The sequence below is a fragment of the Streptomyces sp. NPDC002958 genome (assembly GCF_055563255.1).
This window is the reverse complement of the sequence record NZ_JBVHDS010000016.1, coordinates 1-112,349: the sequence shown is the minus strand read 5'-3', so window position 1 is coordinate 112,349 and position 112,349 is coordinate 1. Positions and strand designations below refer to the sequence as shown.

Sequence of the window (112,349 nt, the reverse complement as noted above, 5' to 3'; positions counted from 1 at the left end):
TGAGGTCGCGCGGCTGCACCTCGACGACGGTGGCGAGGCCGTCACCCGCGGTGAACTGGATGGAACCGGCCTCCACGCGCGCGGTGACCGAGATCGGTTCGGGAGTGTCGAAAGAAGGCATGGCTGTCCCGTCCTCTTGGGTCTTCGGGACGTCCCCGCTGGTGGGACGTGTTGTGGGTGAAGTGGTGCGGCGGGGGCGCGGCTAGCGCACCCAGCCCGTGAAGCTCTGTCCGATGGTCCGGGTCTTCTCCGTCGTACGCGGCCGGGTGCCGCCGTCGACCGCGGCCGACACGGCCCGCACCAGCCACGCGTTGACCGATAGGCCCTCGCGGCTCGCGGCCTCCTCGGCGCGCGCCTTGAGGTGGGCCGGCAGACGCAGATTGACGCGGGCGGTGCCGCCCTCGTCACCGTCGGCGGGCGCCTGCGCCTTGAGTGGTTCGACAGACGCGGCCGGCTCCGCGGGGGCACCACCGTCGGCAGGCGGTGGTGTCACCACGAAGTCGGGGTCGAGCCCTCGCAGCCGTACGTCGACCGAGCCGGGGGCGATTTCGCGGGTGATCTCATCCATCGCGGCGGAGAGCACATTGAGCATGGTCAGCCGGGCCGCCGACTCCAGGGGGGCGGTGAGCCTCTCGGCCAGCTCGCGGGCTTCGTCGCCGCCGGCTTCAGCGGCCACCGCGAGTTCGCGGCGGAGGGTGTCGACATACGGAGTGAGGTCCATGACGCCATGATGGCACCACAATGGCGCCTTGCGCAACCTGCAAGGCGACTCCTCCGTGCCGAGATCTGGCGCAATCACTCTGAGCTGCGGAAATGCACTGTTGTCAGCTTGGGCCAATGTGGCGCCACGGGGGTTTCGGCACTAACGGTGGCACCGATGCGGCACCGCCTGGCGCCACCCCGGCACCAGCCGTGGAGCACGGGCCGTCTCGTGCAGGACCTGCTGGTGAACATGCTCGGCAACGCCACGGCCTCGTGCGGGATGGTGACGCGCCTGGCCCAGCTGCAGGACGCCGGGGTCTACCGGGACGAGCAGTCAGCCCTGGCGAAGGCCTACTGCGCCGTGCGGATGCACGAGAACGCGGGGTGGGCGCGGGAGCTACTGGCAAGCTGCACCTCGGCTACGACGAGGTCGCGGGTGCCCGAGGCGAACCCATGCGGTCGCAGCACTAGCCGTTGTGGTGCGGGGGCGCACCGAGGTGCGCCGAGCTCCGCCCCACGCGCCCTTCCCCACAGGTTCACCGGCCCCGCATGCTGAAGGGCGCACGGCGACAAGGAGCCGGGCGCGGCGTATCGGACCGGACCGGTCCGCGCAGGGAGGGCGTCATGGAGCAGGCAGCGGATCAGGGGCCTTCCGTGCAGGAGGTCGGAGCGTGGTACGACCGCTTGGGGGGCCTGTACAGCCTGACGATGGGCGACAGCATGCACCTGGGCATGTGGGACGACGGGGTGCGCCCGAAACCCGGGCGGACGCTGTCGGCGGACGAGGCGTGGCAGGAGCTGACAGCGGCGCAGGACCGGTGGACCGACGAACTGATCGACGAGCTCGCCCTCGGGCCCGGGCAACGGGCGCTGGACGTGGGCTGTGGCACCGGACGGCCCACGGTGCGTCTGGCCCATGTCTCCGGCGGGCATGTCCTCGGCATCACCGCCAGCAGCGCCCAGGTAGAGCAGGCCCGCGACCGCGCCGCACGCGCCGGCGTCGCCGACCGCACCGAGTTCTTGCAGGCCGACGCGATGAACCTGCCGTTCGAGGACGCGTCGTTCGACGCCGTGTGGGCGATCGAGTCGTTCGCCCACTTCGCCGACCGCCCCCGCGCTCTGCACGAGGCCAGGCGCGTCCTGCGTCCCGGTGGCCGGCTCGTCCTCGCGGACTGCTTCGAACACGTCCCGTTCACCGACCAGGACGTGGCGCTCTTCCGCGCAGGCTTCGCGCTCGCTCCCCTACCCGGCTCCCTCGACGACTACCCGACCCTCGCCCAGCAGGCCGGCTTTACCATCGACCGCGTACGTGACAGGACCGGCGACTTCACACCCACCTACCACCTGATCCCCCAGATCTTCGCGGCACGTCGCCGGCAGATCGAGGAACTCCTGGGTACCGACCTCGCCGCGCAACTGGACTCGGCCTATCCGCTGATCCTCGACCTGTGCCGGGACAAAATGGGCTACGTCATGGTCCGTGCTGGCAAACCTGCCCCGTGATCGCCACGCTCGCGCAGGCGAAGGCGGCGGCCGCGCAGCCAAAGCAGGCGACGGCGGCCCTGCCCGCGCAGATACGCACCACGCTCGCCGGGGTGGACCGGGCCACTCTCACCGGGAAGCGAAACGCCCCGGTGCTGCTCGGCTTCGACACGGCGGCCCGCGTCTCCGAACCGGTCGCCCTGGACCTCGCCGCCGCCGTGGAGACGGAGCTCGGCTCCGACGTGACCGTGTACCGGAAGAAAGTCCACAAGCACACCACGAACGCCGTCCTGTAGGGCACCGACCCGGGCAGCTGCCCCGTCCGCGCGCTGTGCACCTACCTCGCCGCCCTCACGGACGCCGCCAGGCCGCCGTCACCCACGCGGCCGCCATACGGCGCGCACGAGCTGACCGCGCAGGGGCACCGCCGCGTGAGGCTGCGCTCAGGACGTTCGGCAAGACGGCGTGACCGGTGGCAGCGGGATGGAGGCAAGCGGGGCGCGGTCAGAAGTGCTGCTGGAGCCAGATCGCGACAGTGCTGGTGGCCAGGGTGCCGGCGCCGTAGCACAGGCCGCGTACGAAGTGGCTTGCGGCGGGCCGCCGCTGGGGCGACCCACCTGCGCAGACGGGACACGCGCAGGCGATGTGCGGGGGGGTGGGGGCGTGGCCATAGTCCTCGGGAGATTGTTCGCGGGTGGCCGTGGTGCGCCCGGTTTTCGAAAGGACCTTTTTTTGTGGACACGTATGCGGATCTGGTGTTTCTCGGCGGGCGGGTGGTCACGGTCGATGCGGAGTTCTCCGTTGCCTCGGCTTTGGCGGTGACCGGTGGGGTCATCAGTGCGTCGGTGGGCGGGACGACATCGCGCCGCTCGTCGGACCCGGCACCCGCGTCGTCGACCTGCGGGGGGGGGCGACGCTGCTTCCCGGTATCAACGATTCCCATCTGCACGGATGCGCCTTCGGCATGGCGACGCCGCCGCTCTCCCTCGACCTCGGCCATCCCGCCGTGTCCTCCCTCGCGGATGTGGCCGAGGCGGTACGGGAGGCCGTCGGGCGGGTTCCAGGCGGGCAGTGGATCACGGGGCACGGCTGGGACACCGGTTATCTCGACGAGTGCGTCTCCGATCCGTCGCGGCTGCCCTCGCGGCGCGACCTCGACGCCGTGAGCCCGGACCACCCCGTTGTCCTCTACTCCTTCTCCGGGCACGCCACCTGGGTCAACTCCAAGGCACTGGAGCTCATCGGGATCGGCCGGCGCACCGTCGCGCCGCCCGGCGGGGCCATCGTCGTGGACGAAGCCGGGGAGCCGACCGGGCTGCTCCACGAGGGGGCCCAGGCCCTCGTCCAGAACGCGCTGCCGCCGCTCAGTCGGCAGGAGCGGACCGACGCGATCAGGTCGACCCTCGCCACGCTCGCCCGGCTCGGCGTGACCAGCTACACCGAGCCCGGGCTCGGCCCCGGCGGCGTCGGCATCATGCGGGGCGCGCTCGGCGCGGAGACCCTCGACGTCTACCGCCGGCTGCTGGCCGACGGCGAACTGACCGCCCGCGTCGGCGTCCTGCTCCTGCCCACCGGAATGGCGAGCACCACCGAGGAGTTCGCCCGCACCCTCACCGCCCTCGACGAGTTCGGCGACGCCGATCCGCGCCGCCTCGTGATCCACGGGGTCAAGATCTTCGCCGACGGCATCGTCCCCAACAAGACGGCCTGGATGCACGAGCCGTACGTCGGCGGCGGCTGCGGCTCCCTGTGCGTCGGCGGCGAGACCGACACCGAGCGGACCGCCGAGATCGACGCCATGATCCGGCGTGTCCACGCCGCCGGGCACCAGCTGGGCGTCGACGTCACCGGCGACCGGGCCATCGACACCGTCGCGGACGCCTTCGCCGCGGCCATGGCCGAGCACGCGCGGCCCGGCCGCCCACGGCCGTCATGCGTCGCAGCCGGTGGTGCGGCTGACCGACTCCCACGCGAGTGTCTCGGCGTACCGACACCACGGTCCTGCGCAGGTCGTACGGGCCTCCGGTGAGCACTATCTCCTCGGACGGACGGCGGAGTGCGGCCGCGCCGAGCTCGGGAAGGGTTCCGTGGTCGACGTCACCGCTCTCCTTGTCACTGAGTACGTACGGGACTCCTCGGTCCGGTCGTCGAAGGCGTTCCGGGTACGCCACACTGTGCAACGAACCACGGGGCGTCGGCGGTGCCCAACCGCGCCGGCCGATGGTCCGGGTGCCGCGCGGGCATTGCCCGGGCCGTCAGAATGGCGGTCCGGGCCGGGAATCACCGGTGCCAGTGCGTGGGGCGGCTGAGCGAGGGCGGGAGTTTCGTCGCCATGTCGCCCCTGGCCGCGTTGAGCTGGGCCTGGGTGAGGAAGAGACTCCCGCTGAGGTCGGCGCCTGACAGGTCCGCGTCCCGGAAGTCGGCGCCGATCAGATCGGCCAGACGCAGATCGGCACCGGTGAGGTCCGCTGCGATGAGGTACGCACCTCGCAGATCGGCGCCCTGCAGATCGGCGCTCTTGAGCCTGGCTCCGATGAGGTCGGCGCCGCGGTGGTCGCGCTTCTTCCTGCGGGGAGCAGTGGCTCGTACCAGTTCGCTGGTACGGAGCAGGAGGGCAGCGACGTCGTCGCGGTGCCCTGCCACGTCCAGTTCCGTGAACGCGTCCGCCGGGAGGTGGGTGAGGCGTTCCGTCTCGTCGAGGCTGCGCCGGATCTCGCCGTGGAGGGAGCGCGCCGGTTCCAGGGACAGCGCTTCCGTGAGGTACCAGAGGAGTTCATGAAGCTGTCGCATGACCGGGAACACCTGAAACATCTGCTGGGCGGTCTGCGGTGCCCTGCGCCAGTCCTGCCCGTGGAAGGTCTCGCCAGAAACCTTCTGGCCGGCTCCGAAGCAGTCGTACACGGTACAGCCGGGGAAGCCCTGGGTCCGTAGTCGGGTGTGAATACCGCAGCGGAAGTCCTCCTGCAGATTGCGGCAGGGCTTACCGGCATCCTTGTTGATCGCGAAGTCTGCGGACCGGGTGAGGGTCAGCGCGACGCAGCACAGCCCGAAACAGTTCGCACAGTCGGCGCGCAGCGGGGCGCGGTCGGGGCGGTCGGCGCCGGGTCCCTGGACGTTGTCAGACACGGTGCGTGCATCCTCTGGGGTATGTAGCTGTCGGACGGTCGACCCTATCGGGATCCGTCACCCGTAACGCGCCGATTTCGTGATCGCTCTCTGACACCCCGGTCACCGTAACGTCCGTTTCGCCCTGTTCCTTTGGCGAAAAGAGCCTCTCTTCATGCCTGTACGTACGATGTCTTCCGTCTGGCCCTTCTCCGCGTCGTACCGCGGCCCGCTCATCCGCAGACTGATCGTCGCCCTTCTGCTTCCGCTGCTCACCGTGGCGGGCAGCGCACTGTTCGCCCCTGGTACGGCACTGGCAGCCCCAGGCGTCGCACCGTCGACCGCTCCCGCGCTCCCGGCTGTGTCCGCTCCGGATGCCCCGTGCACCAGCAGCGACCCGGTCGTCTGCTCGATCCGGGAGGTCCCGCGGTGCTGGGCATGCATCACGCGGTGAAGGCTGCGCTGGACCCGCACGGCATTCTCAATCCGGGCAAGATCATCGGCGGGGCCGGATCGTCGGCGTCCGGTGAAGGGGACGTTCCGTCGCGGGGTAGCCAGGGGCATTGGGCGCGGCGGGGCCGCCGACCCGGTCGAGACGGCCAATGCCTCTCGCCCGAACGTTGTCAGTGGGGTCATGCACACTGGCGGCAGTACGGCACGGCGAAGGGGACGCTGATGGGCACCGAGCACGAGACCGGCTTCGAACCGGCCACCGGGGACGGCCCAACGGTTCTGGAAACGGGCGGAAGGCGCGCCGCTTCGGTGCGGACGGCATTCGAGGGAATGCTGCAGATCCGGCGCCTGACGAACACCGGACACGCGGACCCGGAGGGCGTACCCGCACAGTGGGAGACCCACCGGCCGATACGGGCCGTCGCCCTGGCCCTGGAGGCATCGGGCCTGGCTGCCTCGGCCGTTGACGAATCCGGACTGCGCACGGCGACCGGGTACCGCCTGGAGCAGGGCGAGGCGCCGGGCAGCGTCAAAGTCGAATGGCTCGGTCCGCCCGGCAGTGGGGCCGCCCATGCGGAGGAGGGCGAGCTGGCGCGGTGCGCGGACGTGCTGCGGGGGTTGGGCTGGACGGTGTTGTTGTACCGCGGGCCGCGCCGTCGAAGATTTCTGGAGGTCGAACCACCGGCCGGTACACGACGGCCGAACGGCGGCTGGTAGGCGGCCCGGCGCCGCTGTGGAAGGGCGTTGTCAGACCCATGGGGGATGCTGGTGGGTCCGACACCTCTGACCGGGAGATGCTGAGATGCGCAATGACGAACTCGCCGCGGCCCAGGCGTATGTCCGACTGCTGGAGGCCACTCGGGCCGCGCTCGCGGAGCCGGACGAAGGCCCCTTGTATGTGCCACTGCTCGCCTCTCCGATTGCCGAGGCCGATGGCGCGCTGGAGCGTGCGGGGCTCTGCGGCAACGAGTCCCGGTTCTTCGATCTCGTACGCTCGCTTCAACCGAGCATGTCCGGTAGTGGTCGCTGAACGCACCTGCTGATCGACATCGCAGTCGCGGTGTACTCCAGCGCCGGGCGGACCGGGTAGGCCGGCCCCGTGCGGCGTGCGGCGTGCGGCGGACGTGACCGCCGTCGTGCCATCACTCTTCGCCTCGTCGCGACTGAGCGCCACCAAGCTCTGCACGAGCCGACGGACCGGGCACTTTGCGGATCACCACAGTGGTCAGTCACCTCTGCGGGGGTGCGCTTCCCCTGCATGATGAATTGATTCAAGCGGTGCAAGAGAACTCACCCGGCCGCTTGACTGGAGGCTGGCGACAAACCTAGCGTGCGTTGAAGATGAAACGATTCACATCCTCCGAACGACTAGTGGTCGCTGGATGACTCCGCTTGCGAGGTGTTCATGTCTGATGTGTCGGCCGTCAAGGCAGCTCTGAAGTCCCAGGTGATCGAGACACCGTCGTGGGGGTACGCAAACTCCGGGACTCGATTCAAGGTGTTCGCGCAGCCTGGAGTGCCGCGCGACCCGTTCGAGAAGCTGGAGGACGCTGCGCAGGTGAACGCGTTCACGGGAGTGGCGCCGAAGGTGTCGTTGCACATTCCGTGGGACAAGGTCGAGGACTACTCCGCGCTGACCCGGCACGCCGCGGATCTCGGGCTGCGGATCGGTGCGATCAACTCCAACGTCTTCCAGGACGACGACTTCAAGCTGGGTTCGGTCACGCACCCCGAGCCGAAGGTGCGCCGCAAGGCCACGGACCATCTGTTGGAGTGCATCGACATCATGGACGCGACCGGGTCTCGCGATCTCAAGCTCTGGTTCTCCGACGGCACGAACTACCCCGGGCAGGACGACATCGTGGCCCGCCAGGACCGGCTTTCCGAGGCACTGTCCGAGGTGTACGAGCGGCTGGGGGCCGACCAGCGGATGCTGCTGGAGTACAAGCTCTTCGAGCCCGCGTTCTACACGACGGATGTGCCGGACTGGGGTACGGCGTACGCGCACTGCCTGAACCTCGGTCCGAAGGCCCACGTGGTCGTGGACACCGGGCACCACGCGCCGGGCACCAACATCGAGTTCATCGTGGCGTTCCTGTTGCGTGCGGGGAAGCTCGGCGCGTTCGACTTCAACTCCCGGTTCTACGCGGACGACGATCTGATGGTCGGGGCCGCCGATCCGTTCCAGTTGTTCCGGATCATGCACGAGGTGGTCAAGAACGGCGGTCTGAAGTCCGAGACGAACGTCAACTTCATGCTCGACCAGTGCCACAACATCGAGGCGAAGATCCCCGCCGTGATCCGTTCGGTCGCCAATGTGCAGGAAGCGACCGCCAAGGCGTTGCTGATCGACATGGACGCGCTGGGCGACGCGCAGCGGTCCGGCGATGTGCTGGCCGCGAACGGCGTCCTGATGGACGCGTACAACACCGATGTCCGTCCGCTGCTCGCCGAGGTGCGTGAGGAGCTCGGCCTGGCCGGGGATCCGTTCGCCGCATATCTGGCCTCGGGCAATCAGGAGCGCATCGCCGCCGCCCGGGTCGGTGGTGAGCAGGCCGGCTGGGGTGCCTGAGCCCCCGTCCCCTCCCCCGTACCCACATGACCCCCGACTCCGAAGGAATCTCATGACGTCCGCGACGCACGCCGAAGTCGCCGCGCTCCTGGAGCGCGCCCACCGCATCGGCTCCGACGCCCGCAACACCAACTACGCAGGTGGCAACACATCGGTCAAGGCCACCGACACCGACCCGGTCACCGGTGGCGAGGCGGAGCTGCTGTGGGTCAAGGGGTCCGGTGGCGATCTCGGCACGCTGGCCGAGGCCGGTCTCGCCGTGCTGCGCCTGGACCGGGTGCGTGCGCTCAAGGACGTGTATCCGGGGGTGGAGCGCGAGGACGAGATGGTGTCGGCGTTCGACTACTGCCTGCACGGCAAGGGTGGTGCTGCTCCGTCCATCGATACGGCGATGCACGCGCTGGTCGAGGCCGCGCACGTAGATCATCTGCACCCGGACTCGGGGATCGCGCTGGCGTGCTCCGCCGACGGTGAGAAGCTCACGGCGGAGTGTTTCGGCGACAAAGTGGCCTGGGTGGGCTGGCGCAGGCCCGGATTCCAGCTCGGTCTGGACATCGCCGCGGTCAAGGGGGCCAACCCGCAGGCCGTCGGTGTGATCCTCGGCGGCCATGGCATCACAGCCTGGGGCGAGACGTCCGCGGAGTGCGAACGCAACGCACTCTGGATGATCCGCACTGCCGAGACGTTCCTGGAGCAGCGGGGCGGGGCGGAGCCGTTTGGCCCCGTGTGGGCCGGCCGGGAGGCCCTCGCCGAGGAGCAGCGCCGGGATCGGGCCGCCGCGCTCGCCCCGCTGATCCGCGGTCTGGCCTCCACCGACCGTCCGCAGGTGGGACATTTCACTGACACGGGGCCCGTGCTGGACTTCCTTTCCCGCACCGAGCACCCGCGGCTCGCCGCGCTAGGCACCTCGTGCCCGGACCATTTCCTTCGTACGAAGGTCAGCCCGCTGGTCCTGGACCTGCCCGCGGACGCGCCCCTGGACGAGGCGGAGGCACGTCTGAAAGTGCTTCACGGGGAGTACCGGGAGGCGTATCGCGCGTACTACGAGCGTCACGCAACCCCCGACTCCCCCACGATGCGCGGCGCGGACCCGGCGATCGTGCTGGTACCCGGGGTCGGCATGTACTCCTTCGGCAAGGACAAGCAGACTGCCCGGGTCGCCGGGGAGTTCTATCTCAATGCCATCAATGTGATGCGCGGCGCCGAGGCTGTCTCCTCGTACGCGCCGATCGAGGAGTCCGAGAAGTTCCGGATCGAGTACTGGGAGCTGGAGGAGGCCAAGCTGAGCCGGATGCCGGAACCCAAGCCGCTGGCCACCCGGGTGGCGCTGGTCACGGGCGCGGGGTCCGGAATCGGCAAGGCCATCGCGCACCGGCTGGTCGCGGAGGGTGCGTGTGTCGTCGTCGCGGACCTCGACGCGGAGAACGCCGCCTCGGTGGCGCAGGAGCTCGGCGGCCCCGACAAGGCCGTCGCAGTGACGGTCGACGTGACCGTCGAGAAGCAGATCGTCGGGGCGTTCAAGGCCGCAAAGCTCGCGTTCGGCGGTGTGGATCTCGTCGTGAACAATGCCGGAATCTCGATCTCGAAGCCGCTGCTCGAAACCACGGCCCGGGACTGGGATCTTCAGCACGACATCATGGCGCGCGGCTCGTTCCTGGTCTCGCGCGAAGCCGCCCGGGTGATGCGGGCGCAGAAGCTCGGCGGCGACATCGTCTACATCGCTTCGAAGAACGCGGTGTTCGCCGGCTCGGACAACATCGCCTACTCGGCGACCAAGGCCGATCAGGCTCACCAGGTGCGACTGCTGGCGGCCGAGTTGGGCGAGCACGGTATCCGGGTCAACGGCATCAATCCCGACGGTGTGGTGCGCGGTTCGGGGATCTTCGCGGCCGGCTGGGGCGCCCAGCGCGCGGCAACGTACGGCATCGAGGAGGAGAAGCTCGGCGAGTTCTACGCCCAGCGGACCCTCCTCAAGCGCGAGGTGCTCCCGGAGCACGTCGCGAACGCCGTCTTCGCGCTGACCGGCGGGGACCTCACGCACACGACCGGCCTGCACATTCCCGTCGACGCCGGCGTGGCCGCGGCGTTCCTGCGATGACCCGGATGAGATTTCCATGTCTGTGACGTCACGAAGCGACACGGTCTTCGCTGCCGTGGACCTCGGTGCCACCAGCGGCCGGGTGATCAACGGCCGGGCCGGGCCCGAGAAGCTGGTGCTGACCGAGGCGCACCGCTTCCCCAACACTCCGGTCCGGCTGCCGGACGGGCTGCGGTGGGACGTCCTCGCCCTGTACCAGGGGATGCTGGACGGTCTGCGGACGGCTGCGCGCAGCGGTCCGGTCGCCTCGATCGGTGTCGATACCTGGGCGGTCGACTACGGCCTTCTCGATGCCGACGGGGCGCTGCTCGGGCTGCCGTTCCACTACCGCGACAGCCGTAACGGCAAGGCCGCCGAGCAGGTGCTGGCCAATTGCGCGGCGCAGGAGCTCTATGCCGTAAGCGGGTTGCAGCATCTGCCGTTCAATACGGTGTTCCAGCTCGCCGCGCATCGTGCGAGTGCCCAGTGGGGTGCGGCGCGAACAATGCTGTTGATCCCCGATCTGCTGGTGCACTGGCTGTCCGGCACGGTGGGCGCGGAGATCACCAACGCATCGACGACCGGCCTTTTCGATGCATCTGCCGGGATCTGGTCCGATGGGCTGATCGACCGACTGGGTCTGGAGCGTTCCTGGTTTCCGCCGTTGCGTGAGCCGGGTGACCCGGCGGGGACACTCCTGGCGCATGTCGCCGAGTACACCGGTCTGCCGGCCGGTACTCCGGTGACGACCGTCGCCTCGCACGACACGGCGTCGGCGGTCGCCTCGGTGCCCGCGACCGAGCCCGGATTCGCTTATGTGTCCTGCGGTACCTGGTCGGTGGCAGGGCTGGAACTGACTGCTCCGGTGCTGACGAAGGAGTCCCAGGCGGCGAACTTCACCAATGAGCGCGGAGTGGACGGCACCGTCCGCTATCTCCGCAACATCATGGGCATGTGGCTGCTCGAGGAGTGCCGCCGGGCCTGGGCCCGGCAGGGTACGGCTCCGGGCCTGGCCGAACTGCTCGCAGAGGCGGCCCGTGCCCGGCCGTTCGCCGCGGTGATCGACCCCGACGACGAAACGTTCCTCGCGCCGGGTGACATGCCGTCGCGCATCGACGCCCATCTCGTACGTACCGGGCAGGTGCCCCCCGAGAGTCCCGGCGGTTATGTGCGATGTCTGCTGGAGAGCCTGGCGCTGGCTCATAGCAGAACGCTGCGGCAGGCCGCCGGGCTGGCGGGGCGGGAGCTGACCCGCGTCCATCTCGTCGGCGGGGGTTCGCGCAACGAGCTGTTGTGCCAGTGGACCGCGGATGCCACCGGGCTCCCCCTCACTGCCGGCCCTGCCGAGGCGACCGCGCTCGGCAACATCCTGATTCAGGCACGCGCCCATGGGCTGGTGGGCGACCTCATGGACATGCGGCGACTCGTCGCGCAGACCCAGGAATTGCGCCACTACGCCCCGCAAGGAGATCAACGGGCCTGGGACCGGGCTGCCGCGAGGCTGGAGCAGTCCTGAATCCCGGGCTCCTCACCGGGGAGCCAGAGAATCCGGGCCTCTTCGGCGAAGCCCGGGCCCTCGTTGGAGGACGAAGGAAGGAATCTCATGACTGATGTCTCTCCCGCCGTGCTCGGCGGCGCGCTCGCCCGCACCACGCGTCGCCGTAACCGTATCGGTCTGGTCTCCGGTGGACTCGGTGCGTACTGGCCGCAGTTCCCCGGTCTCCTCGACCAGCTGCAGGAATCCGCGCGCTTCGTGACCGGGCGGTTCGAGGAGATGGGCTGCGAGGTCGTCGACGCCGGCTTCGTCTCCGACCCGCAGGAGGCCGCCAAGGCGGCGGAACAGTTGCGCAGGGCCGACTGCGACCTCGTCGTGACGTTCCTGACGACGTACCTCACGGCCTCGATGGTTCTGCCGATCGCCCAGCGCACCCACACTCCGGTGTTGGTCATCGACCTCCAGCCGACCGAGGCGATGGACCACCCGAACACCGACACCGGCAAGTGGCTGGCGTACTGCGGACAGTGTCCGCTGCCCGAGATCGCCAATGTGTTCCGGCGCAGCGGTATCCCCTTCCGCTCCGTCTCCGGCCATCTGCACGACGAGAACGCCTGGAACCGGATCCGCCGCTGGATCACCGCCGCGCAGGTGCGCGGCGCGATGCGCCACGGCCGGCACGGGCTGATGGGCCATCTCTACCCCGGGATGCTCGACGTCTCCACCGACATGACTCTGGTCTCCACCCAGTTCGGCGGCCATGTCGAAGTCCTCGAATTCGACGACCTACGGATCCGGGTCGCCGCCGTGACGGACGAGCAGACCGCAGAACGCGTCGCGCTCGCGCGTACGGTTTTCACCCTCGACGACTCCGTCGACGAGGACGATCTCGCCTGGGCCGCCCGGGTGTCGGTCGGACTGGACCGGCTCGTCGAGGACTTCGAGCTCGACAGCCTCGCCTACTACCACCGCGGTCTGGAGGGCGAGATCCATGAGCGGCTCGGCGCCGGTATGATCCTCGGCGCGTCGCTGCTGACCGCCCGAGGCATTCCGATGGCCGGTGAGTACGAGCTGCGCACCAGCCTCGCCATGCTGATCGCCGACACCATCGGCGCCGGCGGCTCCTTCACCGAGCTCCAGGCCCTCAATTTCCGCGACCGGGTCGTCGAGATGGGCCACGACGGTCCCGCCCACCTCGCGATCAGCTCCAAGGATCCGCTGCTGCGCGGGCTGGGGGTGTACCACGGCAAACGCGGGTGGGGCGTCAGCGTCGAATTCGACGTCAGGCACGGTCCGGTCACCGCATTCGGTATCGGTCAGGAAGCGGACGGCAGCTTCACGTTCATCGCCTCCGAGGGCGAAGTCGCCCCCGGTCCTCTGCTGGAGATCGGCAACACCACCTCCCGCGTCGACTTCGGCTTCGACCCCGGCGAGTGGACCGATGCCTGGTCCGCGACCGGCATCGGCCACCACTGGACGCTCTGCACGGGCCATCGTGCCAAGGTCCTCAAGGCCGCAGCCGGCCTTCTCGGCATCCCCTTCCGTACCGTCACCGGTCCCAACGACCTCTGAACCAGTCCGAAGTCCTGGTCCGTCTCAGTCCTCCTTCCGATCCAGGCCGAGTTCACAGTCGCCCAGCGGTGCGAAGAAGAGCGCCACATCGGCCTCGGTGACCTCGGCCAGATCCGCCGGGCTCCACCGCGGATTGCGGTCCTTGTCGATGATCTGGGCACGCACGCCCTCCACCAGGTCGGGTCTGGTGAAGGCGGTGCACGATGTCCGGTACTCCTGGTCGAGCACCGCCTCCAGGCTGCCGAGCCCGCGGGCCCTGCGCAGGGCGGAGAGAGTCACTTTGAGCGCAGTGGGCGACTTGGCCAGAATCGTTTCGGCGGCCTGCTTGGCGGCGGGGACACCGCTGTTGTCGAGCCGGTCGAGGATCTCCTCGACGGAGTCGGCCCGGTAGCAGAAATCGATCCACTCGCGGTGCTCCGCCAGTTCACCGCCCGGCGCGGGTGAGGCGTACCGCCGCACCGTCTCCTCGATCTCGGCGGAGGTGCCGCAGGCGGTGAGCGCCGTGGTGAGTCCGGCAAGGCGCTGCGACGGTACGAAGTGGTCGGCGAGCCCGCACAGCAGCGTGTCACCCGCGCCGATCACACCCGCGGTGAGCGCCAGATGGGTGCCGAGCTCACCCGGCGCGGCACCGAGCAGGTGTGTCCCGCCCACATCGGGGACGAAGCCGATGCCAGTCTCGGGCATCGCGATGCGCGAGCGTTCGGTGACGATGCGGACATCGCCGTGCGCCGAGACACCGATGCCGCCGCCCATCACGATGCCGTCCATGATCGCGACGTACGGCTTGGGGAATCGGGCGATACGGGCGTTCAGCCGGTACTCGTCACGCCAGAAGTCCATCGATGTGCCGCCGCCCGCGCGGGCGTCGTCATGGATCGAGCGGATGTCGCCGCCCGCGCAGAGGCCGCGGTCCCCCGCTCCGGTGATCAGGGCCGCGATGACGGCGTCGTCGCACTCGGCTTCGGCGAGTGCTTCGTCGATGCGCAGCACCATGGCGTGATTCAGCGCGTTGAGGGCGCGCGGGCGGTTGAGCGTGATGTGCCGGATGCGTCCCTCGGTGTGCAGCAGAACGGGATCGTCGTGGTTCATGAATGCGCTCCGGTCAGCCCCTGTGCCGTATCGCCCGCCGATCACGGACGATCTTCCGCTGCCATTCTGCGGGGCGGGTTCCGGGCTCGGGCAGCAGGGGTGGGCAGGGCCGCCGGACCGTCCTTCGGCCCTGATTATTCCGGGCGCCCGCTGTGGCAGTCCGCCGGAACTGGCTCGACAATTGAGGCGCCCCGTACGGGCCACGCCGCCCGGCAGCCCCGCCGGACGATCTCCGGAGCAGGAATGACCGATCACGACCGGCCGGTGAGCGCGGCGGGGACTACGTGTGGTGCGCGCCGGGCATTTCGCGGTGCTCACTCCGGAGGTGTTGCGTGAGCCCGTCCGGGGATGCCGGTGCCGCTCTGTCGGCGCGAATTGTTTATCGTCGAGGACGCCGGGATGTGCGCCTGCGCAGCCCGAGCCGGGCAAAAAGCCCAAGTGCGGTTTCCGGCAAGGCTGTCGGCGCAGGCACAGGCTCGGGCGCCGGGGCAGGACCGGAGACTGGGACGGGGACAGAGACGGAGACCGGGGCGCGTTCGGCCTCGGCGTCGGGTTCGCTCACAGACCCGTCCCCGCTCTCGAGCTCGAGCCCGAGCCCGATCTTGTTCCCGGGAACCCCTCCTGCGACCGCAGCCGGTCGACCTCCTCCCGGCGGACCCTCGGCCTTCCCCCGCCCTGCTGCACCAGCACCCGGACCAGACCCGCATGCACGGCGATGGCGAACTCGCCACGCTTCAGCTGAAGTTCCTGGGCCGCCGTGCCCACAGCCATCGTGCTTGCGGTCTGCGCGCACAGTTTCGGTAACAGCCATGATGCCCTCCCCCATGAGAATCCATGAGAACCGATTACTCTCTGTGAGCAGAGTAACTCGTGTAAGACATCGCCCGCCCGGCCTGTGGATAACTCCCGCGTCCGGATCAGGTCCGACTGCTGCCTTCGTCTCCCGTCTGCCGCGCGGCGACACCGAGGTGCTCTCCGACCCTGTTCACCAGCAGCGTCATCTCGTACGCGACCTGGCCGACGTCCGCCTCGGCCGCGCTCAGCACGCACAGGCAGCTGCCCTCGCCTGCGGCCGTCACGAAGAGCAGTGCCTCATCGAACTCCACCATGGTCTGCCGGGCCTTTCCGGCCCGGAAATGGCGTCCCGATCCACGGGCGAGGCTGTGCAGCCCGGACGAGACGGCGGCGAGATGCTCCGCGTCCTCACGTGCCAGGCCCGTGCTCGCCCCGGTCACCAGTCCGTCGTTGGACAGCACCAACGCGTGCTGTATGTGCTCGACCCTGCTCGTGAGATCGTCAAGGAGCCAGTCGAGTCCCCTGTCCAGCGCCATTTTCCCGCTCCTCCCCGCTCATACGTTCCCCGTGCCCCACGTTTCGCGTAAGCCTTGCGCACTGGTCACGTACGGGCAAGCATTCCTCCGTCATGTGGCTTGTCCTCGGCGCGCAACGGAAGAGCACCGGGAGGGTCAGCTCACCGAGTCGAGGAGCCGGGCGGTGTACATCCGGCCGGCGTACTCGACCACGCGGATCAGGACTTCCTTGCCGGAGTCCCGGTCCCGCACGTCACACAGGACGACAGGCGTGCTGGCCTCGAGATCGAGGGGCACGGGACACCTCGCGTTCGCCGTAGGCGCGGGCGCCCGCGAGGCAGTTGACCGCGACGACGAACGGGATGCGGCTCGCCGAGCTCGGAGACAACCGCAGCCGCTTCTCCGATGCTCGCGGTCTGCAGGCATACGCCGGCTCCTCACCCGTCACCGGAGCCTCCGGGAAGAACTCGAGCATCACCGCCGGTGGGTGAAGAACGACCAGCTCAATCACGCCGGCTGCCTCTGGGCCTTCGCCGCCATGGAGCATGCGCCGGACCCCGTCCCTCTCCGCTCTCAAGTCCCCTGTCATTGAGGACATGAAGGCGCTGATGGCACGTTTCAAGCGCCGCATTTGACCCAACAGCCATGAACGGGACGCTGAATACTTCGGGGCGGCTCCGTGAAGTCGCTCAGGACCGACAGGTAACCGAACAGCGGATCACTAACGTCCGCTTCATGAAACACATATGCAGAGCAGCCGGGCTCGCCCTCTCGCTGCTGCTTCTCGTGCTGGGCATCGGCGCTCAGGCCGCGTCCGCGCATGTCACGCGCGAGCATGCGGAACTCGTGGTCGCGCCCGGTGACGACGTCACCAGCGGCCGCCTCATCGTGCACAACGCCGTCGTGGCTCCCGAGCAGGCCGGTGCGTGGGCGGGCGGGCTGCTCTCGGCCCCCTGCCCGACCACCGGCTCGGGCGTGCCCGGCGACAACGGCGGCGTGCCCGGCGGCGTCGTCATCGAGCTCGCGTGGAGCTGCCACGTCGACGCGCTCGACCTGAGCCCGCTCATCGACAAGGGAGGACTGACCCAGGTCGTTGTCGAGTTCGACGGCACGGCGGTCGACGCCTCTGCAGCAACCCCGGTCGTCGACGTCCATGGCGCGCACGCCCTGCCGTCGTTCCCCTGGCTCACCGTCGCGCTCGTCACGGCCGCCAGTGTCATTCTGCTACTCGCCGCCTGGCGACTGCCGTTCCTCGTCCGCGGACTGCGCCGTACCCGGCGGCGCTGGCAGCTGGCGACCGCCGGAGCCGTCGCGCTGTCCTTCCTCGCGCCCCACGCGGCCTTCGCCGACGACAGCGCGGATCCGGTCGACACCGTCACCGTCGAGGGCACCGTTTTCAAGGACCGCAACGGCAACGGCGCACGGAACAAGGGCGAGCAGCCCATGCCCGGCATCGACGTCACCGACGGCGCCGTGTGGACCACCACCGGCGCGGACGGTTCGTACAGCCTGCAGATCGACCCGAAGCGGCGCGAGACCGACCTCGTCAGCATCGTCTCGCCCGACGGCTACACGCCCGCGCTGCGCAAGGACTACATCCCGCAGTTCTTCCACAAGGTCCCCGAAACCGGCGGCAAGGACATCGACTTCGCGCTCGTACCCGACCGCAACGCCTCGGACCCCACCGAGAAGTGGGTCATGAACTCCGACACCGAGGTCAGCAACACCTCCGATGCCCAGGCCCGGGGCGCCCTGCCCCAGTGGACCGGCCAGGTTCAGGCGATGTCCGAGGTCGACGGCGCGACGATGCAGATCGCGACAGGCGACCTCACCGTCACGGACTACGCCGACGAGCCGCGCCGCCAGGGCGGGTACGACATGTTCAGCAAGGGCCTCGAGGAGGGGCGGCTCGGTCACCCCTTCTACCCGGTGATGGGCAACCATGACTTCGGCGGCACGGCGACCTCCCAGGGATACGCCGGCAGCATGGAGTACTACCGCCGCAACCTCGCCCCAGAGTGGTACAGCTTCGACCGTAACGGCCGCCATATCGTCGTCCTCGAGGACAACTACGACGCGAGCGGGCTGAAGCCGCAACTGGAGTGGCTGCGCCAGGACCTCGCCCGGCACGCGGTCGGCAAGCAGGTGTTCGTCTTCGCCCACCGCTCTCTGTTCACCCAGTGGGGCCCGGGCGCCGGTATGCAGCCGACGATCGACGAGCTCGCCAAGTACGACGTACGGATGGTCGCCGCCGGTCACAACCAGCAGGCCGAGTTCCGGCGCGGCGCCTTCAATCGGTCCGTCGAGATCAACAACCAGGGCACGTACGGGATCGACGGTGCCCGTCCCGACTACAAGGTCCTCGACTTCAGCGCGATCACGGACGATCCGCGCACGCCCCGGAACGAGGACACCGGCCATGTGACCGGCATCCACCGACAGTTCACCATCGATGACGACGCCGCGCTGGTCAGCCCCGCGCAGGGCAGCGTGCACGGTGCCAAGGCCGCAGTGCCCGTCGAGGTGTACGCGGAGGACGACGGCCGCACGCCCGCCAGGGCGGTGCTGACCGTCCGCAACACCCAAGGGCACCTCGTGAAGCGTGAGGGCGTACGCTTCGCCAAGGGGGCGTCCCGACCCGGCATCGAGAACTGCTACACACCGCCCGGCGGCACGCCGGAGCCCTGCCCCGATGCACGCGGCGCCTGGACGCGGGCGAGCGGCACACTGCACGGGCTGCGGCCCGGTACGTACACCGCCGAGTCGGTCGTGTACGACACCCGGGGCAAGCGGTTCCCCGTCGTGAAGAACACCTTCGAGATCGTGCGCGACTCCGAACTTGCCGAGCCCAGGTCCGGGCAGGACTGGCTGCGGCAGGGCGGCGACGAGGCCGGGCGGTCCGCCAGCGGCGACGAGCCGGGGGCGAAGCTCGACCTCAGGTGGGCCCGCCACACCGGCGAGCAGTTCAACCTCAACGGGTCGGTGGTCGCGGACGGAAAGCTCATCGTCTCGTCCCGCGCCTTCGACTCGCCGTACAGCATGATGCTCGCGTACGACATCGCCTCCGGGCGTGAGCTGTGGCGTACGTACCTGGACGGCGACGCCGAGTCGGCGCCGACGCTCCACGGCGGCAAGGTCTATCTGACCACCGGCGTCGGCCGGATCTACGCACTCGACGCGGCGAGCGGCCGCATCGTGTGGGAGTCGATCGACCGAGAGGAGACCCACGGGGACACCGTGCGTCGCTACGGCCGCGCCGGCGGACCGGTCAGCGTCTTCGCGCTCGCGGGCGCGGACCACCGCTCGGTCGCCGTCTACCAGGACGCCAACACGGTCCGCTGCCGGGACGCCGAGACCGGCGGCAAGCTGCCCGGCGGCTTCGGCGCCGCGTTCTCCTGGGGACAGGCCCACAGCACGGTGATCCGCGAACCCGGCTCCAACACCGCCTACCTGCACTCCATGTCGAGCAACACCGTCATCGCCATGGACCTCGCGACCTGCACCCAGCTGTGGGTGAAGGACACCGCGGGCGACATCGACAGCCACTCCTCGCCCGTCCTGACCGACCCGGCCACGGGCGAGGCGAAGCTGGTGACGTTCACGGCGTCCGGCGTCCGCGAGCACGACCCGAAGACGGGCGCGGTGGCCTGGGAGTCCAAGCTGGGCGGCGGCAGCATCTGCGAGCCGGGGCGCGCTGCACTCACCAGCCCGGCCGTGTGGGGCGACATCGCCTATGTCGCGGGCCGGGACGGTGTCGTACGCGCCTATGACACGAGCGCGACCGATCCGTCGAAGCCGGTGTGGGAAACCAAGTCCGGCTATCTGGCGGGGGAGAGCCCGCTGGACGACAAGTGGCGGGTCGCCATGGGCTGTTCAGCCGGTGACGGCTCGCCGACCATGCACCCGCTGGTCACGAAGTCCCATGTGTACGTCGGGACATGGGACGGTCGCCTGCTCGTCCTGGACCGGGCAAGCGGGACGCAGGTCGCCTCGTACAACCTCGGCGCGGGAGTGGCCTCGGCCCTCTCCGTGAGCGGGGACTGGGTCTTCGCCCTCACGGACGACGGCACGGTCCACGCGCTCGCCTCACGCCGGAAGTAGAGGGGAAGCACCACCGTGCGATCACCTCGCAGCGGGGTGCTGCTCCTGCTCGCCGCCGTCCCCGCGCTGCTCCTGGGCAGCGCGGGGACGGCGCAGGCGCACCCCTTCGGAACCCCTCCCGTCGTGAAGATCGAGGCGGCGGGCAATGCCGTCGACGCGACCTGGTCCGCGCAGCGGGACGACGTCGCCGTCCTGAAGAAGGAGTCCGGCGGTGACGAGGCGGGCTATCTGCGCTCGCACATCGTCGTACGCCAGGACGCCCGCCCCTGCCGTGTGGACCGGGCGGACGGCGTGAAGCTCCACTTCGTCTGCCCGCGGCCGGTGGACCGCGTCGAACTGACGGTCACGGCGCTGACGGACGTCGACCCTGCGTACCGGACACTGTCGGTGACGGGCACGGGCTCCGGTGGGCTGCACACGGCACAGGAGCCGACGCGGACGCTGGCCCTGAAACCGGCGGCCGCGGGGATCACCGCGGCCGCACCGTCCCCTTCGGGCTGGGCGGCCTGGACAACCGACCTGACATCACTGCTGGACCACGGCGCGGCCCTCCCGCTGGCGCTGGTCGTGGCCGCGGCCGTCGGTGCGCTCCATGCCTGCGCGCCGGGGCACGGGAAGTCGCTGGCCGCCGGGTATCTGGTGGGCGGCAGGGGCAGGCCGCGCGACGCGGTGTGGCTGGGCGCGATCGTCGCCGTGATGCACACGTTTTCGGTCACCGCCCTGGCGGTCGGCTGGTGGCTGGCGGCGAACAGCACGCCGGACATCGCGGCGCTGACGAGTTGGCTCCAGCTGATCGCGGCGCTGGTGGTGGCCGGGGTGGGGGTGAACCTGCTGCGGCGGCATCTGCGCCACCGAAAGCACCGCCATTCCCATCACGGGCATGACCACGAGCACGGGCATGACCACGGACACGATCACGGGCACAGCCACCACGTCCCGGATGCCCCGTCCCTCCTCACCTGGCGAGGACTCGTGCTCCTCGGTGCCTCGGGCGGCCTGCTGCCCTCGCCGTCCGCCTTCCTCGTCCTGCTCACCGGCCTGTTGGCCGGCAAGGTCGGCATCGCCCTCGCGATGGTCGCCGCCTTCGGCCTCGGCATGGCGCTGACGCTCACCGGCGTCGGCCTGATCGTGCTGCGCGGCCGGGACGCGCTGCTGGTCAGGGTCTCCCGCTCCCGGAGGCTGCGGACGTGGACGCCGAGGGTTCCGCTGTTTGCGGCCTCGGCAGTGGTGGCTGGAGGGACGGCAGCCTCGGCGGTTGCCGCAGCCCACCTCCTGAATCCGTGATCTCCGCAGCTGTGTACATTTCTTGACGTCCGCATACGACAAAGTCGCCCCCGTCCGGCCTGAAACCAGGCGGGGGCGAATCGCTCCGGCAGGCCGGATGGCGCCCGCGAGACCGGTGACCAGGATGGCCTTGTCTCACCGGACGGACACGTCAACGTCGAACGCCGCACCCAATTGCCCTTGCGCCGACAGCTTCTTGGGCCCTGCCCGCCTGAACCGGCCGTATACCGCAGCCCGAGGCGCCCTCAGCGGTTACCGCGGTCGTGCGCCTGACGATGTGCCGTGGGCCTGGAATCGCGGACTCCAAGCCCACGGCCGACGAATCTCCCGGGCATTGACCGCAGAGGCAATCCGCGGCGGCATCGGCTACTGCAGTCTGCCGATCTCCTCCAGCCGGTCGGCGTGGTTCTGGGGTGTCCGACCGCCGAGATCAGGACCGACGTTCAGCAGGAAGAGGGAGTTGCCGGCCTTCGCCTTCACGGCTCACCGTCACCCGACGCTGCAGCTCCGGACGGTCCCGGCACCGCTCTGAGCACCGAGTTTCTGCTAGCGGGGAAGCAGCTCGCCGGGTCAGCCGTACGAAACGTCCGCGCACGGGTCGTCATCGGCCGACCGGGCCCCGTCGGCGACGGTGGACGGCACGGCAGAGGTGGCGGGTGTGTCGGGTGCGGCCGATGGGTTCTGTGCATAGGAGCTGCCGAGGATCACCTGGATTCCGGTGGTGTCGGACGCGGTCAGCCGAGCTCTGGCGAAGAGCCGTGCGGTGGTTTCGGCCTCGTCCCGCAGGCCAGGTCCGTACTCGATGACGGTCGAGGCGTAGTCCTGGCTGCTCGCCGTGGCCGTGGTGGTGACGGTGAAGCCCCGGGAGCGCAGGAGTTCGGAGGCCTGGGCCGCGAGTCCCCTGACCATGGTGCCGTTGTAGACGGCGATGCTGATGCCCGTACCGGAGACCGGGGCGGTGGCCGCGGGCGCCGGGGCGCCCTCCGCCTCGTCGCCCTTGGCTCTTCCCTTGCCACTGGCGTCCTGGCCGTCGACCGTCCGGTCGGCCTTCAGCGCGGCCCAGAGCGCGTCGGCGTCCGGCTCGACGATCGCGACGCGTGCGCCCTCGTAACGCCAGGGCACGGTGACGAACTTGGTGTTGTGCAGGTCGATGTTCTTCATCGACATGACGAACGACAGAAGCCGGTCGGCCGACCCGAGACCGGGGTCGACGGTCATCGCGTCGGTGGCCGCTTTGGCGAGGGGCAGCAGCGTGGTGGGGTTCAGCCCCCGGGACTTGACCTTCTTGATGAGGGACCCCACGAAGGCCTGCTGACGCTTGATGCGCCCTATGTCCGAGCCGTCACCGATGCCGTGCCGGAGCCGTACGTAGTCGAGTGCCCGCTGCCCGGAAACGGTCTGAGGGCCCTTCGTGAAGATCCGAGCACCTCGCGTGGGCCGCTTCGGGCTGAGGTCGCGCTGGTGGATGTCATGGGGCAGACACACGGGTACGCCCCCGACGGCCGAGGTCAGTGCGGAGAATCCGGCGAAGTCGACGACGACGGTGTGGTCGACGCGCAGGCCGGTGAGCTGTTCGACGGTGTTCTGCGTGCAGGCCGGGTTTCCCTCGGCCGTCTTCCCCACCGAGAACGCCCCGTTGAACATCACATCGTGCTGCGGCGCGGTCCACGCACCCTCCGGCATCTTGCAGGCCGGGATGTCGACCAGGGCGTCACGGGGAATGGACACGGCGACCGCGTGTCTGTGGTCGGCGTACACATGGAGAAGGAACGTGGTGTCGGAGCGTCCCACCGTGCCCGTGCCGCCGCCCAGCTCGCGGTTGTCGCCCGAGCGCGAGTCCGATCCGATGACCAGGACGTTCTGCCCCTTCGACGAGCCGGGCGGCCGGTCGCCGGAGATCCCGTCCGCGCTGAAGGTGTCGATACTGCCGCCCAGTTTCAGGTAGCCCCACCCGACCCCCGCGACCAGCAGCACGAGGAACGACAGCCCGAACATGGCGGTCCGCCGCAGGCGACTTCCCCTTCGCCTGCCCGCCCCTGTCCTGTGACTTCCTGTCATCGGCCACCCCGTCCGTCCGGCTTCCGTGAAGGAAGACGTGTTCCGCCGACCCATGGTTGTACGGTTGCGCAATTTGGCGAATGTCACCGTTCGAGTGGATCACCGACCTGCCACAGCCAGCCTGAAGCACTGCCCACGAACGCCGGGCGGAAACACCGGGCGAAGCACCGAAAGGAAGGACGGAACATATATGTTGCGCAACGGCCTCGGATCTTGGCACCCAGCCGTCGGATCACGGACGGCGATCTGCGCGCCGAGCACAACCTCCGCCCATTGCCGGCGTGTTCGGGCCAGCGGCTCGATGCTTACACCGATGAGGACGACCGCTACCTCGCCCTCGCCGTACGGACGCGCTGGCCTGCGAGCACTTTCCCCTCCTGCTCACTCGACCGGAGTGTCGGGGCGCCGGTTGCGCGGCACCGGACAGCCGCGGATGCCGGGGGTGGGGAACGTACCGAGCCCGGCAACCTCGTAACCGTCCGGTGAGCCCTTGATCTCCGGGTTCTGCCGGGCGTAGTGCGGGGTGGCACGAGGCAGCAGCAGCCGCACGGCCCGTGCCCTCAGACGATGCATGTACGGCACGACACCCGCTCACGGTTCCTCGGGAAGGCGGTCTCCGTGATCGACATAATCGGCAGCCTGCGGAAGGCTGTGTCCCCCGACCGGAACGGCCCGCAGCACCTCTCGGGGAGGACCAGTGCAAGCAGCACAATCTGTTCGATGCGGCGGCCACCTATGTCTCGGCATCCGTCGAGGACGATCGGGCGCGGATCGACGAGGCGAGCGGCTGGGTGTCGCGCGAGGCACTCTCCTTCGGTATCAGCGAGCTGACCTGCCGGGCCGTCATCGCGCTGGCCCGCAAGCGCGACGAGTCACCGCAGACAGTGGCCCGTACGCTGCTCGGTCTGCCCGCCGACTGAGGAACACCGTCCGCCGGACCACAGGGCCCTCGTCCTCCCTTGCCGGGACCCCTGTCTTCCCTTGTCAGGGCCTCGACGAGCGGGTTACCGACTCGTTAGGGTGCGCCGACGGACAGGAATGACGGACGAGGAGGGTGACGTGGCCGGGACGAGCGACGCGGTCGCCGACGACGACGCACTGTATGTGCTCACCGCGGTGCTGCTGACACCCGCGCAGTTCCCGAGCGTGCTCGGTGACGACTACCCCGCCGCGTGTGCGGCGCTCGCCCTCGAACCGTACGCCGAGGGCTATGGGCTGGTCCTCGGCCAGGACGGCAGCGGTGCGCGGTGGACCGTCGTCGTCGAGGACGTGTCGCTGGTCGCCGTCGCGATCGCGGCCTGGGACTGCGGAATGGAGTACGACCTCTCCCCCGACGACCGCTCGGTGGTCTGCGCGCTGCCCGGCTGGCCCCTCGCGGTGGGGGTCGCCGCTCCGGGCGTGGCCGCCCCGCACGATCCGCTCCCGGACCCGGAGGCCGAAGGCACCGATCCGGCACCGCTGACCCCGCCCGACACGGAGTCGTGGGGACCGGCCCAGCGGCGCATGGGCGCGGACGAGATAGCGCATCAGTGGGCGGCTTGGCGCGAGCAGATCGCCGACGAGACGGCCTTCAGCACTCCGGGCGTTGCGGACGGTGCCGTGGGCGAGGCCGAAGCCGGGCCTGGATTTGTGGGCGGAACCGAGACCGAGCCCGAGCGTGAAGCTGTGGGCGAGACCGAGGCCGGGGGCGACAGGACCGCCGCCGGCGCCGAGGATCCCGGAGCGGACGCGCCTTCTTCCTCCAGAATGCATCCCGGTGTACGGCGGGCACTCGCTGAGGCCCGCGCCTATGTGGACACCCCGCCGCCACCCGGACGGGTCCGCTCCTCCTTCGCCACGGGTGACGCCCGGATGCTGCGCGCCGACGGCCCGGGCTGGTCGCTTGTCGCCAGGACCGATGACATCGCGTTCGTCCTGCTGGACGAGGAACCCGGCGAGGTGCTGCCGGTCAGGCGCGGCAAGGAACTGCCCGGCCTGTTGAAGGCCATGGACGAGCTCGCAGTACGGCCGAGCTGAACAGGGCTCTCGGTACTCGGCCGAAGGGCATACACCCGACCAAGGGCTGGCCGGTCCGCCCACGTCCCTCCCGCGCTCCGGTTGCACGCACTCCAGCGCCCGATACGACCCGGCGGGCAACTCGACCCCGATCGGGTCGCCCGGCCGGACCGCGCCGCCGACGGTGACAATGCCCAACTGGTCTTGCGCACGATCCGGCCCGTCTCGTGCCGACCGACCTCGTTCCTGCTCACCACGGTCACCGTCCCGCTCACTTCAAAGCGCCTCGCCTTGTTGTCAGCGGCCTATTTCCTTGCGGGTGATCCTGCGGAGCCTGCGTCGCTGGCTGGGATCCAGCAGCAGATAGGCGACTGCCGGAACTCCGATCAGGACCAGCAGCGACAGCCAAAATCCGATGAACGGCATCAGGATGACTGCCGCGACGACTCCCCCGATGGCGATCTTCGCGCTGTTCGACATCATCCACGCCTCCTTCGCGGCCCGAGACCGCTCCTGCTGTGAGAACGCCTGTGCGCGCCCATCGGTTCCATCCGGCCGACGTCCTCACCTCAGGGGTTCGCCGACCTCGTGCATGTGCCGCAGTGCCTGCCGGTAGGACTCGATCAGTCCGGTCTCCGTGTACGGCATGCCGAGCGCCTCGCAGTGGGCGCGCACCATGGGCTGCGCCAGGCGCAGATGCGGTCGGGGCATGCTCGGGAAGAGATGGTGCTCGATCTGGTAGTTGAGCCCGCCGAGGAACCAGTCGGTGAGGACGCCGCCTCGTACGTTGCGCGAGGTGAGGACCTGACGCTGGAGGTGGCCCCAGCGGTCGCCGTCGGGGTCGGGCATCTCCATGCCCTTGTGGTTCGGGGCGAAGGCCATGCCCAGGTGGAGCCCGAACAGCGCATGGTGCACGAGTGCGAAGACAACGGCTTTCCCCGGGGACATGACGGTGAGCAGCAGTGTTGTGTAGAGGCCGAGATGGGCGGCCAGGAGCAGTGCTGACAGGGTGCGCTCCCGCGCGGGCTGCTGTCGCAGGTACTGGAAGCCGGAGATCTTGAGCGCGATGCCTTCGAGGAGCAGCATCGGGAAGAACAGGCGGGCCTGGTTACGGGTGAGCCATCGGGCGAATCCTTCGCGCTGGGCCGCCTGCTTCTGAGTCCAGACCAGGGCGCCGACGCCGACATCCGGGTCCTTGTCGACGTGGTTGGGGTTCGCGTGGTGGCGTACGTGCTTGTCGTTCCACCATGCCTCGTTCATGCCGAGCAGCACGTTGGCATGCATGAGGCCAATGGCCCGGCCCGCCCTGCGGTCGCCGGTTATCTGCGCGTGTCCGGCGTCGTGTCCGACAAACGCGGTGCGGGACGAGAAGACCGCCAGTGGCAGTGTGAGCAGCAGGGTCCACCAGGTGTCGCCCAGGAGGACCATGCCGGTGAGCACGGCGCCCAGTGCGGTCAGATCGGTGGTGATGCCCGCCGCGTACCAGCCGGTGCGCCGCTCCAGGAGTCCCTGCCCCTTGACCGCCCGCAGCAGGGGCGCGAAGTCACTTCCCTGGCTCGGGGCGGATCCGGTTCCGTCGGCACCTACAGCACTTCCCGCACCGTCACGGGTGCCTTCCATGACGGTGGCTATGGCCTGGGGCATGAGGTCTCCGGTCTCTGAAAAGCTGCGCTGACCCGGAGAAACGTACGGTGACCAGGGGTGTGGCAACCATGGCGCCACCACCCGGGATGTCCGGGGGACAACCCCCTTCTCCGAGGGGGTACCGGCTACACCCGGGGGCGCGACGCACAGCCGCGACCGGCCATCGCGCGGGACGGCCGAGCGATCTGAAAGTGGGCTGGATCACGGCGATTGCGCTCACGGGTGTACGCATCGATGGAGTACCCTCGGCGACCCGACCCACTAGTCAAATTTGAGGAATTCGGCATCGCTGTGCACAGACTCCCTGCGGCAACGCTCTTTGAGATCTCCGCACTCTCCGGCTGCTCCGTGGTCTTCCTACCCTCGGATCCCTCCCGTACCGGCCGTATCGCCTTCTGGCATCCGGACGGCAGCAGTCCGCCCGATGCTCCCGGCTCCGTCGAGGAGCTGACCGTCGTCGGCGCCGACGCACGGGTGTACGTCGTACCGGCACTGTTGCTTCCGGTCCGGGACGCACTGCCCGTACTGACGCGCGCACGGGCCTCGGCGCATGCTTCCGGCGCCGCCGCGTTCTGGGGCGCCGCCGGGCTCCTTGCCCTGCAACTCGCCGCCCGTGGCTTGCTGTTGCCGGGGCTGAGTGCCACCGATCACGATGCCTGGCGGGCCGGGCCGCTGACCGCCGACGATCAGTTGCGAATCCGTACGCTCGCGGCCTCGATGCCGCCCCTGGCCCATGCGGTACCGCTCGACGGGACCGCGCAGCCCGTTCTGCTGCCCGAACCCGAGCGGCTGCTGCGCGCGTTCCTCGACGCGGTGGCCGACGGCCTGCCCCGCACCCCCGCGGCGGCCTGCGCCACCGGCGGCCCGGCGTTCGCCGTCGACGCACCACAGCATCTGCCCGGTCAACGGGCCTGGGCCTCCGATGTCGCGGCCGGGCACGATGCGGGCGTCCGGCTCTCGCTGCGGGTGGAGATGTCGGGGGCGGCAGCCCCGGACGAGGACGCCGAGTCGACCACCGGGCCGTCCTTCCGCGCTGTCCTCCAGATCCACAGCGTCAGCGATCCGGCTCTGGTCGCCGATGCCGCCGACGTCTGGACGGGTACCGCGCCGACGGCCGCCTTCGGCCCCCGGGCCCGGATGGACGTCCTGCCGGCGCTACGCCGGGCTGCCCGGGCCTGGCCTGCGCTGACTCCGCTTTTGTCGGCCGCAGTGCCCGACTCCGTCGAACCCGCCGACGAAGAGCTCGCCGAACTTCTCGGCCCCGCCGGACGGGCACTCGCCGCGACCGGGGTCCAGGTCCACTGGCCCAAGGAACTGGCTCGCAAGCTCACCGCACGGGCGGTGATCGGTCCGCCCGGCGACCAGGAGAGCCTGGAGCACGAGCGATTCGCCCGCCATGGCTCGGACACACCGTCGCTCCTGTCGGCCGATGCGCTGCTGACGTTCAATTGGTGGTTCGCCCTCGGCGACCAGAAGCTCAGCCGCGCCGAGCTGGACCGCCTGGCCGAGGCCAACAGGCCGGTGGTGCGGCTGCGCGACGAGTGGGTGCTCATCGATCCGGAGGAGGTACAGCGCGCCCGCGAGACCCAGGACCACAAAGTCACTCCGATCGATGCGCTCGGAGCCGTACTGACCGGTTCCACCGAGGTCGACGGCAGCCGGGTCGACGTCCGGGCCACCGGCCGGCTGGAGCAGCTGCGCCGCCGCGTGACCGACCCGGAGTCCGGCGGGCAGGAGACGGTCGGCCAGCCCCCGGCGCTCGCCGCCGCACTGCGCGACTACCAACTGCGCGGCCTGAACTGGCTGCACACCATGACCTCGCTCGGTCTCGGCGGCTGCCTCGCCGACGACATGGGGCTCGGCAAGACCATCACACTGATCGCTCTGCATCTGCACCGCCAGAGCATCGAATCGGCCGCCGGGCCGACGCTGGTGGTCTGCCCGACCTCGCTCATGGGGAACTGGCAGCGGGAGATCGAGAAGTTCGCTCCGGGTACGCCGGTACGCCGCTTCCATGGCGGATCGCGCAGCCTCACGGACCTGGCTGACGGCGAGTTCGTCCTCACCACGTACGGCACGATGCGGCTCGACGCGGCGAAGCTCGCGGACATCCGGTGGGGCATGGTGGTCGCCGACGAGGCGCAGCACGTCAAGAACCCGTACTCGGCAACGGCCAAGCAGCTGCGGACGATCGGTGCACAGGCACGGGTCGCGCTCACCGGCACCCCCGTGGAGAACAACCTGTCCGAGCTGTGGGCGATCCTCGACTGGACGACTCCCGGTCTGCTGGGCCGGCTCGGCACCTTCCGTACCCGTTATGCGCGGACCGCGGAGGGCGGCGACCCGGCGGCGGCCGAGCGGCTCGCCGCGCTGGTGCGGCCGTTCCTGCTGCGACGGCGCAAGTCGGATCCGGGCATCGCCCCCGAGCTGCCGCCGAAGACCGAGACGGACCGCGCGGTGTCGCTGACGGCGGAACAGACGGGGCTGTACGAAGCGGTGGTGCGGGAGACCCTGACCGCGATCTCCGGCACCGACGGCTTCGCCCGGCGGGGCCTTGTCGTGAAGCTGCTGACGGCCCTGAAGCAGATCTGCAACCACCCGGCGCAGTACCTCAAGGAGAAGGAGCCGCGGATCGAGGACCGTTCGGGAAAGGTGGAGCTGCTGGACGAGCTGCTCGACACGATCCTGGCGGAGGACGCGAGTGTGCTCGTGTTCACCCAGTACGTGCAGATGGCGCGGCTGCTCGAACAGCACCTGGCGGCGCGCAGCGTGCGCACGCAGTTCCTGCACGGTGGTACGCCGGTCGCGGAGCGGGAGGCAATGGTGAACCGGTTCCAGGCGGGCGAGGCCCCGGTCTTCCTGCTGTCGCTGAAGGCGGCCGGCACCGGGCTCAACCTCACGCGGGCAGGCCATGTCGTGCACTTCGACCGGTGGTGGAACCCGGCGGTGGAGGCTCAGGCCACCGACCGCGCGTACCGGATCGGGCAGACCCAGCCGGTGCAGGTGCACCGACTGATCGCCGAGGGCACCATCGAGGACCGGATCGCCGACATGCTGGCCCGCAAGCAGGGACTGGCAGACGCGGTGCTCGGCTCCGGCGAGGCGGCGCTGACCGAACTGACGGATGCGGAACTGGCCGATCTGGTGGAGCTGCGAGGGGGCACGCGATGAACGACGAATACGACAGCGAGAGATACGACCGTGCAGGGTACGGCCGTGAAGGATACGACGGCGACGGAAGCGAGGCCCCGGCACCGGTGCAGGAACGTACCTTCGCCGCGCTGCCGCCCGCACGCGGCCGCGGCTTCGCGGAGTCCTGGTGGGGCCGGGCGTGGCTGAAGGCCCTTGAGGACACCGCACTGGACGGCGAACAGCTCAAGAAGGGCCGCCGGTCCGCCCGAGAGGGCCGGGTCGGTGCGGTTTCCGTACGGCCCGGCCGGATCACCGCTGTCGTCCGGGACCGCGACTCGTCCACGTACCGCAGTGATGTGCTCCTGCAGGAGCTGGGCGAGGCGGACTGGGAAAAGTTCCTGGACATGGCCGTCGACGGGGCCGGGCACATCGCGGCGCTCCTCGACCGCGAGATGCCGCCGCACCTGGTGGAGGACGCGGCGGCAGCCGGTGTGGAGTTGCTGCCGGGCATCGGCGATCTGGACCCGGAGTGCACCTGCGAGGCGTGGGACCACTGCCCGCACACCGCCGCCCTGTGCTACCAGGTGGCGCGGCTGCTGGACCAGGACCCGTTCGTCCTGCTGCTCATGCGGGGGCGCGGGGAGCGGCAGCTCCTGGACGAACTCCAGGCGCGCATCGCGGCCCGCGTCGGGAGACAGGCGCCGTCCGGCCCGGCCGCCCCCTGCGACGGGTCCAGTAGCTCGGCCGCGAAGGCGGAGGACCGGGGTGTACGGGCGGACGAGGCATTCGCCGCGCGGGACATCCTGCCCCCGCTGCCCGCACCCCCGCCGCTGCCGGCGGAGCCAGGCCCTGCGCAGTCTCTGGACACAGAATCGGAATCGGAACCCGGCGTCGATCCGGCGGTGCTGGAGATGCTGGCGACGGACAGTGCGGTACGCGCCCACCGGATGCTGATGGATGCTCTCTCGCCCGGCCATGAGCAGCAGCCGCTGCCGACCGGGTTGACGCCCCAGCAGGATGCCGTCCGGCTGGTCGCGGACGCCCGGCCCGAGCCCTGGATCACAACGCGGCTGGCCGCCGGATCGGGGCGGCCGCGAACCGAACTCGATGCGGCCGTACGCGCCTGGCAGTACGGCGGGGCTGCCGCGCTCGCCGTGTTCGACGACGAGTGGGCGCCGGATCCGGAATCCCTGGCCAGGGCCCGGGCCCGGCTCGCCGAGGCGTGGGAGGAGGGCGAGCAGCCCCGGCTGCGGTCCGCGGGCAATCGCTGGACCGCCGTGGAAGGCGGTGTACAGCTCCGGTACGGGCAAGACGGGCGCTGGTGGCCGTACCGGAAGGAGAGCGGGCGATGGGTTCCGGCAGGCCCGGCGGACGACGATCCGGCGGCAGCGCTGGGGGGTTCAAGCGTGTCGGACGACTGAGGTCATCCTTCATGAGGTCCACTCGACAGCGAACGGCGGGGGCCGGGCAGGACGTCCGGCCTCTGCCCGTCGTCGCGTTCCGCCCTTGCGTTCAATTCGATGTCACCACGCGTTGAGGGTGAGGGCGGAGCTTGACGACCGAGTCCCGGGCACCGATCACACCGATCCCGGCCCGAACTGGGACTGCATGCGCTACATACGTCTCGTCAATCTCTGGGAAAACTCACCCGGCTGACACACTGTCGCGTCCGCGTCCGGTTACTCTCCGCATTGTGGTTGTCGCAGACGTCGCCTGCGGCCACGATGGGGTGTGCACGACGCCCCTGGACGGGAGGTTGAGTTGACGGACCCCTGGGTGGCCCTGGCATCCGATACGGACCCCGGTGTACGGCTCGGCCAACTGCGGCACGCACACGAGGTGTTCACCACGGCCGGACGGCTGGAACGGCCGGTGCGTCCGGTGGTCGGCGAATCATGGCGGCGCTCGGCCCGGGCCCGGGTGAGCCCGGACAGTGCGGCCCTGGTCGAGCTGGACGCGGACGACCTCGGACCATACCGGGACGGGCATCCCCTGGCCCTTGCCATGCCGGTGATCCGTGAGCTGATGAGCGCGTACGCGACGGACGGCGAACATCTCCTCGCGGTGTGCGACGCGCACGGCAGACTGCTGTGGGTCGAGGGACACGCGCTGACCCGACGGGCCGCGGGCCGGATGAACTTCGTGGAGGGCGCCCGCTGGGCGGAGTCCGTGGCCGGGACGAACGCGCCGGGGACGGCCATCGCCGTGGACCGGCCGGTGCAGGTCTTCGCCGCCGAGCACTTCCTGCGGCCGGTCCAGCAGTGGACCTGCGCGGCCGCGCCGCTCCACGACCCGCACACGGGACGGGTGCTGGGCGCGGTGGACATCACCGGTGGGGACCGGCTCGCGCATCCGCACAGCCTGGCGTTCGTGCAGGCGGTGGCACGCGCCGCCGAATCGCACCTCGCACTGCTCGCGCCCGCGCCGACCGTGCAGACCGTGCAACTCAGCGCGCTCGGCCGGGATGAGGCGCTGCTCGTCGCGGGAGGCCGCAAGATCCGGCTCAGCAGACGACACAGCGAGATCCTGGTGACGCTGGCCCGCCACCCCGAGGGCCTCGGCGGCGACGAACTCCTCGTCGAGCTGTACGAGGACGAGTCGGTGACCCCGGTGACGCTGCGGGCCGAACTCTCCCGACTGCGGCGACTGCTCGGCCCCGAACTCCTCCTTTCCCGCCCCTACCGCCTTGCCGCGCCGGTCGACGCCGATTTCGACGCGGTGGCGCGCAGACTGGCTTCCGGTGCTGTGGCAGCGGCACTCAGCGCCTACGCGGGTCCGCTGCTGCCGGGCTCGCAGGCACCATCGGTCATCCGCCTGCGCCGCCGACTCGACGAGCAGATGCGGGCGGCGCTCGTCGCACGCGGTGACCCGGGGTTGCTGGCCGACTGGGCGTACAGCCCCTGGGGCGAGGACGATCTCCCCGTCTGGCAGGCGCTCGCGGCGGCCGTACCCGCGGGACAGCGCCCCGCGCTGCTCGCCAGGGCCCGGACGCTGGACACCGAGCAGCGGTAGCCCCCGTTCCCCTGCAACGGTATTGCAACGTGGCGCCGCCTACCCTCGCGCCGAGGGCCGCCCAACGGCGGGCGGCACCGGATCCGGGAGGCCACAGAGATGACCCGCTACGCTGCGCCGGGCACCGAGGGCGCCATCGTCTCGTACGAGTCCCGCTACGATCACTGGATCGGCGGCGCATACGTACCGCCCGCCCGTGGCCAGTACTTCGAGAACCCCAGCCCCGTCAACGGCCTCCCCTTCACCGAGGTCGCCCGCGGCACCGCCGAGGACGTCGATCGGGCCCTGGATGCGGCACATGCCGCCGCCCCCTCATGGGGTGCCATCGCGGCCGGCGACCGCGCCTCGGTCCTCAACAAGATCGCCGACCGGATGGAAGCGCATCTGGAGGAGCTGGCGGTCGCCGAGAGCTGGGACAACGGCAAGCCGGTACGGGAAACCCTGGCGGCCGACATTCCCCTGGCCATCGACCACTTCCGCTACTTCGCCGGCGCGCTCCGCGCTCAGGAGGGGTCGCTCAGCGAGATCGACGACGACACGGTCGCGTACCACTTCCACGAGCCGCTGGGCGTAGTCGCACAGATCATCCCGTGGAACTTCCCCATCCTGATGGCGACCTGGAAGCTGGCCCCGGCACTCGCGGCGGGCAACGCGGTGGTCCTCAAACCGGCCGAACAGACCCCGGCCTCCATCCACATCTGGCTGAAGCTGGTGGCCGACCTCCTTCCGCCCGGTGTCGTCAACATCGTCAACGGCTTCGGCGCGGAGGCAGGCAAGCCTCTCGCCTCCAGCCCGCGCGTCGCGAAGATCGCCTTCACCGGTGAGACCACGACGGGGCGGCTGATCATGCAGTACGCCTCCGAGAACATCAAGCCGGTGACACTCGAACTGGGCGGCAAGTCACCGAACATCTTCTTCGACGACGTCTGGAACGCGGACGACGAGTTCCGCGACAAGGCCCTCGAAGGATTCACCATGTTCGCCCTCAACCAGGGCGAGGTCTGCACCTGTCCGTCACGCGCGCTGATCCAGCGCGGGCACTACGGCGAATTCCTGGAGGCGGGTATCGCCCGCACCGAAAAGATCGTGCCGGGGCACCCCCTGGACACGGACACGATGATCGGCGCCCAGGCCTCCAACGACCAGCTTCAGAAGATTCTTTCGTACCTCGACATCGGCCAGCAGGAGGGCGCGAAGGTCCTCACGGGTGGTCAGAGGATCGAGTACGACGGGGAGCTGGCGGGCGGCTACTACGTCCAGCCGACCATCTTCGAGGGCGACAACCGGATGAGGGTCTTCCAGGAGGAGATCTTCGGCCCGGTCGTGGCGGTCACGTCCTTCTCGGACTTCGACGACGCGATCGGCACGGCGAACGAGACGTTGTACGGCCTCGGTGCGGGCGTCTGGACCCGCGACATCAACACCGCGTACCGGGCGGGCCGAGCCATCCAGGCAGGCAGGGTCTGGACGAACTGCTACCACGCGTACCCGGCGCATGCCGCCTTCGGCGGATACAAGCAGTCCGGGATCGGCCGCGAGAACCACAAGATGATGCTGGAGCACTATCAGCAGACGAAGAACATTCTTTGTTCTTACAGCCCTCAGAAACTTGGCTTCTTCTAGAGCCTGAAGTCGGGTTGCCTGGAGGCATCGTTGCGCTCCAGGCAACCCGACAAGGTAGATACCCAATGTCATCAATTGGGTTCTTCGCGTTACTGTCTGGCATCCAAGCGAGTTCTCGCCGGACCAGTCGCGGACCAAATAGCGCCGAGGGACATCGCCCCACGAGCTGCCCGCTCACGAGCGCAGCGACACGCCGATACCCGTAAGCAGCGCCCGAACCGCCGGCAGCACTGGGAGAGCTCTTCGACCTCATGGCCGCCCTGAACGAATCCGTATCGCGAGCGAAGGCTCCTCGCGGCGAGAACGGGCGTGCCGACGTCCGCGAGCTGCCGACACCGAAAGCCACGAAGACAGGAGATCGGAAAGGGCCGGGCAAGAAGGCTGCCGCGAGGAAGCCCGCCCCCAAGCTCTCGACGTGAACAAGGCCGTTGTCAGTGCCGCGTGCGATGCTCACCCCGGATATCGGGCGCTGCAGGAGGAAGCCGGGTGGCGACAGACGGGACGTCCGCGGAAGGATCCACGTGATCCGGTGCTGATTATGCGGGGTACCGGGCTCGAACCACTGGAGCCCTATCCAGGAAGTGATAAGCCCTGGCAATGGCGCCATGAAGCGTGCGGGAGAGAAGTGACACCGCGGCTGGGCAACATTGCTGCGGGTCGGCAGGGCGGCTGCCGGTACTGCTCAGGCACGGCTCCGATTCCTCCGGAGGAGGCGGTGGCGTTGATGCGCTCGGCCGGCCTGGAACCGCTGGAGCCGTATCCCGGGGCGACGTCCACGATCGAGACAGCCCGGGGTGTGTTCGCGCCGGGTCATCTGGGGGAGTTGACCCAGATCGTGGACTTCGCGCTGGTGGACGCGGTGCTGGAGGAGACCGGCCGGCGCGAGAAGCGCCTGCGGTTGCTGCCTTCGCGGGTGGTGGTGTACTTCGTGCTCGCTCTCGCGCTGTTCGAACACCGCTCGTACCGTGCGGTGTGGTCCAAGCTGACGGCCGCCCTGACCCCGCTGGCCCTGGTGCGTCCCGCGGTCTCCTCGCTGACGCGGGCCAGACGCAGGGTGGGGGCCGCGCCTCTGCGGCGTCTGTTCGAGACGCTCGCCGGGCCCGTCGCCCGCCCCGGGCAGGCCGGGTCCTTCTACCGGGGCCTGCGCACGGTGACCGTCGACGGGACCCTGCTGCACACCCCCGACGACGAGGCCCTCACCTGGCGCTACCCCAAACGGGCCGGGGATGGTCTGGAGTTCGGCTATCCGCTCCTGCGGCTGCTGGCCCTGGTCGAGTGCGGTACCCGCGCGCTCATAGCTGCCGCCTTCGGACCGGAGTCCGAGGGTGAACTCCCCTATGCCAAGCGGCTTCTGACCTCCCTGGACAAGACGATGCTCCTGCTGGCCGACGCGGCCTTCGACGGCAACGAGTTCCTTGATGCCGTCCATCAGAGCGGGGCACGGTTCCTTGTGCGCTCCGGGGCCCGCCGCGTCCCCACTCCCGCCGAGCACCTGGGCGACGGCTCCTACCTCGCCCGCATCGGCTACGGCGTCCTGCGGGTGCTGCTGCCGGTGCGCGTGATCGAGGCGACCCTCACCGTCACCTTGGCCGATGGCACCGCCCGCACCGAGCAGTGGCGGCTGATCACGAACCTGCTGGACCCCGTCCGTTATCCGGCCGGCGAGCTCGTTGACCTCTATCACCGCAGGTGGCAGGCGGAAACTACGTACTTTTCGATCAAGGCCACGATGCTCGACGGCCGCGTCCTGCGCTCCCGCAGCATCGATGGCCTCGACCAGGAGGTCTACGCCCTGCTCACCGCGTACCAGGCTCTGATCCGCGCCGGCGACGACGCCCCAGGCCGCGAGGCCCAGGCCGTGGGCTAGGTGGTCGGCCAGATAGGGCATGAGCATGTAGAAGCCGAGGTTGATGGCGAACTGGTTGGCCATCAACATCCGGGCGCCGGGGCTGAAGGAGGCCACCTGGGCACGCGGACCGCTCGGCAGGTTGCTCTGCTCCTGATGACCGTGGCGCTCCTGCTGCTGTCGATGGGGCATCGACGATCACCGTGTTCGGTCGCAGTGCCGTCTCGACGAAATCAACTTCCCGCAGGTTGTGCTCGGATCGGGGAGCCGTCACCGAACAAGGATTCCCTGCGGTGGTCGCGCACAGCGTCAGACGAACCGTCTTGGGGTCGCCGTCCTCGTCGGTCAGGTGATCAGGCGAACCAGCGTCGTGGCGGCGTGCATCAGGTACTCGAGCGGTCCTCGCCGGAATCGATGTTTACAGACCAGTGCAAGCAGCATGGCCACCGCGATGAAGCCCAGGAGCACCGGCAGCGCGACAGAGTCGGGAAGGTCGTCGATACCGAGTGCCCAGATCGCGACGATGTGGCCGACGTAGGCGGTCAGGGCGATGGAGCCGACTGCCGCGATGGGGGGCGGAAAGCCGGCGAACGAGCGCGTACCGGGCCGTGGCGATGAAGCAGAGGGCCAGGACGGCGAGGGCGACGCCGTGTTGCCGACGATGGACCAACTCGTCTGGCTGTGCGGCGCGGCCACCAGCAGCCAGTACGGAGTGAAGGCCGTGGGATCACCCACCGTGGCTGACCACCAGGCGGATGCGGCCGAACCACCGTCTGTCGCCGCCGTCACGGCGGACTGGGCGTCCGGGACCAGGCGCAGGGCCAGCCAGGAGCCGCCGTAGCCGAGCACGGCCAGTGCGCACCCTGTGACGGCGATCTTGCCGAGCACCCTGGGACAGGTGAGGTCGAGCTTGGCCGCGGCCATGCCCGCGATGACGAAGGGGAGCCAGGTCAGAACGGGGTACTCACCGGTCACAAACAGTTCGACGAAACCGTCGGATCCTGTGAGCCGCGCAAGCGGATCAAGAGCGATCACGGTGTCCGACCAGCTGCCGTCCTCTGTCGCGACCTGCAGCAGGTACCAAACGGGTGGCATGACCAGCGCGGTCGCCACCGCGATGACCGCCAGGGTGCCCGCCGGAAGCCGGTACAGAGGGAGAGCCAGGACAAAGAGCATCCCGTAGGCAGCGAGGAACACGTCGACCGCGGTGTCGAGCGCTGTCAGAGCGAATCCCAGACAGATCAGAACCACGGAGCGAATGAGGACACGGCCCATGGCCTGCCGTCCCGCGAGGCCGGTCTTCGGTTGCGGCCTCCCTGTGAGGATGACGAGGGAAAATCCGGCGAGCAGAGCAAACAGGGTGGCGGGGCGACCGCGAGCCACTTCCAGCAGCCAGCCCTCAGCACCGCCTACGGTCGGCTCGGGACCCACATGGACGGCGAACATACCGAACACCGCCAGACCGCGAGCCACGTCGAGCCCGATCAGCCGACCCGTGGAGGACGTCAGACAGGGAGAGCAGTCTGTCCCCGACACGGGTAACACATCGCCGTCGTACCGCCCGGGTTGCTCGCCCGCGCGACCTGCACAGTCAGAGATGGGACCTGCTCACCGGAACGGGGACGGACAGACAATGGACACCTCGACAACTGCATCGGCCTTCGAAACAGCACCAAGCATGCCCACTGATCACGCTGCCGCACCGGGAAACACCAAGATCCCCGGCAGAGTCAAGCTCAGATCTTGTTGTCGCTGACGGGTACACCGGTGCAGGCGCCGTTAAGCGCGATACCTCTCCTGTGTTCTTGACGAAGGACGACTATGGCACACCCGTTTAGGCCATCACAGAGTTCGAGCACCAGAACGACGATGCCGTCCGCATCGGGACCCCGGCCACCGACGTGTCTGCCAGAGGTTTGCTTGAGCCTGTTGGCGCGGTCGCCGACGGACAACTCGATCGGAGTGTGGGTCTCGCGTACGGGCTCGTCGGCCTGATGTACCGACATGATCGGCTGCCGCGGTTGCTCACCTCAGTCGTGAGGGATGACGGCGACTGGGCAGCGCGCGTGATGAATGGCGGCTTGGGCCACGGGGCCCAGGTGTGGTGCCAGGGCGGGGCGGTGCTTGCGTCGGCCGACAACCAGCAGCCCGGCGCCACGGGCGGCCCGTACGACAGCCTTGGCGGGGCTTTCGAGAGCGATGCTGTCGCCCACCTCCACGAGCGGGAACTCGTCACGCCAGGGGCGGAGGATCTGGTTGAGATGCTTCTGCGCGTCCTGAGTGATTTCTTCCGCCACGTCGTGATCCACGCCCCAGGGCGCGTAGGCGACCAGCGGCAGGCTTTGGCCATGGACGGCTCGAAGAGGCACGCCTCGCGCCGCGGCGGTGCCGAAGGCGAATTCGAGCAGGTCGTCACAGGGGCCGTGCAGTTTCAGTGCCACCACCACGCCGCCTTCCACAGCTGGAGCGGGTTGCGGCCCTTGTTCGCTCGTTTCGGCGCGTACCAGGACCACCGGCCCGTCGGCCCGTGCCACGACGGGCATGCTGATGTCTCCGAGAAAATAGCTCTCGACGGGCACCAGTCCGCGCGAGCCGAGCACGATCATCTCGGACTCCGATGCCGCTCGCAGCAGCGCGTCCTGGGCGTCGTCGGCCACCAGGTTGCCGACAATGGGAAGGCCCGGGTGGCGGGCCTGGAGCTCCGCCCGCGCCTTGTGCACGATCCGCCTCGCCCAGTAGTTCTGATCCATCTCCGCAGGAACGCGGGTCGGTTCCGGCACCAGCAGAGGCCACGCGTGCAGCAGACGCAGCGTGAGCTTGCGCCGCTCGGCTTCGTCGGCGGCCCAACGGGCAGCGGTAAGGCTCTCGGGTGAGCCGTCGAGGCCCACGGTGACGACTGGCTCCATGGCGGCTGCCTCCGTCTCGTAAGTCTCAGGGTGGAATAACGGCGAACAAGTCCGCCTGCCCAGCCTTCTGCCGTCCCTGTGCCGTCTTTCTGGGCCCAGAAAGACGAGGGTGAGAGGCAATCGATGCTGTGAACATCCGCGCCGAAGCGCCGAGCACGGCTTCTCCTCATTCGAGAAGTACCGCAAATCTCCTGGTGTCGCATGCGGACCCCGATGTGGCAGGACTCCCAGGGGCACGGAATCCGCACACGGAGGAAGAGCGGTGGTCATTCCCCTGGTGATTGGGCATCGACGGGTCGCGGGGCGCTCCCTGAAAGGGTGGAACGGGCTGCCAGCAAGACAATCCGGCACGACGAGCCAGTCCTTTTCGCGGGCTGCTCCGTGCTCGGTCGGCCTTGCCGTGGGCCGGTACAGACTGCCCTGCCGTCGCGGTGCGCGGTGCGCGGTGCGCGGTGAGGCGGATTACGGGGCCCGAATGTCTCACGTGTTGGTGCGGGAAGTCCGGGTGTCGTCGGTCCGGTAGGCGACATGCTCAGCAACTGAGACCACACCGTCGACGCTCCGGCACAGCCGTTCGATGATGGGGATCAGGCTCTTGAACTCGACGGATCCGCCGAGCACGACCTGTCCCTGGCGTACTTCGACCGTCACCTCCGAGGGGGCCAGACCCATTGGCCGCTCCAGTACGTCCCGGTTGATTTCCTCGTAGATGGCGTCGTCACGGCGCAGGAAGACCCGCAGCAGGTCACGACGGCTGACGATGCCCAGCAACTTGTCCGTCTCGTCCACAACGGGCAGCCGTTTGACGTTCTGCACCTCCATGAGGCGGGCAGCCTCGACCACGGTCCACTCCGGACGCGCACACACCGCGGGAGCCGACATCAGTTCCTCGGCCCTGGCCCCCTCGGCCTTGGCCCGCTCCCACGCCTCCAGATGCGGAATCGATGTCCGGCCCGACGGATCGACCTGGTCGGAAGACTTGCGCAGCAGGTCGGCCTCGGACACGACACCCATGGGGCGATCCAGTTCATCGACCACGGGTACCGCTGTGACATCGTTCTCTGCCAGCAGCTTGACGATCTCTTTGAACGGCAGGTCACGCCGTGCCCGGACGACGTCTCTGGTCATGAGCTCTGCGACCGATCGGTGGTGCATGCGGCTTCTCCTTTCGGGATGTGCCGGCTGGTAATGGTCATGTGCCGAGCGGGTCAGGACCTGTCGCCCGCGAGCCGCGCAGGTGACCCGGCCCGACTCGCCGGTGGACCAGTGGGACCAATACCCAGCCCCCTCGGCCCTGCGGAATCACGGCTTCTCGTCCCGTGCGGTGACACGTCATGCGTGGCACGTTGGGTACAGCAACATGATGAGGAAACGGCGGCGATCATGCGAGCTCACCTCGGCGATCAGCTTGTTGTCGAAAGCCCGGCCACCGGCGCCAGCAGGCGCGACGGCGAGATTGTCGGACTCCACCATGAGGACGGAACCCCTCCCTACGACGTGCACTGGTCGGATACCGACCAGGTGACGCTCGTGTTCCCCGGGCCCGACGCCCATATCCGGCACCTTGAGAACCGGCCCGGCAGATCCCGCGAGCCGTCCCGGCCGGGCATGGCCGAGGACGGTGCCAAGTCCGGCAAGGTCCGGCTCGACGGGGCACCCAACCCCGGCGACATCGGCCGGCGCGTAGCCATGGAGCGCGAGCGACAGGGGCTCAGCCGCGCAGAAACAGCCCGCCGCGCCAGAATGGCGCCGGACTACCTGGCCTACCTCGAACAACGGCCGGCTGACCCGAGTCCGGCGAGTCTCATCAGCCTGGCCGACGCACTCGGCACCACCGCCGCAGCCCTGCGCGGAGGCGGCATTGATCTGCCACCCGGCCGGGGCCAGGCGCTCCTGCACCCCCGGCTGCAGGACCTGAACCCCGACGAATGCCGCGCCCGGCTCTCCACACACGGCGTAGGACGCATCGCGGTGTCGACACCCGATGGCCCGGCGGTCTTTCCAGTGAACTACGAAGTCATCGATGACACGATCGCTTTCCGGACCGCGCCTGACTCAGTGCCTGCGACAGCCGGGGGAACAGATGTCGCATTCGAGGTCGACCACGTGGACGAGACCATGAGCCAGGGCTGGAGCGTGCTTGCCGTAGGCCCTGCGCGGATCGTCACAGAGCCCGACGCACTGCGGCAGCTTGCCGACCGCGCCCATACCACGCCCTGGGCAGGGGGCGAACGCAACACATGGGTGTCGATCCGGCCCACGCGCCTCACAGGGCGGCGCATCAGTCCGGCTGATCAGTGACCGACAGCGGACTGCCGCGACGCCCGGCGGGCATTCCACGACCACGATCCAGTCCTGACCGCACAGTGGTCCCGACCAATGGGCCCACCGACTCGCGCAGGCAGGCTTTGGCGATCCAGGACGCTGCTCGCCAACGAACACGTAACAGCGCTGGTCTACGGCGCGTGGCCGTGGCGCTTTAATCTGCCTCCAGGGCAGCCTTGACTTTCATGTACGGCTGATTTCGACCGAGTCATGCCGTACGCCGAACTCGACACCCGTTCCGGCGGTCTCAGCGGCACGCGAGGACCACTAGTCTGCCCTAGCCCGCGCATCCGCAGGGACAGCTGAAAGCCCAGCGTCCGTGTGGCCTGCTCGACCACGGTCGCCGTCCGAGCACGCAGCCCCTGGCCGGCCCGGCCCGAGTCACGGACACGGAGGCCGAAGATGGTGGACCGAATGATCTTGATGGTCTCGTCCAGATCATCCACCGCACGCAGCAACCGCTCGCTCACCTCTAGCTGATCCACGAGCCTCACCACGCTCTGCAGCGCCATCCCCGTCGCGAACAGCCGCCGAATGGCCAAGTCGTGCAGATCTCGTTGACCGGTCGGGCACCCATCCGACGAGCTGCGAAGAGACCGCTGCACGTCAGTGCGGGCCGATCGGCCCAGTCCAGGGCGACAGCGATGTTACCGCCGTGGACACTGATATGGGGATTCACCTTAAGGAGCTCTCGTGGCGGCGTTCAGGGACTTCCTGATGCGTTTCCGTCCGACCGGCTCGCCGGGCCCGGCGGCGCCTACGGGTGTGCCCGCAGATCGTTCGGCGGACCTCTCAGCCGAACTGGTCCCAGTGCTCTCTCGCCTGGAGCAGGCCGAGACCGAGGCACAGCGGATCCGCGAGGAGGCCGCTCAACAGGCGGAACAGAACCGGCGGGCCACTACCGACAAGGCCGAGAAGATCGTGAGGAGGGCCCGGATCCGCGCCCGTGAGGTACGGGCGGAGAGCGCCGCGCAGGCCAGCGGCCTGGCCAAAAGCGAGGCGGCGCGCTGTCTTGCGGAGTCGGAGCACGAAGTCGCCCTGTTGCAGCGCCGAGCGCAGCAACGCATGGCTTTCCTAGTCAACAGCGTGGTGGCGGACGTCGCGCAAGTCGGCGCCTCCGCTGTGCCCGCAGGGGGACTCTCCGGGGGGAGGTCCCGGTGGGAGCGGGATGGGTCGCGGGAGTGACCCGGGCCAGAGCCATGGTGTCGCGCCGCCTAGGAACCCGTGCCGCCCGGGAGGTGGCTGCAGCGGCGACGCTCGATGACGCCCTCGGGCACCTCGCGGCTACGGCGTACCGGCGCGGCCTCGACACGGAGGCCGGGCTGGCGGCCGCCCAGCGCTCCGTCGCAGCGACTCTGCTGTGGCATCTGCGAGTGCTCGCGGGCTGGCTGCCGCGTCGGGGGGCGGGTGTAGTCCGCGTGCTGGCGTCCGGGTTCGAGGTCGCCAACGTGGACGCGTACCTGCGCGCGCTGTCGGGCACGCATGCCGACGGGCCCGGCCCATATCGGCTCGGCGGGCTGGCGACGGCCTGGCCTCGGCTCGCCGAAACCAGGTCTCCGGCCGAGCTGCGGAGCGCGCTGGCCAGCTGTGCGTGGGGCGATCCGGGGGACGACTCGGCGGCGGCGGTGGGCGTCGGCCTGCGGATCTCGGCCGCCACCCGCACGGCGGGCGCCGTGCCCGAGGCGGTGTCCTGGGCGGGAGGGCGCCTTGCTCTGCTGGTCGGCCGCGAGCTGTTCATTCACGGTCGTCGGCTGACGGAGCCGTCCGCTCGGCGCGCTGCCCGGGTCCTCGGCTCCGGGGCCCTGCACGCCGGGGCCTTCGCCGAATTCCGTCGGCAACTGCCGGGCACGGCGCGCTGGGCGGTGGACGCTGTCGAGGAGCCGGCCGACCTCTGGCGGGCCGAGGCGCACTGGTGGACGCGGGTCGAGCAGGACGGCTCCGCGCTGCTGACCGGTTCACGGCTGGACGCCACGCCGGTTGTCGGTGCGGTCGCATTGCTCTCCACTGACGCCTGGCGGGTACGGGCGGCGCTGGAGTCGGCTGCACGGGGCGGCGGGCCGCTGGAGGCGTTCGATGCGCTGGTCTGAGGCCGCGAAGCCGGTTCCCATGCAACGGGTGGCGATCATCGCGCCGCGCGAGGCACTCCGGGAGACTCTGGTGAGGCTCGCGGACGCCGGGTGCGTCGAAATCGACCGGTCCGAGGGCGCCGGGCAGGGCGAGCGTGGACCGGCCGCGCGTCGGCTGCAGCGTCTGCGCGCCGAGCCGCCAAGAGCGGCGCTCTCCGCTGCCCCTCCCGACCTCGACGCCCTGGAACGCGAAGGCCACGCGGATCTGCTGGCGGGCGAGGCGCAACTTGAGGAGCATTTCGTCAGCGCCGTACGACGCGGAAATGTGGTGGCGCTGGCCGGCTGGTGCCCGGCCACCCAAGTACCTGCGACGGCCGCACGGTTGGTCGATATCGGCAGTGTCCTGGTGCCGTTGAAGCTACCGCAAGGCGTCGACCCGCCGACCCTGTTGCGCAGCAGTGGACCAGTGCATCGTTCGTTCACGCCACTGGTGCGCACCTACGGGACAGTGCCGTACGTCGATGTCGACCCGACGTGGCCGGCCGGGATCGCGTACGTGGTGATGTTCGGCATGATGTTCGGCGACGCGTGGCACGGTGCTCTGCTGCTCCTGATGGCGCTCCTGCTGCGTAGCGGCCGCCCCCGGAGGCTGGTGCAGCTCCGTGCGATGTGGCCCTTCGTTGCGGGAGCCGGGGGCACGAGCATGGCATTCGGCTTCGCCTACGGGGAGTTCTTCGGGCCGACGAAAGTCCTTCCCGTACTGTGGGTGGCCCCTCTGGACCACCCCGAACGGCTGCTCACGGCTGCCGTCGCAGTCGGCGTGGTGCTGCTCGCGCTGGCGTACGTCGCGGGGATCGTCAACCGCTGGCGGGAGGGCGGCCCGACGCGGGCGTTGTACGCGGTCTCAGGCATCGCGGGTTCGGCCCTTTTCCTCGGACTCGCCGGCCTCGCCGCGGGTGGGTATCTGCACCACACGCTCCTCATTCTCACGGGAGCCGTGATCGCGGCCGGCGGTCTCGTGCTGGCAGCCTCGGGACTGTTCGCCGCTTCGGGCGGCGGGGTCCCCGGTGCGACGCAGACTACGATCCAGCTCTTCGACGCGGTGGTGCGGATCTTCTCCAACACCGTCTCCTTCGCACGGCTGGCCGCCTTCGGGCTGACGCACGCGGCGCTCGGCGACATCGTGTGGAGAGGAACGACCGCGCTGGCCCACGCGGGTCCGGGCGGGCTGATAGGAGCTGCGGCCGTCTTCACCGTCGGCAATGCCCTTGCGTTCTCTCTGGAGGCGCTGGTCGCGGGCGTACAGGCCCTGCGACTGGAGTTCTACGAGCTGTTCTCCCGGGTCTTCGAGACCTGGGGCCGTCCCTTCCGCCCTTGGCATGTGTCCACGCAACGTACGGAGGTGGCACCGTGATTGCCTGGCTCATCGCCCTTCCCGTCCTCGCGGTGATCTTTCCCGTCACCCGCCGACTGGCGCGGCGGCGCGGCCGTGCCGCCCTTCGATTGATCATCGCCGCTGACGCGCTGCTCTTCGGCGGCGCACTGGCGCTGCTCATGGTGGCGCTCAACGGCGGCGTCGCGCGGGCGGCATCCAGCACGGCTGCCGAGTCCGGAACCAACTCCGCCGCTCTGATCGGCGCCGCGATCGCGGTCGCCGGGGCCTCGATCGGTGCGTCGATCGCCGTCGCCTACACCGGAGCGGCGGCGCTGGCCGCCATGAGCGAGCGCCCCGAGCTGTTCGGCCGGGCCATGGTCATCGTCGGACTCGCCGAAGGAATCGCCATCTACGGGCTGGTCGTCGCGGTCCTGCTGCTGGGCAAGGCCTGACCATGGGGCACGTGGCAGCCATCGGGGAACGGGTACGGGTGGCCGGGCTGTCGCTGGCCGGGGTGAAAGTCCTGATCGCCGAGGATCCCGAGGCGGTCCGGCGGGCCTGGCGGAGCCTGTCTGGCGAAGTCACGCTGGTGATCGTCACCCCGGCCGCAGCTGAGATGCTCGGCCGGATGGCGTTGGAGAGCACGCGACCGCTGACCGCAGTGATGCCGGCATGACGACACCAGCCGCTGGACAGACAGACGCCCTAGCGACGGTACGCGCCGAGTTGCTGCGCTCGGCGCGGGCCGACGCCGAAACGCTGCTCGCCCAGGCTGCACGCGACGACGAGGCGGTGCTCGACCGCGCGAGGGCCGAGGCCGAGGAGATCGTGGAACAGGCCCGCCGCGAGGGTGCGGCCGAGGGCGCGGCCGCCGGAGCCGCCGAACTGCTACGGGCCCGCCGGAGCGCCAGGTCCCGCGAACTGGCCGTCCGCCGGGAGGCCTACGAGGAGCTGCGCCGCCAGGTGACAGAACGCGTCCGGGCCCTGCGGCACACCACGGACTACCCCGGTGTACGCGACCGGCTGGAGCGGCGGGCCCGGCAACTCCTCGGCCCTGACGCCACCGTCACCGAACAGCCCGGCGGCGGGGTGGTCGCCCACGCGGCCGGGCGGATGGCCAACTTCACCCTTGACGCCCTCGCCGCCCGCGCGCTCGACCGACTGGGTGCAAACACGGAAGCCCTGTGGACGCCGTGACCGGCTCGCCCCGAGCCGATGCTCGGATCCTGCGGGTCGCGGGGCCGCTGGTCGAGCTGGAGCACACCGGCGGCACCGCCATGAACGACCTGGTCTCCCTCGGAGAGGCCGGGCTGCCCGGCGAGGTGGTGGCGATCACCGACGACGTGGTGACGGCCCAGGCTTACGAGTACACCGGTGGGCTGGCCCCCGGGCACCGCGCCCGCCCCCAGGGCGGCCCGCTGTCGGCACGCCTCGGCCCCGGCCTGCTCGGCGGGATCTTCGATGGCCTGCTCCGCCCGCTGTCAGGCAGCGAAGACTGGCTGCTGCCCGGAAGCGGAGGGGACCGAACCGATGGGCGTACCTGGTCCTTCTCCCCTTCCGTGGCAGCCGGCGATCAGGTGACGGAGGGGCAGGTACTCGGCGAGGTACGGGAGGCGGGTCCTGTGTGGACGCGGATCCTGGTACCGCCCGGCTGCGCCGGTTCGGTAGAGGAGATCGTCCAGGAAGGGGGCTACCCACAGGATTCGGTGCTGGCCGTCGTCGGCGGCGCCCAGGTACGGATGACCACCGACTGGCCGATCCGTCGGCCACGCCCTGTGCGTGAACGCCTCGACGCCCGCCAGGCGCTCAACACCGGCCAGCGCGTGATCGACCTGCTCTTCCCCGTAGCGCGGGGCAGTACGGTCGCCGTCCCCGGCGGTTTCGGGACCGGCAAGACCATGCTGCTCCAGCAGATCGCCAAATGGTGCGACGCAGACGTCATCGTCTATGTCGGCTGCGGCGAGCGCGGCAACGAGATGGCCGATGTCATCGTCGAACTCTCCGAGCTCGTAGACCCCCGCACCGGAGGCCGGCTGGCCGAGCGCACGGTGGTCATCGCCAACACCTCCAACATGCCGATGATGGCCCGCGAGGCCAGCATCTACACCGGTGCCACGGTCGCCGAGTACTTCCGGGACATGGGGCGAGACGTCGTGGTCATTGCCGACTCCACGTCGCGATGGGCCGAAGCGCTGCGCGAATTCGCCTCCCGCACCGGCGCTCTGCCGGCCGAGGAGGGCTATCCAGCGGGCCTCGCCTCGGCGATCGCCGCCTTCTACGAGCGGGCCGGTGCGGTGACCACCCTCGGCGGGGACCTGGGCTCGGTCACCGTGATCGGCGCGGTGTCCCCGCCCGGGGCGGACATGGCCGAGCCGGTGACCGCCCACACCGAGCGGTTCGTGCGCTGCCTGTGGACGCTGGACCGCGAACTCGCCTACGCCCGCCGCTACCCGGCGATCTCCTGGGCAGGCTCCTTCTCCCGCGACGCCGACGTGCTCACAGCCGGGCACGCGGAGGCCGGCGACCCGGCCTGGCACGGCAGGCGGGCCGAAATCAGCGCCCTGCTGGCGGAGGCCGACCGGCTCACCGATCTCGTCGACCTCATCGGCATCACCGCACTCCCCGACCAGGAGCGCATCAGCGTGCTCGGCGGCCAACTTGTACGCGAAGCGGTCCTCCAGCAGAGCGCCCTTTCCGACCAGGATGCCTACTGCGGCCCGGAGAAGGCATCGGCTCTGGCCGAAGCCGTCCTCACGGTCGCACGGTGCCGGGAACTGGCCGAGGCCGGTGTGCCGGCAGGCTCCATCGAGGAGGCGGACTTCAGCCCCCTGCTGCGCGCCCGCGAGGAAGTCGACCCGCACGACTCGGCGGGCGTGGCCCTGCGGCGGGACGCCGTGCTCGCCGTACTGCAGGAGCTGATGTGACCACTTGGGGCGAAGTCGAGTACACGGCCATCCGTGAGCTGCGCGGCCCGCTCGCCGTCGTCGAAGAAGTGAGCGAGGTCGGCTGGGACGAGTTCGTCCGGATCACCCTGGAGTCCGGCGAGCAGCGACACGGCCTCGTACTGGAAGTGGACCGCGAAGTCGCTGTCGTACAGGTCCTGGAGGACACCGCCGGCATGGATCCCTCACGCGTGCGGATGGCCTTCGCTGGAGGGCCGCTGCGCATCCCGGTCGGCCCCGGCTGGCTGGGCCGGGTCTGTAACGGCCGCGGCGAGCCGGCCGATGGCGGGCCACCGATCTTCGGGCCCACCACTGCGGCCGTCGGCGGCACTCCGATCAACCCGGTGCGGCGGGAGCCGCCCGGAGAGCCGGTGCTTACCGGTGTCGCCGCTGTCGACGGTCTCACCACCCTGGTGCGCGGGCAGAAGCTGCCGGTGTTCTCCGTTGCCGGTCTGCCCCATCTGGAGCTGTCCGTCCAGATCGCCGCCCAGTCCACCACCGGTGGAGAGCCATTCTGCGTGGTCTTCGCCGGTATGGGGCTCACCCATGCCGACGCCTCCTTTGTCCGGGACGCCCTTGAGGAGCGCTCAGCCGCCCACGAGCTGGTGCTGCTGCTCAACATGGCCGACGACCCTGTCATCGAACGGATCCTCACCCCGCGCCTGGCACTCACCATCGCCGAGAACCTCGCATTCGACGGTGGCAGGCACGTCCTCGTGGTGATGACCGACATGACCAGCTATGCCGAGGCGTTGCGCGAGGTGTCCGCGGCGCGCGGCGAGATCCCGGCCCGTCGTGCCTACCCCGGTTACCTCTACAGCGACCTCGCCTCCCTGTACGAGCGCTGCGGACGGATCCAGGGCCGGCCCGGCTCCGTCACTGTCCTGCCGGTGCTCACCATGCCCGCCGGCGACATCACCCACCCGGTTCCCGATCTGACCGGGTACATCACCGAAGGCCAGATCGTGCTCTCCCGCGAGACCCACGCCCAGGGTGTCTACCCGCCTGTGGACGCGCTCTCCTCGCTCTCCCGTCTGATGCGCAAGGGCGCGGGCCCTGGCCGCACCCGCGACGACCATCTAGATGTCGCGGCGCAGTTGCTGGCCGCCCTCGCCCGCGCCCGCCAGGTCCGCGAACTCACCGACCTGGTCGGGCGGGCGGCCCTGAGTCCGACCGACCGCCGGTACCTGGAGTTCGACCGGGCCTTCCTGCACCGCTTCGTGGACCAGCGACCCGACGAACTGCGCACCCTCGACCAGACCCTGGACGGTGCCTGGCAGGTGCTTCTCACCCTCCCCCGCAGTCAGCTCGCCATGCTGCCGACCGCCCTCCTCGACGCGCACGGACCGGGACCATGAGTACCTTTCGAGCTCCGCCCGGGCGTGCCGGACGCCTGCGTCTGCGGCACAGCCTGGACATCGCCGAGCGCGGCGCGGACCTCCTCGAACAGAAGCTCCGCATCCTGCACGCCGAGCACCAGCGTCTGCAACGGGCCGAGGAGGCAGCCGCACGTGCGTGGCACGAGTGGCTGCGGGAGGCCGAAGCCTGGCTGCTGCGCGGACTCCTGCTGAGCGGTGAGGGAGCCCTGGAAGCGGCAGCAGAGGCACTGGACCCCACCGATATCGAGGCCCACTGGACCAGTTTCATGGGCGTCCGGTACCCGACGAACGTCTCCTGCACCGTGCCCGACCGCTCACCCACCGCAGCCGCCCCAGCCAACACCGCCCTGGTACACGCTGAGGCCGCATACCGGGAAGCACTCCGGGCGGCCGCCGAGCACGCCGCCGCCGCTGCCGCCATCCGCATCATCGGCGCGGAGGTGCTGAGCACTCGTCAGCGGGTCCGCGCCTTGCAACGCCACTGGATCCCAAATCTGCGCGAGGCACTCACCCATACCGAGCTCGCCCTGGAACAGAGCGAACACGAAGACGCCGTACGACGACGCTGGGCCTCCAGCGCGCTGCGGGAAGAAAAACGGCGCTCGCAATGACACACCGTCTGTCCCCGGACGGACCCCGCAGGGCATGCCGGACGGACCGAGGTCGGCGTAGCGGACATGGCCCTTTGTGCATCCAGGCAGATCGCACAGGGCGGCGTTGGTCACGATGCCCCGTTCAGGCAGATCGCGGAAACCATACGGCAGTGGCGGACCAGCGCCCTGCCGGTGCTACCGGCCGAAGGCCGCGCCGTCGGAGCCGTATCCGGCACGGCATCCCCCGGAAGGGACTGCGCGTCGCCCCCGACTACACGATGGCTTCCGAGCGCCCCGCGTGGGTCGGTTCGCTGACAATCTCCGTGGACGTCCCGGAACTGTCCCCGCCCCGCGCCAGGGCGTTCCAGGCGGTGATCTCACACTGCACCGTCAAGAACACGCTCGAAGTCCCTCCCGAGATCACCATCACGCTGGGCGACAGCTCGGGTACCCGGTCGAGCGAGAGCCCGGACAACGAGTGCGTGGACCGCGTGCCTGCAGACGGAAATCGGGACTCCGGCGTCACCCTGTGACAGGGTTCAGGTGATCGATCACTTCGGTCACGTCGTCAATGTCCTTGATCTCCGCGAGGAGCCGCGGGACATCGGCTTCCGCCATCCGGCCACTGACGTCCACCACGCCGTTGCGCACGGTGACCTCGACGGTGCTCCGAGCAGCCGGGAAGTCTTCGGCGAGGATCCTCGACTCAATCTCCTCGCGGATCCCGGCATCATCGCGTATCAGCGCGTTGAGCAGTGCGTTCCTGTGCACGACACCGATCAGGCGGCCCTCATGGTCCGTCACCGGCAGGCGCTTGAGACGCGACAGGGACGCGAGCCAGGTGGCTTCGGCGACGGTCGAACCAGGGAACACGGTGACGGCGGGAGTGGTCATCAGCATCTCGGCGGTCTCGGCACGGGCCTTGTCGTGCAGCCGCCGTTCCCTCAGCCTGCCGATCGCGCCGGGTTCGTATCCGGACGCCTCGACCGCGGCCTTCGCCAGCAGGTCGGACTCCGACACCACGCCCATCACCCGGTCGTCGGCGTCGATCACCGGCAGGGACCCGACGTGTTCACGGGTCAGGCTCCGGCGATGTCCAGGAACGGCATGTCGCCCTGCACCGATGCGGCCGGTACGTCCATGACGTCACGGACCAGCAGAGGCGCGGGTTCGGCACCGGACACGGGCTCGGCGGACTGCTTCAGCCGCCCGGCTGGAGCCGACTCGGGAGCGGTCGGGCGCCGTGCCGCCGCCTGCTTGGCGGACACCCTGGCCACTGTGCCAAGGTAGCGCAACAGCATGTCCTGCCGTAGTGGTTCGTCGGGCCTCCATACCTTCCCCGGCACCGCCCGGCGGGCTTCGGACCCTGCCGCGATGTTCTCGCGCTCAGTCATGGTGGGCTCCTCGCTCTGGCCGAGCTGGCCTCCGTTCCCAGTCTTCCGCCGCCGGGGCCGGCGCCAAGGGCCGGTTGGCCCATGCGGGCCGACGGACGGCCCCAACAGGACAGGAAACAACAGACTGCCACCAGGCGGTGAAACTGAAGGAAGGAGCGAAGGACAGGAGGACTGTCGTGGTGAGGCTCTGGGACTTCCTCACAAGATTCCGCCCCACCGGCACTCCGGGCACAGCCGTCACGGGTGTGCCCGCCAACCGTACGCCGAGCAGCTGTTGATGGAGGGGGATCCGGAGCGGGTGCTGGAAGGTTTGGCTCTGGCGTGCTTCGCGTACGGGGCCCGCAGGAGTGTGGACCGTCTCCCGGGGCGGTGAAGCGTATGCCCGGCGCGGGGCACCTCGGCCGCCTGCGCGGCTTCCTGGACAAGGAGCTCGGGACATGAAGTCCCTCATCACCGGCGCGGGCCGCGTGGGCTCACAGATAGATCGCCCAGGTCCTCGCCGCCGCCCGCGACGACGTCACCCTCGGCGGCATCGCCGAGAACCGCATCGCCGAACTCGAAGGCTGCCTGCCCGTTCGCCTCGTAGACGAGGGCGCCTGCGAACCCGCCCTCCTCAACCACCCCGGCACGCACACCACGGCCGGGCGGAGACCGAACACTCACCACTGGGACGTACCCGAGGGCCGTCTCTTCGGGCAGGACCGGGGCGTCGCCACCGGTGGTCACTTCGCGGCGCAAATGACCTCGACGAAGTGGCCCACCTGCTCCTCCGGCAGGCGACGCGCGAGGTCCGCCTCGCTGATCATGCCGACCAGGCGATGGTTCTCGATGACCGGCAGCCGCCGGATCTTGTGCTCCTCCATGGTCCGCAGAACGTCATCCGTGTCGGCCGCGGCGTCAATGCTGATCGGCTTGCCCTGCTCGAGCATGCCTGCGGTCATGCTCTTCGGGTCCTTGCCCTTGGCGAGGCACTTCACCACGATGTCGCGGTCGGTGATGATCCCGTGGAGCCTGTCGTCCGGCCCGCAGACCGGGAGGGCTCCGACGTCCAGCTCACTCATCCGGCGCGCCGCGTCCTCCAGCGTCTCGTTCTCCTGGATGCAGTTTGCACCGGCGTGCATGATCTCCCGTGCAATGGTCATAGCCGTCTCCTTCGAGCCTCAGAATCTACGCGGGCAGAGCCCATAGGTTCGGGCACGCCCAGAATCGGACCTCCTTGAAGCCAGTGTGGATTCTTCGTATCCCGTACGCATGCCGGCGAAAAGGAGCCACCACTTGAGCCCTCGCTGCGAGAAGGTCAATGGTCAGGTCACGGCTGCCGCTGTACGGCCCGACCGGATGCGGCTGGCCGGACCGCCTCCGGCCCTGGGGTGACCGACGAGGGACCGAACAGCCACCGTGTGGACACCAGAGGGCCCGAACGGACCGAGGAGCGAGACCAATGGGCACTGGCGCACTACTACCGGTACGCATGGAGAGTGGAAGAGACCCCAGGAGGTGAGCCACGGTGATGTACTGGAATGGTGGCTGGGCCTGGATGGCCCTCATACCCCTGCTGTGGATCGCATTGATCGGCCTTGCGGTGTGGGCGGTCTTGCGCCTGACGCAGCACTCGGCCGGTCGCCACGACGCCACGGAACACCGAAAAACACCGAGAGACACGCCAGAGGAGATCCTCGACCGCCGCTTCGCCTCCGGCGAGATCGATGCGGAAGCCTACACCGAGGCACGCAAACGTCTCGCCGCCCACCGGCCGGGACCCCGGTAACCAGGCTGCGGGGCCGTTGGCTGCCGCTCACCCTGCTGGTTGCGGCGGTGGTGATGCTGATCGCCTCGATCGTGTGGGCCGCCGACAGTGACGTCGGGTGATCCGGCCCGCTGGCGAAGATGGGCGCAGTCTCCCGCGACGGACCGGTACGCAACCTGGACGGCGCTGAGCGTGCGGCCGGACGCTTCGCCGACCGATGGGACCCGCGTGTCGGAGAAGTCATGGAGTTCAGCAACGGCTACTACGCCGAATTCCTCACGCCTGACGGAAAGGGCGCCACCAAGGTCTTCATCGATCCGGGCAGCGGCAGCGTGCAGGTGAAGTTCGGCCCGGCCATGATGTGGAACGCCGCCTACGGGATGATGCCCGCCCGCCACCAGACCGGCGTCAGCGACATCGTTGGCATGTTGCATGTCAACGCCTGTACCGGCGCGGTCTGGTACCACACCTGGCACGGACCCGCGTCCGCAGCAGCGCGGGTTGCGTCGAGCCCAGCGCCAGGGCGTGCCGCGCAGGGCGCACGCGCCGCCAGGCCATCGACGGGGAACTGACACCTGAGACCGCAGGCGGGCGAATGAGGAAGCGCGGGACCTCGTCGGCGTGCTCGGGGCCGGGCCCGGACGGACCTGCCGACGTCAGATGACACCAGGACAGCCTTACCAGGTGTCACCTCGGTAAGAGCGCCTCAGCTCAGTAATGGGCGGTCAGGGCACCGCCGTTCCACGGTAGCCCCGCCGAGGCGGGAGCCCAGGCAACACCGTGCACGGAGCCCGCGGCCGCGTGTCGGCGGGTTCCTTCTGCACCGAACGACCGGCGAGGGCCGCGACGACGTCGGCTGCGGTCAGCACCCCGGCGAGACGCCCGTCTTCCTCCAGCACCGGCAGGGCGTCGACTTCGGTACAGCTCATGAGGTCGGCTGCGTGGAGTACGGTCTGCTCGACATGTACGAGCGCCGACCTGCGGGCGGGCAGGAGGTCGCCCACGCGCAGGCCGGACAGCGAGGCGGCCGGAGCTGCACAGGCGACCACCACGTCTGCCCTGTCCAGCAGGCCGGCACAGCGGCCGTCCGCACGACCGGAAGGTGCCGGGAGCCGGATCGCTCCAGCAACTCCCAGGCCACAAGCACGGTTTCGTCGACATCGATCGTGACCACAGCGGTGCGCATCACGACGGCGACAGTCCGCGCCAAGACCTCCTGCTCACCGTGGACTACCCCCGGCTGCTGCTCCTCCATGGTCGCCTCCTTCTTGCTTGCGAGCGTCGCCGCGGCGTCACGGGGAGGGCGTCGGCTTCCCTTCCGCCGCGGGGTGGCCGTCCGGCCGCTCGTGCTGATGAAGTACGTCGAGGACCACGGATCCGTCGACGGTCTCGCGAGTGGTGAGCAGACCGGCAAGGGTGTCCAGCGCCTCCCGATGGTCGCGCAGCAGAGCCCCCGCGCGTTCCTCGGCCTCCCGCAGCAGGCGGGCGGTCTCCTCGTCGACGATGCTTTGGGTCTGCTCGGAATAGGGCCGGTGCAGTGTCTCTTCAGTACTCTCGCCGCCGAGGTAGCGGGGGCTCCGGAGCCGTATCCGATGGGGCCGAGGGCCGGGGACAGGCCGAACTCGCGAACCATGCGGGCGGCGAGCTGGGTGGCGCTGGCCAGGTCGTCGGCGGCACCGGTCGAACCCTCGCCGAAGACGACCAGCTCGGCCGCACGGCCGCCCAGCCGGACGGTCAGCAGGTCGGTTAGATGGCCCTCGCTGTACAGGTGCCGCTCGGCCTCCGGGAACTGCTCAGTGACACCCAGCGAAGGCCCGGAGGGCAGGATGGTGACCTTGGCGACCGGGTCGGCGTGCTCGCACAGGGCCGCCATGAGCGCGTGTCCCGATTCATGGACGGCCACGGAATGCCGTTCCTCGGGCAGCAGGGCGTTGGTGGACTCCCGCCGCCCCAGCAGGGTACGCCGCCGGTTCTGGCGGCGACTCGGGGTACGTTCCCAGCAGCTGCGGGACATCGAGGACGGCCTGCTTGCCCTCGTCCGGCACGTCCATGCCGTTCGACCGGGGCTGCGCCCATGGTGGCGGCCCTTCACGTTCGCGCTGCTCAACTAACTGGGCGTGCGACGCGGCCTGCCTCCTCACCTGCGCGTGGGCGCTGGGCATCGGCGTTCCCTGGCGCGGGATCCTAGTGGCATACACGCTCACCCAGATGACGGGCAGCCTGCGGCTGACGCCGGGCGGTCTCGGTGTGGTGGAGGCCGGCCTGACAGCGCTGCTCGCGCTGTACGGGCTGCGCACCGACCAGGCAATCGCGCTCACGCTGCTCTACCGGACGGCGAGCTACTGGGCGCTGCAACCCATCGGCTGGGCGTGCTGGCTCGGTCTGACCTTCAGCTCGCGACGCGCGGACCACCGCGCCGGACCTGACCGGCACACCGGATGAGAGCACCGCCGAATCGTCTCCATGGGGCGCCACGAGAACCTCGTCCGCACTGGTTACCCAGGCACCCGACCGGCCCTCTCGTCGCCTGGCGCCGGTGGCTCACCGGGGTCCGTGCCCCGGTGAGCCACCGGCGAAGCAGTGCTGATCACACGGTCTCGGTCCCTCCGTTCGGGCACGGAGCAGGTATTGCACGCCATGGAGGAGCACCGGACCCAGCGGCTGCCGGTCATCGACGAGCACCGGCTGGCCGGCATGATCACCGAAGCCGACCTCGCCCGGCATCTCCCGGAAAAGCAGTTGGGGCACTTCGTAGCGTCCATCTGCGCGACTCCTTGACCGTGCCGGATGCGCGCCGAGCGGCGTAATCGGGACGCGCTGCTCGCCCAACCATTCCGCGTGCACACTGCGTCGCTCTTCGCGATGCCCCGTGAGGACCGCGGTCCGGTCGATGACCGTCCCAGCGGCAGGTCCGGACGCAGTGCCGGTACCTGTGCCAGGGCGTGGTCGGCGGTGCCGGCATCGTCGAGCAGGAACACGCGGACCGGCCTCTGCGGCACCTGTGTCGCTCATGGTGCCCTCCACGCTGTGGTCCGGCGTGGCGTCCGACCCACCCATCGTGACGCGCAGCCCGCGGGCGCGCCAGGGGGAACGGGCCCGCGCCCGCGCTTCCAGCGTGTACGGCACAAGCCGGCCGTTCGGCCCCTCTTTGCGGTAGCAGAAACGTGGGACGGTTGAGAGACAACCGAAAGGGGGGCGCGCGATGCCTTTCAGCACGGTTTTCTGGCGTTGGCGGCGCAACCCGCTCAGGCGTGGTTCGGACGTCGCGGATCCTGGCTCGTACTGGCCACAGCGGTGCTGATCGCCGTGGCGGCTCCGAGTGCTGGACTGGCCGCCGCGCAAGCGGGAGACGCCGGGGCTCACGAACAAAGTCAGGGATGGCACAGCGTGTCGGTGGTTCTGACCGAGAATCCGCCGGCCGTGATCGGTATCGATTCCCCGGGTGTGGGCGGCGGCAAGGTCCAGGCAACGGTGCGGTGGACGACGCCCGATGGCACTGTCCGGACAGGAGAGACAGCGGTGCCGGCGGACCTTAAAGCTGGCGACCGGACCACCGCATGGCTCGACGGACACGGCACTTTGCTGCGCCACCCCGTCACTCCGGGGGAGGCCAGCGTCGAGGGCATCGGGGTCGGCACCGCGGTCGCGAGCGGCACCTGAGGGCCGTGCCGTACTGCGCGGTGAGCCAGTCTGCCTGAGGCAGGCCCTCGCAGAGTGTGGCCCAGTCAGTGCGGGCATCTGCCAGGTGGCAAGCACGTTTCGACGGCGGGCGTAGTCGACGCGCCAAGGCAGGGTGTCGAGATACAGGGCGAGCTGCTCGGCAACTTCGAAGCGTGTCCACAAGTCGCTGCCGCCGAACTGGTGGCGGAGCTTGTTGAGTGCAGTGCCGGCATGACCTTCGGGGATGTCGAGGGCCATGGGCGCATTCCGCCAGGAGCCGCCAGCGGTCATTTCGACGAGCTTGAGCGGCGCGACGCGCCGCAGATGGCGCACGGTGCAGCTGTTGGCGTGGGGTATGTGGTCGGCAAAGTCCGTTGTGTAGCGGAAGGGGTCGAGGTCGACGAGTTCGAAGCGGCGCTCGTGCTGGCTGGCGGCGTGCTCGTTGGGGCGGCGGCCACGGACCCCCGTCCGGCACGCCCTGTGGGCCAGTAGGCCCAAGTCCGGCACGGCTCACACGGCGCAGTATGGAGGCCGGAGCAAGTCGAGAAGGACCGTTGTCGCGCCGAATGCGAGTCGGTCGTGTGCTTCTGCCGGCGTGGGTGCCGACAGCGGCCGCGTCCCCGGCAGCCTGGACCATTCAGCGGAAGGAAGTCTTGGCCATGACCCAGCACACCAGCACCGAGAAGCCACACAGCAAGCAGTGGAGCGTGCGTCTGGACCTCTTCGAGGAAGGTGACCTCACCAAGGTTCACGCCGTCCTCGACACCGGTGACACCACCCTTCGGAGTCGCGCCTCCGCCCAGCGCAACCCTCACGACACGCCCGTTCCCGAGATCGGCGACGAGTACGCCGCCGGCCGGGCATTGATCGACCTCGGAAACCAGCTGCTCCGCGCCGGAAGCACCGACTCCGCGTCGGGTGACCTTGCCGCGTCCGGTTGAACGGGCGTCGAAAGCAGCCGCCCTGGCTGGTGGGCAGGAAGAGATCCGCCATGGCCGAGCGGTCCCTGCCCCTGGAAGAGCCGCTTCTGCAGGGCTCAGCCGGAGTCGTGGCACCGCCACTGCACAACAGTCGGCCGTGGCACTTCCGCCCGATGTCCAATGCGCTCCGGATGCACGTGGCCCCGATGCGTGCCGTGCCGCACTCCCCTGCGGTCTGCGCAGTTCGCGAACGCTGACCTGCACCGAGGTGCAGGGGCGGCTGTTGCAGTACGGGCGCAACGAGCTACGTCGGCGCGGCGGCCGACGCCGGACCGGTGAGCCGGCGCGCTATTCACACACCCCTCGTTCGCTTTTCAGGTTCGCTCGAAGGTGAGGTCGAGGAAGTGGGCCGAGCATGAGATGCACGGGTCGTGATTGCGGATCGCCCGTTCGCACAGGGTGGTCAGCTCCGCGTCGGTGGGGTCGCCGTCTCCCAGGCGTTCCTGCACGATGCGGCGGAGGTCCTCCTCGACCGCGCCGAGGTTCTGCGCGGTCGGCGGGACTAGGCCGGCGTCGGTGACGGTCCCTTCGGAGTCGAGGGTGTAGCGGTGGTACAGGAGACCGCGCGGCGCCTCGGTCGCCCCATGCCCGGTACCGGCTCGTGAGGGCACGTCGACATAGGGGCGCGGCGGGGGTTCGTAGGCGTCGATGATCCGCAGTGCCTCGTCGGCCGCGTAGAGCACCTCAACCGCCCGGACGATGATGCTACGGAAGGGGTTTCGACAGACAGTGCCCTGCCGGGGGTCGCCGAGTCCGGCATCGTGGGCGGCCTGGAGGGCGATCGGGGACAGCCAGCGGCCGCTGATGGCGTACCGGGCGAGTGAGCCGGTGAGATGGCGGCGGTCGTCCAGCAGGGAGTGGAGGGCGGTGGAGTGGGGTACCTGGCTCTCGGTGACGTGGGCGCCGAAATCGTGGACCCCGAAGGTACGGGTGGGCAGCGCGCGGTCGGACTCGGGGGGGAAGGCCGGCGGTGTGCGGCGCGGCCATGACGGTCGGGGTGCCGGACTCGATGGCGTAGGTGCCGGGCTCGGACAGGGCGAACAGGTCGTTGTCGCAGCCGGCATCGGGGAACTCGAAGCCGGCCACCCAACGCACGGTCTCGGCCGCGTCGTCGCGAGCCCGGTGCAACCGCTCGGCCAGCGGGCGCAGTTCGGCCGTGGTCGGGATGCGGTGGAAGCCACCGAGTTGCACATTGACCGGGTGGATCGCCCGGCCGCCCAGCAGCTCCATGATCGCATTGCCGGCCTGCTTGAGCCGAAGGCCGCGTTCGACGTCGGCACGTCGGGTGCGGGCCATGTCGATGACGCTGTCGCAGCCGAGGAAGTCGGGCGCGTGGAGGAGGTGGATGTGCAGCGTCTGGCTCTCGATCCACTCACCGCAATAGAGCAGTCTCCGTAACGCGGCCAACTGTCCTTCCACGACGACACCGCAGGCGTCCTCGATCGCTCGGCAGGCGCTCAGCTGGTACGCGACCGGGCAGATCCCGCACACCCGGGAGGTGATGTCGGGCGGCTCGGTGTAGGAGCGTCCGCGCAGGAATGCCTCGAAGAAGCGTGGCGGTTCGTAGATCGCCAGCCGGGCCTCTGCAACCTCGGCGCCGTCCATGCGCAAGTACAGTGCGCCCTCGCCCTCGACGCGGGCGAGCGATCCGACGTGCAACACCCTTGAGCCGCGGTGGGTCATCCTTCCAGTTCCTTCCGGGAGGCCGCGTCGAACTCAGGAGCGGCGGTATTGAAGGTGCGCAGCACCCGCACCACGTCGAGAGTGTCCATGCCATCGCGGCGCAGGAGGGGGATGAACGAGGGGAAGTTGGTCGAGTTGGACGGGCCGAAGCAGCCGTAACAGCCACGCCCATACGCGGGGCAGAGCGCACCGCATCCGGCGTGGGTGACCGGCCCCAGACAGGGCGTGCCGTGGGCCACCGTCAGACAGACCGTGCCGCGCTGCTTGCACTCGAAGCAGACACTGTGCGCGGGGACGTCCGGTTTACGGTCGGCCAGGTAGGCGGTGATGACCTCCACCAGTTGGCCACGGTCGATGGGGCAGCCGCGTAGCTCGAAGTCCACCGGGACATGGGCGCTGATGGGTGTGGAGGTGGCGAGCGTCTCGATGTAGTCCGGTCTGGCATAGACAGCAGCCTGGAAGTCGGCGACGTCCGCGTAGTTGCGCAGCGCCTGGACGCCCCCCGCGGTCGCGCACGCCCCGATGGTCACCAACCGCTTGGAGGCGGCCCGGATGTGCTGGATCCGGTCGGCGTCCTGCCGGGTGGTGACCGATCCCTCGATCAGCGACAGGTCGTACGGGCCCGGCGCGTCGGAGCTGGAAGCTTCCAGGAAGTGGGAAATCTCCACCCTCTCGGCGATGCCGAGGAGCTCGTCCTCGCAGTCCAGCAAGGTGAGCTGGCATCCGTCGCAGGAAGCGAACTTCCAGACGGCGAGTTTCAGGTGTTCGCTCGCGGTCATTTCACAACTCCCTGACCATGAGAAGGGGTTGGGCCTTGGTCCAGCTGACGACGGGGCCGTCGCGGCAGAGCAGGAGGGGGCCGAGCTGGCAGTGCCCGCAGTGGCCGGTGGCACAGTGCATATTGCGTTCCAGCGAGACCCGGATCAGCCCCGGATCGACGCCGCGGTGCACCAGCTCGCCGGCGGTGGCCCGGATCATCGGCTCGGGGCCGCAGATGAACGCCGCCGACGCCCCGGGGCCGAAGGCGGCCCGGTCGAGCAGGGTCGTGACGACACCCACGTCGCCCTGCCACAGCGGGTCCGCGCGGTCCACGGCGGTCAAGACCCGGGCAGCCGGCTGCCAGCCGCGAACGTCCTCGCCGTAGAGCAGCTCGTGGGGCGTGCGCGCTCCGATGAGAACGTTCAGCCGTCCGTACCGCTCGGGTGCGGCGAGCGCGTCGCGTACGAGCGGGCGCAGCGGCGCCAGACCGATACCTCCAGCCACGACGAGCAGGTCGTTCCCGGCTGCGGCGGGGAGTTCCCAGCCGGTGCCGAACGGACCGCGCACTCCGACGGTGTCACCACGCCGCAGCCCGTGCAGCGCGCCGGAGACCGCTCCGACCGTGCGGACGGTGTGCGTCAGCCGGTGCCCATCGATCCCGGAGACCGACAACGGGATGTCGCCGACACCGAAGGCGTACACCATCGCGAACTGCCCAGGAACGAAAGGGGGCAGGGCCGAGCGGACCGGTTCCAGGACGATCGTGGCGGCGTCGGGCGTCTCGGCCTCGCGTTCCACCACCCGGTACGGAATGGGGACAGCTCCCGGCCGAGCAGTCAATGGCGCGGAAGCCGTCATCACGACTCACCGACGTCGGGGGGCCCGTACAGATCCAACAGACGGATGCGGGTGGACTTCAGCCGCCGTGCGATCACCTGCGCAACGCAGTTGGTCAACGCCAGGCCGAACGACGGATCCTCCTCGCACGCAGCTCGGACCCGCGCCGCGTCGAACTCGGACGCCGAAACGGTGCTGCGGGCCTGCGCGCCGAGGTGCCAGCGGTAGGGCTCGAACAACCAGGACCAGCCCAGCAGATCGCCTTCACCAAGGGTCTCCAGGACTGCCTCGCGCCGGGCCGGGACGTGGACGTCGAGCGCGACGAGCCCGGAACGGATGATCCAGAACCGGTCGGCGACGCCGTCCTCCTCGAAGATGCGGGTGCCACCGGGGAAGGAGACATCGTGGGCGAACATGACCAGCCGCTCGCGGTGGCCAGGCGACAGGGCCCCGAGAAACCCGTGGCGAACAACGGTCATGGCGGGCCCTCCCCCATCTCCTGCCGGGCGGCCTCCCGTTCCAGGTTCAGCGCATGGGCCTCCTCGGTGATGTCGATACCGACCGGGCACCACACGATGCAGCGCCCGCAGCCGACGCACCCGGAGCTGTCGAACTGGTCGTACCAGGTGCCGAGTTTGTGGGTGGCCCACTGCCGGTAGCGACTACGCGGGGAGTTACGGACCGGACCCGCCTGCAGATGGGAGAAATCCAGGTCGAAGCAGGACTCCCAGCGCCGCCACCGCTCGGCGTGGTCTCCGGTGAGGTCCGTGACGTCCTCGGTGGTGGTGCAGAAGCAGGTCGGGCAGACCATGGTGCAGTTTCCGCATGTCAGGCAGCGGGCCGCGACGTCGTCCCAGCGCTCGGCCGTAAGGGTCTCGCGCATCAGCACCTGCAGGTCCACCAGCGGCATGCTGCGGCCCATGCGATCCGCCGCGTCGGCGACACGCTCACTCGCCGCGGTCCGGGTCGCGGTGTCGGCGGAGCGGTGGGGCAGCTCGGCCAGGACCGACTCTCCCTCCTCGCTCCCGGTCCGCACCAGGAAGCGGTGGCCGTCGGAATCGAGCACCTCGGTCAGCGCCAGGTCGTAGCCGGGCCCCACGGCCGGCCCCGTGCCCATGGACACGCAGAAACAGGTGGCACCCGGCTCGGTACACTCCACCGCCACCAGGAAGGCCCGCTCACGACGCCCACGGTACGCCGGGTCGCTGTACATCCCGCCGGTCAGCACCCGGTCCTGGATCTCGATTGCCCGCAGGTCGCAGGGGCGCACGCCGAGGAACGCGTACGACGACGACGGTGTCCGGTCCTCAGTCACCACCAGCTCGCCGTCGGCACCGCGATCGGCTGTCCACTGCCGCTCCCGCGGCGGGTGCAGAAACGTCTTCCAGGACTGAGGGCCCGCGCTGTGCGCGAACACGGCGCCGTCCTCGCGGGCACGCAACCGGTAGACGCCTGCCTCCAACTCGACTCCCCAGCCGTAGGGGAGTTCCGCACCACCGGAGATCTCGGACAGGACGATCGCCCCGTCGCGTACGGTCGGTCCCACGACCGTACGGCCACGCCCGGCCAGGACCGTGATCAGCGCATCCAGGCCGTCCTTGTCGATCACCGCGGCCGTGCCGCCGTCGTCCGCCATCGCCAACCTCCCGACGCCGCCGATGATGCCTTCCCGGCCAGTATGCGCACGGACCTGCGGCCCGGCATGGGCCGACCGGCCCCTGCGTGGTCCAGGTGGCTGCGTCCGTCACCCCGAACGGACCCCACGCGGACCCGGTACAACTGGCGAGCCCGTCCGGCGGGAAGGGGCAAGTGCGTGAACCTCACTACGCGGATCGCCGTCATCGGCGTCGGGAACGAGTTCCGCCACGACGACGGTGTGGGCTGGGCCGTCGTGGCCCAGATGGCAAAACGGGCCGAGGAACGACCGTTGCCGAGCGGGACCGCCCTTCTGGTGTGCGACGGCGACCCCGCCCGACTGATCGCCCTGTGGGAAGACGCCGACCTCGCCATCGTGGTGGACGCCGCACACGCACACCCCGGGCATCCCGGTCGGCTACATCGCCTGAAACTGGACAATGGGCAGCTGTCGCAGACAGGCAGTGCGACGAGTTCCCACGGGCTCGGGCTCGGCGACGCCGTCGAACTCGCCCGCGAACTGGACCGCCTACCCGGACAACTGGTCGTCTACGCCGTCGAGGGAGCCAACAGCAGCCTGGGCATCGGCCTGTCAGCACCCGTCGCAGCCATCGTGGAACCGCTCGCCGAGCGGATCGCGGAAGAAATGGCGCTGCACGTGGGTTCCGCCGGCAGCCGATAGGCGCGAACTGGCTGCGTTCGACGTGTACGTTCCCTTTCGCACAGCCATCTCCTACGCCAGAGCGATTCCGCGCCCCGGGTCACCCGGCGCCCCCGGCCACGGGCGGATGCATCACACCCACCAGCCCTACGGCCACGGCAGCGAAGCCCGTTCGGCGCTGTCGCTTGACTTCAGGCATGGTCTCCTCCATAACGTCATCCCATGTCGGACAGGAAAGGCTCGGGGGAGCCCGGAAAGCTGCCGCGCTCGCTGTACGAGCGAGAGCTGTACCGGCTCCAGACCGAGCTCGTGAAGCTCCAGGAGTGGGTACGCGTCGAAGGCGCACGGCTCGTCGTGGTGTTCGAGGGACGTGACGCGGCGGGCAAAGGGAGCACGATCAAACGCGTCACCGAACACCTCAATCCCCGAGTGGCACGCATCGTCGCTCTGCCGCGGCCCACCGAACGCGAGCGCGGCCAGTGGTATTTCCAGCGCTACGCCGAGCATCTTCCAGCCGCGGGGGAAGTGGTCCTGCTCGACCGGAGTTGGTACAACCGCGCGGGCGTCGAGCGCGTCATGGGTTTTTGCACCATGGAGGAATACCAACGGTTCCTTCGCCAGTGCCCGATCTTCGAACGGATGCTGGTGGAGGACGGCATTCTGTTGCGCAAGTACTGGTTCTCGGTGAGTGACGCGGTGCAGGAGGAGCGGTTCCGACGTCGGCTGCGGGATCCCACCCGCCGGTGGAAACTCTCGCCGATGGACCTGGAGTCGATCACCCGATGGGAGGCCTACTCGCGGGCGAAGGACGAAATGTTCGTCCATACCGACATCATGGAGGCTCCGTGGTACGTCGTCGAGAGCGACGACAAACGCCGGGCCCGGCTGAACATGATCGCCCATCTCCTGTCGACCGTGCCGTACGAAGCAGTCGCTCCGCCGGTGATCGAACTGCCTCGGCGGCCTCCAGCCACCGGGTACCAACGACCGCCGAGGAACCTTCAGACGTACGTCCCCGACCACGCGTCGCAACTCAGGAAGTGAGGCGAGGCGTCTCGCACGAACGAGCCGCCAGAGGTACGACAGCCACCGGACAGTCGGCGTGGTGGAGCAAGGTATGAGCAACTCGGCCGAGCTGGAGTCCGAGGTGGCCGCGGCGGCGATGCGCTCCGACAACGATCAGGTCCGCAGCGGCCGAGCGCCGGACCAGCACTTTTGCGGCCGTTCCCTCGACCGCCGCCGAGTGCAGCCGGACCGCCGGGTGATCGCGTACGGACTCGGCCACCGCTTCGTCGATCAGGGTCGCCGCACGTTCCTTGTGGTACAGGTGCTCACTGGCAGTACGCCGGGGGTCGGCGCGGTCGCGCGAGGGACAGCGCCAGGCATGTACGGCATCCAGCTCGCAGCCCCTCGCCCCAGCCTCGTGGAAGGCGAACCGGACCGCCGCCCCTCCCCTGTCCGGTTCCCCGATACACACGAGGATCCGCCCGTGCGCGCCTGCGACTCCGGCCCTGTCACCGCGCACGACGACGACGGGACAAGGGGCCCGGGCAGCCACGGCCAGGCTGACCGAGCCGAGCAGAAGTCCGGTGAGCCCGCCACGGCCTCGCTCCCCGATGATCAGCGCCTCGGCATTGCGTCCCTCGCGCAAAAGGGCGATCACCGCCTCCTCGGGCGTCACCTCGACCGAGACGTCGACGTCCGGATGACGGCAACGGGCACGCTCAGCAGCAGTTTCGACGATGCTGTCGGCGAGCGCCTGCTCCGAAGGGCGGCCCAGGCTGAGCGCCGGCGCGGCGCCCTCGTACTGCTCCCACCTGGACGCGTACACCAGCCGCAGCGGCAGCCCATGAAGAGCCGCCTCATCGACGGCCCAGTCGACTGCCCGCAGGCTGGTCTCCGATCCGTCCACACCCGCGACCAGGAGCAACTTCATCACTTCCACCGCCTTCCACTCGACCGGGCAAGAAGTACCTGCCCTCACAGTCGCACTGGAGCGCGGTCGTTCGTGAGGACCGGTTCGGCCCGAATACGGAACGTTCGGCCCCCCTTCGTGGTCCGGCCGGTCCGCACGCACGACGTGCTCTTCGGCAGCGGCAGAAGAGACTCGGCGATGCTGGTTGCCACCTCGGCGTCCGGCTGGCCCACGAGACGCAGGAGGCCGATAGTGGAGGGAGGAGTGCGGGGTGGTGCGGCGCGAGCGCGCGGCGGCCAGGCGGCAGACCCGTAAGGGATGACGCGACGGGGAGGAAGGTGCCGTCGATGTCGAATGCAACGAGCACCGACCTCTACGAGGTCACGATGGCTCAGTCGTATCTGAGCGAGGGCATGACACGTTCGGCGACGTTCAGTCTGTTCGTGCGCATTCTGCCGCCGGACCGAGGTTTCCTTGTCTGTGCCGGGCTGGATTCGGTCCTCGATTTCCTCTCCGCCTATCATGTGGACGCAGATGACGTGGACGTCTTCGCCTCCGTGCTGGGACGGCAGCCCGAGGATCTGGCACCGCTGCTCGGCCTGGAATTCAGAGGCGAAGTCCGGGCAGTACCCGAAGGGCACATCGTGCTGGCCGGAGAACCCCTGCTGGAAATCACTGCACCCCTCCCTCAGGCCCAGCTCGTCGAAACCTACGTACTCAACCAGCTCAACCACCAGACCTCCGTCGCCTCCAAATGTGCCCGGTGTGTCCTGGCCGCGGACGGACACCCGGTCGTGGACTTCTCCCTGCGCCGCACTCATGGCATCGAAGCCGGACACCAGGCCGCCCGGCTGGGTGCCATGGTCGGCTTCGCCGGAACCAGCAATGTGGCGGCGGCTCACTCCGAGGGCCTGACCGCTGTCGGCACGATGGCCCACTCATACATCGAAGCGTTCGGTACCGAGGAGGACGCGTTCCGGGCCTTCGCCCGGTCCCATCCGGGCCCTGTGACGTTTCTCGTGGACACCTACGACACTGTGAGAGGCGTGGCGACAGCAGCGCGTGTACTGCGCGATCTGGGCCTCGGCCCGGGGTGCGCCATCCGGCTGGACAGCGGTGACCTCGGAGCCCTGGCCGTACAGGCGCGGACCATCCTCGATGCCGCCGGCCTCCGGAAGACACGGATCGTGGCGAGCGGTGGTCTCGACGAGTTCGCCGTGGACAGCCTGGTCCGCTCCGAAGCGCCCATCGATACGTACGCGGTCGGCACCCGGATCGGCGTCTGCGCAGATGCCCCCTACCTGGATTCCGCATACAAGCTGGTCGAGTACGACAGCCGACCCGTGATGAAACTGTCCTCGGCCAAGGTGACGGCGCCGGGGCGCAAGCAGGTGTTCCGAAGACCGGGATACGCGGATCTCATAGCCCTCGTCGACGAGCAGCCGCCGCCGGATGGCGTCCCGCTGCTTGAGTCGGTCATGCGGGAGGGGCGACGCGTTTCAGAACGTGCAGAGCTGGACACGGCCCGGCGAAGGTTCATGACCGACCTCGCCGCACTGCCGCCCGGGGCCCGCACCATACGGGCGCCCGCCGCGCCGAAGGCGGAACTCTCAGGACACCTCAGCTCACTCGTCGTAGATGTCCGTCGATACATCGAGAAGAATCTGATGGGGGACGCTCACGGAGCCGTCTGATCAGATCTCGCAATCGGGTGCAAGGAGTGACCTCGGCCAGCAGATCCGTCAGATGAGCTCTCCAGCCCAGGGCCGGACGGGACCTCGGGAGGGCCCGGTGGACCCATGTCCGTGAACCGGCTGTCCGGCGATGCTGAAGCCGGAGGCTACAGAGGAGGCCACCGATGAGCGCTTCTCCGACTCGCATCACCGCAGCCCTGCCTGCTCAGTACCGTGCCCGCCTGATGCAGATCGGGCAGGAGGTCAATTTCGCCCAGGGAACCCGCCTCTTCCAAGAAGGAGACCACGCAGACCGCTTCTGGATCCTGCGCTCGGGCACCGTCACGCTGGACATCCGCGTACCCGGCAGCCCCCCGGCAGCGATCGAAAGCCTCGGCTCCGGCGAACTGGTCGGCTGGGCCTGGCTGTTCGAGCCCTACATCTGGCACCTCGGCGCAGAGGCCATGACACCTGTCCGTACCCATGAGTTCGACGCGACGACCGTACGCATGATGATGGACGCGGACCCCGCCTTCGGCTCGGCCATCGGCCACTGGGTCGGGCAGGTACTCGCCCACCGATTGCAGGCCACTCGGATCCGTCTGCTCGATCTCTACGCCCCTCACGGCAGCGGCGGGTTTGTGTGAGCACGCCGCCCTGCCACCACCCAAGAGTCACGCCCGAGGAGCACCCCATGGTTGCATTCCGGTACACCGTCAGCGACGTCATGACCCACACCGCTGTGGCCATCGGCCGCGAGGCCTCGTACAAGGAAATCGTCGAGCTGATGCATCAATGGAAAGTCAGCGCCGTGCCAGTCCTCGAAGGCGAGGGCCGCGTCGTCGGGGTCGTCTCCGAGGCGGACCTGCTGCCGAAGGAGGAATTCCGGCAGGACGCCCCGAAGCTGCCCGACCAGCTGGAGGAGGCGTCAAAGGCCGACGCGGTGCTGGCCGAGGAGCTGATGTCGAGTCCGGCCGTCACCGTCCACCCTGACGCCACGCTCGACGAGGCCGCCCGCATCATGGCGCGCAAGCGAGTGAAACGACTGCCCGTCGTGAACAATCTCGGCATGCTGGAGGGCGTCGTGAGCCGCAGCGACCTGTTGAAGGTGTTCCTGCGCTCGGACGAGGAGATCGACGAGGAGATCCGATCCGCTGTTGTCGCCGGACTCTCTCCCTCGGACCGGGTGGAATTCTCTGTGCTGGATGGTGTCGTCACCCTGCGGGGAGCTCTCCGGAACCGTTCCCTGGTGCCACTTCTGGCTCGGGCCATTCGCGCGGTGGAAGGCGTCGTGGACGTGCGCATGGAACTTGGCTGAAGTTCCCTCCAGGCACTGCGTCCCACAACAGCCGGTCCGGCTCCGCCGTGCGGGCGGTCGCGACCAGCAGGGGTATCGACTGGGTGCAGTTCCCTCCGGCGGAGTGAACACGCGACTTCTACGCTGTGGGGGCAGTGTCGTGACAGCGCTGCTACTGAACCCCGGCCGGGCCGTACCAGTCTCCTTGATCAAGCCGACTGTCGCCACCGTCGTAAACCATGCGCTGTGAACCCCACGGCGTGGAGAGCCGGGCGAGCTGAAACGCTGCGCCTGCACGAAGACCTCGGCCCTCGACGTTCCGAGTGGCTCTTCTTCGTTGTGTCGGAAACACTGGAACGGTTTCTGGGACTGCAGCCGATGGGGGGACGTTTCCAGGAGGACTCAGATGGCCACAAGGCGACAATTCATCAAGGCCGGCCTTGTCTGCGGAAGCTGCCTCTTCATCCCCACCGGGTCTACCTTCGCACGGGTCTGGTCGGGGATCCCCAGCCGTGTACTGGACCCGACGCGCATCGACAAGTACGTCACCGAGCTCGCCGTCCCGCCGGTCATGCCCTGGGCCGAGAGAGACGAGGCAGGACGCGTCGACCACTACACGATCGGTGTTCGGCAGTTGCGGCAGCAGCTCCTGCCGGCCGGTATGCCGGCCACAACGGTGTGGGGATACGGGTCGACCCGGCATCCGGGAAGCTTCTCCTACCCGTCACACACCGTCGAGGCGACCTTCGGCCGGGCCATACGGGTCACGTGGGTGAACCAGCTGCTCGACCGCCACGGCAACCATCTGCCTCACCTGCTGCCGGTGGACCCCACACTGCACTGGGCCAACCCCGAAGGCGGCATTTCACGGCGTGATACGCGACCGGCCTTCACCTCGACGGCCGGCCCCTATACCGGACCCGTGCCGATCGTGACCCACCTGCACGGGGGGCACAACACGCAGGAGAGCGACGGCTACCCCGAGGCGTGGTATCTACCCCGCGCATCCGACATCCCCGACGGATACGCACGGGTGGGCTCCTTCTATGAACACTTCAAGACGATTTTCGAGAACCAGTTGGACGCAGCCTGGGAGCCTGGAGCCGCCGTATTCCAGTACGCCAACCAGGAGCGTGCCGCCACCTCCTGGTTCCATGACCATGCCCTGGGGGTCACTCGGCTGAACGTCTACGCGGGGCTGGCGGGCTTCTACCTCCTGCGCGGCGGGCCCTCCGACCTCCCGGACGGTGTACTTCCGGGGCCGGCGCCGAAACTCGGCGACCCCCCGGGAAGGCACTACTACGAGATCCCGGTCGTCATTCAGGACCGGTCGTTCTCGACCGACGGTAGCCTGTTCTACCCGGCGAGCCGCGCATCATTCGACCACTTCACCGGGCCCTACATCCCGGACAGTGACATCTCCCCCATCTGGAACCCGGAGTTCTTCGGCAACACGATGGTGACCAACGGCCGTACCTGGCCCGCTCTCTCTGTCGAGCCGCGCCGATACCGCCTGCGGTTCCTCAACGGCTGCAACGCACGCTTCCTGATCCTGAAGATCGTCACAGACCCGATGGCCCCTCGTCCCGCAGACCCGGTGCTCCCCTTCTGGCAGATCGGTTCGGAGGGAGGCTTCCTGCCCGCACCCGTGCAGCGCGACCAACTGCTCACCGCCCCCGCCGAACGCGCCGACGTCGTCGTCGACTTCACCTCGATCCCGGTCGGAACTGATCTGTACCTCATCAACGAGGGCCCCGACGAGCCGTTCAGGGGCGGGAGAGCAGGCACAGACTTCCGGCCGGCGGCCCCCGGGACCACCGGACAGGTAATGAAATTCACGGTGGCACGACCGCTCACTACGCCTGACAGGACCGTGCCCCCTGCTCACCTCACCCTTCCGCCGTTCGAACCACTGGGTCCAGCGAGCCACACGCGGCAAGTCTCCCTGCAGGAGCAGAACTCCGCGGTCCTGCGGGGCGTGGGCCCCCGAATGGTGATGCTCGGCACCGTGGACCGGCACGGAAACCCGACCCCCATGGGATGGGGCGATCCCATCACGGAGAACCCGGCACTCGGGGCGACCGAGATCTGGGAAATACACAACTCCACCGCCGATGCCCACCCGATCCACATCCACGAGGTTCAGTTCCAGGTCGTCGACCGGCAGAGCACCGGGCACAGCGCAAGACCTCCAGAGCCCGGGGAGAGCGGTTTCAAGGACACGGTGATCGCCTATCCGCACGCCATCACCCGGGTCAAGGCCACCTTCGACCGGGCGGGACAGTACGTGTGGCACTGCCACATGCTGGAACACGAGGACAACGAGATGATGCGGCCCTACCGTGTCGGCCCTCGCTGAACACCAAGGCACCTCGCTCCACGCTGCCATCGCTATGTGACGGTGACCGATTCAGTCACCCGGTGTGGCGGCCGGCACCGGCCGCCACCTTGTTCCGGTCGCTTGTGACCCGGCCCGGCTGGCGATCGCGCGGCAGCTCGCGGTGGGCGAAGCGAGGATGGTGGAGGTTCGAGCACCTGGCCTGTCTGTGCGAGCGCGGGCTGGTTGATGCCCGCCGGTGGGCCAGACGTCGGTGTCCTCTCTCGCCCGGCCCGCGCTATTGACTGCGGCGGAGGCCAGGCCAGCAGCAACCGAGCGCACGGGGCGTCTCCTCAGGCGGTTCTTGACGGACTCGCACCGTCTCATGACTTCGCCTTCGCTGCCTCCTTTTGCCGGAATGCGTTTCGTGTGATCCGAGCGGCCAGGTAACCGCTCATGAGGGCAGCCGTCGCAAGAGCGGCCCCGGACCAACCGAGCGGCTCGGTCTCCAGGACCGACCGCAGCGGCGGAACGTACAACGCTGCCACCGCCAGCAGGGCGGACGCGAGCACAGCCAGGGGGAGGAAGAGGTTCTGCCGGGTCAACAGGCGCGTCCGCAGGCCCAGGACAACGCCGAGCTGCGCGCCGAGCAGCGACAGGAACAAGACACTCTGCCACGGAAGGTCCCAGGCGCGTGCGACAACACCTGCGGCGAGACAGACCGCAGTGACGACCGCGGCCAGCACGAGGAGACGCTGCCAGGCTCCGGCGCCGAGGATGTGCTGGCCGGACGGCCTCGGTGGCCTGCGCATGGCGTCCGGGGCCGCTGGCTCGGCGCCCATGGCCACACCCGTCAGACCGTGGGTCAGCAGATTGATCCACAGGATCTGACCGGCCCTGAGCGGCAGCGGAAGCCCGAAAAAGGGGCCGGCCAGCATGACGAGGATCTCCGCGGTACCGCCGGCCAGGCCGTAGACCAGGAAGCGCCGGATGTTGTCGTAGACGCGTCGGCCTTCTTCCACGGCCGCGACCACGGTCGACAGGTTGTCGTCGGTCAGGACGAGGTCGGCCGCCTGTCGTGCGACCTCCGTTCCCCGCTTGCCCATCGCCACGCCGATGTCGGCTCGGCGCAGAGCCGGGCCGTCATTGACTCCGTCGCCAGTCATCGCCGTGACCGCCCCTCGGGCACGCCAAGCATCGACGATGTCCAGTTTCTGCTGTGGGTCCGTTCGGGCGAACACCCGCGCCATGGTGAGGTCGGCAATGCGCCCCGATACCAGATCGGGGCCGCTGATCACTTTCTCGTCATCGCTCTCCGCGCCGACGAGTCCCACCCGGGCGGCCACGGCACGGGCGGTAGCCGGGTGGTCGCCCGTGATGAGGACTGGCGTGATCCCCGCTGCGCGGCAGGCAGCGAGTGTGGTGGCCGCCGCGGATTTCGGGGGATCGCTGATGGCGACTAGGCCCAGCAGTCGCAGGCCCGTCTCAACCATGGCCACGCTGCTCGGTTCGTTCCGACATTCGGTGGACGCGACTGCGAGGACCCTGAAGCCACGGGAAGCAAGGATCGCCGCCTGCTGTCGCGCGCCCATCAGTACGTCCTTTCGGTCGGCGAGCACTGTCGCGTCGAGCACCACTTCCGGCGCCCCTTTCAAGCACACCAGCAGATCGCCCGAAGCCATTCGGTGCACCGTGGTCATGCGCTTGCGCAGGCTGTCGAACGGCGCTTCCCACGTCCTGGGGTACAGCCTGCTGATCCCCGCCTGATCCGCACAGCCCACTTTGGCCGCAGCTGCCAGGAGCGCGGCTTCCATGGGGTCGCCGATCGCAGTCCACCGGTCCTCATCGGCGGCGCAGCCCTGAGGTGGCCGCAGAGTGGCGTCGTTGCACAACGACGCCACGGTCAGCAACTCCCTGACAGGGCCGAGCTCGGCGGGTGTCGGCTGCCTGCCGTCGACCTGGACGTCGCCCTGTGGTTCGTATCCCACTCCGAAGATGTCCGCTGCGACCGACGGGGTCCATACGTGCTGGACGACCATGCGACCTTCAGTGAGGGTGCCCGTCTTGTCTGTGGCCAGAACAGTCACGGAGCCGAGCGTCTCCACGGCGGGGAGCCTGCGTACGAGTGCGTGCCGGGCCGCCATGCGACGGGCGCCCAGTGCCAGCGCGAGGGTCACGACGGCCGGCAAGGACTCCGGGACCGCCGCGACGGCCAGGCTGATCGCCGTCACGGCCATGGTCCCGGCCGGCAAGCCGCGTGCGAGTCCGAGAGCGAACACCACCAGGCACAGTCCCAGGGTGGTGGCGGCCAGGATGCGGCCCAGGGAGGCCAGACGATGCTGCAGTGGTGTCGGCTCGCGCGTGCCGTCAAGCAGTGCGGCGATACGGCCGAGCGTGCTGGCGGCGCCGGTGGCCGTGACCGTCGCGACGCCCCGTCCGCGCAGCACGACAGTCCCTGCGCCCAGCAGCGACCCGGCGTCCTTGTGCACGGGAACCGATTCCCCGGTGAGCATGGACTCGTCGATGAGAAGGGCGGATGCTTCGATGAGCCCGGCGTCGGCAGCAACGATGTCGCCCTCGCCGAGCAGCAATACATCGCCGGGCACCACAACAGCTGCGGCAACCTCCCGCGCGGTGCCGTCACGCAGCACGCGGGCGCTCGGTGCCGACAAGGCCGACAGGGCCGCCACGGCGTGGTCGGCACGGATCTCCTGCGCGACTCCCACCGTTGTGTTGAAGACGATCACCAGACCGATGACCACCGCATCCGGGTGGTCACCGATCACGATCGTCAGCACTGCCGCACCCAGCAACACCATGATCAGAGGATCGCGAAGCTGCGCAAGAACGCGCCTGTGCAAAGGCGCGCTGCGCGCCTCCGCCACCTCGTTGCGGCCGTGCTCGGTCAGACGCCGCTCGGCCTCCGGCCCAGCCAACCCGCAGAGCTCCTGTCCGGGCTCCCCCTCCCCGGCCGGGGTGGTCGTCACCGCGGAGTTCACACAAGGGGAACTGTGATGACCGGGCAGTGTGCGCGGTGCAGCAGTCCGTGGACGATGGAGCCGAGCCGCATGCCCGTGTAGCCGCCCCGGCCACGGCGGCCCACGACGACGGCCAGAGCGTGTTCGGACGCCCCGGCCAGCTCCTCCACCGGATGTCCGGTCGGCACCTCGTGCGTCAGGTGCACGTCCGGGTACTTCGACGACCATCCCGCCGTGGTCTCACAGAGCATGCGCCGCTGAGCCTGCACGGCAACCTCCTCATCCTGGAACATGACTACGGGTGGCTGCCAGACCGAGACGGCACGGAGCGCGGCTCCGCGGAGGTCGGCCTCCTCGAACGCCAGCGTCAGAGCCGCCTTCGAGGACTCGCTGCCGTCGATTCCCACGACCAGATAAGTGGGTTCCTGAGTGATGTGCTCCGCGTCGCCCACGACCACCACGGGACAGCGCGCCTGGGCCGTGACGGGGACGACGAGGGAGCCCGCGCTGAAGTACTCCGCCGTACGGCTCAGATGCCGGGACCCGAGAACGACCATCCGTGCCCGCGCGGACAGCCCGCCCATCACGGCAGCCGGGAAACCGTCGAGCAGATCGGTGTTCGGCTGCAGTTGCGGGTGGCGCGCCCGTACCCAGTCGCCTCCCTCCTGAAGAGCGTCCGCCCCGGCTTGGAGCATGGCCTTTCTGCCTGGGCGGTCATCGCCGCGATGCCGGTCGTGCGATGGGGGTACGGCCACGACGAGCCGGAGTTCCAGCCCGCGTCGATGCGCCTCGTCGGCCGCCCAGGCCAATGCCAGGTGCCAGTTCCTGGCCGGGTCGATACCGATGACGAGTTCACGGCGTTCGTCGGTGCCCATCACGACTCACTCCCATGCCCGGAACCGTGCCGCGGAATGAGCTGCACGGGGCAGTGCGCGTGGTGCAGCAGGCTGTGCGTCGCCCGCCCGAGAGTGGGGCCGATGAAACCGGGCGATCGCCGTCCGCCCATCACCAGCAGATCCGCGTGGCGCGATGCCTCCACCAGGACCCCGGCGACGGTCAGGCTCTTCTCGGCATCCGCCTGCACGTCCAGGTCCGGGAATTCGCCGCGGATCCGGTCCTTCACAGTCATCAGGTGATGGACGTGTTCTCCGGCGATCGCTTCGACGTCGTCGAGCATGGTCACGGCGAGTCCGGCGGATTCGAGAACGTTCCACACGTGCAGCAGCCGCAGCGAGGCCCCGCAGATCTCGGCTTCGCGCGCTGCGTACCGGGCGCATTCGGTGTCGTGCTCGTCACGGACCGCGGCGAGCACCACTCCGGTCTCGGTCCCGTTGTCAGTGCCCCTGACCACGATGACGGGTGTCGTGGCGCCTGCGGCGAGCTTCAGGCCGACGGATCCGAGCATGAGGTCCTTGAACCCGCCGAGACCGCGGTTGCCCACTACGACAGTGCCGCGCAGGCCGGCGGTCCGGTGCAGGCTGGGGACGGGTGCACTGCGGCTGAACTCCGTGGTGACGTGCAGACCGGAATACTGTTCTTCGACGGCAGCGGCGGTTTCCCGCAGCAGTTCGTGGCCCTCGCTGCGAACGCGTTCGATGCTCTCCGCCGAGAGGCAGAGAACCCGGCCGTCCGTGTCTGCCGCGTAGACGATGCGCAGCGGGCTGTCACGGCGAGTGGCCTCAGCCGCTGCCCACAACGCCGCCCGGCGTGCCGGCTCGGAGCCGTCAACACCGACGATGACGGAGCCCAGTTCCGGGCTGCCGGTGGTTCCTTTCATGGTTCCTCCTCACCGAGGGCCACCGAAGCTCTCAGGCTGGCACCACAGGCCCCTGCGGAGAGAGGGCCGCTCAGGACCGCCCGGGGGCCCAATGGACTCTGTCGAGAGAATCCTGCCGTGCACGGGTGCCCGGACGCCCGATCCGGGTCCGACCGGTCCCGGCCACGACCCATTCGGCCCTCCTCCTCTCCGTACAGCCCGGCGGATCGTGGTCCCTGAACAACCTGCGGGCGCTGCGTCCGTGCGGGTCCCTGCGAGATGGCAGGAGGCGCCTCCATGAAGCGCATCAAGGTGGGAGACCTGATGACCGACGAGGTCGTCTCGGTCGTCCCGGTCACCTCCTTCAAGGAGGTCGCGAAGCTGCTCGCCCAGCACAACATCAGCGGACTGCCCGTGCTCGACGACGAGGACCGGGTCGTCGGCATCGTCTCCGAGAGCGACCTGCTGAGCCGCCAGGCGGCGAGGCACCTCGTGAAGGGCGACGTCCCTGACGCCGCCACCGGGACCGCATTCTCGTCCGGAGCGGAATTCACCGCTGCCGAGGTCATGTCGACACCGGCGGTGACCGTCCACGCGCACGAGACCGCACCGGACGCCGCCCGGCTGATGATGCGCAGTGGCGTGGAGCGGCTCCCGGTCGTGGACGACGAGGACAGACTCGTCGGCATCGTCACGCGCCGGGACCTGCTGCGCCTCTTTCTGCGCCCTGACGCGGAGATACGACGACGCCTCGTCGAAGACGTGCTCGTGGACACCATGGGGATCAACGCCGACGTGGTCACCGTCCATGCAGTGGATGGCGTTGTCACCCTGGAAGGCCGGCTGGAGAGCCAGAACCAGATCGCGATACTCACCTGCCTAGCCGAACAGCTCGACGGGGTGGTCGCGGTCGTGAGCCATGTGTCCGCACCCATGGATGGCCCCGTACCCGCCTCCTCGCAGTGGACCGCGCACGGACTGTCCGCAGAACCGTGAGGACGCGCTGCTGACATCGCCGCTCATAGCAATGCGCCGCAGTATCTCCTTCAGGATTCCAGGGCGAGGACAAGGACCCGGCCATGGACCATCGCATCATCCGCAAGCAGCCCAGGCCCGGCGCCGCCTTCGAACTCCAGGACTATGAGCGGACCCGCGCCGAATTCACCTGGGATGAGGCTCGGTCGCGGCTGGCCGGATTGCCCGGTGGCGGGCTGAACATGGGATACGAAGCCGTGGACCGCCAAGTGGCCGCAGGCCTTGGCGATCGGGAGGCGTTGCGCTGCGTCGCAGCAGACGACACGGTCACCCATATCAGTTATGGCGAGCTCGCCTGCCTCACAGGGCGCTTCGCCAACGCACTCACGGCCATGGGGGTCGCTCGGCAGGAGATGGTGTTCACGCTCCTGGGCCGTTGCCCCGAGCTCTACGCGACGGTGCTGGGCACGCTGCGCAGCGCCCGCGTGCTGTGCCCGTTGTTCTCCGCGTTCGGCCCGGAGCCCGTATGCCAGCGGCTGGAGTTGGGCGACGCCCGGGTTCTTGTCACCACGCAAGAGCTGTACCGGCGCAAGGTGGAGGAGACCAGGCACCGCCTGCCGCGCTTGGAGCACGTGCTGCTCGTCGGCCCCGTCAGAAATCCGCCGCCGGGAACGGTTTCGTTCGCCGAGGTCATGAAGCAGGCGTCGCCGGACTACACCGTTCCTCCCACCGATCCGGTGGATATGGCGCTGATCCATTTCACCAGCGGCACAACCGGGACTCCCAAGGGCGCGGTCCACGTGCACGAGGCCGTCGTCGCCCATCATGCGACGGCGGCCTTCGCACTCGACCTCCGCCCGGGCGACGTCTACTGGTGTACGGCGGATCCTGGATGGGTGACCGGTACCTCGTACGGGATCATCGCTCCGCTCACACACGGGGTGACCCTAGTGGTGGACGAGGGCGACTTCGACGTACACCGCTGGTACCGCATCCTGGACAACCAAAGTGTCACCGCCTGGTACACGGCGCCAACCGCGATCCGCATGCTGATGCGCGCCACCCCCCGGAACGGAACGAGAAAGCTCCCGGGGCCGTACGACTTGTCGGCCCTCCGCTTCATCGCCAGCGTGGGCGAGCCGCTGAACCCCGAAGCCGTCCTTTGGGGGCAGGACGTCCTCGGCCTGCCGATCCATGACAACTGGTGGCAGACGGAGACGGGCGCCATCATGATCGCCAACTTTGCGTCCAGCGACATCCGCCCGGGCTCCATGGGACGCCCCCTGCCCGGAGTCGACGCCGGCCTTCTCGAACGTGGCGAGGACGGCCGCGCCGAGGTCACCGACGGACACGTGCGCGTGATCGGCGAACCGGGCGTCGAGGGAGAACTGGCACTGCGTCCGGGCTGGCCGTCCATGTTCCGGGGCTATCTGCACGAAGAAGCCCGCTACGCGGCATGCTTCGCAGACGGCTGGTACCTCACGGGCGATCTCGCGAAGCGGGACCAGGACGGTTGGTTCTGGTTCGTGGGCCGCGCTGATGACGTCATCAAGTCGGCAGGGCACCTGATCGGTCCGTTCGAGGTGGAGAGTGCGCTCATGGAGCACCCCGCCGTCGCGGAAGCGGGCGTCATCGGCCGTCCGGATCCTGTCGTGGGAGCGGTCGTCAAGGCATACGTGTCGCTGCGGCCGGGCCACGCACCCGACACGCACCTGAAGCGAGAACTTCTGGCGTTCGCACGGCGGCGGCTGGGGCCCGCCGTGGCTCCCAGGGAAATCGAGTTCGAGCAGAACCTCCCCAGGACCCGCAGCGGCAAAGTCATGCGTCGGGTGCTGCGTGCCCGCGAAATGGGGCTGCCCGAAGGAGACCTGTCCACGGTCGAGAACCCGGGATGACGCACTCGCGAGAGAAGGCACGACGATGAGCAGCACCACCGCACGGACCTACGGACGAGCCCGTCCAGCAGCGCGCAAAAAGGCCGCGCGCAAGGAGGCGTCCACCACCACTGCCCACAACACGACCGCATCCGATCACCGTCTTTCCCTCCTCCGGCAGATGCTCGTCATTCGCCGATTCGAAGAACGGTGCGTCGAGCTCTACAGCAGCGCGAAGATTCGCGGATTCGTCCACCTCTACATCGGTGAGGAGGCCGTCGCCGTTGGCGTGAACGAGGCTTTGCGCCAGGAGGACGCCGTGGTGTCCACCTACCGCGAGCATGGGCATGCTCTGGCCCGTGGTGTGCCCGCCGGCGCGGTGATGGCTGAGATGTACGGCAAGGTCACCGGTTGCAGCCGCGGACACGGCGGTTCGATGCACCTGTTCGATGCAGACCGCCGTTTCTACGGTGGCAACGCGATCGTGGCCGGTGGGCTGCCTTTGGCGGCCGGGCTTGCACTTGCCGACCGGATGCGCGGCAGCACTCGTGTCACCTGCTGCTTCTTCGGTGACGGCGCCTTCGCGGAAGGCGAGTTCCACGAGACGGCCAACCTCGCGGCACTATGGCGGCTGCCCTTGCTGCTGGTCTGTGAGAACAACCTGTACGCCATGGGAACGAGCCTGGCCCGTGAACACGCGCAAACCAACCTCGCGATGCGCGCTTCGTCCTACGGCATGCCCGCCTGGACCGTCGACGGCATGGACGTGCTCGCCATCGAAGCCGCCGCCCTCCAGGCCGCGGAATCCATACGGGCGGGCAACGGACCGCACTTCCTCGAAGCCCAGACCTACCGGTTCCGCGCCCACTCCATGTACGACCCGGACCGCTACCGGACCAAGTCCGAAATCGAACAGTGGAAAGGACGCGACCCGCTCCAAGGACTGGCCGACCGCATGCGTTCCGAAGGACAGCTCGGGGACCGGACGATGGAACAGCTGGAGCAGGACGTGCTCGATGTGATCGAGCGCGCCGTTCAGTCGGCGGAGGACGCGCCGGCGGAGCCCGTCGCGGACCTGCTCCGCTACGTGACGAGTGAGCCGGGGAGCACCCTATGAACACGCGCCGGGCATCCGCAAAGGCTCCCCCACCGACCACCTACCGGGAAGCACTCCGCGAGGCACTGCGCGAAGCACTGCAGGACGAGCGGGTTTTCCTCATGGGAGAGGACGTAGGCAGATACGGCGGATGCTTCGGCGTCAGCCTGGGACTCCTGGAGGAGTTCGGCCCCGACCGGATCAGGGACACTCCCCTGTCGGAGTCCGCGTTCGTCGGCGCGGGCATCGGTGCCGCGCTCGGCGGGATGCGGCCGGTGGTCGAGATCATGACCGTCAACTTCAGCCTCCTCGCGCTGGATCAGATCCTCAACAACGCGGCCACCCTGCTGCACATGTCCGGCGGGCAGCTGAGCGTACCTGTGGTGATCCGCATGACAACCGGAGCGGGACGGCAACTCGGCGCCCAGCACTCCCACAGTCTGGAAGGCTGGTACGCCCACATCCCCGGGATTCGCGTGCTCGCACCGGCGACCCTGGACGACGCGCGGCACATGCTGGCGGCCGCCCTCGCAGACCCGGACCCGGTATTGATCTTCGAGCACGGCAGCCTGTACAACTCCGCGGGCGTCCTGGATCCCACCATCGAGGCCGTCGACCTCGACAGTGCAACAGTTCGCAGGCCCGGCAAGGATGTCTCCGTCATCACGTACGGCGGTTCACTGCCGAAGTCCATGGCCGCCGCGGACATCCTCTCAGGGGACGGCATCAGTGCGGAGGTCCTCGACTTGCGTGCCCTGCGCCCCCTCGACGATGCCACCATCATGGAATCCGTGGGCCGCACGCACCGGGCTGTGGTTGTGGACGAGGCATGGCGCAGCGGCAGTCTCGCCGCGGAGGTTTCGGCCCGCATTATCGAACAGGCATTCTACGAGCTCGACGCTCCGGTGCAGCGCGTATGCAGCGCGGAAGTACCCATTCCCTATGCCCGGCAACTCGAAGAGGCAGCGCTGCCCCAACCCGCGTCGATCGTGGACGCGGTGCGTCTGGCGGTGAGCTGACATGACCGAATTCACCATGCCTTCCCTGGGCGCGGACATGGACGAAGGCACTCTGGTCGAATGGCTGGTCAGCCCCGGCGACACCGTGACGAAGGGGGATGTTGTGGCGGTCGTGGAAACGGCCAAATCAACCATCGAGGTCGAGTGTTTCGACTCAGGCACCATCAGTGCTCTCCTGGTCGCCCCGGGCACCAAGGTGCCGGTCGGCACCCCCATGGCAGTCATCGGCCTCACCGCCGAGCCCACTGCCCACACCCTTACGCAACAGCCGACCGAGCCGTCTCCCGGCTTCTCCCCGGCCTCCGTTCGGGCAGTCACCCCAGCCGGCGACACCATGTCGACCCCTTTGGTGAGGCACTTGGCGCAGAAGAAGGACATAGACCTGTCCACCGTGCACGGTTCGGGCAAGGGGGGCCAGATCACCCGCGCGGATGTCGAGAAGGCGGCATCCCAGCTGCGACACCGCGTGCCGGCATCGCCGCTCGCCCGCCGTCTGGCACGTTCGTTGGACGTCGACCTGGACAAGGTTCGCGGGACCGGGCGGAACGGCACAGTCAAAGCCGAAGACGTGCGTGCCGCGGCGGGGGAGCATGCGCACCGTGCACACGAACCCCGCCCACCAGCGCCAGAACCGCCGCCTACGCCCACGTCGGCCGCACCCCCGGTTGGCCCATCAGTAGGGTCCAGGCCCGATACTCTCACCACGGGGGTACCGACCACGCGTTCGGCGATCTCTGCGCTGATGACACGCGCCAACCGCGACATCCCCCACTACTACCTGTCCACGACGATCGATCTCGCGGCCGCCACGGCGTGGATGCTCAACCGGAACGCGAACGGACCCGTGGGGGAACGGCTCGTGCCTGCGGCTTTGCTGCTGAAGTCCGTCGCACTGACCGCACGGCAGGTGCCGGAGCTGAACGGCTACTGGAAGGAAGGTGCCTTCGTCCCTGCCGGTGGTGTTCGGCTCGGCATCGCCGTGTCCTTGCGCGGTGGTGGCCTTGCGGCACCGGCACTGGCGAACGCCGACACCATGTCCCTGCCGGAGCTGATGAAGGCCCTCAGGGACCTGGTCTCACGGGCCCGCGGCGGGCGTCTGCGTGCCTCGGAAACGGCCGACCCAACGCTTACGGTGACGAACCTCGGCGACCAGGGTGTGGAGACTGTGTTCGGGGTGATCTACCCACCGCAGGTCGCGCTCGTCGGACTGGGGTGTGTCGTCGAGCGCCCTGTGGCCGTGGACGGGATGCTCGCTGTGCACCCGACCGTGACAGCCACGCTCTCCGCCGATCACCGTGCAAGTGACGGTGCGACCGGCGCGCGCTTCCTGACAGCACTTGACCGACTGCTCCAACGACCGGAGGAACTGTGAACCGCGATGAGGCTTTCGAGTTGATCAAGCAAGTCCTGACAGACGTGGTACCCGGCGCCGATCTCGACGCGCTCTCACCCGACGAGAACTTCCGGGACGGTCTGGAGATGGATTCGCTGGACTTCCTGAACTTCATCGAGGCGCTGAGCGGGCGCACGGGCCTTCCCTTTCCTGAGACGGACTATCCCTCGCTGAACACACTCAACGCGTGCGCGGACTATGTCGCCTCGCGCACTCCCACCCCCTAGATGGGGCTGGTCGGCCCCGCAAGGGGCCACATGGCCCCTGCTCCGCTTCTGCCTCGCAGGCCAGGCTGAGAAACAGATCGCAGACCTGCGACGCGCGGGAGGTTCCGCCATGAAGCACCTCGTGACCGTCGGCCTCGACGGCTCCTCCGAGAGCCGGGCGGCCGCGGACCGGGGCGCCCAGGAGGCGTCCTTGCGGGAGGTGCTGAGGCTCGTCCACGTCACCGACCGGCCCATCGGCCCTGCCATTCAGCGACTGGGTCGAGAGACGGCCAGTCGACGGGCCGGTGAGGCGCTCTGCGAGGCACTGAAGCATGTGCACCGCCGGCACCAGCATCTGGAGGTCGTCATCCAGCGGCTCTCCGGCAAGCCGGTCGCCGCGCCGGCTGCCGAAGCCAACGACGCCGACCTGCTCGTCCTCGGCTCCTGCGGCCTGGGCGGCTTGGTGGGTTTCCTCGCCGACGCGGTGGGCACGGCGCCCCTCGTAGCCACCGAAACCCCGGTAGCCCTCGTATGGGCGACGGATGAACCGGAGAACACCGGGCCCGGCAGGTACGGCGAAATGGTCGTAGACACCGATATCCACGGAGCGCCCGACGAGGTTCTCGCCCTTGTCTTCGGAAAGACCGCCCGTCGCGTTTGCGCCTTGCGGGCGGTCCACGGCTGGAACCCCACTCCCGCCCACAGGTTCTTCCCGTTCCTCGACTCCGACGGCGAACGGGTAGCAGGCCGGAGTTCCGCACAGATGCTGGACGAACTGCTGCTGCCCTTGCGCCGCAGATTCCCGTCGGTGAGCGTCGACCGGATGGCTCTCATGGGACCCGCTGGTCATCGACCGGTCCAGGCCGCAGCCGGCGCGGACCTCGTCGTCGGTCGGCACCTGCGCCGCTCTCCTCCGCCTGCCCGCTCCCGGCCGGTCGCCCATGCCGTCCTGCATCACACCGCCGCCCGCCCCGGTCGCCGTCGTCGCCCACGACTGACGCCCCTGCCCGAAAGGGAAATCGGACCATGATGCACCGCACTGTCGCCGAAGTCATGACCCGGGACGTGGCCACGGCCAGCCCCGAAGCGTCGCTCAAGACGGTCGCCTGGAGCCTCGCCTACAACGACGTTTCGGCCCTTCCCGTCGTGGACGCCCACCACCACCCCATCGGCATCGTCTCCGAGGCCGACCTGCTCCGCCGGCAGGCGGGCCTGCCTGAAGCAGAGGGCCGTGACCAATTGCGCGGGAGGGCGGCCGTGAACCACCGCACCATGGACGCCCGCACCGCCGGTGATCTCATGTCCACTCCCGTGCTGACGGCCCGACCCGCATGGAGCATCGTCGAGACAGCGCGCTTCCTGAACGAGCGGGGCGTCAAACGTCTTCCGGTCGTCGATGACACCGGCACGCTCGTGGGAATCGTCAGCCGCTCGGATCTGCTGCGCCCCATGCTCCGCCGCGACGACGCCATACACGAAGAAATCGTCGACGAGGTACTGGGCCGAACTCTCCGGATGACACCCGGGGGCGTGACAGTGACCGTTCAGGAAGGAGTCGTCACCCTGAGCGGCACGGTCGAGGAGCGTTCAACCATTCCGATCATCGAACTCCTGTGCCTCTCCGTCGACGGCGTCGTCAGTGTCGACCAGTCCCTCGAATACGCCGTGGACGATCTGCCGCCGGATCTCGATCCGGCGCGTGACGCCGGCAATCCCTGAGCGATCACGTCATGGGACGGAAGGAGCCAACCGCTTCTCGCGGTTCCTGATCGTGCGGTGCACGGCCATCAGCCGCTTCTCCGCATCCTCGCAATGGCTCCTTCCGCCAATTTCACGAAAGCACCGTTCGTACCGGGCCAACAGGGCCGAACAGTCCCCGGCGCACCCCGGGTGGTCCTACCGCCGGACGACAACGATGCCGAGGCTCGGAGATACAGGGCCCCTTGTTCTTGGAGGAACCATGAAACATCTGCGTGCCGTCGACGACGTGATGACGCACGCCGTCATCACGGTCAACCGCGGAGCGCCGTTCAAGGACATCGTGGAGACCATGCGGCAATGGCGGATCAGTGCTCTGCCCGTCGTGTCGGACGAGGGACGAGTCGTCGGCGTCGTCTCCGAAGCAGACCTTCTGCTCAAGGCGCAGGGCGGGGATGAGTCCCGCGCCGTCTCCGCCGGTCAGCTGATGACCGTACCCGCCGTGACGGTGCCCCGGAATGCGGGCATCGCGGGTGCCGCTCGGCTGATGGCCCGCGGCCACCTCAAGCGGCTGCCGGTCGTCGACGACGACGGACGCCTCGTGGGCGTGGTCAGCCGGGGTGATCTGCTGAAGATCTACCTCCGCCCGGACGAGGACATCGCCCAGGAGCTGCGCGAGCTGATCATGACTCAGCTCATCCCTGCGAGCTCGGCAACCGTGTACGTCCATGTGTCCGACGGCATCGTCCATCTGAACGGCACCATCCCCGACCCGTCACTCAGTGACGTGCTGGTGCGTGTCGCGCGCACGGTGCCGGGAGTCGTGAACGTGACAGCCCGGTTCGAGTCCGAAGTTTCCGCGTGAATGGAGAGCGACGATGAGGCATCGCAGCGTCTGTGACCTCATGACGCCCACGGCCGTCAGCGTCCAGCGCGGCACCACGTTCAAGGAGATCGCCCGACTCCTCGACGAGTTCGGCGTCACCGCCGTGCCTGTCGTGGACGAGAAAGGATGCCCCGTGGGCGTCGTTTCCGAAGCCGACCTGCTCCGCAGGCACGACTCCGGGAGCGGCGCGAACACCGCCGTCGATCTCATGAGCCACCCGGCGATCACTGCGACTCCCGGGTGGAACGCCATCCGTGCCGCCCGCGTCATGGAGAAGCACAAGGTCAAGAGGCTCCCCGTAGTCGACAGCGAAGGTCGGTTGATCGGGGTTCTGAGCCGCAGTGACCTCCTGCAGCTCTTCCTGCGCAGGGACCACGCGATCCAGGAGGAGATCCTCGAAGATGTTCTGACGCACACGCTCCGGCTCAGTCCCTCATCGCTGACTGTCGAGGTCGCCGACGGTCTCGTGACCCTCAGCGGCACCGTGATTCGCCACAGCCTCGTCCCCGTGGTGATGCGTCTGTGCCGGAGCGTCGACGGAGTCGTGGACGTGATCGATCGGCTCGACTACGAGCAGGACGACCTGCCTGTCGATGTACGAACAGGCACCCAGCGGTAGAAGAAGGCCGGAAGCGCCGACGCGTACGCGGATTCGTCACCGCCCCGGGAACGTCACCTCCAGATGTACGGAGGAAACGAATCCCCGCCCCGAGGCAGCGCCTGTCCGAGGAAGCCCATCATGAACCAACGCATTGTCGTCGGCCTCGACGGATCCACAGAAAGCGTCGCGGCCCATTGGGCCGCGCGGGAAGCACTCCTTCGCAATGCGCCGCTGCACCTCGTTCATGCCGAAGAATGGTTTTCGCCCCTCAACATTCCTGCCGCCAGGTCCGATCTGCGCCGCCAATGGGCGCAGGCCCTCCTTCTCGAGGCTTCCAAGGAGCTGATGGAGAAACACCCCCGGCTGGACATCAGCACCGAATCGTTCGACGGGCAACCGGCCGACTCACTGACCAGTGCCACAGCAAGCGCGGGCATGCTTGTCCTCGGCTCCCGAGGACTGGGCACGCTCAAGGGTTTCGTCCTCGGTTCCGTCGGCATGGCAGTCATCCACGCCGTAGAGGAACCCGTTGTCCTGGTGCGCGCGACGGAGGACGCGCTGCCGCACGCCGCAATCCGGAAGCCAACGCCCAGATCGCCCAGAGCATGCGAACCGGCCTGGACGACATGCTGAAGCCCTGGCGGGACAGGTTCCCGGGGGTCAGCCTCGACGCACAGGTAATGGTCGGGCACGCTTCCGAGCAACTCCTGGAGACAGGTTCCGAAGCAGGCCTCGTAGTCGTCGGCCGTCGCCTCCGCCGGTCCTCGATCGGCACGCATATCGGTCCGATCGCTCACGCGATCCTCCATCACTCCACCGCGCCCGTCGCCGTCATCGCTCACGAATGACGACGCCGTCCTGCCAAGCGCGCCCTTCTCAGGCCTGGGCCGCGACGGTGTCGAGCCCGTCTTCGCGAAGGACCTGCCGTTGGTCACGACTCGCCGCGACCGTTGGCCGTGGTCCGCTTCACGGGGATGGTGCGTGCGGTTTCCGCCGTCTCGGGCTCCATCGCCACACGCACGGTGAGGATGCCGTCCTCGTACTCTGCCTCGACTCCGTCGGACGGGATCTGAGCCGGCAGGCGAACGGTGCGGTGGAAGGAGCCGTAACGGAACTCCGAGTGGTCCTTCTCCTCCTTGCTTTCGGTGTGTTCGGCGCTGACGGTGAGAGTGTCGCCCTCGACCATGATGTTGATGTCCTTCACGGGGTCCATCCCGGGAAGCTCGGCGCGCAGCGTGTACTGCCCCTCCTGGCTGGTCACCTCGATGGGAATCGGGTGGACGTGGGGCATCGGCCGCCACATCGGGAAGCGGGGGAAGTCGGTTCCGAACCAGTCGACGAGGTCGGGGAAGATGCTGCGCCTGCGTTCCATCTGGGTTCCAGACATTGTGCTCTCCGTCTCCGGCGCCCTGTCGGCGCCTTTGTTCGGTTCCTGGTTCATCTTCAGTCGCTGGACGACAGGCCCGCTTGGGGCTGTCGGGTCCCTGATGGGGCCGTTCGGCCCTCCCCGTGCAGGTTGAGTTCGGCAGCAGCCACGTGCTGCTTCACCACGGCGAAGCTGTCCGGTGCCACTGAGATCGAGTCGATGCCGGTCTTCACCAGGAATTCCGTGAAAGCCGGGTCGTCGCTGGGGCGCTGGCCACAGAGGCCAACCGTGCGACCGACGGACTGGGCGCGCGGGACAAGGCTCTGGATGCTGCGCGTGACTGCAGGGTTGGTCTCGTCGAAGACATGGGCGAGGGCTTCGGAGTCCCTGTCCACGCCCAGAGTGAGCTGGGTCAGGTCGTTACTCCCGATGGAGAAGCCGTCGAAACGCTGGGCGAAGTCCTCGGCCAGGATGACGTTGGAGGGGATCTCCGCCATGACGTACACCTTGAGGCCGTTCTCGCCCCGGCGCAGCCCCTGCTCCGCCATGACGTCCAGAACCCGGTCGGCCTCTTCGAGAGTGCGGCAGAAGGGAATCATGACGATGACGTTCGTCAGCCCCATCTCGTCGCGAACCCGGCGCAGCGCCCGGCATTCCAGGGCGAATCCTTCGCGGTAACCGTCGCTGTAGTAGCGGCTCGCGCCACGCCAGCCGATCATGGGATTCGCCTCGACCGGTTCGAAGGCCCGGCCGCCCAGCAGCCGCGCATACTCGTTGGTCTTGAAGTCGCTGGTCCGTACGACGACCGGGGCGGGCCAGCGGGATGCGGCGATGCGTGCTACTCCGAAGGCCAGTCGGTCGACGAAGTACTGACCGCAGTCGAGGTGGCCCTCGGTGAGCTGGTCGATGACGCAGAGGTCATGCTGGTTCACTCGCTCAGGGTGCAGCAGCGCCATGGGGTGGGCCTTGACCTGGTGGGCGACGATGAACTCCAGGCGCGCGAGCCCGACGCCGTCGGCGGGCAGGCGCCACCAGCGGAAGGCGGCGGACGGATCGGCAAGATTGAGCATCACGCGGGTCCGGGTAGCAGGGAGTTCAGCGAGATCGATCTCGCGCTCCTCGTAGGCCAGCAGTCCCGCGTAGACCCGGCCGCGGGCTCCCTCTGCGCAGGAGACGGTCGCGTTCTGGCCGTTGCGCAGTACCTCAGTGGCCCTGCCGGTGCCGACGACGGCGGGGACGCCGAGTTCGCGGCTGACGATGGCAGCGTGCGAGGTCCGGCCGCCATGGTCGGTGACGATCGCGGAGGCCCGCTTCATGACCGGTTCCCAGTCGGGGTCGGTGATGCCGGTGACAAGCACCCCGCCGGTCGGGAAGCGGTCGAGATCCACAGGCGAGTCGAGGACAACGGTCGGGCCGGCACCGATGGCCTCGCCGACCGCTGTGCCCTCGATGAAGCTCTGCCCCGGGGCGGCGGTCAGGCGGCAGCGACGCAACGTCGTCGTACGGCGGCGGGACTGGACGGTTTCGGGGCGGGCCTGGACAACCGCCAGCTCTCCGGTCAGGCCGTCCTTGGCCCATTCCAGGTCCATGGGGCATCCGTAGTGCTCCTCGACGGTCATCGCCCATTCGGCCAACAGCCGGACCTCAGTGTCCGTCAGGACACGTTGCGAGCGTTCCTCGCCGGTCGTGTCGACGGTCCGGGTGAGTCCGTGCTCTCCATAGACCGCCTTCTTCCGCTTCGCTCCGATCCGTACGTCGATCACGGGATCCAGTGCCGGGTCCTTCAGGCTCGGCTTGAAAACCGTGTGCTCGTCGGGGTCGACCTGGCCACTGACGACGGTCTCGCCTAGGCCCCACGCCGCGCTGACCACGATGACCTCGGGGAAACCGCTCTCAGGGTCGAGAGTGAAGATCACTCCGGCGCCGGCGAGGTCCGATCGGACCATGACCTGGATGCCTACGGAGAGAGCTACCGCGAGGTGGTCGAAGCCCATCCGCTCCCGGTAGTCGATCGCGCGGTCGGTGAACAGCGAGGCAAAACAGCGGTGACAGGACTGCAACAGCTGTGCAGGCCCGCGCACATTCAGGTATGTCTCCTGCTGGCCGGCGAAACTCGCCTGAGGCAGGTCCTCCGCAGTGGCACTGCTTCGCACGGCTACCTCGGGATCCTCTCTGCCCTGGTCGCTCGCGAGCTGCTCGTACGCGGAGACGAGCTCGGTCCGCAGCCCGGCCGGTAGCGGCTCGGCCATGATCAACGACCGGATCGCCGCCCCCACCTCGTCCAGCACGGCCCCGTCGTGCAAGCGCACAATCTGCTCCTCGATCCGCACACGCAGCCCGTGGCTGTCGAGCAATTCCCTGTACGCGTCCGCCGTCGTCGCGAAACCAGGAGGCACCCGCACGCCTGCGGCTGCCAGATGTGCGGTCATCTCTCCCAGAGAGGCATTCTTGCCACCGACCCGACCGACATCCTGCCGGCCGAGCTCTGCGAACGGTACGACGCGTCGAGTGGTTGCCATGATGTCCTCCGCCTTGTGTGCGGTGGCCGCGGGCTTCAGTAGGGCATCGGCCGACCGGAGGGGGTACGCAGATCCGGCTGCGCGGGCTTGTGCGGCCGCCTCGGCCGTATCCGGATCTGAATGCGCTGCATCGTTGTCACCTCTTCGGGAGGCGGAGCCGGAGAAAGCGTCCGGCTTCCACGATCGTTCCCCGGGGGGTCATCGCCGCAGCACCGAGGGGGTCAGGAGCACGGGGCCGAGTGGGCCGTACCGGGGAGGGACCGATCGGCCCATGGCCGGGGCCGGTCCGGCAGGTGATCACCGAAGTGCGAAGTCATCGCGAGGCGGCGTCCGCTAAGCGCCCCGGTACAGGCGCTCAAGATCAACGAGCATGACCTCGCCACGCGCATGCGCCGCATGCAACTCGGGGCTGAACCCCGAAGCACCGTAGAGAGCCAGGTGGACGCGGCTGACATCCTCACGGGAGCCGAGTCCGTCCAAGATGCGCCGCAGACGCTGCAAATGGTGGATGTCAATGCCGGTATGCCATCGTGCGAGCCCCACCGACAGAAGGGGGCCGCTCATGTGACCGTCCCGTCCGCGGACCACGACCTCGGCATCGAGTCCGGCCGTAGCCGACGGGTCACTGAGGGAGCCGTACGACGCCGTGACATGTTCGGCACCGACGGTGGCCGGGTCGGCGAAACAGGCCGCCCACTCCCTGCAAACCTGGGCGAACCGGGGTTCGGCGACGAGAGAGTTGAAATCCGTTCGCGCGTCTTCCCACACCGTCTCGGCCTCGCTCTGCTCAAGAGCGGCCCTGCGCGGCCGCGCCACGGCGTACTCGAACGCGAGGAGCGAGTCCACGATGCTATGACGCGTGACCCCCGGCTGCAGTCCGTCCGCCTGCGATTGAAGCACACCGTGGTCACGGAGGAGGACAAGTGCGCGCAAGGCATCAGTGAGTTGCTGTCCCAGGAAGGTGGCTATTTCGCCGTGGGTCGTGCAGCCTTTGGCCAGGGCGGCGAGTACGGAGTGACAAGCCCCGTGACTCCAGGGCCCGATCTCCTCGTCAAGGAGGTGGCGAGCCTCGTGGAACAGCGGCGTGCACGGATTCAGGATGGTGCGGCAGACCCAGGAATCGAAGTCGTCACGATCGACGGGAACGTCGTCGCCCACGTAGTCGTACCGGTAGGCGGGCGTCCCGCCTACGACCGTGTAGACGAGGAAGGCGAGCCTCGGGTCGTCGATGCCCCACAGTTGCGCCGCCCTGCGGAAGTTCAGGGGCTGGATGTCGAGCTTCAGAGCGGCGAGGGCGTGCAACGGCGAAGACTGTGCGAACAGCCGGGTCATGACCGGTGCGGTCTCACCACCGAGCAGCAATCGCGCACGGCTCTCCAGGGGCGCTCGGTCGCGGTGCCGGAGGGCGCCGTGGATGACGGACGGCAAAGCTGGGCTCGCCGCAACGAGGTCAGGGAACGAGTCGATGATGACGGGCAGTGGCCTGGCGTCACCCAGCGCCAGCAAGGCATCGATTCCTTCCGTCCAATCACGCCAGTGGCTGGGCTGTGCGACCTGCCGGTATTGCGCATACTCCTCGCCTACCCTGCGCAAGGACTCGGCCTCTGTGGCTTCCTGTCCGCAGAAATAGAACCCTCCCGTGGCTCGTGCCACCGACTCCAGCAGCAGCGTCTTGCCCTGGCGGGGCCGCCCCATGACGACACCAAAGCCCGTTCCCGGACGCGGATCGGTCGAGAATGAGACCAAGGCTGCCCATTCGTCCTCCCTGTCGAAGAGGCGATCGGGCTTGGCTGCGAGTTCAGGGGCCACGATCGAGGTTCGTTGCTGTCCGTGTACGGCATTCACGCCATGCACCTCCGGAACCAGCTGGGGGGCTACTCCATTCTCGGGCTCGCGGCCGTCAGGCGCGCGCTGTGCCGACCATCGTCGTCACGACGGACCGCACGGAATCCGCAAGGGGTCACCAGAGCGGCAGACGGAACCAACGTTGCTCCCCCGCGGCCATGGTCACCAGCCGCTCGCCGGGCAGAAACACGGGCAGAGGGGCAATGAGTCGCGAGTGGGGCACGCGAATCCCCACCCGGCCCGGAAGGAGTTGCACGCGGATGTCCCGGTGCCCGCGGTAACAGAACGTGAACGAGCAGCGAGGCACCTCCCGGAGCGCGATGGGGTTGATGCGGAGTCCATCCGGGCCTGCTTCCAGACCCGCGACGCCCCTTTCGATGAGATCGAGGGTGCCGGCCATGGCACCGAGGTGGATGCCTTCGCCGGTGGTGCCGCCCTGAATGTCCGCCACGTCGCTGAGCAGGGCTTCCTCGCAGTACCGCCAGGCATCCGGGCCTTTCTCGCGGGCCAGGACCCATCCGTGCACCAGGCTACTCAGGGTCGATCCGTGACTGGTACGAGTCAGGTAGTAGTTGACGGTCGTGCGCCACACTTCGTCATCGAGCCGGTATTCGAGACGGTCGAAGAGTTCCTGCAGCTCGGCTGGGCGGAAGAGATAGCCGAGCATGAGTGCGTCGGCCTGCTTGGATGCCTGATAGCGGTTGACCGTGTCCCCCTCGGACTCCAGGATCCGGTCGAGGCGGCGGATGTCGCAGTAGCGGGAGCGGTAGGCGTCCCAGTCCAGTTCTGCCAGTTCGCCATAGCCCTCGAACTGGCTGATGACACCGCCGTGGAACGGCACGTACACCCGGCGGGAGATGTCCTCCCAGCGATTCAGCGTCTCGTCGTCCAGGCCGAGTTGCTCAGCCAGCTCCCGCCGCCGGGCCGCAGGCAGCCCGTCGAACAGCTCAAGTGCGCGTGCGAGCGTCCAGGCGGCAGTCACGTTGGTGTACGCGTTGTCGTCGATCCCGGGAGCAGTGGCCTCGGGGTAGGCGTCGTGGTACTCGTCGGGGCCGACGACACCGCGGATGCGGTAGCGGTCGCGGTCGGTATCGTACGTGGCCACGGCGTCCCAGTAGCCGGCGATGTCGAGCAACAACTCTGCTCCTGGGCCTTGCACGAACCCGGTGTCGCCGGTGCTTTGCCCGTACCGCCACACGTTCCAGGCGATGGCCGATCCGACGTGGTGCTGCAAGTGCGAGTGGTCGGTCAGCCAGCGGCCCGATCGGGGGTTGAGATGCAGCGTTTGCGTCTCCTCAACGCCTGAACTACCGCTCTGCCAAGGGAACATCGCTCCTCGAAAGCCCGTCCGCCGGGCTGCGGTACGGGCCGCGGGCAGGCGACGGTGCCGGTACATGAGAAGGCTCCGCGCCACTTCCGGGAAGTGCAGGGTGATGTAGGGCAGCACGAACAACTCGTCCCAGAAGACATGCCCTCGGTACGCCTCACCGTGCAGGCCCCTGGCCGGCACTCCGACGTCCAGCTCGGCCGTGTGCGGGGAAAGCGTCTGTAGGACGTGGAAGAGGTGGAGCCGAAGAATGCGGCCCGATTCGCCAGGCACCTTCAGTTCACCCTGGCTCCACAGACGTTCCCAAGCGACGCGGTGGGAAGCGAGCAGGGCCGCGAACGCCGCCGCGTGTGATACATGCTCGACGGCAAGCGAGAGGGGCTCACTCAGCGGGCGGTCCTGGGATGTGTACAACGCGGCGCATTTCACGACGGCGGCAGAATGCCCGCGGGAGACCGGCAGCCTGAATTTCTGGACCGTTCCGGTCTCCGTGCAACTCGCCCCCGCTGCGACGAGGGGCCGCGGCAACGTTCTGACTGCGATGGCGATCCGGATGTGGGACGAACGGGTCCGGCAGGACAGCCAGGCCACGCCGTCCGCTTCGACTCCGGCACAGTGGCCGGTGAGGTGGCGTCCGTTCAGACCGCGGTAGCGCTCGACACCGGCGTTGGTGACGTTACCGTCGATGATGGATTCGACTTCGACGACCCCGCTCCAGCCGTACCCACGGAACGTGGTCCTCTGGGCGGCGAGATACGGGTCGCCCATGTGAACGAGCCTGGTGTGGGTGACACCGATTCGGCGGCCGAGGCCGTCCTGGAAGAACAAGCGACGAGTGAGAATGCCGCCCCTCAGGTCGAGGGAGACGCTGTAGCGCCGCAGACTCGGGTCATCGGGTGTGAGCCACTCCCCTTCCGGTCCATCGTCCGGCAGGCAGCGATAACGCAGGCGCGACCAGTCGGGCAGATTGACCATTTCCTCGTTACCGACCCGCTTTCCTGCGACGTCCGAGGAGAGCCGGTTGCAACACCCGGCTGCGTAAGTCCCTGGATAGTGGACCGAGTCGGCGGGCGACTCGGGCGCGGCCCCCCGGGTGGCGAACCTGCCATTGCCGAGTGTGCACAGGGCCTCGATCGTCCGCTCCCTCTTGGGGTCGTAGCCGCTGAAGTCCCAGGTCCATGCTGTGCTCATGACCACTCTCCGCAGCAATCCTCGGTCGCAAAGGCATGATCCGGCCACCTGGCGTCCCGGCCATGGGCACACCGGTGCGGTTCAGCGTCGAGGGCCGGGGACCGGCCATCGACGAGCGGGCCCGCAGGGCGGCGAAGCCGTGTTTCCGCACCTGCATGAGCACCGTCGACGACCACCGCGTCAAAGGGGTTGGTGTCCAGCGTTTTCATGAACACGAGTTCCTTTCTTCCCCGGCGGCAATCGCCCTTCGTCCACAGTGAGCCCGTGTTCCGTACGAGTGGGTCGGTCACGGACCCCGCGGCGTGCTCTTCAGGCACGGGCGGCATGACAAGGCGCCGGATCGACAGGCCCGGCGGACCCCTCGATGGCGGTGGGTCCCGGACCGGTCCTGCTCATGGTCTTCACGCCCCCTGGGCTTACGGCTGAGCCGGGGCGATGATCTCGGTGTGCTGCGATCCCCCCAGCGCCACCTTGAGGGCACCGGTGTCCCCGGCACGGGAGAACACCTCGTAGGCCTCCTCCATCTGTCCCAGTTCGAAGCGGTGGGTGATCAATGGGGACGAAGGCAGCCGCCCGGCGGCCATCATGCGCAGCAACATGGGCGTGGAGTACGTGTCGACCAGCCCCGTCGTGATGGTGACGTTCTTGGCCCACAGGTCTTCGAGGTGCAGCGTGGCCGGCTTGCCATGGACGCCGATGTTCGCGACACGGCCCCCGGGCCGGACCATGCGGGTGCACATCTCGAAAGATTCGGGCACGCCGACGGCTTCGATGACGACGTCGGCACCGAGCCCCTCGGTGAGGTCCTTGACGAGTTGTTCGGGTTCCTCGGTCACGCTCGCTGTCGCATCCGCGCCTAGGGAGCGCGCGGCGGCCAGCCGGGATTCGGCGAGGTCGACGGCGATGATACGTCCCGGGCTGTAGAGGCCCGCGCCGACGATGGCGGCCAGTCCGATGGGGCCGGCGCCGACCACGACGACGGTGTCGCCGGGCCGTACGCCGCCGTTCAGCACACCGACCTCGTAGGCGGTAGGGAAGATATCGGCGAACAGCACGCCGTCATAGCTGTCGACAGAGGCGGGCAAGGGGTGCACGGACAGGTCGGCGAAGGGCACTCGTACGTATTCGGCCTGGGTGCCGTCGATGGCGTGGCCGAGCACCCAGCCGCCACCGCCACGGCACTGCCCGTAGTGGCCCTCACGGCAGAAGCGGCACCGGCCGCACGCGGATATGCACGAGATCAGGACACGGTCACCGGGACGGACCGTACGCACGTCGGCCCCGGCCTCGACCACGGTGCCGACGGCTTCGTGCCCCAGCACTCGGCCGGGAGTCACCTCGGGCACGTCGCCCTTGAGAATGTGCAGGTCGGTACCGCAGATGGTGACGACGTCGACGCGGATGACGGCGTCGGCAGCGTCCTTGACCGAGGGGTCCGGAACTTCCTGCCATGAGGTCTGCCCCGGGCCCTGGAAAACGAGTGCCTTCACGACGTCGCCCCTCTTCCTGTGTCTCCTCCGGTGAGGTTCCCCCTCATGCTGACCTGGCGCGTGCCTGCCCCGCATGGGCCGGTCGGTCCCTGCCGGGGCCTGTCGGGCCCATCCCGCCCCAGGGCCAGGGGTGTGATGGTGAAGACGGCTGGCTGCCACCCACCGAAGAAGGGGGCGGCGATGTCCGAGGCAGAATCACACCCGGCCGCACCCGCGTCGAGACCCGCGCTGCTGCGCTTCCTCGGCGGCGTCCGGACCGTCACCGGCAGCAAGTTCCTCATCGAGAGCGACCATGCCCGGGTTCTCCTCGACTGCGGCCTCTTCCAAGGCGTCGCGGACCTGCGCCGCCGCAACTGGGCAAAGCTGCCGTGTGACGCCTCGTCCATCCACGCCGTGGTCATCACCCATGCCCACCTGGACCACTGCGGCTATCTGCCCCGACTGGTCCGGCACGGCTTCCGGGGACCGATCCTGACCAGCACCCACACCGCCCGGCTCGCCGAGATCGTGCTCCGTGACAGCGCGCGCCTCCAGATGGAGGCGGCCCAGCACGCCAACGAACAAGGCTGGTCCAAACATCGGCCCGCCAGACCGCTCTATGACGAAACCGACGTCGACACTACCGTCAGGTTCTTCGACCCCGTCCCGGTCGGCAGCGAAGTCGAGATCATGGCCGGCACCCGGCTCACACTGCACCACGGTGGACACATCCTCGGCTCGGCCTGGGCCCACCTGACCCTTGAGGACGGCCACACTCTCGCTGCCAGCGGCGACCTCGGCCGCCCCGGCCACCCACTGCTGCTGCCGCCTGAGCCGTTCACCGGCGCCGACGTGCTGCTGACGGAGTCGACGTACGGCGACCGTCGTCACGAACCCGAGAAAGCCCAGGCCGAATTCGCGGCCGTACTCACACGTACCCTTGCGCGCGGCGGTACCGCCGTCATCCCCGCCTTCGCGATCGACCGCACCGAGGTCGTCCTCCATGAACTCGCCGGGCTGCGCCACAACGGGATCCTGCCGCAGTCCGTTCCCGTCTATGTGGACAGTCCCATGGCTCTGGTCGCGCTCGACGTCTATCGCGACGCGCTGCGTGCCCATTCCTCCGAGACCCGGCCCGAGATTCTCGCCCGAGGCGAACAAGCGATCAGCCCCGCCCCGTTCCTTGCCGCCCGGACCGTCCAGGAATCCATCGACATCAACAGCACGCCCGGTCCCGCCGTCATCGTTTCCTCGGCCGGCATGGCCACCGGCGGCCGGGTCCTGCACCACCTCCACCGGCTCCTGCCCAATCCACGCAATGCCGTCGTCATCGTCGGTTTCGCAGTCACCGGCACCAGGGCCCGCGACCTCGTCGACGGTGCCCACACACTCAAGATGTTCGGCGAATACGTACCCGTACGCGCGGAGGTGGCCGACCTCCCGCACTTCTCGGCACACGCCGACGCCGACCAGATCATGGACTGGCTGCGCGGCGCCCCCGCACCGCGCACGACCTATGTGGTCCACGGCGAGGAGTCGTCGTCCGATGCTCTGCGGGATCGGATCGACCGAGAGCTGGGCTGGACAGCGGTCGTACCCAGACCTGGAGAGGCCGTCCTGGTCCGCTGACCGGCGCCGGGCGGCTTGCGCGATCTGACACCACGAGGCTCTCTCGCAGCTCGTTCCCCCCGATGCGAGGCTGCGAGTGAGGGACGGGAGGCACACCATGAACTCCATGGAGTCTCCGCTCGTCGCGGATTCGACGCCATGGCCGCATCGGACCTGCTCACCCCCACGGCAGCAGTCGGCCGCTCGCCCGCACCCATCGAGGAACCTGCCATGACCTACGCCCGGTACACCGTCAACGACGTCATGACGAAGAACGTCATCGCCATCACCCATGACACGGAATTCAAGGAGATCGCCGCCTGCATGAAACAGTGGAAGGTCACCGCCGTGCCCGTCATCGAAGGCGAAGGCCACGTCGTCGGCGTCGTCTCCGAAGCCGATCTGCTCCCCAAGGAGGAATTCCACGGCCACAGGATTTGCTTGATCGAGCAGATGTACCGACCGGGGGACACCGCCAAGGCCGGCGCGGTCCGGGCCGAGGAACTGATGACGAGTCCCGCCATCACGGTGAACCCTGACGTGCCCCTCCCACAGGCCGCCCGGCTGATGGCCGACCAGCGCGTCAAGCGCCTCCCGGTCGTCGACGCCGACGGCAACCTCAAGGGCATCGTCAGTCGCGCCGATCTCCTCAAGATCTTCCTGCGTTCCGACGACGACCTCGCCGCAGAAATACGCCACGAGGTCGTCGACCGGCTGTTCCGCGCCTCGCACCGTAGCGTGAAGGTCAGCGTCGCCCGCGGTGTGGCCACACTCACCGGTCGCGTCCGCGACGCCACCCTCATTCCCGTCGCCGCCCGCCTCACTCAATCCGTGGAAGGCGTCGTCAACGTGGACTGCCGACTCGAAAGCCAGGCATCCGCCTAGACATCGATGGTCCGGCATCCGCCTGGACAGAGAACGGATGTGGCCCTGCCGAGGGGCCATCCGGATCCGAGCGAGGGACGAACGGCCCATACGTGCAGGCCGGCGATCCGCTTCATGCTGAAGCCATCGACCATTCCCGACTCCGCGGGAGACCTACGATGCTCACCAGAGCGCTCGACGACACCACACTGGCCGACCTCGTCGCCGATGCCACCGCCGCCCCGTCCATGCACAACGCCCAGCCCTGGCAGTTCCGCTACACACGCGCCGGCCGCACCCTCACGCTCCGGGCGGACTTCGAGCGCGCCATGCCGGAGGCCGACCCCGCCACCCGCGCACTGCACGTGGGCTGCGGCGCGGCCCTGTTGAACCTGCGGGTGTCCGCCGCCCACCACGGCCTGGAGGCGGTCACCACGCTGCTGCCCGAACCGTCGGCCCCGGCCGTACTGGCCACCGTCCGGTTCGGCTTCCACCCCCACGTTTTCCCGCGGGAATCCGCGGCCGAAGCGCTCGCCACTCTCCACCCCGCGATCCGGGACCGGCACACCAGCCGCTACCCGTTCGACGAACGGGTGGTCCCCGAAGACGTCCGCGCAGACCTCGCCGGCGCGGCCCGAACCGAGGGCGCGGACTTCGCGTTCCTGACCCCGATCCATCTGGAGACCGTGCTCGAACTGATCCGGGACGCCGAGGGATACGACCGCGGGGACCCGGCACGGGAGGCGGAGCAGGAGCACTGGACCCGGAACACCAAGACCGAGGCGCCCGTCGACGGAATCCCCGACTACGCCTTCGGCCCCCGCGACGCCTCCGAACACGCCACCACCCGCGACTTCGCAGGAACCCGGGTCATCCCGGGCCGAGCCCGAGTCCTGTTCGAGAACCGACCTCAACTGGCCCTACTGAGCACCCCGGGCGACCGCCCCACGGACTGGCTGCACGCCGGTCAAGCCCTGGAACGCGTCCTGCTCACCGCCACGCTCCACCAGGTGTCCACCTCGTTCGCGACCCAGCCCCTCGAATGGCCCGACCTGCGATGGATCCTGCGCGACCCGGTCTACGGCACGGGACACCCGCAGATGATCATCCGTCTGGGATACGGGCCGAGCGGCCCACGTACACCGCGGCGTCCCCTGGACCAGGTACTGACCATCGAACCGTAGAAACCCGCACCGTATGCATCGAGACAGGCAGCCACCCGCACAGGAAAGGCGGTGGGAGCGATGCAGCTCCCGATAGTCGTCGGAGTGGACGGATCGGAGGGCAGTCTCCGTGCCCTGGACTGGGCTGCGGCGGAAGCGGCACGCTCACGGCTTCCCCTGCGCGTCGTCCACGCGTCGCTGTGGGAGCGCTACGAAGGCATGCGTCCCACCTTCGACACTGAGCGTCCGGCCGAGCAGGTCCTCGCCGAGCATCTCGTCGCGTCCGCCCAGGAACGTGCGCAACGCCTCCATGCGGAGGTGAGCGTGGTCGCCGACGTGCAGCCCGAAGACCCGGTGAACGCACTGGTGCGCGAGAGCCATGAGGCAGCCCTGGTCGTCGTCGGCTCCCGCGGCCGCGGCCGGATCGCCGGGATGCTCCTGGGGTCCGTGAGCCTCACCCTCGTGGGCCGGTCCCACTGTCCGGTTGTCGTGATCCCGGCGGTCGCACCGAACGCTCAGCCGAAGCCGGGCCGCATCGTCGTTGGAATCGGCGACGCCGCAGGGCCGTCGGCAGCCGCCCGTTTCGCACTCGCCCAGGCGACATCGCGCCACGGCGAGCTGATCGCCGTACGCGCCTGGCGCTGCCCCGCCCACGAAGCTGCGGATCATCCGCTCCTCGCGGGCTCGCCAGCCTCCACACACCGCCAACAGGCCGAGGAACACCTCGAAGACGTCCTGGCGGTACTGGAGCGGACCGAGTCCGATGCCGTTGTCCACCGATCCGTGCTGCAGGGACCCGTGCACCAGATACTGATCGAAGAGGCCGAGGGCGCAGAACTCCTGGTCGTCGGTGCGCGCCATGCCGGCGGACGCCACGGGCTGCGCCCCGCTCCTGTGAACCACGCGGTGTTGCACTATGCGCCATGCCCTGTCGCCGTCGTCCCGTACACCCGTTGAGCGCGACCGTGATACCGCCTCTCAAGGGACGCCTGTCATCCATCAAGGGTGGGGAACGAGGCCGACCGGGCAGTGCGCGTGGTGCAGGACAGCATGCGTCACGCGCCCGAGCTGAGAGCCAATGAGGTGGGAACGCCGACATCCGATGACAATCACGTAGGCGTCGGCGGTCGCTGCCACCAGCACCTCGGCAACGGATCCGGCACGAACGACGTGCTCGGTCACCGTGCGGTCCGGGAACTCCGCGCGGGAGGTCCGGGGACTCCGTGCGTACGGGCTCGACGAGCCGGGCAGTCGTTGTCGCCTGAGTTGCGGGCGCCGCTCTGCTAGCGATTTCGGAACTGCTCGGACAGCTCGGCTTCCACCTGGTCCCACTCCTTCTCCCACCCCATGCACCTGATGCTGTCCACCAGCTTCGTGAAGACTTTCCACACTGCGATGAAAAGTCCCGTCGCCACTACGAAAGTCCCTGTTGCCGTCAACCATGCAGATGCAACGGTCTCACCGGGCGTCGCGGGTCCACTGCTGGTGGCCACGCCTTGAGTAGTGGTCCAGATCGGTACCGTGGTGCCGGCCGGGCTACCCGCCCAGACACTGACCACTGCCGTGCGCACGGTACCGTCGGGCTGTGTCCACCGGACGGGGGCACGCACCGTTGTCTGCGCTCCGACAACTGCAGCGGGGCCGCCGGCGTCGGAAATGAGCCGTGCCTCAACCTTCCTCGTATCGGAGAGTGTGGCGGCATGACGAGTCTCAGCGTCATGCACGGCACGGCCCGTGGCAGCCGATGCCAGGGGTGCCGCCAGTAGGAAAATCACGACCAAGAGCACCCTGCCCCAGCGCTGGATACGATCCGAGGCACGGATCGGCAGCCCCCGGGTGCTGGGCGCGCTGTGTCCTTGGCCTTCTCCAAGGGGCACTTCTTCAGTCATGATCCGGCCTCATTCCCCTGCTGTATCTACCCCTTGCCCGTAGTGGATCGCGAACCTGTGGGCAGGAGCGCTTGCCACCATCCTGTACATCCTGTGTGGTCCGCGGCAGGGGCTGAGCGGGTCGCGGGACCGGGCCGGTCGGCCCAAGCGCCGTGCTGCCCGGTGGCACACGATGGAGTGGCGGAACCGCACGCAGAACAGCGACTGGCCCGGCCGCCGGTCCGGACCCGGACCTGGACCCCATGAAGGATGTGTGGAGCATGGTGCACGGAGAAAGTCACTCATCGGACAGCACGCCGGACGCATTCCTGCCGGGAGACCTGGGCCGCCGGGTGGCGATGCGCCGCGAGCAGCTGGGGCTCAGCCGTGAGGAGGTGGCCGAGCGGGCCGGATCGGCGCCCGGATACGTCCAGTACGTCGAGGAGCGGCAGGCCACACCCGGCATCGGGTTTCTGCTGCGGCTGGCTCAAGCGCTGGAGACCACCGTGGCCGAGCTGACTGGCAGCACGACGGAGCTGCCGCCGGGCATCGGCCGCGCCGGGTATCACACCGAATTGCTCGAACTCGACCCCCAGGAGTGCCGCCGGCTGTTGTCCACCCACGGAGTGGGCCGGATCGGTGTGACGACGGACGACGGGCCGGCCATCCTGCCGGTCAACTACGTCGTCGATGGTGACCGGATCGCCTATCGCTGTGCTCCCAACACGCTGCCGGCCACCGCGTCGGACCACCCGGTGGCCTTCGAGGTGGATCACATCGACGAGGCGCTGAGCCAGGGGTGGAGCGTACTTCTCGCCGGTACGGCGGCGACCGTAACCGATCCCGAAGCCTCACGCAGGTTGGACGAACTCGCCTACACCACTCCGTGGGGGGGCGGTCCACGGAACGTATGGATGACCATCACCCCCACCCGTATAACCGGACGCCGCATTCGTGTGCTCGACAGCCACGCCGCGCCGACCGGTGCTGGACCTCGAGATCCCTCGACGTGACGTCATGATCGGTCCACGGCAGGGTCCAGGCGCACGATGTCGCGGGTTCCGGCCCACCGACCCACGGCTTATCGGCCCGGCGTGCACTCCGTAGGGCACCACGGGGCACGGCCGAGCGCCCCTCCGAAAGCGCGCATATCGTTCAGAGCAGGCGGTCGGGTGCACACCGTCGGCCAGGAACGGAGGTTCCATGTCAACGGCCAGGAGTCTGTTCGACGTGATCCCGCCCGAGAGCCGGGCCCGTTTGTTCGACGAGGCGGCCCATGAAGTGCCGCTGGTCCTTGACGCACGGCTCTTCGAGGAAGGCAGAAGGGCCGACCGTTTCTGGGTCATCCCCTCCGGACGGGTCGAGGTCGACCTCCATGTGCCCGGGCGCCGTGCGGCGGTCATCGAGACGCTGGGACAGGACGATCTGCTGGGCTGGTCCTGGCTGTTCCCCGCGCATGTGTGGCACCTGGGTGCGCACGTGATCCAGGCGGGACAGGCCGTGGAATTCGATGCCGCGGCCGTCCACTCGCTGTGCGAGGCCGATGCGGTGCTGGGCCGGGCGGTCTACAAGTACGTCGCCGAGACGGTGGCGGAGCGACTGTACGGAACACGGAAAAGGCTGCTGCAGCTGTACGGTCCCGGGGCCGACGCCTCCGAAGACTGAACGGTCCGGGGCATGGGACCGTTCGGCCCTGGTGAGTTCCTCCTGCGCGAACCCACCATGAACAAGGCGGGACTGGGACTGCGCAACCCTTGAACGGTGAGGAGGGCCACCATGAGCGACGAGACAGGGTTCTCGGCGCAGAATCCGATCCGAGTGTTCCTGCTGGACGACCACGAGGTCGTCAGGCGCGGTGTGCAGGACCTTCTCGACGCGGAGCCCGACATCCAGGTCGTCGGCGACGCCGGCACAGCCGATCACGCACTGGCCCGTGGCCCGGCGCTCCGCCCCGACGTGGCGATTCTCGATGTGCGGCTGCCGGACGGCGACGGGATCACGGTCTGCCGTGAGCTGCGCTCGCGGATGCCGGAACTGGCCTGTCTGATGCTCACCTCGTTCGACGACGACGAAGCGCTGCTCGACGCCATCATGGCTGGCGCGGCCGGCTACGTACTCAAGGAGATCAAGGGTGCGGACCTCGTCACCGCTGTCCGCACACTGGCTTCCGGGCGCTCGACCCTCGACCCGTCGACCACGGCGCGGCTGATGAACAGCCTGCGTGAGGAGGAATCCAGTACCGGCCCCGAGGAGGACGACGCGCTGTCGGGGCTGTCCCCGAGGGAGAAGGACGTCCTCGCGCTGATCGGTGAGGGGCTGACCAACAGCCAGATCGGAAAGCGCCTCTATCTGTCGGAGAAGACGGTCAAGAACCACATCTCCCGTCTGCTGGCCAAGCTCGGTGTGGAGCGCCGCATCCAGGCGGCCGTAATTGCCGCGCACGCCTCGGAATCCTCCCCGCCCGGTGCCGGGCACCATCAGATCTGACCGCACGGCCCATCGAAACCGTACGGCGCCCCTCGAAGCACCCCGCGCGACACCGTGCAACATCAGGAGAGCCGCAGCGGTACCCGCCAGGTCAGCCGGGTGCCGCCCTGCGCGGACGCCCCAACGTTCATCTCGCCGCCGAGTCTCGCGGCGCGCCGTGCGAGGTTGTCGAGCCCGCTTCGGGAACCGCCGTGCTCGGGCATGCCCACTCCGTTGTCGGACACGACCAGGTTCACCTCCCCTTTTCCCACCGCCAGCGAGATGTCCACCGCCGTCGCCCGTGCGTGGCGGGCGACATTGCTCAACGCCTCGCCGAGGACCGCGATCACCTGCTCGGCGGTCTCGGCCGGCACATCCGTATCGATCAGCCCTCCCATCCGCAGGGACGGCTGGAAGCCCAGGGTCCGTGCGGCCTGCTCGGCCGTGGTCGCCGTCCGGGCGCGCAGGCCCTGGCCGGTACGGCCCGAGTCACGGGCGCGGAGCCCGAAGATGGTGGACCGGATGATCTTGATGGTCTCGTCCAGATCGTCCACCGCGCGCAGCAGCCGCTCGCTCGCCTGTGGCTGTTCCACGAGCCGCACCACGCTCTGCAGCGTCATCCCGGTGGCGAACAGCCGTTGAATGGCCAGGTCGTGCAGATCCCTGGCGATGCGGTCGCGTTCCTCCAGCAGGGCGATCTGCTCGGCGGACTCGCGCCGTTCGGTGAGTTCCATCGCCAGAGCCGCCTGTCCGGCGAACGCCAGCAGGGGCGCGGTCTCCGCATCCGTGAAAGCGGGACGGTTCCGTACCCGGGCCAGCAGCAGTACCCCACGGGTCCGCTCCCCCGTAACCATCGGGACCGCGACAGCCGGGCCGAGCCCGAGCCACCTCGGGGGGCCTTCGGTGATCCTCGGATCATGTGCGACATCCAGGCTGGTAATCGGCTCGCCCGCATCGAGAGCCGCGCCGACGAACGATCCCTCACGTGGCAGGATCAGACCGCGATGCATCTCCGCGTCCACGCCCGATGCCAGTACCACACGGAGGGACTTTCCCTCGGAACCGGCGGGAAGTGCCAGGACGCCAAGATCCGCGCCGAGAATACGCGAGGAGTGATCAACGATCATGTGCAGGATGTGCATGTCGTCCTGTCCGCTCAGGAGGCCCGCGACGATCTCGCTGTTGGCCTCCTGCCAGCGTTGACGGTCGCGCGTCTGCGCATACAGACGGGCGTTCTCGATGGCGACTCCCGCCGCCACCGCGAGTGTCGAGAGCACGGTCTCGTCCTCGGCGTCGAATTCGCGGCCGCCCCGTTTCTCGGTGAGATACAGGTTGCCGAACACCTTGTCGCGGACCCGGATGGGAACCCCCAGGAACGAGTGCATCGGGGGATGGTTCGGCGGAAACCCGTAGGACGACGGATGCTCGGAGATCTCCGTGAGCCGCAACGGCTCGGGATGGCGGATCAGTTCGCCGAGGATACCGTGCCCTTCGGGCAGTGAGCCGATGGCCTCGCGCTGCTTCCGCGCGATGCCCACCGGCAGGAACTGCGTGAGCCGGGTTCCCTCGCCAACGACTCCCAGAGCTCCGTACTCGGCATCGACCACAATGACCGCAGCCTCGACGATGCGGCGCAGCACCTGGGGCAGGTCGAGCCCTCTGCCCACTGACATGACGGCGTCCAACAGGAGGGCCGCCTCGGCAGGACCGCGCTTCACGGTGTCGAGGCGCCCCTGGAGGTCCTCCGGCAACGTGCTCAGCCGACGGCGCTCCTCGCCGCAGTGTTCAGTTCCGTTGTCGCCCACGGTGCCTCCGTCTCGCCCCGCACATCCCGGGGCCGGTCACACCTCCACGTTAGTGGCCGCGCGCCGAGAAGCATCTGGTGGAAGTGACCCGGGCAGGGGCACTACGCACATGCGGGCCAGGCGGCGAGGCCCGAAACGGTGACACAGAATCGGAGAGAGGAAGCTGGCCCTGGGGGGCGAGAGTCCACTCATTCAGTCCCCCTCCGGACCTCCAAGATCGCGCCATGAGCCCCCACGGCACTGTCACGTTGACTGACCGGGGGGATGATCTAGTGGTTGATCGTGCCGGGAGGGGTTCACTCGTGTCGTCCGCGTCGCCGTCGTACAAGGGGCACCGGTACCCGGTGGAGATCATCGCGCACTGCGTGTGGCTGTACTTCCGTTTCCCACTGCCGTTCCGTGAGGTGGAGGAGCTGATGCTGCAGCGCGGCGTGATCGTCTCCTACGAGACGGTCCGCCGCTGGTGCGCCAAGTTTGGGCAGGCCTACGCGAACGGGCTACGCCGCCGCCGGCCCCGGCCCGGGGACAAATGGCACCTGGACGAGGTCTTCATCAAGATCAACGGCGAGCATAAGTACCTGTGGCGGGCCATCGACGCCGACGGCAACGTCCTCGACATCCTCCTCCAGAACCGGCGGGACAAGGCCGCGGCAAGACGCTTCTTCCACCGCCTGATGCAGAAGACCCGTACGGTGCCGAGGGTGGTCGTCACCGACAAGCTCCGTTCCTACGGCGCGGCGCACCGCGAAGTCATGCCCTCGGTGGAACACCGTTCCCACAAGGGCCTGAACAACCGGGCCGAGAACAGTCATCAGCCCACCCGGCAGCGCGAACGCGCCATGAAAGGCTTCCGCAGCGTCGGCGGGGCCCAGCGGTTCCTGTCCGCGTTCAGCGGCATCTCGCCCCACTTCCGCCCTCACCGCCACCTGATGACCGCCTCCGACCACCGAGCCGAGATGACCGTCCACTTCGCCATCTGGGACCAGATCACCGGCGTCACCGTCCTGCCCCCCCGCGCCCCGACCCGTCCACGCCCTGACGCGCCCTCGATCGATCAACACCTCACCAACGTGACAACACCGTGGAGGGCCTTGTCACGTTGGCTGACCGGTCTGGGTGATCTCGGAGTTGATCGTGCCGGGGAGGAGTCCGCTCGTGTCGTCCGCGTCGCCGTCGTACAAGGGGCATCGGTACCCGGTGGGGGTCATCTCCCATTGCGTGTGGCTGTACTTCCGGTCCCCGCTCAGCTTCCGCGAGTTCGAGGAGCTGATGCTCGAGCGCGGCGTGATCGTCTCCCACGAGACCGTCCGGCGCTGGTGCGCGAAGTTCGGGCAGGCCTACGCCAACGGCTTGCGCCGGAAGCTGCCCCGGCACGGGGATAAATGGCACCTGGACGAGGTCTTCATCAAGATCAACGGCGAGCTGAAGTACCTGTGGCGGGCCGTCGACGCCGATGGCAACGTGCTCGACATCCTTCTCCAGAATCGGCGGGGCAAGGCCGCGGCCCGGCGCTTCTTCCGCCGCCTGCTGAAGACGACCTGCTCGGTGCCGCGGGTGGTGGTCACCGACAAGCTCCGTTCCTACGGGGCGGCCCACCGCGAGGTCATGCCCTCCGTGGAACACCGCTCCCACAAGGGCCTCAACAACCGGGCCGAGAACAGCCACCAGCCCACCCGGCAGCGAGAACGCGCCATGAAAGGCTTCCGTTCCGTCGGCGGAGCCCAGCAGTTCCTGGCCGCGTTCAGCGGCATCTCACCCCACTTCCGACCACGCTGCCACCTGATGACTGCCGCCCACTACCGCACCGAGATGACCACCCGCTTCGCCATCTGGGACCAGGTCACCGGCGCCGCCGGCCTGCCTGCCGCGGCCTGAGCACCGAGCCGGAACCCGGCCCCACCACACCCGACACACCGTCAGGCATACACACCCTCAACAACGTGACAGCGCCGCTCCAGGCGCTCGCCGACCTCGGACTCGACTGGGCAGCGTGAGCCCGTCCTTCGATGCGACGGTGCTGCTGGCCAGGTTGTCCTGGCCAGCAGCACCGTTTCGCTTCAGGGCGATCCCGGTGGTGATCGCTGTAGCCACCATCGCGGAGCCCCCACGATGCCGCGCAGCTGCCAGAGCCGTCGACTCAGGTCTGCGCCCACGTCCATGTGCTGCAGGTGTCCTGGACGATCGTGCGCGACGGCATGTCGACCTCGCACACCCGGAAGTTGAAGTCTCCGTACTCGGCGAAGCTCTTGTTCAGGTTGGTCCATCCGGCCGCGGAGCCGCCGTCCCAGTAGGCCACCCCGTGCCGCTCGCTGTCGGTCCCGTAGTAGCTCCACTCCATCGCCACAGGCTCCCCGTTGGTGTACGAGTCCGACAGCCAGATCCACTCCCCGTAGCTCTGGAAGCAGGCCTGCCCGTAGCCCGAGGTCGCACACGTTGACCCGCTGGGGGCGCTGCCCACATCGGTGGTGCGCTGCCAGCCATCGACGGCCGTGGCCGGTGCTGCGGCCAAAAGAACCATCCCTGCCGTCGCCGCGGCACCTACAGCTGCCGCGCGCACGATGCGGTTGACCCTCCCGGCGTTTGCGTTGGTTGCCGGGCCAGCCGTGCCGCGGGGTGCGAAAAGCGCGGCAAGCCTGTCGCCGGCCTCGGATATCGCAGTGCGCATGATGTACCCCTTTGCATCGATTGATTCTCTCGCGGGATTTCAGCGGGGTTCCACTGCTGTCCCCCGTTGCAAGGACCAGCCTGTTCGGTGGGGTGTGCGGCGACAAGGGCGAATCGTGTTCACAACCGTTCGAGTACGTTCGCGAACAGCGTCCGTGCAGTTCACCGCGCAGCGCGTCCGAGGTGCGGTGCCGCTAACGACGCAAGGATCAAGTTGGCTTGCTCTGGCTGGTGTTGGGATGGTCGCCCCGCGTACGTCTCGATAGCATGCGCCGTGTGACGACGCCGTTACCCAGGCCCGGTAAGGCCCGGACCGCCGCCGAGTTGGTTGCCGTACTGCGCGCCATGAAGACACGGACCGGTCTGTCCTACCGGGCCCTGGAGCGCGAGGCCCGAAGAGCCGGCGATCATCTGCCGGTGAGCACCGTGGCGAGCGCGCTCAGCCGGGCCTCGCTGCCCAGTGAGGACGTGGTCGTGGGCCTGGTCCGGGCGTGCGGCGGCGACCCGGCCTCGGTGGCGGAGTGGGTCGAGGCGCGCCGCGCGCTGGCGCTGCGCGAAGACATCGCGTCCCTGGCAGGCGTGCAGAGACGCGCGCCGGACTGGCCGGACCACACCCCCGGGCCCGGCGACGAGGACCAAGACGGGACGAACGGACGCCAGCTCGTGCCGTGCCTGCTCCCGGCGGACCTGTCGCTGTTCGTGGGCCGCGAGGACGAGGCGGCCAAGGCCTGTCGACTGCTCGACCATGAAGGCTCCGGGCCGGTGACCCTGTTGGTCACCGGCCCGGCTGGCGTCGGTAAGACGGCGCTCGCTGTACGCACTGCGCATTTACTCGCCTCCCGCTTCCCCGACGGCCAGCTCTATATGGACCTGCTGGGTTTCGGTGATGAGGCGGCCGAGCCGTTCACCGTCCTCGGCGCCTTCCTGCGCGCGCTCGGGGTGCGCGGCGGCGCGGTGCCTCCGGATCTGGCCAGCCGGATCCACCTCTACCGCACCCTGCTCGCCCAGCGGCAGACGCTGGTCGTCCTGGACAACGCGGCCGACGCGCGCCAGGTGAGCGACCTCTTGCCTACCGGGGGCCGCTGCGCCGCCATCGTCACGAGCCGGACGACTTTGGCGGACCTGAGTGGGCGCCGACTTCCCCTGGGAGTCCTGGACTCGGCGGCCGGGCTTGCGCTGCTGTGCGAGATGCTCGGCCCGGCCCGGACCTCCGCGGAGCCCGACTCGGCCCAGTCCATCGTGGAGACCTGCGAAGGACTGCCCCTCGCGGTATGGGTCGCCGGGGCACGACTGGCCGCACGCCCGCACTGGCCCCTGGCCAAGGTCGCCCGCGCGCTCGCCGACGAGCAGCGCAAGCTCGACGAGCTGGCCGTCGGCAATATCGCCGTACGGGCCAGCCTCGAACTGACCTACCGGGCGATGGCCCCCACTATCCAGCACGCGCTGCGGATGCTTGCCCTGCTCCCCGGACCGGACTTCGCCGCCTGGGCCCCGGCCGCCCTCCTGGACGTGGGCCTGTCCCGGGCGGAGGCAGCGCTCGACGACCTGGTCGAGGTGCACCTGGTGGAGATCGGGTCGGTCGGCTCGGGCGGGTTCCGCTACCGGCTGCACGACCTGGTCCGGCTCCTCGGCCGCGAGCGGGCCGCCCGGGAACTCTCGCCGCAGGAGCGCACGGCCGCGCTCACCCGGCTGCTCAGCGCTAGCCTGCACCTCGCCGACCTCGCCTCGGACACGCTCAGTGTCGACTTCCAGGGCATCTCGCAGACCGAATTGGCGGCCTGGAAACTCCCTCCGGCGGACACCGGCCAGCTTCTCGCCGACCCACTGGCCTGGTTCAACGAGGAGCGCCAGTTCCTGATCGACGTGGCCGACCAGGCGCTCGACCGGTCGGACGCGGCACCGGCCGCCGGACTGGCCACCGCACTCACCACACTGTTCCAGATCGGCAGCCACTTCGACGACTGGGAGCGGCTTCAGGACCGGGCACTCAAGGCGGCGCTGCACATCGGCGACCACCGCAGCGCCGCCAAGGTCCACCGCTGCCTCGGAGAACTCACCACCATCTTGGACCGGTATCCGGAAGCACTGCACCACTTCGAACAGGCCCTGCTGCTCGCCGAGGGGCATGGCCCGGCGTACCGGGCCAGCGCCACGGCCGGTCTCGCGTACGTGCACCGTCTGCTCGGCCAGTACTCCTCGGCCGTGCGGCACTTCGGGCGGGCCGTGGAACTGGCCCGGTCGGCCGGAAACGTCAACTGCCTCGTCTACGCGACCAACGGTATCGGCGTCATCGACCTCGAACAGGGCCGTGTCGAAGCGGCCATGGAGCGGTTCACGGAGTGCCTGCGCGAGAGCCGGGTTGCGGGCTACCGGCCTGGCGAGGCCCAGGCCCTGCGCTGCCTCGGGCAGAGCCACCGAGCCCTCGGCGCCCATCCGGTCGCCGCCGACTGCTTCCGCGAAGCCGCCTCGATCAGCGAGGACCTCGGCGACCGGCTTGGTGCCACCCACGCGATCTGCTGGCTCGGCGACGTTCTGGTGCGCCAGGGCGTACACCAGGAGGGCCGCCGACTGCTGGCCCAAAGCCTCTGGAGATACCGGGAGTTCGGCAATCTGTGGGGCGAAGCGGCGACCCTGTACGCCCTCGCGGAGGCGCAACTCGCCGCCGGCCGCCCCGTGCAGGCCCGCCGCCGAGCCGAGGCCGCCGTCGGGCTGTGGCGCCAGATCGGCTCCCGCACCTGGCTGGCCGTCGGCCTCGACACCCTGGCCACGGCACACACCCTGACCGGCGATCCCGAGGCAGCGACCCGGGCGAGGGACGAAGCGACGGCGGCGCGGACAGCGGTGACGGACACCGATCGCTGAGCTTGCCTGAGCACCGCCGTGGGCGCTGGCGCGGACTCAACCACGATCAGATCGACGTCGACCGCTGCGGAGGGTAGTGACTGGCCTGCCGCTTGCGACCAGCCTCTCAGCTCCGACCTGTGCTGATCGACTGGTCAAGCCGCTACGACCACCTGCGCGAGGTGACCCGCGACGATGAGCCTGTTGGCCTCGTTCGAGCAGGACAATGAACCTTAATGATAGGCCAGGCTTAGCGCTGCAGCAGCGTCCTCGCGCGGTCATGCAGGTCCCTGGCTAGCGGGTTCGTGGTGCGCGGCGCAACGGTGGAGATCAGCGTGCGCACCCGGTCGTCGCACCGCCCGGACTGCACATGCGGGTAGTCGTCGAGCACGTTGCTCCAGGTGGCAACAGCTTCCTCCATGCGGCCTGCCTGCCACTGTCGCTCGGCGAGCATCGCGTTGTACCGCACACGTGTCCGCCAGTGGGTCGGCTCGCGGAGCCGATCGGCGCAGGACACCAGCTCTCGCGACACGGCAGTCGGCCCGGTGTCGTGCGGCACAGGTCACGGTCCCAGGGCCAGGCTGTCAGACGCCGCTGCCACGCTTCCGATCATGAGCGATGGGATTCGAGTGGATACAGCAGGACCTCGCCTCCTCGGGCTTCTACCTGGAGATGGTCAAAGGCGTGAGCGTCGAGGAGCTGGCGGCAATGCGGGGGGCGGATCCCGGCCTCGGCATCATGTCTCCCGACGCGTTCGACACGGCGTTGCACCGGGCCTGGAACGTCCCGGACTGGGCCAGGCTGGGCGAGCACGCAGGGTGGGCCTTCGCCCTGTGCGGGGGCAGCGACGGCTTCTACATGCAGCGCCCTGACCACGTGAAGCATCTGTGGGAGAACCACACCTGGCTGACCATCGAAGACACCACCATGGACCCACCCAACATCGGCGTCATCGTGGACGGAAAGCTGGACTGGAGTTACTTCGACGGCGAAGTCCACGAGTCGGTCAGGGCGGATCACCCCTCACCCAGCGGATGATCGCCGAGATCGGGCTCGGCAGCGTCGACCCGGACCCCGACTTCCCCGACGAGCCGGACGAGTGGGGGCTGCATGTGCCAGACATCCGGGACGTGTACCGACTGATGGGCGAGCACTACGGGCTGAGCCTTCCCCGCAGAACGATCGCCGACAAGGAGCTGGCCGGGGTGTTCACCTCCCCGCGCGTGTACGCCAACGGGAAGCCGAACACCAGGTACGACAACATCCGCCTGCCCTGACCTCAGGCCGCTCTACCTTCTTGACCGGGCTGATCGAGCCATTCGTAGGGTTGGGTCGCCCAGGGGCGCTGGGTGTGACTTTCAGGCCGCTGCCGTCTCGTGGCAATCGAGGCTTTGCCGCTCAGCGCCCCACGACGACTCGGCCGCCGATTAGGAAGTGCGAACAAGTCGCTGTGTAGAGCAATGCCGGCGAGGTCGTCCGTGGCACGAAGAGTACGAACACGCACGTCAGGAGAGCGATGAGCCGGATATGGGCGGGGATCGACGTCGGCAAGGGCCACCATCACAGCCTTGCCCTGGACGCGGACGGCAAGACGCTACTGTCGCGGCGGGTGGCCAACGACGAGCCTGAGCTGCTGAAGCTGATCGGTGACGTCCTGGGCCTGGCCGGCCGGCAGGTCACCTGGGCGATCGACATGACCGGCGGGGAACCCGCGCTACTGCTGGCCTTGCTGGTCAGCCACGGCCAAGAGGTCCTCTACATGCCCGGCCGACTGGTGAACCGGGCGTCCGACGGCTACCGCGGTGAGGGCAAGACCGACGCCCGCGATGCCTACGTGATCGCCGACCAAGCCCGGATGCGCCGAGACCTGCGACCCATCCGCCCCGGCGACGAAGCCGCCATCGGGCACTGTCACGTTGACTGGCCGGGTGGGATGATCTTCTGGTTGGTCGCGCCGGGGAGGGATTCTGTACTTCCGCTTCCCGCTGTCCTTCCGCGAGGTCGAGGAGCTGATGCCCGAACGCGGCGTCATCGTCTCTTACGAGACCATCCGCCGCTGGTCCGCCAAGTTCGGCCAGGCCTACGCGGACGGACTGCGCCGCCGTCGGCCACGGCCCGGGGACAAGTGGCACCTGGACGAGGTCTTCCTGAAGATCAACGGAGAGCAGAAGTACC

General features: G+C 68.8%; 102 protein-coding genes and 10 pseudogenes (1 of these 112 running past the window's edge). 70 read left to right on the top strand and 42 right to left on the bottom strand.

Going from position 1 to position 112,349, the window contains the following annotated elements; all coding sequences use genetic code 11:
• Together ACZ3IC_RS24590 and ACZ3IC_RS24585 are read right to left on the bottom strand one after the other, a co-directional pair.
• Positions 1-121: the 5' portion of a DUF4097 family beta strand repeat-containing protein gene (locus tag ACZ3IC_RS24590; protein ID WP_467419212.1), read on the bottom strand. Its footprint begins 722 nt before the window's first position; 121 of the gene's 843 nt are visible here — the first part of the coding sequence; its start codon is at positions 119-121; the stop codon falls past the left edge of the window.
• A gap of 81 nt (positions 122-202) precedes the next feature.
• A complete protein-coding gene (locus ACZ3IC_RS24585) occupies positions 203-721 on the bottom strand; it encodes a toxin-antitoxin system HicB family antitoxin (protein ID WP_467419209.1) in 519 nt (172 codons plus the stop codon).
• A 605-nt stretch (positions 722-1,326) separates the two neighbouring features.
• Between ACZ3IC_RS24585 and ACZ3IC_RS24580 the strand changes: the two genes are divergently transcribed.
• From ACZ3IC_RS24580 to ACZ3IC_RS24570, 3 genes are all read left to right on the top strand, one after another.
• On the top strand, positions 1,327-2,205 hold the full coding sequence (locus ACZ3IC_RS24580; protein WP_467419208.1) for a class I SAM-dependent methyltransferase: 879 nt from the start codon (positions 1,327-1,329) through the stop codon (positions 2,203-2,205).
• Entirely contained in the window at positions 2,202-2,480 is a 279-nt protein-coding gene (locus ACZ3IC_RS24575) for a hypothetical protein (RefSeq protein WP_467419206.1), read from the top strand. Before ACZ3IC_RS24580 ends, ACZ3IC_RS24575 begins: the two co-directional genes overlap by 4 nt.
• Before the next feature lie 398 nt (positions 2,481-2,878).
• Positions 2,879-4,213 carry an amidohydrolase gene (locus ACZ3IC_RS24570; protein ID WP_467419204.1) on the top strand — a complete coding sequence of 445 codons (1,335 nt, stop codon included), beginning with the start codon at positions 2,879-2,881 and terminating at the stop codon, positions 4,211-4,213.
• Here ACZ3IC_RS24570 and ACZ3IC_RS24565 read toward each other — a convergent pair.
• Both ACZ3IC_RS24565 and ACZ3IC_RS24560 read right to left on the bottom strand, forming a co-directional pair.
• Positions 4,167-4,313: pseudogene (locus ACZ3IC_RS24565) on the bottom strand (radical SAM protein); the annotation flags it as partial. The gene ACZ3IC_RS24570 and the pseudogene ACZ3IC_RS24565 sit on opposite strands and share 47 nt — an antisense overlap.
• Positions 4,314-4,464: 151 nt before the next feature.
• Positions 4,465-5,310 (bottom strand): pentapeptide repeat-containing protein, encoded by an 846-nt coding sequence (locus ACZ3IC_RS24560; protein WP_467419202.1) that lies wholly within the window; start codon positions 5,308-5,310, stop codon positions 4,465-4,467.
• A gap of 154 nt (positions 5,311-5,464) precedes the next feature.
• On the opposite strand from ACZ3IC_RS24560, the gene ACZ3IC_RS24555 reads away from it, so the two are divergent.
• From ACZ3IC_RS24555 to ACZ3IC_RS24525, 7 genes are all read left to right on the top strand, one after another.
• Positions 5,465-5,743, top strand: coding sequence for a hypothetical protein (locus tag ACZ3IC_RS24555; RefSeq protein ID WP_467419200.1), 279 nt, complete (start codon positions 5,465-5,467; stop codon positions 5,741-5,743).
• A 221-nt stretch (positions 5,744-5,964) separates the two neighbouring features.
• Complete coding sequence (locus tag ACZ3IC_RS24550; RefSeq protein WP_467419261.1) at positions 5,965-6,459, top strand: hypothetical protein; 495 nt, start codon at positions 5,965-5,967, stop codon at positions 6,457-6,459.
• 85 nt (positions 6,460-6,544) lie between these two features.
• Complete coding sequence (locus ACZ3IC_RS24545) at positions 6,545-6,772, top strand: hypothetical protein (RefSeq protein ID WP_405682167.1); 228 nt, start codon at positions 6,545-6,547, stop codon at positions 6,770-6,772.
• A gap of 375 nt (positions 6,773-7,147) precedes the next feature.
• Positions 7,148-8,314 (top strand): L-rhamnose isomerase, encoded by a 1,167-nt coding sequence (gene rhaI / locus ACZ3IC_RS24540; protein ID WP_467419197.1) that lies wholly within the window; start codon positions 7,148-7,150, stop codon positions 8,312-8,314.
• A 52-nt stretch (positions 8,315-8,366) separates the two neighbouring features.
• Entirely contained in the window at positions 8,367-10,412 is a 2,046-nt protein-coding gene (locus ACZ3IC_RS24535; RefSeq protein ID WP_467419194.1) for a bifunctional aldolase/short-chain dehydrogenase, read from the top strand.
• Between the two features lie 16 nt (positions 10,413-10,428).
• A complete protein-coding gene (locus tag ACZ3IC_RS24530; protein WP_467419193.1) occupies positions 10,429-11,907 on the top strand; it encodes a rhamnulokinase in 1,479 nt (492 codons plus the stop codon).
• A gap of 87 nt (positions 11,908-11,994) precedes the next feature.
• Entirely contained in the window at positions 11,995-13,458 is a 1,464-nt protein-coding gene (locus tag ACZ3IC_RS24525; protein WP_467419191.1) for an arabinose isomerase, read from the top strand.
• 24 nt (positions 13,459-13,482) lie between these two features.
• Here ACZ3IC_RS24525 and ACZ3IC_RS24520 read toward each other — a convergent pair whose 3' ends face one another.
• The 4 genes and pseudogenes from ACZ3IC_RS24520 to ACZ3IC_RS24505 all read right to left on the bottom strand — a co-directional run.
• Complete coding sequence (locus tag ACZ3IC_RS24520; RefSeq protein WP_467419188.1) at positions 13,483-14,547, bottom strand: enoyl-CoA hydratase/isomerase family protein; 1,065 nt, start codon at positions 14,545-14,547, stop codon at positions 13,483-13,485.
• Positions 14,548-15,105: 558 nt separating this feature from the next.
• Positions 15,106-15,318: a DUF6397 family protein gene (locus ACZ3IC_RS24515; protein WP_467419186.1), complete on the bottom strand. Its 213-nt coding sequence runs from the start codon at positions 15,316-15,318 to the stop codon at positions 15,106-15,108.
• 146 nt (positions 15,319-15,464) lie between these two features.
• Positions 15,465-15,878, bottom strand: coding sequence for a roadblock/LC7 domain-containing protein (locus ACZ3IC_RS24510; RefSeq protein WP_467419185.1), 414 nt, complete (start codon positions 15,876-15,878; stop codon positions 15,465-15,467).
• Positions 15,879-16,013: 135 nt separating this feature from the next.
• Positions 16,014-16,224: pseudogene (locus ACZ3IC_RS24505) on the bottom strand (ATP-binding protein); the annotation flags it as partial.
• A gap of 1 nt (position 16,225) precedes the next feature.
• Between ACZ3IC_RS24505 and ACZ3IC_RS24500 the strand changes: the two are divergent.
• The 3 genes and pseudogenes from ACZ3IC_RS24500 to ACZ3IC_RS24490 all read left to right on the top strand — a co-directional run.
• A pseudogene (locus tag ACZ3IC_RS24500) lies at positions 16,226-16,410 on the top strand (transposase); the annotation flags it as partial.
• A 182-nt stretch (positions 16,411-16,592) separates the two neighbouring features.
• Positions 16,593-19,958, top strand: a complete 3,366-nt coding sequence (locus tag ACZ3IC_RS24495) for an outer membrane protein assembly factor BamB family protein (protein ID WP_467419183.1) — start codon at positions 16,593-16,595, stop codon at positions 19,956-19,958.
• A gap of 15 nt (positions 19,959-19,973) precedes the next feature.
• Positions 19,974-21,242, top strand: coding sequence for a hypothetical protein (locus ACZ3IC_RS24490; RefSeq protein WP_467419182.1), 1,269 nt, complete (start codon positions 19,974-19,976; stop codon positions 21,240-21,242).
• Positions 21,243-21,812: 570 nt separating this feature from the next.
• On the opposite strand, the gene ACZ3IC_RS24485 is transcribed toward ACZ3IC_RS24490, so the two are convergent.
• Positions 21,813-23,300, bottom strand: a complete 1,488-nt coding sequence (locus ACZ3IC_RS24485; RefSeq protein ID WP_467419179.1) for an LCP family protein — start codon at positions 23,298-23,300, stop codon at positions 21,813-21,815.
• 225 nt (positions 23,301-23,525) lie between these two features.
• Here ACZ3IC_RS24485 and ACZ3IC_RS24480 point away from each other — a divergent pair.
• A pseudogene (locus tag ACZ3IC_RS24480) lies at positions 23,526-23,648 on the top strand (SAM-dependent methyltransferase); the annotation flags it as partial.
• Between the two features lie 33 nt (positions 23,649-23,681).
• On the opposite strand, the pseudogene ACZ3IC_RS24475 reads toward ACZ3IC_RS24480, so the two are convergent.
• Positions 23,682-23,867 (bottom strand): annotated as a pseudogene (locus tag ACZ3IC_RS24475) (oxygenase MpaB family protein); the annotation flags it as partial.
• On the opposite strand from ACZ3IC_RS24475, the gene ACZ3IC_RS24470 reads away from it, so the two are divergent.
• The gene (locus ACZ3IC_RS24470; RefSeq protein ID WP_467419177.1) at positions 23,855-24,220 is read left to right on the top strand and encodes a hypothetical protein; all 366 of its coding nucleotides are present in this window, start codon (positions 23,855-23,857) and stop codon (positions 24,218-24,220) included. The pseudogene ACZ3IC_RS24475 and the gene ACZ3IC_RS24470 overlap by 13 nt on opposite strands.
• A gap of 139 nt (positions 24,221-24,359) precedes the next feature.
• Positions 24,360-25,316: a hypothetical protein gene (locus ACZ3IC_RS24465; RefSeq protein WP_467419176.1), complete on the top strand. Its 957-nt coding sequence runs from the start codon at positions 24,360-24,362 to the stop codon at positions 25,314-25,316.
• Between the two features lie 276 nt (positions 25,317-25,592).
• Here the strand turns inward: ACZ3IC_RS24465 and ACZ3IC_RS24460 are convergent, their stop codons facing one another.
• Both ACZ3IC_RS24460 and ACZ3IC_RS24455 read right to left on the bottom strand, forming a co-directional pair.
• Positions 25,593-25,775 (bottom strand): hypothetical protein, encoded by a 183-nt coding sequence (locus ACZ3IC_RS24460; protein ID WP_114248565.1) that lies wholly within the window; start codon positions 25,773-25,775, stop codon positions 25,593-25,595.
• 84 nt (positions 25,776-25,859) lie between these two features.
• Positions 25,860-26,939, bottom strand: coding sequence for an acyl-CoA desaturase (locus tag ACZ3IC_RS24455; RefSeq protein ID WP_467419173.1), 1,080 nt, complete (start codon positions 26,937-26,939; stop codon positions 25,860-25,862).
• 291 nt (positions 26,940-27,230) lie between these two features.
• Here ACZ3IC_RS24455 and ACZ3IC_RS24450 point away from each other — a divergent pair, with 291 nt between their 5' ends.
• The 5 genes from ACZ3IC_RS24450 (at position 27,231) to ACZ3IC_RS24430 (ending at position 36,573) form a co-directional block, all read left to right on the top strand.
• Positions 27,231-30,110, top strand: coding sequence for a DEAD/DEAH box helicase (locus tag ACZ3IC_RS24450; RefSeq protein WP_467419171.1), 2,880 nt, complete (start codon positions 27,231-27,233; stop codon positions 30,108-30,110).
• A complete protein-coding gene (locus ACZ3IC_RS24445) occupies positions 30,107-31,492 on the top strand; it encodes an SWIM zinc finger family protein (RefSeq protein ID WP_467419169.1) in 1,386 nt (461 codons plus the stop codon). Before ACZ3IC_RS24450 ends, ACZ3IC_RS24445 begins: the two co-directional genes overlap by 4 nt.
• A gap of 340 nt (positions 31,493-31,832) precedes the next feature.
• Entirely contained in the window at positions 31,833-33,083 is a 1,251-nt protein-coding gene (locus ACZ3IC_RS24440) for a winged helix-turn-helix domain-containing protein (protein ID WP_467419167.1), read from the top strand.
• Between the two features lie 99 nt (positions 33,084-33,182).
• Positions 33,183-34,706, top strand: a complete 1,524-nt coding sequence (gene exaC, locus ACZ3IC_RS24435; protein ID WP_467419165.1) for an acetaldehyde dehydrogenase ExaC — start codon at positions 33,183-33,185, stop codon at positions 34,704-34,706.
• Between the two features lie 538 nt (positions 34,707-35,244).
• Positions 35,245-36,573, top strand: coding sequence for an IS4 family transposase (locus ACZ3IC_RS24430; RefSeq protein ID WP_467419163.1), 1,329 nt, complete (start codon positions 35,245-35,247; stop codon positions 36,571-36,573).
• A gap of 324 nt (positions 36,574-36,897) precedes the next feature.
• On the opposite strand, the gene ACZ3IC_RS24425 is transcribed toward ACZ3IC_RS24430, so the two are convergent.
• From ACZ3IC_RS24425 to ACZ3IC_RS24415, 3 genes are all read right to left on the bottom strand, one after another.
• The gene (locus tag ACZ3IC_RS24425; protein ID WP_467419160.1) at positions 36,898-38,088 is read right to left on the bottom strand and encodes a DUF418 domain-containing protein; all 1,191 of its coding nucleotides are present in this window, start codon (positions 38,086-38,088) and stop codon (positions 36,898-36,900) included.
• A 494-nt stretch (positions 38,089-38,582) separates the two neighbouring features.
• The gene (locus ACZ3IC_RS24420; RefSeq protein ID WP_467419159.1) at positions 38,583-39,458 is read right to left on the bottom strand and encodes a universal stress protein; all 876 of its coding nucleotides are present in this window, start codon (positions 39,456-39,458) and stop codon (positions 38,583-38,585) included.
• Between the two features lie 480 nt (positions 39,459-39,938).
• Entirely contained in the window at positions 39,939-40,613 is a 675-nt protein-coding gene (locus ACZ3IC_RS24415) for a CBS domain-containing protein (protein WP_467419157.1), read from the bottom strand.
• A 228-nt stretch (positions 40,614-40,841) separates the two neighbouring features.
• Here ACZ3IC_RS24415 and ACZ3IC_RS24410 point away from each other — a divergent pair, with 228 nt between their 5' ends.
• Entirely contained in the window at positions 40,842-41,759 is a 918-nt protein-coding gene (locus tag ACZ3IC_RS24410) for a pyridoxamine 5'-phosphate oxidase family protein (RefSeq protein ID WP_467419255.1), read from the top strand.
• A 155-nt stretch (positions 41,760-41,914) separates the two neighbouring features.
• On the opposite strand, the gene ACZ3IC_RS24405 is transcribed toward ACZ3IC_RS24410, so the two are convergent.
• Complete coding sequence (locus ACZ3IC_RS24405; RefSeq protein ID WP_467419156.1) at positions 41,915-42,388, bottom strand: histidine kinase; 474 nt, start codon at positions 42,386-42,388, stop codon at positions 41,915-41,917.
• Positions 42,389-42,476: 88 nt separating this feature from the next.
• Between ACZ3IC_RS24405 and ACZ3IC_RS24400 the strand changes: the two genes are divergently transcribed.
• From ACZ3IC_RS24400 to ACZ3IC_RS24355, 10 genes are all read left to right on the top strand, one after another.
• A complete protein-coding gene (locus tag ACZ3IC_RS24400) occupies positions 42,477-42,968 on the top strand; it encodes a hypothetical protein (RefSeq protein WP_467419155.1) in 492 nt (163 codons plus the stop codon).
• Between the two features lie 53 nt (positions 42,969-43,021).
• Positions 43,022-43,870, top strand: coding sequence for a hypothetical protein (locus tag ACZ3IC_RS24395; RefSeq protein WP_467419154.1), 849 nt, complete (start codon positions 43,022-43,024; stop codon positions 43,868-43,870).
• Positions 43,857-45,263, top strand: a complete 1,407-nt coding sequence (locus ACZ3IC_RS24390) for a V-type ATPase 116kDa subunit family protein (protein WP_467419153.1) — start codon at positions 43,857-43,859, stop codon at positions 45,261-45,263. The genes ACZ3IC_RS24395 and ACZ3IC_RS24390 overlap by 14 nt, the downstream gene beginning before the upstream one ends.
• Positions 45,260-45,676: an ATP synthase subunit C gene (locus ACZ3IC_RS24385; RefSeq protein WP_467419152.1), complete on the top strand. Its 417-nt coding sequence runs from the start codon at positions 45,260-45,262 to the stop codon at positions 45,674-45,676. The genes ACZ3IC_RS24390 and ACZ3IC_RS24385 overlap by 4 nt, the downstream gene beginning before the upstream one ends.
• A 2-nt stretch (positions 45,677-45,678) precedes the next feature.
• Complete coding sequence (locus ACZ3IC_RS24380; RefSeq protein ID WP_467419149.1) at positions 45,679-45,900, top strand: V-type ATP synthase subunit F; 222 nt, start codon at positions 45,679-45,681, stop codon at positions 45,898-45,900.
• Positions 45,897-46,421, top strand: coding sequence for a hypothetical protein (locus tag ACZ3IC_RS24375; protein WP_467419148.1), 525 nt, complete (start codon positions 45,897-45,899; stop codon positions 46,419-46,421). The genes ACZ3IC_RS24380 and ACZ3IC_RS24375 overlap by 4 nt, the downstream gene beginning before the upstream one ends.
• Complete coding sequence (locus tag ACZ3IC_RS24370) at positions 46,409-48,148, top strand: V-type ATP synthase subunit A (protein WP_467419146.1); 1,740 nt, start codon at positions 46,409-46,411, stop codon at positions 48,146-48,148. The genes ACZ3IC_RS24375 and ACZ3IC_RS24370 overlap by 13 nt, the downstream gene beginning before the upstream one ends.
• Positions 48,145-49,524: a V-type ATP synthase subunit B gene (locus tag ACZ3IC_RS24365; RefSeq protein ID WP_467419144.1), complete on the top strand. Its 1,380-nt coding sequence runs from the start codon at positions 48,145-48,147 to the stop codon at positions 49,522-49,524. Before ACZ3IC_RS24370 ends, ACZ3IC_RS24365 begins: the two co-directional genes overlap by 4 nt.
• Positions 49,521-50,156, top strand: coding sequence for a V-type ATP synthase subunit D (locus tag ACZ3IC_RS24360; RefSeq protein WP_467419142.1), 636 nt, complete (start codon positions 49,521-49,523; stop codon positions 50,154-50,156). The genes ACZ3IC_RS24365 and ACZ3IC_RS24360 overlap by 4 nt, the downstream gene beginning before the upstream one ends.
• Before the next feature lie 152 nt (positions 50,157-50,308).
• Positions 50,309-50,671: a hypothetical protein gene (locus ACZ3IC_RS24355; protein WP_467419140.1), complete on the top strand. Its 363-nt coding sequence runs from the start codon at positions 50,309-50,311 to the stop codon at positions 50,669-50,671.
• On the opposite strand, the gene ACZ3IC_RS24350 is transcribed toward ACZ3IC_RS24355, so the two are convergent.
• From ACZ3IC_RS24350 to ACZ3IC_RS24335, 4 genes are all read right to left on the bottom strand, one after another.
• Positions 50,661-51,191 (bottom strand): CBS domain-containing protein, encoded by a 531-nt coding sequence (locus ACZ3IC_RS24350; protein WP_467419138.1) that lies wholly within the window; start codon positions 51,189-51,191, stop codon positions 50,661-50,663. The genes ACZ3IC_RS24355 and ACZ3IC_RS24350 overlap by 11 nt on opposite strands.
• Before the next feature lie 26 nt (positions 51,192-51,217).
• Positions 51,218-51,532: a hypothetical protein gene (locus ACZ3IC_RS24345; RefSeq protein ID WP_467419136.1), complete on the bottom strand. Its 315-nt coding sequence runs from the start codon at positions 51,530-51,532 to the stop codon at positions 51,218-51,220.
• 450 nt (positions 51,533-51,982) lie between these two features.
• Positions 51,983-52,195, bottom strand: coding sequence for a hypothetical protein (locus ACZ3IC_RS24340; protein WP_467419134.1), 213 nt, complete (start codon positions 52,193-52,195; stop codon positions 51,983-51,985).
• Between the two features lie 59 nt (positions 52,196-52,254).
• A complete protein-coding gene (locus ACZ3IC_RS24335) occupies positions 52,255-52,674 on the bottom strand; it encodes a CBS domain-containing protein (RefSeq protein ID WP_467419132.1) in 420 nt (139 codons plus the stop codon).
• A 395-nt stretch (positions 52,675-53,069) separates the two neighbouring features.
• On the opposite strand from ACZ3IC_RS24335, the gene ACZ3IC_RS24330 reads away from it, so the two are divergent.
• Together ACZ3IC_RS24330 and ACZ3IC_RS24325 are read left to right on the top strand one after the other, a co-directional pair.
• Positions 53,070-53,300, top strand: a complete 231-nt coding sequence (locus tag ACZ3IC_RS24330; protein WP_467419130.1) for an SHOCT domain-containing protein — start codon at positions 53,070-53,072, stop codon at positions 53,298-53,300.
• A gap of 221 nt (positions 53,301-53,521) precedes the next feature.
• A complete protein-coding gene (locus ACZ3IC_RS24325; RefSeq protein ID WP_467419128.1) occupies positions 53,522-53,851 on the top strand; it encodes a hypothetical protein in 330 nt (109 codons plus the stop codon).
• A 153-nt stretch (positions 53,852-54,004) separates the two neighbouring features.
• On the opposite strand, the gene ACZ3IC_RS24320 is transcribed toward ACZ3IC_RS24325, so the two are convergent.
• The 3 genes and pseudogenes from ACZ3IC_RS24320 to ACZ3IC_RS24310 all read right to left on the bottom strand — a co-directional run.
• Positions 54,005-54,283 (bottom strand): CBS domain-containing protein, encoded by a 279-nt coding sequence (locus ACZ3IC_RS24320; RefSeq protein ID WP_467419126.1) that lies wholly within the window; start codon positions 54,281-54,283, stop codon positions 54,005-54,007.
• A 288-nt stretch (positions 54,284-54,571) separates the two neighbouring features.
• Positions 54,572-54,760, bottom strand: coding sequence for a hypothetical protein (locus ACZ3IC_RS24315; protein WP_467419253.1), 189 nt, complete (start codon positions 54,758-54,760; stop codon positions 54,572-54,574).
• Between the two features lie 155 nt (positions 54,761-54,915).
• Positions 54,916-55,152: pseudogene (locus ACZ3IC_RS24310) on the bottom strand (ATP-dependent zinc metalloprotease FtsH); the annotation flags it as partial.
• Between the two features lie 176 nt (positions 55,153-55,328).
• Between ACZ3IC_RS24310 and ACZ3IC_RS24305 the strand changes: the two are divergent.
• The 5 genes from ACZ3IC_RS24305 (at position 55,329) to ACZ3IC_RS24285 (ending at position 57,880) form a co-directional block, all read left to right on the top strand.
• A complete protein-coding gene (locus ACZ3IC_RS24305) occupies positions 55,329-55,721 on the top strand; it encodes a lysylphosphatidylglycerol synthase transmembrane domain-containing protein (RefSeq protein ID WP_467419251.1) in 393 nt (130 codons plus the stop codon).
• Positions 55,722-55,859: 138 nt separating this feature from the next.
• The gene (locus tag ACZ3IC_RS24300; protein WP_467419123.1) at positions 55,860-56,057 is read left to right on the top strand and encodes a CBS domain-containing protein; all 198 of its coding nucleotides are present in this window, start codon (positions 55,860-55,862) and stop codon (positions 56,055-56,057) included.
• Positions 56,058-56,507: 450 nt separating this feature from the next.
• Positions 56,508-56,939: an Rv1733c family protein gene (locus ACZ3IC_RS24295; protein WP_467419121.1), complete on the top strand. Its 432-nt coding sequence runs from the start codon at positions 56,508-56,510 to the stop codon at positions 56,937-56,939.
• Between the two features lie 54 nt (positions 56,940-56,993).
• Complete coding sequence (locus ACZ3IC_RS24290) at positions 56,994-57,431, top strand: hypothetical protein (protein WP_467419118.1); 438 nt, start codon at positions 56,994-56,996, stop codon at positions 57,429-57,431.
• Between the two features lie 167 nt (positions 57,432-57,598).
• Positions 57,599-57,880 carry a DUF1876 domain-containing protein gene (locus ACZ3IC_RS24285; protein WP_467419117.1) on the top strand — a complete coding sequence of 94 codons (282 nt, stop codon included), beginning with the start codon at positions 57,599-57,601 and terminating at the stop codon, positions 57,878-57,880.
• A 353-nt stretch (positions 57,881-58,233) separates the two neighbouring features.
• Here the strand turns inward: ACZ3IC_RS24285 and ACZ3IC_RS24280 are convergent.
• From ACZ3IC_RS24280 to ACZ3IC_RS24260, 5 genes and pseudogenes are all read right to left on the bottom strand, one after another.
• A pseudogene (locus tag ACZ3IC_RS24280) lies at positions 58,234-59,602 on the bottom strand (Ni/Fe hydrogenase subunit alpha).
• Positions 59,599-60,381 carry an NADH-quinone oxidoreductase subunit B family protein gene (locus ACZ3IC_RS24275; protein ID WP_467419116.1) on the bottom strand — a complete coding sequence of 261 codons (783 nt, stop codon included), beginning with the start codon at positions 60,379-60,381 and terminating at the stop codon, positions 59,599-59,601. Before ACZ3IC_RS24275 ends, ACZ3IC_RS24280 begins: the two are co-directional and overlap by 4 nt.
• A 1-nt stretch (position 60,382) precedes the next feature.
• A complete protein-coding gene (locus ACZ3IC_RS24270) occupies positions 60,383-61,219 on the bottom strand; it encodes an FAD/NAD(P)-binding protein (RefSeq protein ID WP_467419113.1) in 837 nt (278 codons plus the stop codon).
• Complete coding sequence (locus ACZ3IC_RS24265; protein WP_467419111.1) at positions 61,219-61,677, bottom strand: Crp/Fnr family transcriptional regulator; 459 nt, start codon at positions 61,675-61,677, stop codon at positions 61,219-61,221. Before ACZ3IC_RS24265 ends, ACZ3IC_RS24270 begins: the two co-directional genes overlap by 1 nt.
• Entirely contained in the window at positions 61,674-62,834 is a 1,161-nt protein-coding gene (locus ACZ3IC_RS24260; RefSeq protein ID WP_467419109.1) for a 4Fe-4S dicluster domain-containing protein, read from the bottom strand. Before ACZ3IC_RS24260 ends, ACZ3IC_RS24265 begins: the two co-directional genes overlap by 4 nt.
• A gap of 177 nt (positions 62,835-63,011) precedes the next feature.
• On the opposite strand from ACZ3IC_RS24260, the gene ACZ3IC_RS24255 reads away from it, so the two are divergent.
• Both ACZ3IC_RS24255 and ppk2 read left to right on the top strand, forming a co-directional pair.
• A complete protein-coding gene (locus ACZ3IC_RS24255; protein WP_467419106.1) occupies positions 63,012-63,515 on the top strand; it encodes a hydrogenase maturation protease in 504 nt (167 codons plus the stop codon).
• Positions 63,516-63,716: 201 nt separating this feature from the next.
• On the top strand, positions 63,717-64,538 hold the full coding sequence (gene ppk2 / locus ACZ3IC_RS24250) for a polyphosphate kinase 2 (protein WP_351254577.1): 822 nt from the start codon (positions 63,717-63,719) through the stop codon (positions 64,536-64,538).
• On the opposite strand, the gene ACZ3IC_RS24245 is transcribed toward ppk2, so the two are convergent.
• Positions 64,528-65,430 carry a universal stress protein gene (locus ACZ3IC_RS24245; protein ID WP_467419249.1) on the bottom strand — a complete coding sequence of 301 codons (903 nt, stop codon included), beginning with the start codon at positions 65,428-65,430 and terminating at the stop codon, positions 64,528-64,530. The genes ppk2 and ACZ3IC_RS24245 overlap by 11 nt on opposite strands.
• Before the next feature lie 326 nt (positions 65,431-65,756).
• Here ACZ3IC_RS24245 and ACZ3IC_RS24240 point away from each other — a divergent pair, with 326 nt between their 5' ends.
• The 4 genes from ACZ3IC_RS24240 to ACZ3IC_RS24225 all read left to right on the top strand — a co-directional run bounded on the left by ACZ3IC_RS24240 (position 65,757) and on the right by ACZ3IC_RS24225 (position 70,738).
• Positions 65,757-67,103 carry a nicotinate phosphoribosyltransferase gene (locus ACZ3IC_RS24240; protein ID WP_467419103.1) on the top strand — a complete coding sequence of 449 codons (1,347 nt, stop codon included), beginning with the start codon at positions 65,757-65,759 and terminating at the stop codon, positions 67,101-67,103.
• 164 nt (positions 67,104-67,267) lie between these two features.
• On the top strand, positions 67,268-67,729 hold the full coding sequence (locus tag ACZ3IC_RS24235) for a cyclic nucleotide-binding domain-containing protein (RefSeq protein ID WP_351254583.1): 462 nt from the start codon (positions 67,268-67,270) through the stop codon (positions 67,727-67,729).
• A gap of 47 nt (positions 67,730-67,776) precedes the next feature.
• The gene (locus tag ACZ3IC_RS24230) at positions 67,777-68,400 is read left to right on the top strand and encodes a CBS domain-containing protein (protein WP_467419099.1); all 624 of its coding nucleotides are present in this window, start codon (positions 67,777-67,779) and stop codon (positions 68,398-68,400) included.
• A gap of 385 nt (positions 68,401-68,785) precedes the next feature.
• The gene (locus tag ACZ3IC_RS24225) at positions 68,786-70,738 is read left to right on the top strand and encodes a multicopper oxidase family protein (protein WP_467419097.1); all 1,953 of its coding nucleotides are present in this window, start codon (positions 68,786-68,788) and stop codon (positions 70,736-70,738) included.
• Between the two features lie 341 nt (positions 70,739-71,079).
• On the opposite strand, the gene ACZ3IC_RS24220 is transcribed toward ACZ3IC_RS24225, so the two are convergent.
• From ACZ3IC_RS24220 to ACZ3IC_RS24210, 3 genes are read right to left on the bottom strand one after another with little or no spacing between them, the layout of a single operon-like run.
• Positions 71,080-73,632, bottom strand: a complete 2,553-nt coding sequence (locus tag ACZ3IC_RS24220) for a cation-translocating P-type ATPase (RefSeq protein ID WP_467419095.1) — start codon at positions 73,630-73,632, stop codon at positions 71,080-71,082.
• A gap of 59 nt (positions 73,633-73,691) precedes the next feature.
• On the bottom strand, positions 73,692-74,549 hold the full coding sequence (locus ACZ3IC_RS24215) for a universal stress protein (RefSeq protein WP_467419247.1): 858 nt from the start codon (positions 74,547-74,549) through the stop codon (positions 73,692-73,694).
• A complete protein-coding gene (locus ACZ3IC_RS24210) occupies positions 74,549-75,451 on the bottom strand; it encodes a universal stress protein (RefSeq protein ID WP_467419093.1) in 903 nt (300 codons plus the stop codon). Before ACZ3IC_RS24210 ends, ACZ3IC_RS24215 begins: the two co-directional genes overlap by 1 nt.
• Positions 75,452-75,727: 276 nt before the next feature.
• Here ACZ3IC_RS24210 and ACZ3IC_RS24205 point away from each other — a divergent pair, with 276 nt between their 5' ends.
• The 11 genes from ACZ3IC_RS24205 (at position 75,728) to ACZ3IC_RS24155 (ending at position 85,811) form a co-directional block, all read left to right on the top strand.
• Positions 75,728-76,426, top strand: a complete 699-nt coding sequence (locus ACZ3IC_RS24205) for a CBS domain-containing protein (protein ID WP_467419090.1) — start codon at positions 75,728-75,730, stop codon at positions 76,424-76,426.
• Between the two features lie 83 nt (positions 76,427-76,509).
• The gene (acsA, locus tag ACZ3IC_RS24200; protein WP_467419088.1) at positions 76,510-78,300 is read left to right on the top strand and encodes an acetate--CoA ligase; all 1,791 of its coding nucleotides are present in this window, start codon (positions 76,510-76,512) and stop codon (positions 78,298-78,300) included.
• Positions 78,301-78,325: 25 nt separating this feature from the next.
• Positions 78,326-79,396 carry a pyruvate dehydrogenase (acetyl-transferring) E1 component subunit alpha gene (gene pdhA / locus ACZ3IC_RS24195; RefSeq protein ID WP_467419086.1) on the top strand — a complete coding sequence of 357 codons (1,071 nt, stop codon included), beginning with the start codon at positions 78,326-78,328 and terminating at the stop codon, positions 79,394-79,396.
• The gene (locus ACZ3IC_RS24190) at positions 79,393-80,394 is read left to right on the top strand and encodes an alpha-ketoacid dehydrogenase subunit beta (protein ID WP_467419083.1); all 1,002 of its coding nucleotides are present in this window, start codon (positions 79,393-79,395) and stop codon (positions 80,392-80,394) included. Before pdhA ends, ACZ3IC_RS24190 begins: the two co-directional genes overlap by 4 nt.
• 1 nt (position 80,395) lies before the next feature.
• Positions 80,396-81,766, top strand: coding sequence for a dihydrolipoamide acetyltransferase family protein (locus ACZ3IC_RS24185; protein WP_467419081.1), 1,371 nt, complete (start codon positions 80,396-80,398; stop codon positions 81,764-81,766).
• Positions 81,763-82,014 (top strand): acyl carrier protein, encoded by a 252-nt coding sequence (locus tag ACZ3IC_RS24180; protein ID WP_467419079.1) that lies wholly within the window; start codon positions 81,763-81,765, stop codon positions 82,012-82,014. Before ACZ3IC_RS24185 ends, ACZ3IC_RS24180 begins: the two co-directional genes overlap by 4 nt.
• Positions 82,015-82,123: 109 nt before the next feature.
• Entirely contained in the window at positions 82,124-83,023 is a 900-nt protein-coding gene (locus tag ACZ3IC_RS24175) for a universal stress protein (protein WP_467419077.1), read from the top strand.
• A complete protein-coding gene (locus tag ACZ3IC_RS24170) occupies positions 83,020-83,712 on the top strand; it encodes a CBS domain-containing protein (protein ID WP_467419074.1) in 693 nt (230 codons plus the stop codon). The genes ACZ3IC_RS24175 and ACZ3IC_RS24170 overlap by 4 nt, the downstream gene beginning before the upstream one ends.
• A 241-nt stretch (positions 83,713-83,953) precedes the next feature.
• A complete protein-coding gene (locus ACZ3IC_RS24165; RefSeq protein WP_467419072.1) occupies positions 83,954-84,556 on the top strand; it encodes a CBS domain-containing protein in 603 nt (200 codons plus the stop codon).
• Between the two features lie 13 nt (positions 84,557-84,569).
• A complete protein-coding gene (locus ACZ3IC_RS24160; RefSeq protein ID WP_467419069.1) occupies positions 84,570-85,196 on the top strand; it encodes a CBS domain-containing protein in 627 nt (208 codons plus the stop codon).
• A gap of 120 nt (positions 85,197-85,316) precedes the next feature.
• On the top strand, positions 85,317-85,811 hold the full coding sequence (locus ACZ3IC_RS24155) for a universal stress protein (protein ID WP_467419067.1): 495 nt from the start codon (positions 85,317-85,319) through the stop codon (positions 85,809-85,811).
• A gap of 298 nt (positions 85,812-86,109) precedes the next feature.
• Here ACZ3IC_RS24155 and ACZ3IC_RS24150 read toward each other — a convergent pair whose 3' ends face one another.
• The 5 genes from ACZ3IC_RS24150 to ACZ3IC_RS24130 all read right to left on the bottom strand — a co-directional run bounded on the left by ACZ3IC_RS24150 (position 86,110) and on the right by ACZ3IC_RS24130 (position 94,916).
• The gene (locus tag ACZ3IC_RS24150; RefSeq protein WP_351254612.1) at positions 86,110-86,565 is read right to left on the bottom strand and encodes an Hsp20/alpha crystallin family protein; all 456 of its coding nucleotides are present in this window, start codon (positions 86,563-86,565) and stop codon (positions 86,110-86,112) included.
• Between the two features lie 56 nt (positions 86,566-86,621).
• Complete coding sequence (gene ppsA / locus ACZ3IC_RS24145) at positions 86,622-89,063, bottom strand: phosphoenolpyruvate synthase (RefSeq protein WP_467419063.1); 2,442 nt, start codon at positions 89,061-89,063, stop codon at positions 86,622-86,624.
• 333 nt (positions 89,064-89,396) lie between these two features.
• Entirely contained in the window at positions 89,397-90,758 is a 1,362-nt protein-coding gene (locus ACZ3IC_RS24140) for an AAA family ATPase (RefSeq protein ID WP_467419060.1), read from the bottom strand.
• Between the two features lie 265 nt (positions 90,759-91,023).
• On the bottom strand, positions 91,024-93,426 hold the full coding sequence (locus ACZ3IC_RS24135) for a glycoside hydrolase family 65 protein (RefSeq protein WP_467419058.1): 2,403 nt from the start codon (positions 93,424-93,426) through the stop codon (positions 91,024-91,026).
• Positions 93,427-93,842: 416 nt separating this feature from the next.
• A complete protein-coding gene (locus ACZ3IC_RS24130) occupies positions 93,843-94,916 on the bottom strand; it encodes a zinc-dependent alcohol dehydrogenase family protein (protein ID WP_467419055.1) in 1,074 nt (357 codons plus the stop codon).
• Positions 94,917-95,096: 180 nt separating this feature from the next.
• Between ACZ3IC_RS24130 and ACZ3IC_RS24125 the strand changes: the two genes are divergently transcribed.
• The 4 genes from ACZ3IC_RS24125 to ACZ3IC_RS24110 all read left to right on the top strand — a co-directional run bounded on the left by ACZ3IC_RS24125 (position 95,097) and on the right by ACZ3IC_RS24110 (position 99,487).
• Positions 95,097-96,524, top strand: a complete 1,428-nt coding sequence (locus ACZ3IC_RS24125) for an MBL fold metallo-hydrolase RNA specificity domain-containing protein (RefSeq protein WP_467419053.1) — start codon at positions 95,097-95,099, stop codon at positions 96,522-96,524.
• A 210-nt stretch (positions 96,525-96,734) separates the two neighbouring features.
• Positions 96,735-97,388, top strand: coding sequence for a CBS domain-containing protein (locus tag ACZ3IC_RS24120; RefSeq protein WP_467419245.1), 654 nt, complete (start codon positions 96,735-96,737; stop codon positions 97,386-97,388).
• 158 nt (positions 97,389-97,546) lie between these two features.
• Entirely contained in the window at positions 97,547-98,551 is a 1,005-nt protein-coding gene (locus ACZ3IC_RS24115; protein WP_467419051.1) for an Acg family FMN-binding oxidoreductase, read from the top strand.
• 60 nt (positions 98,552-98,611) lie between these two features.
• Positions 98,612-99,487 (top strand): universal stress protein, encoded by an 876-nt coding sequence (locus ACZ3IC_RS24110; RefSeq protein WP_467419050.1) that lies wholly within the window; start codon positions 98,612-98,614, stop codon positions 99,485-99,487.
• A 42-nt stretch (positions 99,488-99,529) separates the two neighbouring features.
• Here the strand turns inward: ACZ3IC_RS24110 and ACZ3IC_RS24105 are convergent, their stop codons facing one another.
• Together ACZ3IC_RS24105 and ACZ3IC_RS24100 are read right to left on the bottom strand one after the other, a co-directional pair.
• Positions 99,530-99,862, bottom strand: a complete 333-nt coding sequence (locus ACZ3IC_RS24105) for a universal stress protein (RefSeq protein WP_467419047.1) — start codon at positions 99,860-99,862, stop codon at positions 99,530-99,532.
• Positions 99,814-100,419: an Rv1733c family protein gene (locus ACZ3IC_RS24100; RefSeq protein WP_467419045.1), complete on the bottom strand. Its 606-nt coding sequence runs from the start codon at positions 100,417-100,419 to the stop codon at positions 99,814-99,816. The genes ACZ3IC_RS24105 and ACZ3IC_RS24100 overlap by 49 nt, the downstream gene beginning before the upstream one ends.
• Positions 100,420-100,679: 260 nt before the next feature.
• Between ACZ3IC_RS24100 and ACZ3IC_RS24095 the strand changes: the two genes are divergently transcribed.
• From ACZ3IC_RS24095 to ACZ3IC_RS24085, 3 genes are all read left to right on the top strand, one after another.
• Positions 100,680-101,411: a helix-turn-helix domain-containing protein gene (locus ACZ3IC_RS24095; protein WP_467419043.1), complete on the top strand. Its 732-nt coding sequence runs from the start codon at positions 100,680-100,682 to the stop codon at positions 101,409-101,411.
• Positions 101,412-101,601: 190 nt separating this feature from the next.
• Positions 101,602-102,063, top strand: coding sequence for a cyclic nucleotide-binding domain-containing protein (locus ACZ3IC_RS24090; RefSeq protein WP_467419040.1), 462 nt, complete (start codon positions 101,602-101,604; stop codon positions 102,061-102,063).
• A gap of 111 nt (positions 102,064-102,174) precedes the next feature.
• Entirely contained in the window at positions 102,175-102,885 is a 711-nt protein-coding gene (locus ACZ3IC_RS24085) for a response regulator (protein ID WP_467419038.1), read from the top strand.
• Positions 102,886-102,947: 62 nt separating this feature from the next.
• On the opposite strand, the gene ACZ3IC_RS24080 is transcribed toward ACZ3IC_RS24085, so the two are convergent.
• Positions 102,948-104,669 (bottom strand): sensor histidine kinase, encoded by a 1,722-nt coding sequence (locus tag ACZ3IC_RS24080; RefSeq protein WP_467419036.1) that lies wholly within the window; start codon positions 104,667-104,669, stop codon positions 102,948-102,950.
• Positions 104,670-104,971: 302 nt separating this feature from the next.
• On the opposite strand from ACZ3IC_RS24080, the pseudogene ACZ3IC_RS24075 reads away from it, so the two are divergent.
• A pseudogene (locus ACZ3IC_RS24075) lies at positions 104,972-105,652 on the top strand (IS6 family transposase); the annotation flags it as partial.
• Between the two features lie 172 nt (positions 105,653-105,824).
• A complete protein-coding gene (locus tag ACZ3IC_RS24070; protein ID WP_467419034.1) occupies positions 105,825-106,544 on the top strand; it encodes an IS6 family transposase in 720 nt (239 codons plus the stop codon).
• A 262-nt stretch (positions 106,545-106,806) separates the two neighbouring features.
• Here ACZ3IC_RS24070 and ACZ3IC_RS24065 read toward each other — a convergent pair whose 3' ends face one another.
• On the bottom strand, positions 106,807-107,178 hold the full coding sequence (locus ACZ3IC_RS24065) for a hypothetical protein (protein WP_467419032.1): 372 nt from the start codon (positions 107,176-107,178) through the stop codon (positions 106,807-106,809).
• A 431-nt stretch (positions 107,179-107,609) separates the two neighbouring features.
• Here ACZ3IC_RS24065 and ACZ3IC_RS24060 point away from each other — a divergent pair, with 431 nt between their 5' ends.
• The gene (locus tag ACZ3IC_RS24060; protein ID WP_467419030.1) at positions 107,610-110,195 is read left to right on the top strand and encodes an ATP-binding protein; all 2,586 of its coding nucleotides are present in this window, start codon (positions 107,610-107,612) and stop codon (positions 110,193-110,195) included.
• Positions 110,196-110,424: 229 nt separating this feature from the next.
• On the opposite strand, the gene ACZ3IC_RS24055 is transcribed toward ACZ3IC_RS24060, so the two are convergent.
• Positions 110,425-110,691 carry a hypothetical protein gene (locus ACZ3IC_RS24055; RefSeq protein WP_467419028.1) on the bottom strand — a complete coding sequence of 89 codons (267 nt, stop codon included), beginning with the start codon at positions 110,689-110,691 and terminating at the stop codon, positions 110,425-110,427.
• Between the two features lie 101 nt (positions 110,692-110,792).
• On the opposite strand from ACZ3IC_RS24055, the gene ACZ3IC_RS24050 reads away from it, so the two are divergent.
• The 4 genes and pseudogenes from ACZ3IC_RS24050 to ACZ3IC_RS24035 form a co-directional block, all read left to right on the top strand.
• Positions 110,793-111,212 (top strand): hypothetical protein, encoded by a 420-nt coding sequence (locus ACZ3IC_RS24050; protein WP_467419026.1) that lies wholly within the window; start codon positions 110,793-110,795, stop codon positions 111,210-111,212.
• Positions 111,209-111,451 carry a hypothetical protein gene (locus ACZ3IC_RS24045; RefSeq protein WP_467419024.1) on the top strand — a complete coding sequence of 81 codons (243 nt, stop codon included), beginning with the start codon at positions 111,209-111,211 and terminating at the stop codon, positions 111,449-111,451. The genes ACZ3IC_RS24050 and ACZ3IC_RS24045 overlap by 4 nt, the downstream gene beginning before the upstream one ends.
• Positions 111,452-111,690: 239 nt before the next feature.
• Positions 111,691-112,077: pseudogene (locus ACZ3IC_RS24040) on the top strand (IS110 family transposase); the annotation flags it as partial.
• A 61-nt stretch (positions 112,078-112,138) separates the two neighbouring features.
• Positions 112,139-112,349: pseudogene (locus ACZ3IC_RS24035) on the top strand (IS6 family transposase); the annotation flags it as partial.

What these genes read in the sequence shown, in the direction of transcription:
- ACZ3IC_RS24585 (WP_467419209.1), bottom strand. Translation starts at nt 721, where the DNA reads ATGGACCTCACTCCGTATGTCGACACCCTCCGCCGCGAACTCGCGGTG.
- ACZ3IC_RS24580 (WP_467419208.1), top strand. Translation starts at nt 1,327, where the DNA reads ATGGAGCAGGCAGCGGATCAGGGGCCTTCCGTGCAGGAGGTCGGAGCG.
- ACZ3IC_RS24555 (WP_467419200.1), top strand. Translation starts at nt 5,465, where the DNA reads ATGCCTGTACGTACGATGTCTTCCGTCTGGCCCTTCTCCGCGTCGTAC.
- ACZ3IC_RS24550 (WP_467419261.1), top strand. Translation starts at nt 5,965, where the DNA reads ATGGGCACCGAGCACGAGACCGGCTTCGAACCGGCCACCGGGGACGGC.
- ACZ3IC_RS24545 (WP_405682167.1), top strand. Translation starts at nt 6,545, where the DNA reads ATGCGCAATGACGAACTCGCCGCGGCCCAGGCGTATGTCCGACTGCTG.
- rhaI (WP_467419197.1), top strand. Translation starts at nt 7,148, where the DNA reads ATGTCTGATGTGTCGGCCGTCAAGGCAGCTCTGAAGTCCCAGGTGATC.
- ACZ3IC_RS24535 (WP_467419194.1), top strand. Translation starts at nt 8,367, where the DNA reads ATGACGTCCGCGACGCACGCCGAAGTCGCCGCGCTCCTGGAGCGCGCC.
- ACZ3IC_RS24530 (WP_467419193.1), top strand. Translation starts at nt 10,429, where the DNA reads ATGTCTGTGACGTCACGAAGCGACACGGTCTTCGCTGCCGTGGACCTC.
- ACZ3IC_RS24525 (WP_467419191.1), top strand. Translation starts at nt 11,995, where the DNA reads ATGACTGATGTCTCTCCCGCCGTGCTCGGCGGCGCGCTCGCCCGCACC.
- ACZ3IC_RS24520 (WP_467419188.1), bottom strand. Translation starts at nt 14,547, where the DNA reads ATGAACCACGACGATCCCGTTCTGCTGCACACCGAGGGACGCATCCGG.
- ACZ3IC_RS24515 (WP_467419186.1), bottom strand. Translation starts at nt 15,318, where the DNA reads ATGGCTGTGGGCACGGCGGCCCAGGAACTTCAGCTGAAGCGTGGCGAG.
- ACZ3IC_RS24510 (WP_467419185.1), bottom strand. Translation starts at nt 15,878, where the DNA reads ATGGCGCTGGACAGGGGACTCGACTGGCTCCTTGACGATCTCACGAGC.
- ACZ3IC_RS24495 (WP_467419183.1), top strand. Translation starts at nt 16,593, where the DNA reads ATGAAACACATATGCAGAGCAGCCGGGCTCGCCCTCTCGCTGCTGCTT.
- ACZ3IC_RS24485 (WP_467419179.1), bottom strand. Translation starts at nt 23,300, where the DNA reads ATGACAGGAAGTCACAGGACAGGGGCGGGCAGGCGAAGGGGAAGTCGC.
- ACZ3IC_RS24460 (WP_114248565.1), bottom strand. Translation starts at nt 25,775, where the DNA reads ATGTCGAACAGCGCGAAGATCGCCATCGGGGGAGTCGTCGCGGCAGTC.
- ACZ3IC_RS24455 (WP_467419173.1), bottom strand. Translation starts at nt 26,939, where the DNA reads ATGCCCCAGGCCATAGCCACCGTCATGGAAGGCACCCGTGACGGTGCG.
- ACZ3IC_RS24445 (WP_467419169.1), top strand. Translation starts at nt 30,107, where the DNA reads ATGAACGACGAATACGACAGCGAGAGATACGACCGTGCAGGGTACGGC.
- exaC (WP_467419165.1), top strand. Translation starts at nt 33,183, where the DNA reads ATGACCCGCTACGCTGCGCCGGGCACCGAGGGCGCCATCGTCTCGTAC.
- ACZ3IC_RS24430 (WP_467419163.1), top strand. Translation starts at nt 35,245, where the DNA reads ATGCGGGGTACCGGGCTCGAACCACTGGAGCCCTATCCAGGAAGTGAT.
- ACZ3IC_RS24420 (WP_467419159.1), bottom strand. Translation starts at nt 39,458, where the DNA reads ATGGAGCCAGTCGTCACCGTGGGCCTCGACGGCTCACCCGAGAGCCTT.
- ACZ3IC_RS24415 (WP_467419157.1), bottom strand. Translation starts at nt 40,613, where the DNA reads ATGCACCACCGATCGGTCGCAGAGCTCATGACCAGAGACGTCGTCCGG.
- ACZ3IC_RS24410 (WP_467419255.1), top strand. Translation starts at nt 40,842, where the DNA reads ATGCGAGCTCACCTCGGCGATCAGCTTGTTGTCGAAAGCCCGGCCACC.
- ACZ3IC_RS24390 (WP_467419153.1), top strand. Translation starts at nt 43,857, where the DNA reads ATGCGCTGGTCTGAGGCCGCGAAGCCGGTTCCCATGCAACGGGTGGCG.
- ACZ3IC_RS24380 (WP_467419149.1), top strand. Translation starts at nt 45,679, where the DNA reads ATGGGGCACGTGGCAGCCATCGGGGAACGGGTACGGGTGGCCGGGCTG.
- ACZ3IC_RS24375 (WP_467419148.1), top strand. Translation starts at nt 45,897, where the DNA reads ATGACGACACCAGCCGCTGGACAGACAGACGCCCTAGCGACGGTACGC.
- ACZ3IC_RS24360 (WP_467419142.1), top strand. Translation starts at nt 49,521, where the DNA reads ATGAGTACCTTTCGAGCTCCGCCCGGGCGTGCCGGACGCCTGCGTCTG.
- ACZ3IC_RS24345 (WP_467419136.1), bottom strand. Translation starts at nt 51,532, where the DNA reads ATGACTGAGCGCGAGAACATCGCGGCAGGGTCCGAAGCCCGCCGGGCG.
- ACZ3IC_RS24335 (WP_467419132.1), bottom strand. Translation starts at nt 52,674, where the DNA reads ATGACCATTGCACGGGAGATCATGCACGCCGGTGCAAACTGCATCCAG.
- ACZ3IC_RS24330 (WP_467419130.1), top strand. Translation starts at nt 53,070, where the DNA reads ATGGCCCTCATACCCCTGCTGTGGATCGCATTGATCGGCCTTGCGGTG.
- ACZ3IC_RS24325 (WP_467419128.1), top strand. Translation starts at nt 53,522, where the DNA reads ATGGAGTTCAGCAACGGCTACTACGCCGAATTCCTCACGCCTGACGGA.
- ACZ3IC_RS24305 (WP_467419251.1), top strand. Translation starts at nt 55,329, where the DNA reads ATGCCGTTCGACCGGGGCTGCGCCCATGGTGGCGGCCCTTCACGTTCG.
- ACZ3IC_RS24285 (WP_467419117.1), top strand. Translation starts at nt 57,599, where the DNA reads ATGACCCAGCACACCAGCACCGAGAAGCCACACAGCAAGCAGTGGAGC.
- ACZ3IC_RS24275 (WP_467419116.1), bottom strand. Translation starts at nt 60,381, where the DNA reads ATGACCGCGAGCGAACACCTGAAACTCGCCGTCTGGAAGTTCGCTTCC.
- ACZ3IC_RS24270 (WP_467419113.1), bottom strand. Translation starts at nt 61,219, where the DNA reads ATGACGGCTTCCGCGCCATTGACTGCTCGGCCGGGAGCTGTCCCCATT.
- ACZ3IC_RS24265 (WP_467419111.1), bottom strand. Translation starts at nt 61,677, where the DNA reads ATGACCGTTGTTCGCCACGGGTTTCTCGGGGCCCTGTCGCCTGGCCAC.
- ACZ3IC_RS24260 (WP_467419109.1), bottom strand. Translation starts at nt 62,834, where the DNA reads ATGGCGGACGACGGCGGCACGGCCGCGGTGATCGACAAGGACGGCCTG.
- ppk2 (WP_351254577.1), top strand. Translation starts at nt 63,717, where the DNA reads ATGTCGGACAGGAAAGGCTCGGGGGAGCCCGGAAAGCTGCCGCGCTCG.
- ACZ3IC_RS24245 (WP_467419249.1), bottom strand. Translation starts at nt 65,430, where the DNA reads ATGAAGTTGCTCCTGGTCGCGGGTGTGGACGGATCGGAGACCAGCCTG.
- ACZ3IC_RS24240 (WP_467419103.1), top strand. Translation starts at nt 65,757, where the DNA reads ATGTCGAATGCAACGAGCACCGACCTCTACGAGGTCACGATGGCTCAG.
- ACZ3IC_RS24235 (WP_351254583.1), top strand. Translation starts at nt 67,268, where the DNA reads ATGAGCGCTTCTCCGACTCGCATCACCGCAGCCCTGCCTGCTCAGTAC.
- ACZ3IC_RS24230 (WP_467419099.1), top strand. Translation starts at nt 67,777, where the DNA reads ATGGTTGCATTCCGGTACACCGTCAGCGACGTCATGACCCACACCGCT.
- ACZ3IC_RS24225 (WP_467419097.1), top strand. Translation starts at nt 68,786, where the DNA reads ATGGCCACAAGGCGACAATTCATCAAGGCCGGCCTTGTCTGCGGAAGC.
- ACZ3IC_RS24215 (WP_467419247.1), bottom strand. Translation starts at nt 74,549, where the DNA reads ATGGGCACCGACGAACGCCGTGAACTCGTCATCGGTATCGACCCGGCC.
- ACZ3IC_RS24210 (WP_467419093.1), bottom strand. Translation starts at nt 75,451, where the DNA reads ATGAAAGGAACCACCGGCAGCCCGGAACTGGGCTCCGTCATCGTCGGT.
- ACZ3IC_RS24205 (WP_467419090.1), top strand. Translation starts at nt 75,728, where the DNA reads ATGAAGCGCATCAAGGTGGGAGACCTGATGACCGACGAGGTCGTCTCG.
- acsA (WP_467419088.1), top strand. Translation starts at nt 76,510, where the DNA reads ATGGACCATCGCATCATCCGCAAGCAGCCCAGGCCCGGCGCCGCCTTC.
- pdhA (WP_467419086.1), top strand. Translation starts at nt 78,326, where the DNA reads ATGAGCAGCACCACCGCACGGACCTACGGACGAGCCCGTCCAGCAGCG.
- ACZ3IC_RS24190 (WP_467419083.1), top strand. Translation starts at nt 79,393, where the DNA reads ATGAACACGCGCCGGGCATCCGCAAAGGCTCCCCCACCGACCACCTAC.
- ACZ3IC_RS24185 (WP_467419081.1), top strand. Translation starts at nt 80,396, where the DNA reads ATGACCGAATTCACCATGCCTTCCCTGGGCGCGGACATGGACGAAGGC.
- ACZ3IC_RS24175 (WP_467419077.1), top strand. Translation starts at nt 82,124, where the DNA reads ATGAAGCACCTCGTGACCGTCGGCCTCGACGGCTCCTCCGAGAGCCGG.
- ACZ3IC_RS24170 (WP_467419074.1), top strand. Translation starts at nt 83,020, where the DNA reads ATGATGCACCGCACTGTCGCCGAAGTCATGACCCGGGACGTGGCCACG.
- ACZ3IC_RS24165 (WP_467419072.1), top strand. Translation starts at nt 83,954, where the DNA reads ATGAAACATCTGCGTGCCGTCGACGACGTGATGACGCACGCCGTCATC.
- ACZ3IC_RS24160 (WP_467419069.1), top strand. Translation starts at nt 84,570, where the DNA reads ATGAGGCATCGCAGCGTCTGTGACCTCATGACGCCCACGGCCGTCAGC.
- ACZ3IC_RS24155 (WP_467419067.1), top strand. Translation starts at nt 85,317, where the DNA reads ATGAACCAACGCATTGTCGTCGGCCTCGACGGATCCACAGAAAGCGTC.
- ACZ3IC_RS24150 (WP_351254612.1), bottom strand. Translation starts at nt 86,565, where the DNA reads ATGTCTGGAACCCAGATGGAACGCAGGCGCAGCATCTTCCCCGACCTC.
- ppsA (WP_467419063.1), bottom strand. Translation starts at nt 89,063, where the DNA reads ATGGCAACCACTCGACGCGTCGTACCGTTCGCAGAGCTCGGCCGGCAG.
- ACZ3IC_RS24140 (WP_467419060.1), bottom strand. Translation starts at nt 90,758, where the DNA reads ATGGGGCGGCCCCGCCAGGGCAAGACGCTGCTGCTGGAGTCGGTGGCA.
- ACZ3IC_RS24135 (WP_467419058.1), bottom strand. Translation starts at nt 93,426, where the DNA reads ATGAGCACAGCATGGACCTGGGACTTCAGCGGCTACGACCCCAAGAGG.
- ACZ3IC_RS24125 (WP_467419053.1), top strand. Translation starts at nt 95,097, where the DNA reads ATGTCCGAGGCAGAATCACACCCGGCCGCACCCGCGTCGAGACCCGCG.
- ACZ3IC_RS24120 (WP_467419245.1), top strand. Translation starts at nt 96,735, where the DNA reads ATGACCTACGCCCGGTACACCGTCAACGACGTCATGACGAAGAACGTC.
- ACZ3IC_RS24115 (WP_467419051.1), top strand. Translation starts at nt 97,547, where the DNA reads ATGCTCACCAGAGCGCTCGACGACACCACACTGGCCGACCTCGTCGCC.
- ACZ3IC_RS24110 (WP_467419050.1), top strand. Translation starts at nt 98,612, where the DNA reads ATGCAGCTCCCGATAGTCGTCGGAGTGGACGGATCGGAGGGCAGTCTC.
- ACZ3IC_RS24100 (WP_467419045.1), bottom strand. Translation starts at nt 100,419, where the DNA reads ATGACTGAAGAAGTGCCCCTTGGAGAAGGCCAAGGACACAGCGCGCCC.
- ACZ3IC_RS24095 (WP_467419043.1), top strand. Translation starts at nt 100,680, where the DNA reads ATGGTGCACGGAGAAAGTCACTCATCGGACAGCACGCCGGACGCATTC.
- ACZ3IC_RS24090 (WP_467419040.1), top strand. Translation starts at nt 101,602, where the DNA reads ATGTCAACGGCCAGGAGTCTGTTCGACGTGATCCCGCCCGAGAGCCGG.
- ACZ3IC_RS24085 (WP_467419038.1), top strand. Translation starts at nt 102,175, where the DNA reads ATGAGCGACGAGACAGGGTTCTCGGCGCAGAATCCGATCCGAGTGTTC.
- ACZ3IC_RS24050 (WP_467419026.1), top strand. Translation starts at nt 110,793, where the DNA reads ATGGGATTCGAGTGGATACAGCAGGACCTCGCCTCCTCGGGCTTCTAC.
- ACZ3IC_RS24045 (WP_467419024.1), top strand. Translation starts at nt 111,209, where the DNA reads ATGATCGCCGAGATCGGGCTCGGCAGCGTCGACCCGGACCCCGACTTC.